Annotated in this window: 100 protein-coding genes and 1 pseudogene (1 of these 101 cut by a window edge); 53 read left to right on the plus strand and 48 right to left on the minus strand. The window is 70.6% G+C overall.

The window, feature by feature from the left end:
• A protein-coding gene (locus tag K8625_RS08040) for a HEAT repeat domain-containing protein (RefSeq protein ID WP_223782342.1) crosses the window boundary here: on the minus strand, positions 1–952 show its 5' end (the start). The gene continues 1,010 nt to the left of window position 1, outside the view; only the first 952 of its 1,962 coding nucleotides appear in the window; it begins with the start codon at positions 950–952; the stop codon falls past the left edge of the window.
• Positions 953–1,168: 216 nt separating this feature from the next.
• Between K8625_RS08040 and K8625_RS08045 the strand changes: the two genes are divergently transcribed.
• From K8625_RS08045 to K8625_RS08060, 4 genes are read left to right on the plus strand one after another with little or no spacing between them, the layout of a single operon-like run.
• Complete coding sequence (locus K8625_RS08045; RefSeq protein ID WP_223782343.1) at positions 1,169–1,558, plus strand: hypothetical protein; 390 nt, start codon at positions 1,169–1,171, stop codon at positions 1,556–1,558.
• Positions 1,559–1,566: 8 nt separating this feature from the next.
• Complete coding sequence (locus K8625_RS08050) at positions 1,567–2,730, plus strand: VCBS repeat-containing protein (protein WP_223782344.1); 1,164 nt, start codon at positions 1,567–1,569, stop codon at positions 2,728–2,730.
• Between the two features lie 33 nt (positions 2,731–2,763).
• Positions 2,764–3,213 (plus strand): hypothetical protein, encoded by a 450-nt coding sequence (locus K8625_RS08055; RefSeq protein ID WP_223749149.1) that lies wholly within the window; start codon positions 2,764–2,766, stop codon positions 3,211–3,213.
• Complete coding sequence (locus K8625_RS08060; protein ID WP_223782345.1) at positions 3,210–3,899, plus strand: hypothetical protein; 690 nt, start codon at positions 3,210–3,212, stop codon at positions 3,897–3,899. The genes K8625_RS08055 and K8625_RS08060 overlap by 4 nt, the downstream gene beginning before the upstream one ends.
• Before the next feature lie 65 nt (positions 3,900–3,964).
• Here K8625_RS08060 and K8625_RS08065 read toward each other — a convergent pair whose 3' ends face one another.
• The 5 genes from K8625_RS08065 to K8625_RS08085 form a co-directional block, all read right to left on the minus strand.
• Positions 3,965–4,801: a hypothetical protein gene (locus K8625_RS08065; protein ID WP_223749151.1), complete on the minus strand. Its 837-nt coding sequence runs from the start codon at positions 4,799–4,801 to the stop codon at positions 3,965–3,967.
• A 48-nt stretch (positions 4,802–4,849) separates the two neighbouring features.
• Positions 4,850–6,331, minus strand: a complete 1,482-nt coding sequence (locus K8625_RS08070; RefSeq protein WP_223782346.1) for a M4 family metallopeptidase — start codon at positions 6,329–6,331, stop codon at positions 4,850–4,852.
• Positions 6,332–6,583: 252 nt separating this feature from the next.
• A complete protein-coding gene (locus tag K8625_RS08075) occupies positions 6,584–7,387 on the minus strand; it encodes a hypothetical protein (protein ID WP_223782347.1) in 804 nt (267 codons plus the stop codon).
• Positions 7,388–7,407: 20 nt separating this feature from the next.
• Entirely contained in the window at positions 7,408–9,147 is a 1,740-nt protein-coding gene (locus K8625_RS08080) for a M1 family aminopeptidase (RefSeq protein ID WP_223782348.1), read from the minus strand.
• 102 nt (positions 9,148–9,249) lie between these two features.
• A complete protein-coding gene (locus K8625_RS08085; RefSeq protein ID WP_223749155.1) occupies positions 9,250–10,086 on the minus strand; it encodes a Hint domain-containing protein in 837 nt (278 codons plus the stop codon).
• 489 nt (positions 10,087–10,575) lie between these two features.
• Between K8625_RS08085 and K8625_RS08090 the strand changes: the two genes are divergently transcribed.
• Complete coding sequence (locus K8625_RS08090) at positions 10,576–12,600, plus strand: neutral/alkaline ceramidase (RefSeq protein WP_223749156.1); 2,025 nt, start codon at positions 10,576–10,578, stop codon at positions 12,598–12,600.
• Here the strand turns inward: K8625_RS08090 and K8625_RS08095 are convergent.
• Positions 12,587–12,886, minus strand: coding sequence for a PilZ domain-containing protein (locus tag K8625_RS08095; protein ID WP_223782349.1), 300 nt, complete (start codon positions 12,884–12,886; stop codon positions 12,587–12,589). The genes K8625_RS08090 and K8625_RS08095 overlap by 14 nt on opposite strands.
• A gap of 449 nt (positions 12,887–13,335) precedes the next feature.
• On the opposite strand from K8625_RS08095, the gene K8625_RS08100 reads away from it, so the two are divergent.
• Entirely contained in the window at positions 13,336–14,109 is a 774-nt protein-coding gene (locus K8625_RS08100; protein ID WP_223782350.1) for an SDR family oxidoreductase, read from the plus strand.
• A gap of 71 nt (positions 14,110–14,180) precedes the next feature.
• On the opposite strand, the gene K8625_RS08105 is transcribed toward K8625_RS08100, so the two are convergent.
• Positions 14,181–15,050, minus strand: a complete 870-nt coding sequence (locus K8625_RS08105; RefSeq protein WP_223782351.1) for a hypothetical protein — start codon at positions 15,048–15,050, stop codon at positions 14,181–14,183.
• Positions 15,051–15,246: 196 nt separating this feature from the next.
• Positions 15,247–16,308, minus strand: a complete 1,062-nt coding sequence (locus tag K8625_RS08110) for a DNA ligase (RefSeq protein WP_223782352.1) — start codon at positions 16,306–16,308, stop codon at positions 15,247–15,249.
• A gap of 303 nt (positions 16,309–16,611) precedes the next feature.
• Between K8625_RS08110 and K8625_RS08115 the strand changes: the two genes are divergently transcribed.
• Positions 16,612–17,097, plus strand: coding sequence for a gluconokinase (locus tag K8625_RS08115; RefSeq protein ID WP_223782353.1), 486 nt, complete (start codon positions 16,612–16,614; stop codon positions 17,095–17,097).
• A gap of 2 nt (positions 17,098–17,099) precedes the next feature.
• Here the strand turns inward: K8625_RS08115 and K8625_RS08120 are convergent, their stop codons facing one another.
• A complete protein-coding gene (locus K8625_RS08120) occupies positions 17,100–17,687 on the minus strand; it encodes a cysteine hydrolase family protein (protein ID WP_223782354.1) in 588 nt (195 codons plus the stop codon).
• A 77-nt stretch (positions 17,688–17,764) separates the two neighbouring features.
• On the opposite strand from K8625_RS08120, the gene K8625_RS08125 reads away from it, so the two are divergent.
• Positions 17,765–18,742 (plus strand): GlxA family transcriptional regulator, encoded by a 978-nt coding sequence (locus K8625_RS08125; protein WP_223782355.1) that lies wholly within the window; start codon positions 17,765–17,767, stop codon positions 18,740–18,742.
• A gap of 143 nt (positions 18,743–18,885) precedes the next feature.
• Here K8625_RS08125 and K8625_RS08130 read toward each other — a convergent pair whose 3' ends face one another.
• Positions 18,886–19,845, minus strand: a complete 960-nt coding sequence (locus K8625_RS08130) for a LysR family transcriptional regulator (RefSeq protein WP_223782356.1) — start codon at positions 19,843–19,845, stop codon at positions 18,886–18,888.
• A gap of 122 nt (positions 19,846–19,967) precedes the next feature.
• On the opposite strand from K8625_RS08130, the gene K8625_RS08135 reads away from it, so the two are divergent.
• Both K8625_RS08135 and K8625_RS08140 read left to right on the plus strand, forming a co-directional pair.
• Entirely contained in the window at positions 19,968–20,984 is a 1,017-nt protein-coding gene (locus tag K8625_RS08135) for an NAD(P)-dependent alcohol dehydrogenase (protein ID WP_223782357.1), read from the plus strand.
• Between the two features lie 161 nt (positions 20,985–21,145).
• A complete protein-coding gene (locus K8625_RS08140) occupies positions 21,146–21,973 on the plus strand; it encodes a glycosyltransferase (protein WP_223749169.1) in 828 nt (275 codons plus the stop codon).
• A 19-nt stretch (positions 21,974–21,992) separates the two neighbouring features.
• Here K8625_RS08140 and K8625_RS08145 read toward each other — a convergent pair whose 3' ends face one another.
• The 3 genes from K8625_RS08145 to K8625_RS08155 all read right to left on the minus strand — a co-directional run bounded on the left by K8625_RS08145 (position 21,993) and on the right by K8625_RS08155 (position 24,764).
• Entirely contained in the window at positions 21,993–23,027 is a 1,035-nt protein-coding gene (locus K8625_RS08145) for a phosphotransferase (protein ID WP_223749170.1), read from the minus strand.
• Positions 23,028–23,095: 68 nt separating this feature from the next.
• Complete coding sequence (locus K8625_RS08150; protein ID WP_223749171.1) at positions 23,096–23,722, minus strand: phenylalanine--tRNA ligase beta subunit-related protein; 627 nt, start codon at positions 23,720–23,722, stop codon at positions 23,096–23,098.
• Positions 23,723–23,804: 82 nt separating this feature from the next.
• The gene (locus K8625_RS08155) at positions 23,805–24,764 is read right to left on the minus strand and encodes a helix-turn-helix domain-containing protein (protein ID WP_223782358.1); all 960 of its coding nucleotides are present in this window, start codon (positions 24,762–24,764) and stop codon (positions 23,805–23,807) included.
• Positions 24,765–24,929: 165 nt separating this feature from the next.
• On the opposite strand from K8625_RS08155, the gene K8625_RS08160 reads away from it, so the two are divergent.
• Positions 24,930–25,406: a hypothetical protein gene (locus K8625_RS08160; RefSeq protein WP_141328899.1), complete on the plus strand. Its 477-nt coding sequence runs from the start codon at positions 24,930–24,932 to the stop codon at positions 25,404–25,406.
• Positions 25,407–25,462: 56 nt separating this feature from the next.
• Here the strand turns inward: K8625_RS08160 and K8625_RS08165 are convergent, their stop codons facing one another.
• Positions 25,463–26,002 (minus strand): hypothetical protein, encoded by a 540-nt coding sequence (locus K8625_RS08165; protein WP_223782359.1) that lies wholly within the window; start codon positions 26,000–26,002, stop codon positions 25,463–25,465.
• A 209-nt stretch (positions 26,003–26,211) separates the two neighbouring features.
• Here K8625_RS08165 and K8625_RS08170 point away from each other — a divergent pair, with 209 nt between their 5' ends.
• Both K8625_RS08170 and K8625_RS08175 read left to right on the plus strand, forming a co-directional pair.
• A complete protein-coding gene (locus tag K8625_RS08170) occupies positions 26,212–27,267 on the plus strand; it encodes a zinc-binding dehydrogenase (protein ID WP_223749174.1) in 1,056 nt (351 codons plus the stop codon).
• 202 nt (positions 27,268–27,469) lie between these two features.
• Positions 27,470–29,092, plus strand: coding sequence for an ABC-F family ATP-binding cassette domain-containing protein (locus tag K8625_RS08175; protein ID WP_223749176.1), 1,623 nt, complete (start codon positions 27,470–27,472; stop codon positions 29,090–29,092).
• A gap of 24 nt (positions 29,093–29,116) precedes the next feature.
• Here the strand turns inward: K8625_RS08175 and K8625_RS08180 are convergent, their stop codons facing one another.
• The 3 genes from K8625_RS08180 to K8625_RS08190 are packed head-to-tail and all read right to left on the minus strand — an operon-like array spanning position 29,117 to position 32,748.
• Positions 29,117–30,556 carry an aldehyde dehydrogenase family protein gene (locus K8625_RS08180; RefSeq protein ID WP_223782360.1) on the minus strand — a complete coding sequence of 480 codons (1,440 nt, stop codon included), beginning with the start codon at positions 30,554–30,556 and terminating at the stop codon, positions 29,117–29,119.
• A 24-nt stretch (positions 30,557–30,580) separates the two neighbouring features.
• Positions 30,581–32,035, minus strand: coding sequence for an aldehyde dehydrogenase family protein (locus tag K8625_RS08185; protein WP_223749178.1), 1,455 nt, complete (start codon positions 32,033–32,035; stop codon positions 30,581–30,583).
• A 32-nt stretch (positions 32,036–32,067) separates the two neighbouring features.
• Positions 32,068–32,748: a TetR family transcriptional regulator gene (locus K8625_RS08190; protein WP_223749179.1), complete on the minus strand. Its 681-nt coding sequence runs from the start codon at positions 32,746–32,748 to the stop codon at positions 32,068–32,070.
• A gap of 104 nt (positions 32,749–32,852) precedes the next feature.
• Here K8625_RS08190 and K8625_RS08195 point away from each other — a divergent pair, with 104 nt between their 5' ends.
• Genes K8625_RS08195 through K8625_RS08205 form a run of 3 tightly spaced genes read left to right on the plus strand, consistent with a single transcriptional unit; the run spans position 32,853 to position 35,433 of the window.
• Positions 32,853–33,485, plus strand: a complete 633-nt coding sequence (locus tag K8625_RS08195) for a phospholipase D-like domain-containing protein (protein ID WP_223749180.1) — start codon at positions 32,853–32,855, stop codon at positions 33,483–33,485.
• On the plus strand, positions 33,482–34,087 hold the full coding sequence (locus tag K8625_RS08200; protein ID WP_141328883.1) for a glutathione S-transferase family protein: 606 nt from the start codon (positions 33,482–33,484) through the stop codon (positions 34,085–34,087). The genes K8625_RS08195 and K8625_RS08200 overlap by 4 nt, the downstream gene beginning before the upstream one ends.
• An 8-nt stretch (positions 34,088–34,095) precedes the next feature.
• Positions 34,096–35,433, plus strand: a complete 1,338-nt coding sequence (locus tag K8625_RS08205) for a sensor histidine kinase (RefSeq protein WP_223782361.1) — start codon at positions 34,096–34,098, stop codon at positions 35,431–35,433.
• 12 nt (positions 35,434–35,445) lie between these two features.
• Here the strand turns inward: K8625_RS08205 and K8625_RS08210 are convergent, their stop codons facing one another.
• The 3 genes from K8625_RS08210 to K8625_RS08220 all read right to left on the minus strand — a co-directional run bounded on the left by K8625_RS08210 (position 35,446) and on the right by K8625_RS08220 (position 37,730).
• On the minus strand, positions 35,446–36,195 hold the full coding sequence (locus K8625_RS08210) for a helix-turn-helix transcriptional regulator (RefSeq protein WP_223749182.1): 750 nt from the start codon (positions 36,193–36,195) through the stop codon (positions 35,446–35,448).
• A gap of 80 nt (positions 36,196–36,275) precedes the next feature.
• Positions 36,276–37,172, minus strand: coding sequence for a fatty acid desaturase (locus tag K8625_RS08215; protein ID WP_223782362.1), 897 nt, complete (start codon positions 37,170–37,172; stop codon positions 36,276–36,278).
• Between the two features lie 195 nt (positions 37,173–37,367).
• Positions 37,368–37,730 carry a helix-turn-helix transcriptional regulator gene (locus K8625_RS08220; RefSeq protein ID WP_046710788.1) on the minus strand — a complete coding sequence of 121 codons (363 nt, stop codon included), beginning with the start codon at positions 37,728–37,730 and terminating at the stop codon, positions 37,368–37,370.
• Positions 37,731–38,424: 694 nt separating this feature from the next.
• Between K8625_RS08220 and K8625_RS44135 the strand changes: the two genes are divergently transcribed.
• From K8625_RS44135 to K8625_RS08235, 3 genes are read left to right on the plus strand one after another with little or no spacing between them, the layout of a single operon-like run.
• Positions 38,425–40,458, plus strand: a complete 2,034-nt coding sequence (locus K8625_RS44135; protein ID WP_370641891.1) for a HEAT repeat domain-containing protein — start codon at positions 38,425–38,427, stop codon at positions 40,456–40,458.
• Between the two features lie 40 nt (positions 40,459–40,498).
• Positions 40,499–41,458: a ParA family protein gene (locus K8625_RS08230; protein WP_141329317.1), complete on the plus strand. Its 960-nt coding sequence runs from the start codon at positions 40,499–40,501 to the stop codon at positions 41,456–41,458.
• Between the two features lie 8 nt (positions 41,459–41,466).
• Complete coding sequence (locus K8625_RS08235; protein WP_223749186.1) at positions 41,467–42,681, plus strand: extensin-like protein; 1,215 nt, start codon at positions 41,467–41,469, stop codon at positions 42,679–42,681.
• A gap of 49 nt (positions 42,682–42,730) precedes the next feature.
• Here the strand turns inward: K8625_RS08235 and K8625_RS08240 are convergent, their stop codons facing one another.
• From K8625_RS08240 to K8625_RS08250, 3 genes are read right to left on the minus strand one after another with little or no spacing between them, the layout of a single operon-like run.
• A complete protein-coding gene (locus K8625_RS08240) occupies positions 42,731–43,732 on the minus strand; it encodes a M48 family metalloprotease (RefSeq protein WP_223749187.1) in 1,002 nt (333 codons plus the stop codon).
• Positions 43,732–44,307: an SH3 domain-containing protein gene (locus K8625_RS08245; RefSeq protein ID WP_324289130.1), complete on the minus strand. Its 576-nt coding sequence runs from the start codon at positions 44,305–44,307 to the stop codon at positions 43,732–43,734. The genes K8625_RS08240 and K8625_RS08245 overlap by 1 nt, the downstream gene beginning before the upstream one ends.
• 21 nt (positions 44,308–44,328) lie before the next feature.
• Positions 44,329–46,734 (minus strand): CHASE2 domain-containing protein, encoded by a 2,406-nt coding sequence (locus tag K8625_RS08250; protein ID WP_223782363.1) that lies wholly within the window; start codon positions 46,732–46,734, stop codon positions 44,329–44,331.
• 411 nt (positions 46,735–47,145) lie between these two features.
• Between K8625_RS08250 and K8625_RS08255 the strand changes: the two genes are divergently transcribed.
• Together K8625_RS08255 and K8625_RS08260 are read left to right on the plus strand one after the other, a co-directional pair.
• Positions 47,146–48,351 carry a hypothetical protein gene (locus tag K8625_RS08255; RefSeq protein WP_223749189.1) on the plus strand — a complete coding sequence of 402 codons (1,206 nt, stop codon included), beginning with the start codon at positions 47,146–47,148 and terminating at the stop codon, positions 48,349–48,351.
• Position 48,352: 1 nt separating this feature from the next.
• A complete protein-coding gene (locus K8625_RS08260) occupies positions 48,353–49,114 on the plus strand; it encodes a ferritin-like domain-containing protein (RefSeq protein WP_223749190.1) in 762 nt (253 codons plus the stop codon).
• Positions 49,115–49,121: 7 nt separating this feature from the next.
• On the opposite strand, the gene K8625_RS08265 is transcribed toward K8625_RS08260, so the two are convergent.
• Positions 49,122–49,712 (minus strand): DUF924 family protein, encoded by a 591-nt coding sequence (locus tag K8625_RS08265; protein WP_223749191.1) that lies wholly within the window; start codon positions 49,710–49,712, stop codon positions 49,122–49,124.
• Between the two features lie 128 nt (positions 49,713–49,840).
• On the opposite strand from K8625_RS08265, the gene K8625_RS08270 reads away from it, so the two are divergent.
• From K8625_RS08270 to K8625_RS08285, 4 genes are all read left to right on the plus strand, one after another.
• The gene (locus K8625_RS08270; protein WP_223782364.1) at positions 49,841–50,398 is read left to right on the plus strand and encodes a TspO/MBR family protein; all 558 of its coding nucleotides are present in this window, start codon (positions 49,841–49,843) and stop codon (positions 50,396–50,398) included.
• 189 nt (positions 50,399–50,587) lie between these two features.
• Positions 50,588–51,145, plus strand: coding sequence for an RNA polymerase sigma factor (locus K8625_RS08275; RefSeq protein WP_223749193.1), 558 nt, complete (start codon positions 50,588–50,590; stop codon positions 51,143–51,145).
• Complete coding sequence (locus K8625_RS08280; protein WP_223782365.1) at positions 51,142–54,129, plus strand: CHAT domain-containing protein; 2,988 nt, start codon at positions 51,142–51,144, stop codon at positions 54,127–54,129. The genes K8625_RS08275 and K8625_RS08280 overlap by 4 nt, the downstream gene beginning before the upstream one ends.
• An 86-nt stretch (positions 54,130–54,215) precedes the next feature.
• Positions 54,216–54,824 (plus strand): hypothetical protein, encoded by a 609-nt coding sequence (locus K8625_RS08285; RefSeq protein ID WP_223749195.1) that lies wholly within the window; start codon positions 54,216–54,218, stop codon positions 54,822–54,824.
• Here K8625_RS08285 and K8625_RS08290 read toward each other — a convergent pair.
• The 3 genes from K8625_RS08290 to K8625_RS08300 form a co-directional block, all read right to left on the minus strand.
• The gene (locus tag K8625_RS08290; protein ID WP_170300435.1) at positions 54,818–54,985 is read right to left on the minus strand and encodes a hypothetical protein; all 168 of its coding nucleotides are present in this window, start codon (positions 54,983–54,985) and stop codon (positions 54,818–54,820) included. The two genes, K8625_RS08285 and K8625_RS08290, sit on opposite strands and share 7 nt — an antisense overlap.
• A 157-nt stretch (positions 54,986–55,142) precedes the next feature.
• Positions 55,143–57,071, minus strand: coding sequence for a PAS domain S-box protein (locus K8625_RS08295; protein ID WP_223749196.1), 1,929 nt, complete (start codon positions 57,069–57,071; stop codon positions 55,143–55,145).
• 154 nt (positions 57,072–57,225) lie between these two features.
• Positions 57,226–59,859 (minus strand): M1 family aminopeptidase, encoded by a 2,634-nt coding sequence (locus K8625_RS08300; protein ID WP_223782366.1) that lies wholly within the window; start codon positions 59,857–59,859, stop codon positions 57,226–57,228.
• 136 nt (positions 59,860–59,995) lie between these two features.
• Between K8625_RS08300 and K8625_RS08305 the strand changes: the two genes are divergently transcribed.
• Positions 59,996–60,955 (plus strand): J domain-containing protein, encoded by a 960-nt coding sequence (locus K8625_RS08305; RefSeq protein ID WP_223782499.1) that lies wholly within the window; start codon positions 59,996–59,998, stop codon positions 60,953–60,955.
• Positions 60,956–60,999: 44 nt separating this feature from the next.
• Here the strand turns inward: K8625_RS08305 and K8625_RS08310 are convergent, their stop codons facing one another.
• Positions 61,000–61,992 (minus strand): endonuclease/exonuclease/phosphatase family protein, encoded by a 993-nt coding sequence (locus K8625_RS08310; protein ID WP_223749198.1) that lies wholly within the window; start codon positions 61,990–61,992, stop codon positions 61,000–61,002.
• Between the two features lie 246 nt (positions 61,993–62,238).
• On the opposite strand from K8625_RS08310, the gene K8625_RS08315 reads away from it, so the two are divergent.
• Complete coding sequence (locus tag K8625_RS08315) at positions 62,239–62,802, plus strand: hypothetical protein (protein WP_141329407.1); 564 nt, start codon at positions 62,239–62,241, stop codon at positions 62,800–62,802.
• 30 nt (positions 62,803–62,832) lie between these two features.
• Here K8625_RS08315 and K8625_RS08320 read toward each other — a convergent pair whose 3' ends face one another.
• Positions 62,833–63,231, minus strand: coding sequence for a DUF3037 domain-containing protein (locus K8625_RS08320; protein ID WP_223749199.1), 399 nt, complete (start codon positions 63,229–63,231; stop codon positions 62,833–62,835).
• Positions 63,209–63,994, minus strand: a complete 786-nt coding sequence (locus K8625_RS08325) for a HipA family kinase (RefSeq protein ID WP_223782367.1) — start codon at positions 63,992–63,994, stop codon at positions 63,209–63,211. The genes K8625_RS08320 and K8625_RS08325 overlap by 23 nt, the downstream gene beginning before the upstream one ends.
• 217 nt (positions 63,995–64,211) lie before the next feature.
• Here K8625_RS08325 and K8625_RS08330 point away from each other — a divergent pair, with 217 nt between their 5' ends.
• The 5 genes and pseudogenes from K8625_RS08330 to K8625_RS08350 all read left to right on the plus strand — a co-directional run bounded on the left by K8625_RS08330 (position 64,212) and on the right by K8625_RS08350 (position 70,283).
• Positions 64,212–65,822, plus strand: coding sequence for a S8 family serine peptidase (locus K8625_RS08330; protein ID WP_223749201.1), 1,611 nt, complete (start codon positions 64,212–64,214; stop codon positions 65,820–65,822).
• Between the two features lie 189 nt (positions 65,823–66,011).
• Positions 66,012–66,452 (plus strand): organic hydroperoxide resistance protein, encoded by a 441-nt coding sequence (locus tag K8625_RS08335; RefSeq protein ID WP_223782368.1) that lies wholly within the window; start codon positions 66,012–66,014, stop codon positions 66,450–66,452.
• Between the two features lie 941 nt (positions 66,453–67,393).
• A pseudogene (locus K8625_RS08340) lies at positions 67,394–67,714 on the plus strand (leucine-rich repeat domain-containing protein); the annotation flags it as partial.
• A gap of 893 nt (positions 67,715–68,607) precedes the next feature.
• A complete protein-coding gene (locus K8625_RS08345) occupies positions 68,608–69,090 on the plus strand; it encodes a GNAT family N-acetyltransferase (protein ID WP_223782369.1) in 483 nt (160 codons plus the stop codon).
• 164 nt (positions 69,091–69,254) lie between these two features.
• Positions 69,255–70,283 (plus strand): pyridoxamine 5'-phosphate oxidase family protein, encoded by a 1,029-nt coding sequence (locus tag K8625_RS08350; RefSeq protein WP_223782370.1) that lies wholly within the window; start codon positions 69,255–69,257, stop codon positions 70,281–70,283.
• Positions 70,284–70,332: 49 nt separating this feature from the next.
• Here the strand turns inward: K8625_RS08350 and K8625_RS08355 are convergent, their stop codons facing one another.
• Together K8625_RS08355 and K8625_RS08360 are read right to left on the minus strand one after the other, a co-directional pair.
• Complete coding sequence (locus K8625_RS08355; protein ID WP_223749206.1) at positions 70,333–70,659, minus strand: DUF4286 family protein; 327 nt, start codon at positions 70,657–70,659, stop codon at positions 70,333–70,335.
• On the minus strand, positions 70,647–71,891 hold the full coding sequence (locus tag K8625_RS08360; RefSeq protein ID WP_223782371.1) for a DUF6068 family protein: 1,245 nt from the start codon (positions 71,889–71,891) through the stop codon (positions 70,647–70,649). Before K8625_RS08360 ends, K8625_RS08355 begins: the two co-directional genes overlap by 13 nt.
• A gap of 108 nt (positions 71,892–71,999) precedes the next feature.
• Here K8625_RS08360 and K8625_RS08365 point away from each other — a divergent pair, with 108 nt between their 5' ends.
• Entirely contained in the window at positions 72,000–74,015 is a 2,016-nt protein-coding gene (locus tag K8625_RS08365) for a hypothetical protein (RefSeq protein WP_223782372.1), read from the plus strand.
• A 7-nt stretch (positions 74,016–74,022) separates the two neighbouring features.
• Here the strand turns inward: K8625_RS08365 and K8625_RS08370 are convergent, their stop codons facing one another.
• Positions 74,023–75,705 carry an amidohydrolase gene (locus K8625_RS08370; protein WP_223782373.1) on the minus strand — a complete coding sequence of 561 codons (1,683 nt, stop codon included), beginning with the start codon at positions 75,703–75,705 and terminating at the stop codon, positions 74,023–74,025.
• Positions 75,706–76,354: 649 nt separating this feature from the next.
• Here K8625_RS08370 and K8625_RS08375 point away from each other — a divergent pair.
• Positions 76,355–77,275: an alpha/beta fold hydrolase gene (locus K8625_RS08375; RefSeq protein WP_305070676.1), complete on the plus strand. Its 921-nt coding sequence runs from the start codon at positions 76,355–76,357 to the stop codon at positions 77,273–77,275.
• Positions 77,276–77,384: 109 nt separating this feature from the next.
• On the plus strand, positions 77,385–77,912 hold the full coding sequence (locus tag K8625_RS08380) for a hypothetical protein (protein WP_223749212.1): 528 nt from the start codon (positions 77,385–77,387) through the stop codon (positions 77,910–77,912).
• Between the two features lie 33 nt (positions 77,913–77,945).
• Here K8625_RS08380 and rnz read toward each other — a convergent pair whose 3' ends face one another.
• Positions 77,946–78,869 carry a ribonuclease Z gene (rnz, locus tag K8625_RS08385; protein ID WP_223782374.1) on the minus strand — a complete coding sequence of 308 codons (924 nt, stop codon included), beginning with the start codon at positions 78,867–78,869 and terminating at the stop codon, positions 77,946–77,948.
• A gap of 115 nt (positions 78,870–78,984) precedes the next feature.
• Between rnz and K8625_RS08390 the strand changes: the two genes are divergently transcribed.
• The 4 genes from K8625_RS08390 to K8625_RS08405 all read left to right on the plus strand — a co-directional run bounded on the left by K8625_RS08390 (position 78,985) and on the right by K8625_RS08405 (position 84,775).
• Positions 78,985–79,683, plus strand: coding sequence for a DUF2293 domain-containing protein (locus tag K8625_RS08390; RefSeq protein WP_223749214.1), 699 nt, complete (start codon positions 78,985–78,987; stop codon positions 79,681–79,683).
• A gap of 134 nt (positions 79,684–79,817) precedes the next feature.
• Positions 79,818–80,540 (plus strand): TetR/AcrR family transcriptional regulator, encoded by a 723-nt coding sequence (locus tag K8625_RS08395; protein WP_223749215.1) that lies wholly within the window; start codon positions 79,818–79,820, stop codon positions 80,538–80,540.
• A 38-nt stretch (positions 80,541–80,578) separates the two neighbouring features.
• The gene (locus K8625_RS08400) at positions 80,579–81,646 is read left to right on the plus strand and encodes an efflux RND transporter periplasmic adaptor subunit (protein WP_223782500.1); all 1,068 of its coding nucleotides are present in this window, start codon (positions 80,579–80,581) and stop codon (positions 81,644–81,646) included.
• Between the two features lie 12 nt (positions 81,647–81,658).
• Entirely contained in the window at positions 81,659–84,775 is a 3,117-nt protein-coding gene (locus K8625_RS08405) for an efflux RND transporter permease subunit (RefSeq protein WP_223782375.1), read from the plus strand.
• Positions 84,776–84,836: 61 nt separating this feature from the next.
• Here the strand turns inward: K8625_RS08405 and K8625_RS08410 are convergent, their stop codons facing one another.
• Positions 84,837–85,589, minus strand: coding sequence for a hypothetical protein (locus K8625_RS08410; RefSeq protein ID WP_223782376.1), 753 nt, complete (start codon positions 85,587–85,589; stop codon positions 84,837–84,839).
• A gap of 54 nt (positions 85,590–85,643) precedes the next feature.
• On the opposite strand from K8625_RS08410, the gene K8625_RS08415 reads away from it, so the two are divergent.
• Genes K8625_RS08415 through K8625_RS08425 form a run of 3 tightly spaced genes read left to right on the plus strand, consistent with a single transcriptional unit; the run spans position 85,644 to position 87,209 of the window.
• Positions 85,644–86,198, plus strand: a complete 555-nt coding sequence (locus tag K8625_RS08415; protein ID WP_223749218.1) for a DUF2378 family protein — start codon at positions 85,644–85,646, stop codon at positions 86,196–86,198.
• Positions 86,185–86,676 (plus strand): hypothetical protein, encoded by a 492-nt coding sequence (locus tag K8625_RS08420; RefSeq protein ID WP_223749219.1) that lies wholly within the window; start codon positions 86,185–86,187, stop codon positions 86,674–86,676. Before K8625_RS08415 ends, K8625_RS08420 begins: the two co-directional genes overlap by 14 nt.
• Before the next feature lie 59 nt (positions 86,677–86,735).
• Complete coding sequence (locus tag K8625_RS08425; protein WP_223782377.1) at positions 86,736–87,209, plus strand: NUDIX hydrolase; 474 nt, start codon at positions 86,736–86,738, stop codon at positions 87,207–87,209.
• Positions 87,210–87,418: 209 nt separating this feature from the next.
• Here the strand turns inward: K8625_RS08425 and K8625_RS08430 are convergent, their stop codons facing one another.
• The 3 genes from K8625_RS08430 to K8625_RS08440 all read right to left on the minus strand — a co-directional run bounded on the left by K8625_RS08430 (position 87,419) and on the right by K8625_RS08440 (position 88,922).
• A complete protein-coding gene (locus K8625_RS08430) occupies positions 87,419–87,841 on the minus strand; it encodes a hypothetical protein (RefSeq protein WP_141331705.1) in 423 nt (140 codons plus the stop codon).
• A gap of 206 nt (positions 87,842–88,047) precedes the next feature.
• Positions 88,048–88,614 (minus strand): DUF99 family protein, encoded by a 567-nt coding sequence (locus K8625_RS08435; RefSeq protein ID WP_223782378.1) that lies wholly within the window; start codon positions 88,612–88,614, stop codon positions 88,048–88,050.
• Positions 88,615–88,718: 104 nt separating this feature from the next.
• Entirely contained in the window at positions 88,719–88,922 is a 204-nt protein-coding gene (locus tag K8625_RS08440; RefSeq protein WP_046710823.1) for a cold-shock protein, read from the minus strand.
• Between the two features lie 251 nt (positions 88,923–89,173).
• Here K8625_RS08440 and K8625_RS08450 point away from each other — a divergent pair, with 251 nt between their 5' ends.
• Positions 89,174–89,713 carry a hypothetical protein gene (locus K8625_RS08450; protein WP_305070874.1) on the plus strand — a complete coding sequence of 180 codons (540 nt, stop codon included), beginning with the start codon at positions 89,174–89,176 and terminating at the stop codon, positions 89,711–89,713.
• Positions 89,714–89,781: 68 nt separating this feature from the next.
• On the opposite strand, the gene K8625_RS08455 is transcribed toward K8625_RS08450, so the two are convergent.
• Both K8625_RS08455 and K8625_RS08460 read right to left on the minus strand, forming a co-directional pair.
• Positions 89,782–92,301 carry a sodium-translocating pyrophosphatase gene (locus tag K8625_RS08455; protein ID WP_223782379.1) on the minus strand — a complete coding sequence of 840 codons (2,520 nt, stop codon included), beginning with the start codon at positions 92,299–92,301 and terminating at the stop codon, positions 89,782–89,784.
• 287 nt (positions 92,302–92,588) lie between these two features.
• On the minus strand, positions 92,589–93,830 hold the full coding sequence (locus tag K8625_RS08460; protein ID WP_223782380.1) for a hypothetical protein: 1,242 nt from the start codon (positions 93,828–93,830) through the stop codon (positions 92,589–92,591).
• Between the two features lie 704 nt (positions 93,831–94,534).
• Between K8625_RS08460 and K8625_RS08465 the strand changes: the two genes are divergently transcribed.
• The 4 genes from K8625_RS08465 (at position 94,535) to K8625_RS08480 (ending at position 101,588) form a co-directional block, all read left to right on the plus strand.
• Positions 94,535–95,653: a substrate-binding domain-containing protein gene (locus tag K8625_RS08465; RefSeq protein WP_223782381.1), complete on the plus strand. Its 1,119-nt coding sequence runs from the start codon at positions 94,535–94,537 to the stop codon at positions 95,651–95,653.
• 90 nt (positions 95,654–95,743) lie between these two features.
• On the plus strand, positions 95,744–96,784 hold the full coding sequence (locus tag K8625_RS08470) for a Virginiamycin B lyase (RefSeq protein WP_223782382.1): 1,041 nt from the start codon (positions 95,744–95,746) through the stop codon (positions 96,782–96,784).
• Positions 96,785–97,041: 257 nt separating this feature from the next.
• A complete protein-coding gene (locus K8625_RS08475) occupies positions 97,042–99,813 on the plus strand; it encodes a hypothetical protein (RefSeq protein WP_223782383.1) in 2,772 nt (923 codons plus the stop codon).
• A 41-nt stretch (positions 99,814–99,854) separates the two neighbouring features.
• Positions 99,855–101,588: a DUF4397 domain-containing protein gene (locus K8625_RS08480; RefSeq protein ID WP_305070875.1), complete on the plus strand. Its 1,734-nt coding sequence runs from the start codon at positions 99,855–99,857 to the stop codon at positions 101,586–101,588.
• 84 nt (positions 101,589–101,672) lie between these two features.
• On the opposite strand, the gene K8625_RS08485 is transcribed toward K8625_RS08480, so the two are convergent.
• The 3 genes from K8625_RS08485 to K8625_RS08495 all read right to left on the minus strand — a co-directional run bounded on the left by K8625_RS08485 (position 101,673) and on the right by K8625_RS08495 (position 103,567).
• Positions 101,673–101,876, minus strand: coding sequence for a hypothetical protein (locus K8625_RS08485; protein ID WP_223749229.1), 204 nt, complete (start codon positions 101,874–101,876; stop codon positions 101,673–101,675).
• 222 nt (positions 101,877–102,098) lie between these two features.
• Positions 102,099–102,860, minus strand: coding sequence for a double-CXXCG motif protein (locus tag K8625_RS08490; RefSeq protein WP_223749345.1), 762 nt, complete (start codon positions 102,858–102,860; stop codon positions 102,099–102,101).
• Positions 102,860–103,567 carry a TIGR02269 family lipoprotein gene (locus K8625_RS08495; RefSeq protein ID WP_223749230.1) on the minus strand — a complete coding sequence of 236 codons (708 nt, stop codon included), beginning with the start codon at positions 103,565–103,567 and terminating at the stop codon, positions 102,860–102,862. Before K8625_RS08495 ends, K8625_RS08490 begins: the two co-directional genes overlap by 1 nt.
• Positions 103,568–103,948: 381 nt before the next feature.
• Here K8625_RS08495 and K8625_RS08500 point away from each other — a divergent pair, with 381 nt between their 5' ends.
• Both K8625_RS08500 and bla read left to right on the plus strand, forming a co-directional pair.
• A complete protein-coding gene (locus tag K8625_RS08500; RefSeq protein ID WP_223782384.1) occupies positions 103,949–104,329 on the plus strand; it encodes a DUSAM domain-containing protein in 381 nt (126 codons plus the stop codon).
• Between the two features lie 106 nt (positions 104,330–104,435).
• Positions 104,436–105,329 (plus strand): subclass B3 metallo-beta-lactamase, encoded by an 894-nt coding sequence (gene bla, locus K8625_RS08505; RefSeq protein WP_255665514.1) that lies wholly within the window; start codon positions 104,436–104,438, stop codon positions 105,327–105,329.
• Between the two features lie 57 nt (positions 105,330–105,386).
• Here the strand turns inward: bla and K8625_RS08510 are convergent, their stop codons facing one another.
• Entirely contained in the window at positions 105,387–106,346 is a 960-nt protein-coding gene (locus K8625_RS08510) for an MBL fold metallo-hydrolase (protein ID WP_223782385.1), read from the minus strand.
• Positions 106,347–106,509: 163 nt separating this feature from the next.
• Between K8625_RS08510 and K8625_RS08515 the strand changes: the two genes are divergently transcribed.
• Positions 106,510–107,418, plus strand: a complete 909-nt coding sequence (locus K8625_RS08515) for a LysR family transcriptional regulator (protein WP_223782386.1) — start codon at positions 106,510–106,512, stop codon at positions 107,416–107,418.
• 90 nt (positions 107,419–107,508) lie between these two features.
• Here K8625_RS08515 and K8625_RS08520 read toward each other — a convergent pair whose 3' ends face one another.
• Both K8625_RS08520 and K8625_RS08525 read right to left on the minus strand, forming a co-directional pair.
• Positions 107,509–108,018 carry a hypothetical protein gene (locus K8625_RS08520; protein ID WP_223782387.1) on the minus strand — a complete coding sequence of 170 codons (510 nt, stop codon included), beginning with the start codon at positions 108,016–108,018 and terminating at the stop codon, positions 107,509–107,511.
• Positions 108,019–108,104: 86 nt separating this feature from the next.
• The gene (locus K8625_RS08525; RefSeq protein ID WP_223749235.1) at positions 108,105–109,448 is read right to left on the minus strand and encodes a short-chain fatty acid transporter; all 1,344 of its coding nucleotides are present in this window, start codon (positions 109,446–109,448) and stop codon (positions 108,105–108,107) included.
• Between the two features lie 118 nt (positions 109,449–109,566).
• On the opposite strand from K8625_RS08525, the gene K8625_RS08530 reads away from it, so the two are divergent.
• The 3 genes from K8625_RS08530 to K8625_RS08540 are packed head-to-tail and all read left to right on the plus strand — an operon-like array spanning position 109,567 to position 112,268.
• Positions 109,567–111,042, plus strand: a complete 1,476-nt coding sequence (locus K8625_RS08530) for an ATPase domain-containing protein (protein WP_223749236.1) — start codon at positions 109,567–109,569, stop codon at positions 111,040–111,042.
• A 25-nt stretch (positions 111,043–111,067) separates the two neighbouring features.
• Positions 111,068–111,436, plus strand: a complete 369-nt coding sequence (locus tag K8625_RS08535; protein ID WP_046710836.1) for a response regulator — start codon at positions 111,068–111,070, stop codon at positions 111,434–111,436.
• Between the two features lie 10 nt (positions 111,437–111,446).
• Positions 111,447–112,268: a hypothetical protein gene (locus K8625_RS08540; RefSeq protein WP_223782388.1), complete on the plus strand. Its 822-nt coding sequence runs from the start codon at positions 111,447–111,449 to the stop codon at positions 112,266–112,268.
• A 6-nt stretch (positions 112,269–112,274) separates the two neighbouring features.
• On the opposite strand, the gene K8625_RS08545 is transcribed toward K8625_RS08540, so the two are convergent.
• Entirely contained in the window at positions 112,275–113,633 is a 1,359-nt protein-coding gene (locus tag K8625_RS08545; protein ID WP_223782389.1) for a sigma 54-interacting transcriptional regulator, read from the minus strand.
• Between the last annotated feature and the right edge of the window lie 130 nt (positions 113,634–113,763).

Below are 113,763 nucleotides of genomic sequence, written 5' to 3' on the forward strand. Positions count from 1 at the left end.
CGCGCAGGCGTCCGGAGCGCGCGGCGAAGGCGCCCACGAGCGTCGGCTCCTCGCGGCGCTCCAGCAGCCGCAGCGTCAGCTCCATCGCGTTCGTCACCGTGGGCATCCCCTGGCCGGACTCCACCGTGAGCTGCTCGCGCGACTGGAGCGACTGGAGCCCCCCGTCCTCGCCCAGCTCGAAGGTGGCCCCCCCGCTGACGCTCATGCGCGGCGACGTCCCGAGCGGCTGCAGCCCCTGGGGCGTGGCCACGGCGGTGTACTCGCGCTTGCGCTTGTCGAAGCGGCGCTCACCCTGGCGCTGGTACTCCGCCGAGTACTGGCCGGAGGTGTCCTGCTCCTCGGTCCGCCACGTCGGCGTGGGCGCGCCCTCCCGCACGAACTGGGACGTGGCCACCACCGAGCGGAGCAGCCCCATCGCCAGCTCGTCCACGCCCTGCTCGAAGTGGGTGAGCGTCACCGCGCCGCGCGCGTCCCGCGTCACGAAGAAGGGCTGCGACAGCGCCGCCTCCATCGCCTGCCGCGTCTCGGGCGACAGCGCCCCCTGTCCCTCCACGTCGAGCGTGAAGGCGGTGGGCCGCAGCTGGAGGCGCACGATGACCTCCGCGCCCTCCGCCGAGACCAGGCCCTCGTCCCACTCGCCCTTCAGGGTGATGCGCATGCCGGGCGGCGCGCCGCCCTGGGACGCGGGCTGTCCGGTGAAGGACATCGTCAGCCCCAACGTCAGCGCGTGACGGTGCAGCGTGCCCGGCACCCAGGCCCGGGAGCCTCGTGGCGCGAGCGGCTCGGAGGGCGCCGCGCCGGGGCTCGGGAGGGTGTGCGTCTTCGCGCGGACGTGGGCGACGGTGGGGTCGGAAGACGTCGTGTCGGTGGCATTCTTCCACCAGACGCCACCCAGTCCCGCCAGGAGCAGGACGGCTGCCAACGCGACGACGTTCAGCCGCTTGCGGCGCATGAGTCCCCCGGGACGATTCCTTGACTTGGGTACGGCACCCAAACCACGCTTGTGATTGCTGGGTCGGGAACGGCCAGGTCCCGAGGATATAGCGAAACCCGTCGGTGGGGGGCTGACCCGATGAAGCCACATCGCTATCGTCAGCTCGCACTCCCCGTGTGCGAGCTTGAAGCGCCCTCGAGGTCGAGGTGGAGCGGGTGGTGGGGAGTCGTCGCCGTGTTGGGATTGATGGCCTGTGGTTCCCGGGAGCAGGCGCCGCCGCCCCTGGTGCTGGGCGCGAGCGTCCAGGCGATGCGGGGCTGTCCCGCGGCCCGCTCGGCGTCGGTCCAGGACTCCTGCATGGCGGGCTGTCACCTGGGCTGCGGTGATGGTGTCTGCCAGGACGAGACCGAGGCCTCCTGTCCCGTCGACTGTTTCTGCGGAGACGGTGTCTGTACCGCGGAGGATGTGAACAGCTGCCCCGTGGACTGTGGCTGCCCCGGCTCCTGCGCGGGGGCATGTCATACGGCGACGCTCGTCTCGGCCCGGCACGCCTGCCCGCGTGAAGCGGTTCCCGGACGTCTGCTGCCGGGTGACCCGTTCGCGATTCCCGACCTCCGGCCCTAGGAGCCGACATGTTCCGGTACTTCTCTCTCGGATGGGCCTGCTGCGCGCTGCTGGCGTGCTCGTCCTCGACCATCTCGCCCCGGGGCTTCCCGGACGTCCAGTGGCTGGGCTTCACCGAGGCGCGGGTGACCCACGCCGCGGGAGGCACCCAGGCGCGCGGGCTGCACACCGCCGACGTCGACGGGGACGGCGTGAAGGACCTGGTCCTGGTCGCCTCGCAGACCGAGCAGGTCTGCATCCTCGACGGAGCGGGGAAGGGCGCCTTCGCCGCGCCCCGCTGTCTGTCGGCGGGCACCACGCCCATGGACGTGGCGGTCAGCGACGTGAACGCGGACCGTCGTCCGGACCTGCTCATCGTCGGCCACTTCGCCAATGCGTTGACGGTGCGGCTGGGCGCGCAGGACGGCACCTTCCGCGAGGGCGTGCCCCACTCGCTGGGCAATCACTCGCAGCAGGTGCGCGTGGCGGACCTGGACGGTGACGGGCTGGTGGACGCGATGACGAAGAACGCGGGCTCGGGGGGGTACTTCAACATCACCTTCCTGAAGGGGAAGGGAGACGGCACGTTCGGCGCGGCGGTGCCCCACTCCGTCACGGGGCTGCCGCGAGACCTGGTGCTCGCGGACGTGAACGCGGATGGTCGGCCCGACGTGCTGGTGCTCAACACCAACAGCTTCACGGTGGACGTGCTGCTCGCGACGGAGCGCGGCGAGCTGTCCGCGGCGGCGCCCGTGCGCTTCGCCGGCTCCGCGGACGACGAGCCCTTCCGCCTCGTGTCCCTGGACGTGAACGGGGACGGCCTCCTGGACCTGGTCATCTCGCACAGCGTCTCGGACTCCGGCTACCTCTCCGTGCACCTGGGGGACGGAAGGGGCGGCTTCACCGAGGTGTCCTCCCTCCCCGCCGACGCGCCGGGCGAGATGGTGGTCGCGGACTTCAACCAGGACGGCCGGGAGGACGTCGCCTTCGCGGGGCTCGAGGGGGGCGTCTACCTGCTGCTCGGCGAGGAGGCCGGGGGGCTGGGTGCGCCCACGCGCGTGGCCGCGGGCACGACGCCTTCCTCCCTGGTCGCGGAGGACCTGGACCAGGACGGCTTCCCGGACCTGGCCTGGACGACGCGCGACTCGGTGGAGGTGCTCCTGGGCTCCACCGTCCGTGTCCCGCGCCGTTGAGGCTCGCGCAGTGAATCCCTCGAGGAGGTTGGCATGAAGCAGCTCTGGGTCGTCATCTGTCTCGTCACCGCGGGCTTCGCCAGCCCCGCCTGGGCGCAGCTCAGTGGCCGATGCGGCGGGGACGACAACCTCACGCCGCAGCAGGTCGCCGGACGCAACGCCTGGGCGCGCAAGTGCAACTACATCTCCGCGGCGAAGGAGGCGATCCTCAACGCGGACAACGAGTATCAGGTCTTCGCCAACGGCTGTTTCCAGTACCCCTGCTCCACGAACAACTGTCAGTACTTCGTGCCCGTGTCGGCGAGCGCGCCGTGCGTGTCCGGGCTCATCAACCTCGGCTCGTGCGTGGCCCACCGTGAGCCTCAGGCTCCGCGCGAGGGGCTGCTCGCCTATCTGGAGACGCTCGAGGCGCCATGGCCGCCCGCGTGGCTCCGGTTCGCCGCCGCTCGCGACGCCTCGCGGGACGCGGCGGGCCCGACATGAGCGCGGCGAGGTTCGCGGTGGTGGCGCTGTGGCTCGCGGCCTGTGGCCCCGTCGCGCCGGTGGAGTCGGAGCTGGGCGAGGCGTCCCAGGCGCTGCCCTACTGCCCCTGTCCGATGGTGCCGCTCCAGGAGACCTCGGACGTCGACCCGATGTTGCCCCAGTGCAACCTGCTCTATTGCGAGGTCTGCGGGGACGGCTACTGCGCGGCCTCCGAGAGCCCGTGGAGCTGCCCCTACGACTGCGGCCCCGCGAGCGTGTGCGGAGACGGCGCCTGCAACGGCGGTGAGTCCGAGGGCAACTGCCCGTCGGACTGCTACTGCGGCGACGGCCAGTGCAAGGGCGAGACGGTCTACACCTGTCCCGTCGACTGCGGCTGTCCCAACCCCTGCGGTGACGGTGTCTGCGGCGCGGGAGAGTCCACCGCCACGTGCCCCGCGGACTGCGGCACGGCGTGTGGTGACGGCACGTGCAACGGCACGGAGAGCGTGTACACCTGCCTGGACGACTGCGGCTACTGCGGCGACAGCTACTGCGCCAGCACGGAGAGCTGGGGCTCGTGCCTGGATGACTGCGGCTTCTGCGGCGACGGACTCTGCTCTTCCAGGGAGTCGCCCTACACGTGCAGCCAGGACTGTGGCTTCGCCGGCTCCTGCCTGCTGCCCGAATACCCCTGCAACATCCCCTGACGTGTCAGGGAGGCGGGGCTCCGGCCGTGCTGACCGGAGCCCCGTGACGACGGACGGTGTGGGGACTACAGCCCGCCGACGTCGACCTCGTCCCTCAAGGACAGCCGGTAGTCATCCTGCGCCCACTCGTTCTGGAAGCGCACGGAGCCGGTGAGGAAGCCCTCCGCGTTCATCACGTTCTCCAACTTCACCTGGCTCTCCGGCCGGACGTTCCACACCTGGCCCTTGAAGCTGAAGACGGTGACGCGCGTCAGGTGCAGCGGCTTGCCGTCGGCGCCCATCAGCGTGTCGCCGGCCTGCAGCGTGCGCGCCTTCACCATCGTCCCGTCGCCGAGCACCATCGGGTGCTCCGCGGTGACCTCCAGCCGGCGGCCTTCCTGGGTCTCCAGGGCGAAGATGTCCTCCTGCGTGTCACCCGCCACGTAGCTGCGGATGGTCTGCTCGCCGTAGCGCAGGAGCCCCGGCTCGGAGGTGGGGCTCAGCGCCGTGACGGTGGTGACGCCGGACGCGTACGCCTCCGGAATCGGCAGCATGCGGCCGTCGAAGGCCACCTTCTGCGTGGGCGTGGTGCAGCCCGCCACGCAGGTGCCCAGCTTGTTCAGGCCGGTGATGCACGCGGAGGCCTCGTCCGCGGGCACGTGGAAGGTGCACGTGGAGCCCGCGGGCACCGCCGGGTACGCGAAGCAGCCGTTGGTGAAGACCTGGTACTCGTTCTCCGTGTTCAGGTACGCCTCGCGCGAGGCGGTGATGAGGCCACACTTGCGCGCCCAGGCGTTGCGGCCCCGGGCGAGGTCGATGGTGACGAGCTGGTCGTCCTGGAAGCAGCGCGTGGACAGCTGCGCCAGGGCCGTGCTCGACAGACAGATTGAGAAGACTGCGGCTGCGATGAAGACGTTCTTCATGGGTTCTCCTTCAGGTGGTGGGGTGGGACTTCCGCTCGGTGCCGCGTGTCAGGGCACGCCCGCGGCGCTCCAGGCGTCGCGCACCGAGTTCACGACCGAGGCGTCGTACCGGTCCGTCGCGGCCTGCACGGTGTAGGCCTTGGCCTGGGACATGGTCGTCGTCGACGTGAAGTAGGTCGTCGCGGCGAAGTAGAAGGTCTGCGCCGCGCGGTTCATGCCGACGCCGCCCACGTTGACGGCCGACTTGCCGCGCGGGTGCGTGCCGCCCGTGACGAGCAGCTTGAAGACCAGGTTGGGGATGCCCGAGTTCCAGTGCACGCCACCGTTGTCGGCGGTGCCCGTGTAGCGCTCGGGGTAGTAGTCACGCGACGAGTTGTCGCGCGTGGGGTTGTCCATGTAGCGCAGCGCGTCCCCGGAGATGTTCGGCGTCCAGATGTCCTCGCCAATCTTCCAGACGTCCGCGTCCAGCGCCCCGCCGCGCGCCCAGCTCTCGCAGATGGCCGCCGCGATGTCCGACAGGCTCTCGTTCAGCGCGCCGGACTCGTTGCGGTACACGAGCCCCGACTCGTACTGCGTCACCGCGTGGGTGATTTCGTGCGACACCACGTCCAGGTCCAACCCGAGCTGGCCCGAGTTCACGTTGTCGCCATCCCCGAAGACAATCTGGATGCCGTCCCAGTACGCATTCACGTACGCGGAGCCGTAGTGGACGGTGCTGGTGATGGTGGCGCCCCGGTCGTCGAACGAGTCGCGACCGAAGATGGTCTCGTAGCAGGCGTACGTGGTGCCGATGTGGTCGTAGTTCCGGTCGATGTGGGCGTCGCCCGTGGCCCCGCCACCCTCCTGGCGCCGCAGGGTGCCGGGCGTGGTCCACTGGTTGTTGGCCGAGTGCACGCGCCGGTTGAGTCCCCCGTGGATGAGCGGGTGCACGTCCAGCACCCGGCCCGACGACGCGTCCACGTAGACGCGGTCCTTCGCGGGCGCGTCCTCGCGGGTGCCCACGCGCAGCACTTCATAGGCGGCCGACAGCGGACCCTCGGCGCCCAGGAAGTAGACGAAGCGCGGCTCGCCCTCGACCTTCAGCGTGTCCAGGCCCTCCAGCGCCGCGTCGGTGACGGCGTGCAGCGGCAGCCGCGCGAGCGTCGACGGCTCCCCCGCGCCCCGCGCCGAGCCGTTGGCCGCGTACACGACGCCCTTGTCGTCCACGTGCACCACCAGCTCGCCGCCCTTCACCGGGACGCCGTGGCGGGTCTGGTCGTAGCGCACGTGGGTGTAGCCCAGCTCGTCCGTGCGGCTGTTGCGCACCGTGAGCTCCTCGGCGCGCAGGCCGAACACCGGGGCCAGGGTGCGCAGCACGGGCGCGAGCGCGTCCGCCGCCTTCAGCGAGACGAGCGAGCGGTCCACGGTGCCGAGCGAGCCGCGGATGAAGCTCGGGGTGCCGTCCCGGCCCGCGTCGACGACCTCCACGCGGCCCAGCGCCGCCAGCGCGGCCTGTCGAGTCTCCGGGGTGTTGTCCCGGGTCGGGTCCACGGGGGCCTCGCCGCAAGCGGCGCCCCACATGGCACAGCACGCCCCAATCAATCCCAGTTTCCAAGTCCGAGTCACGACGCGCTCCTTGTCTTGCGGGTAGGTGCTGCTCTGCATGGCTCCAGCGCGTGCGGGCCTCCCACGCCTGCGCTCGCGCGGCAGGGGCGGAAAGGGACGGACGTGTCGTGTCGTCGTCGGAGGCCGACGGCGCTGGCACTGCGGGACCCATGGGGATGGGTCCAGTCCGATGGCGGACTAGAGGTGCGCGGTCATCCGCTGGACCTCGGCGGGGCTGGCCCCCGACTCCGCGAGCCCGGCCATGAGCGCCTCCCTCAGGAGGCTCTTGAGCCGGGGATTGTCGAGCCGTGTGTACGTGTCCACGGCGAGCTGCCGGTCCACCTGCGCCAGGCGGAAGAGCAAATCGTACTTCTCACCCACCAGCCCCTTCTTCACCGAATCTGACAGGCCGCTGTCGATGGGCGACAGCGCCAGCGACGTCATCGCGTCGCGGGCGGCGGGCTCGTCCGGCGCCAGCTCGAAGAGCAGGTCGATCATCGCCATGCGCTCGAGCACGGGCTCCGGCTTGTCCTCCATGAACCGCGCGTCGGCGGGGAGCTGCTGCAGGGCGGTGGGGTCCGCCAGCTCGCTGCGCAGGCCGTCGATGCGGGAGGCCCCGTCGCGCGCGAGCTCCTCCACGAAGACCTCCTTGCGGAAGAACGCGTTGAAGCGCCCGGCCCGGTACTGACGCGCGGACTGGCGCGCGGCCTCGCGCCGTGTCTTCTGCTCCGCGTCGTCCGTGGGCGCAGCCGCCTCCGGGCTCGTGGCCCGGGCCGTGGGCGCGGTGGGGCGCGGCGACAGCGTGCGCGTGGCCTGGGGCGCGGTATGTGACGCGGGAGCGCGGGGCTCGGTCGGCGCGGGCTCGTGCGCGGAGGGCGAGCGCGGATGGACGAGCGCATACAGGCCCGTGCCCCCGAGCACGACGAGCGCGAGGCCCGGTCCCATCCATCGCCAGCGTCGGGGAGCTGGGGGCCGGGGATTGTCGGCGGGAAGTCCGTTCATGGCTCCACTCCTTGAAGGAATCAGAACAGCCAGCGCGGGGGGGCCGGCTCGGCGTCGAGTCCGAGGAAGCGGCGGTTCACCACGCGGTTCTCGGGGTCCACCGTCACCTGCACCACCGGCTCCGGGAAGGGCACCGTCACGCTCAGCGTGTCCGACTGCGGCGACAGCCCGTAGTTCAGCGTCACCCGCCTGCGCTCGGTGGCGCCCTCGACGAGGACGTCCACGGAGACGGGGTAGCGCGTGCCGGACACGGAGCGCTGGACGGCGGTGAGGGTCAGCTCGCCGTCCTCCAGCGCATGGCTCACCTCGAAGAAGGGCCAGTCCGGGTCTCCGCCGCCGTACACCCACGCGTCGAAGTACGGCCCCAGGTCCTCGCCGGACGCCTGCTCCAGCGCGGCGCGCAGGTCCGCGACGCTCCGGTCCCCGGGGACGGACAGGAAGTTCTTGATGGCCTGCAGGACGATGTTCTCGCCCAGCAGCGGCTCCAGCTGGAGGAACAGGAGCATGGGCCCGGTGCCGTAGACGTCCGACGCGAAGGAGAGGAAGACGGGGGCCGGGTCGTCCTCGGGCTGCGGGTAGTACGCGGCGGTGCGCGCCAGCCGGTCCCAGTACGCGCGCGTCTGCTCGGCCTCGCCCGCGGGGCGGCCCAGGCGCTCGTAGCGGTACGTGAGGTACTCGGCGATGGCCTCCTTCCACACGAAGTCGAACGGGCTCGACAGCGTGGTGCGGTTGCCCGCCCACTGGTGCACCACCTCGTGCATCAGCGTGTGCATCGTCATGTTCGCGTAGTCGCGCCGGAGGTCCGGCAGGTCCTCGCGCAGGATGAGGTTGGCGGGGTGCTCCACGCCCAGCCACTCGGTGGGCGCGCCCGCCACGCGCAGCTCGGTGCCGTACGGCAGCGGGCCCAGCTCGCCGATGACCCAGTTGAGGTACGCCTTGACGTCCGCGGCCACCAGCGACGAGGCGAGCTTGCCGCCGGCCACCTCGTGGAAGACGACCTTGAACTTGCTGGACTGCTCGGTGAACGTGCTCGAGCGCCACGCGGGATTGGAGGCCACCGCGAAGGACGAGTACGTGGGAGCCTGGGTGAGCCCGGTCAGCGTGCACTTCGTGGTGGTGCTGTCGGGGCGCGTCAGCTGTCCCGGGCACAGCACCCGCTCGCCCGTCGCGTGCTTCACGGTGAAGACGTACTGCGTGAGCTGGTCCGTGCGGTCGTCGCATGGGCCGAAGCGGTCGCACGACTCCACCCAGCTCAAGAGATACGAGAAGGTGTTGCCGGCCCTGTCCGTGCGGCGCGAGAAGCCCACCTGGGTGAAGTCGTACGTCTCCAGGGGCACCGTGTAGCGCGCCTCCAGCTTCACCTGGCCCGCGAACTGGCCGCGGCCGCAGACGCGGATGCCCTGCTCGGTGGACTCCGAGCGGGTCGGCTCGGCGTCGTTCCAGCGCAGTCCCGTGAGCCCCTGGGGCGCGTTCACCACGAAGCAGTCACCGCCCGGCGGCGCGACGTCCAGGTACAGCGTGGACTTCGCCTCGCCCGTCTGCGTGGCGAAGTCGTACTCGTAGCGGGTCACCCGCGCGGAGAAGTCACCCTCGGGCCACAGGGGCACGAACGGGTGTGACTGCGCGTCGAGCGCGTCGAGGGCGCCCTCCGGCTCCACCGTGGGGCCACAGCCGAGCGCTCCGAGCGCCCACAGCCCCCAGACCACCCGTGTGAGAACACCTGCCAGCGGCTGCGCGGACCATCCTGGGATGCTTCGCATGGCGTCCTTGTCGTGAGGTGACGAGCACGATGAAGCGCGAGAGCCCCGACCCGAGCCCCCCTGGGGGGCCCTCGCGCAGGTCCAGACAGGGTATGCGCGGGACTACAGGCCGTCGACGCTGGCCTCGTCACGCACCGACAGCCGGTAGTGGTCGTCCGCCCACTCGTTCTGGAAGCGCACCGAGCCCGTCAGCAGGCCCTCCACGTCCAGCACGTTCTCGATCTTCTCCTTGCTGAGCGGCTGCACGTTCCAGGTGGTCCCCTCGTAGCGGAAGACGGAGACGTCCTGGAGCTCCACCTTCTCGCCGCGCACGCCGAGCAGCACGTCGCCCGCCTGGAGCGTCTTGGCCTTCACCATCTCACCGGTGGCGAGCACCATGGGGTGCTCGGACGTCACCTCGACGCGGCGGCCGTCCACCGTCTGCAGCGCGAACACGTCCTCCACCGTCTCGCCGGCGACGAAGGCGCGGATGGCCTGCTCGCCCGTGGTGGGCGCCACTAGCGAAGCGTCCTTCGTGAGCGCCGTCACCGTGCGCACGCCGGACGCATACGCATCCGCGATGGGCCAGTACTCACCACCGAAGGACACCTTCTCCCTGGCCGTGTAGCAGCCCGTCACGCACGTGCCCAGCTTCACCAGTCCGGCGATGCACGGCGCGTTCTCGTCCGCGGGGATGAAGAAGGAGCACGTGGCCGTCGGGCCCGTGGCGGCGAAGGAGTAACAGCCGCTCGCGTACACCTGGTACTCGCCCTCCGCGTTCAGGAAGTCCCGCTTGGCCTGGGTGATGTAGCCGCACCGGAAGGACCAGTTGTTGCGACCCTGCGACAGCGTGTACGTGGTGAGCTGGTCGTCGGTGAAGCAGCGCGTGGACAGCTGCGCCGACGCCGTCGTGGAAAGCACCGCGCACGCGAGGACAACCAGATACGACAGTCGCTTCATGGCTCGCTCCTGGAGGCTGGGGCTGCTGGGTTTCGCTGCCCCGGGATATATCGAGGGTTCACTCGCAGTAAAGTGGATTCCCGCCGAACATGGGATTCCTGGCGACGAATGTTGGCTGTTATTGATTTGCAGTGTCTGCTGATAATTCCATCCGCGCGTCGCGGTGCGGGGTGGAGTGTTCGCGGCTGAAAGCCCTGAATCCACGGGGGCTTGTGTGGACTCCTGGTCGGATACGGGCGGGGCCTGCGGACGTGCGGGCGTCTCAGGGATTGCCGCAGGTATGCCTTGCGCGGGTCAGGTGCGGGTGGGGCCCGGTGGGGGGCTCCATGACTGCCATTGGGTTGCACTGGCAGTGTGGATTGCGTGTGGCGGTGGGGCGGAGTGTCATCCTCTGACGCGAAGTGGCTGGACGGGGGCGGACGGACGCGCGAGTCCTTATGACGAGGCTCCACCCTGGCGAAGGCGACCTCGGGCGCCTTGGAGGAAGGCATGCGCGTACACCCGGTCCGGCTGGTGCTGGCATGGGTCCTGGTCTGGGGGACGGTGGCCTGGGGCGCCGCTCCGGGCACGGGGCCCGGGGACTGCGAGGGCAACACGCGCTTCCTGGTGGGCGCGGGCCTGGGGGACATCACCGGCCCCGCCGCGGAGGTGGGGATGATGGGCTACGGGCAGCTCTCGCAGCAGACCGCGGGGCTGCACCAGCGGCTGCGCTCGCGGGCCTTCGTCATCGTCTCGCCGTGCAACGGGCGACGGGTGGCCATCGTCAGCGCGGACCTGGGGATGATGTTCCAGGCGGTGAAGACGCAGGTGGTGGAGCGGCTGCGCGCCCGCTTCGGCGCCGTGTATTCGAATGACAACGTGCTGCTCGGCGCCACGCACACGCACTCGGGGCCGGGCGGCTTCTCGCACCACACCTTGTACAACCTGACGACGTTCGGCTTCGTGCCGCAGAACTTCGAGGCCATCGTCTCCGGCATCGTCACGTCGATTGCCCGGGCCCACTCGCGGCTGGGCGAGGGGACGCTGCGGCTGGAAGCGGGGGAGCTCGTGGGGGCCAGCCGCAACCGCTCACCGGAGGCCTACCGGCTCAACCCGCCCGCCGAGCGCGCCCGGTACGCCCACGACGTGGACACGCGGATGACGCTGCTGCGGCTGACGCGCGCGCAAGGCGGCGACGTGGGGCTCATCAACTGGTTCGCCGTGCACGCGACGTCCATGGGCAACGACAACCACCTCATCAGCGGGGACAACAAGGGACTGGCCTCGTACTGGTTCGAGAAGGCGCATGACAAGGGGGACACGTTCGTCGCGGCCTTCGCGCAGGCGAACGCGGGGGACGTCACGCCCAACATCCTGGGCGGCACGAATGGCGGTGGGGCCGACGACTTCGAGGACACGGAGCTGTCCGCGCGCAAGCAGCACGACTTCGCCGCGCGGCTGTGGGCCCGGGCCACGACGCCGCTCGTGGGGGGCGTGGACTTCCGGCACACCTTCGTGAAGATGGACGCGGTGGACGTGGCGCCCGAGTACGCGGATGGGAGGCCGCGCCGCACGTGTCCCGCGGCGATTGGGCTGTCGATGCTGGCGGGCGCGGAGGACGGGCCCGGCTATGGCGTGGAGGGCGCGTCGTGCGCCGTCATCCATGACTTGTGGAGCCAGTTCACCTGCGCGCTCACCACCACGCCGTGTCAGGGCGAGAAGCCCATCGTGCTGGAGATGGGCGCCATGCTGCCGCACCCGTGGAGCCCGGACGTGTTGCCGCTGCAGTTGGTGACGGTGGGGCCGCTCGCGCTGGTGGCGGTGCCGTTCGAGGTGACGACGATGGCGGGGCGGCGGCTGCGTCGGACGGTGCTGGAGCGGCTCTCGCCCCGGGGCATCACGGAGGTGGTCATCGTGGGGCTGGCCAACGACTACGCGGGCTATGTCGCCACGCGCGAGGAGTACGCGCGCCAGTCCTACGAGGGGGCGTCGACGCACTTCGGGCCGTGGACGCTCGCGGCGCTGCAGCAGGGGTTCGATTCGCTCGCGGTGGGGATGCGCGAGGGGCATCCGGTTGCTCCGGGGCCCCTGCCCACGGACCTGCGCTTCATCCAGGCGAGCCTCCAGCCCGGCGTGGTGTACGACGACAAGCTGCTCTGGGTGTCGTTCGGCGACGTCATCACGGACGCGAAGGCGTCGTACGCGCGCGGGGACTCGGTGAAGGTCACGTTCTGGGGCGCGCATCCGAAGAACGACCTGCGCCTGGAGGGGACGTATCTGCGCGTGCAGCGCAAGGGCTCCATCGGCGCGTGGGTGGACGTGGCGGATGATGGTGACTGGGAGACGCGCTACCGCTGGGAGCGCGAGAGCTGTGTGCCCACGCTGGGGTGCTCGCACGTCACGGTGGAGTGGCACATCCCGCGCGACGCCGCGCCGGGCACGTACCGCATCCTCCACGAGGGCGAGTGGAAGTCTGGCTGGGATGCGCGCGTGCGCCCGTACTACGGCGCCTCGCGGGTGTTCACGGTGAAGTGACGGCGTCCTCTGGGGCGTGGGGCCGGGAGAGCAGCTCGCGCAGCCGGGGAGGCGTGGGTTGGAGCTGCACGCCGATGCCCGCCGTGGAGCCCCAGGTGCGGGCGTGCGCGGTGTCGACGTGACGCACCACCTCGCCCTCGCAGGTGAAGTCCTCGCCGTCCAGGCGCAGCGTCAATGACAGCCGCGTGAAGAGGGGAGGGAAGGGCTCCTCGCAGCTGAGGAACAGGCCGCCCTTGCAGACCTCGACGCGGTGGGCCACGAGGCCCTGGGGATGCTGGATGCGCACGTCACAGGGGGCGGGAGTCCGCGTGATGGGGCGATGGGGGCTTGTGCGCGAGGTGGCGTGACGACGCGCGGCGGGTGGGCACGGCAGTGCATCGGAGTGTTCCGACAGGCAGCGCTCGCAGTGCATGGTCACCTCGCTCGGAGGGCTCCCGCGGGGGCGGGAGGGGCGACAGCTGTCTGTATACCGGGTGCGGGAGCCGGTGTGACGAGGCCTCCGGGGCAGCACGAGTGGGATGACGGCTAGCGCACAGAGGGGCTCGCGGGGGCTGGCCCGCATGGGCCGTGGACGGGGGCGTGGGCGGGGGCGTGTCGGTTGCGGGACGTCTGTCTCGCTCGCCCAGCGCATTGAGGCAGCGGGGTGAAGCGCGGAGGCTCGCGGCGGTGATGGGACGTGCCCCGTCATCCACTGCCACCCGACGGGCAGTGCGCTTGTTGGAGAAAGGCCCATCCATGAGCATCCATGGTCTCGAAGGGAAGAATGTCCTCATCGCGGGGGGCGCCAAGAACCTGGGCGGGTTGATGGCTCGCGACCTGGCGCGACATGGGGCCAAGGCGGTGGTGATCCACTACCACGACGCGAGCGCGAGGAGCGCCGCCGAGCAGACGCTGCGTGCCATCGAGGCCTCGGGGGCCAAGGGGGTGGCTCTCCAGGGAGAGCTGACGAGCGCCCGGGGGATGGAGCAGCTCTTCGCGGAGGCGAGGGCCGCGGTGGGCAGGCCGGACATCGCCATCAATACCGTGGGAAAGGTGCTCAAGAAGCCCATCGTCGAGACCACGGAGGCGGAGTTCGACGAGATGAGCGCGGTGAATGCCAAGACGGCCTTCTTCTTCCTCAAGGAGGCGGGGCGGCACCTGAACGACAACGGCAAGGTCTGCACGCTCGTCACGTCCCTGTTGGGGGCATACACGCCCTTCTACGCGACCTATGCGGGCATGAAGGCCCCCGTCGAGCACTTCACCCGGGCGGCCTCGAAGGAGTTCGGCGAGCGGGGCATCTCCGTGACGGCGGTCGGCCCGGGCCCCATGGACACGCCCTTCTTCTACCCGGCGGAGGGAGAGGACGCGGTCACCTACCACAAGACGGCGGCGGCGCTGTCGAGGTTCTCCAAGACGGGCCTCACCGACATCGAGGACATCGTTCCGTTCATCCGGTTCCTCGTCACCGAGGGCTGGTGGATGACGGGCCAGACGATTCTCGTCAACGGCGGATACACCACGAAGTAGTCGCCGGGAGTGGGATGCGAGTCGCTCGCCTTCGATGGAGGCGAGCGACTCGGGCCCGACGGGGGATGCCGTCAGGCGCTCTCCGGGGATGACCGCGACACGGGCTGTCGCTCCAGCAGTCGCTGGTAGGCGAGCACCAGGACGAACTGGTGCAGGCTCACCGACGCCATGACCATCAAGGTGGCGACGAGGTTGGCGGCGAAGGAGAAGGGCGCCGGCAGGTGCTCCGTCGCGTCGGTGAGGAGGGAGCCCACGGTGTCCGAGAGGGGCATGAGGATGAGCACTGGGAGCAGTGCGCTGAGAAGCCTCCTGCGATGGCCTCGGACGAGTTGATAGGAGAACCGGAGCGCGGCGAGTGGACCTTTGCCGTCCACCGCGACGGCGGCGGGGGCCAGGCTCGTGCAGAGCGCCATGTAGACGCCTGGCAGCACGAGGAGGAACGAGCCCCCCAGGACGACGAGGAACGTCAACACGTACGTCAGGAGCAGGAGGGGGATGCGCCCGAGGACGACCCATGGGGAGCTGACGTCCGGGGCTGGCAGCCCGGCCTCCTCGCGCAGCCGCCGGGTCACCGTGCGCATGAGGAGGATGCTCAGGCCGAGCTCCGCCGCGACCAGGGACGTGATGCCGGGCAAGGTGCTCTGGGTGAGGTGGAGGAGGGCCCCGGAGCCCATGAGGCAGAGCCACTGGAGGATGAAGAGCCCCGCCAGGAGCACCCGGTGCTGGAGCAGGAGCGAGCAGGCATCTCGCAGGAGCCGCGTGGGGGCCATGGCCGTCGGGTCCTCCCGAATCCGACGTACGCACGGCGCGCAGCGGGCGGCCTCCGGGTGGGCGCGACAGCCGGCGCAGCCGAAGCTGCCACACCGGTCGCAGACGAAGACGGAGTCCTCCAGGGGATGCACGGCACACGTGGGCGCGATTTCGGAGGCGGCGGACGACATGGGACGGCTCGGGGCAAGAGGAAGCCCGGGCCGCTCGCGCGCCCTCGGGCGCCGCCACCCTATGAACCGGGGTCCCTGCGCACCGGTCCTCCTCCGGAGGCTCGCCCCTGGGGGCCGCTCCGCCTATCCGCGAGCGGACAGGGCCCGCGTGGGCCCTGTCACCCCGTGGAAAGCCTCCCGTCGGTGCGGGCGGCGCTCAGCCCTTCGCCTTGAAGGGCGCCGCGTCGATGCGCACGCCGATGTACGAGGGGAAGCGCGGCACGCCGTCGTTGGACAGCTCCTGGTAGCGGAACGTGATGAGCGTGCCGAGGGCCGGCGGCGAGGCGCGCTCCGCGTCGGAGAAGCCCGTGCCCACGCTGAAGCGCTTGCCGTTGCGCAGCTCCACCTCGAGCGCGCCCAGCCGCCCCTTGTGCCGGCCCGCGCCCGCGACGTGGCCAATCACCACGGCCTCGTCATCCTTGAAGCTCTTCACCTTCAACAGCGTGTGCGAGCGGCCCACCTCGTAGCGTGAGCCCGGCTGCCGCAGCATCAGTCCCTCGCCGCCCAGGCCCTCCACCCGCTCCAGCTCCGCGCGCAGGTGCGCCGTGCCCTGGCAGCGCTCGTGCGGATGCCACCGCGCGTACCCGGGCTTCGTGTCATCCACCCACTTGCGACAGTGCTCCAGCCGCTGCTCGAAGGCCGCGTCCACGCTCGGGGCGTCGAACACCACGAAGAGCAATTCCTTCCAGTCCTGGCTCTTGTCCTGCCGGCGCACCACGCTCACCGTGCGCTGGAAGCGCTTGCGGCCACCGAACAGCTCGCCGTCCAGCGGGAAGTCCGGCAGGCCCGCGGTGAACCAGTCCGGCGCGAAGAACTCGTTGCCCAGGCGCGACCAGAAGCGCTTGCCATCCCAGTACGCGCGCACGCCGTCGAGCTTCTCGCTCATCCACCAGTCCGTGAGGTCCACGTCGTTCTCCCACGGATGGGCGAGCAGGAGCGGTGGAGCCTTCTCCGTGGCGTCCTCGCCGGACTCGGACTCCTTCGCCGTCTTGACGCGAGTGGCCTTGGGGAGGGCCTCGGCGCTGCCGACGCGGGCGGCCTCGGCGTCCTCACCGCGCAGCTTGCGCAGGTGCTTGCAGGTGCGCCGCTCGATGCCGATGGACTGGTTGCGCCACGCGGGACAGGAACACGAGTAGACGCCTCCGGTGTTCTTGAGGATGTAGGGCTTGGCGCCCGAGCCCTTCATCTCCGCCTGCTCACCGTCCGCGAGGTCCGCCACTGATATCCCCTCCGTGCCGCGTGTCATCGCGGCGACCGTGAGGAGAATCGTACCCCTGGGGTCTGACGTTTCCCAAGCACGGTGGCGGTGTGGCGCCGTGTTCCGCGCGCTGGACCCGCGACGTTGGACGGGTATCCGGAGTTCGACGGGGCGCCACGGGGGCAGGCGGGCGGCCCGGTGTCGCGCGTGAGGGGCCCGCGGGACGTGGAGAGGTGGTCATTCGACGCGCGAGGCAGTGGCGGACGGGCGGCGGGCGTCGCACCATGTCCGGAGGTCCACGTTTCATCGAGGAGGCGTCACGGGATGGTGGTCATCGTCATGGGCGTCTCGGGCGCCGGCAAGTCGACGGTGGGGCGCGCGCTGGCCCAGAGCCTGGGCTGGCGCTTCCTCGACACGGACGACCTGCACTCGGCCGCCAACGTGGCGAAGATGGCGGCGGGCATCCCGCTGACGGACGAGGACCGCTGGCCCTGGTTGGCGGACGTGCGTGGTGAGCTGGAGCGCTCGCTGGCGCGCGGTGAGGACGTGGTGCTGGCCTCGTCCGCGCTCAAGCGCTCCTACCGCGAGCGGCTGGAGGTGGACCCGGCGCGGACGCGGTGGGTGTTCCTGCACGCGCCGCGCGAGGTGCTGGCGCACAGGCTCGCGCAGCGGCACGGGCACTTCATGCCGCCGGAGCTGTTGGCCAGCCAGCTGGCGACGCTGGAGGTGCCCGAGCAGGCGCTGCCGGTGGACGTCTCGGCAACGCCGGAGGAAGTCGTCGCGCGCATCCGTGAGGGCCTGAAGCTCTGACGTCAGCGCCCCGCGCGGGCGAGGAAGTCGGACGTGCCCTCCAGCTTCGCGTAGGCCATGCCGAGCGCGGCGAGGAACGCGGCGTGGACCTGGGGCGCGGGCACGCTCACGCCGTTGAGCTTGAGGGCGCGGGCGGCGCAGGCGTCGTGGAGCACGGTGACGGAGTAGCCGAGGTCCGCGGCGGCGCGCACGGTGGCGTCCACGCACATGAGGGTCATCATGCCCGTCACGACGAGGTGCTTGATGCCGAGCGCGCCCAGCTGCTTCTGGAGGTCCGTCTCGCGGAAGCTGTTGGGGTAGTGCTTGAGGATGACGCGCTCGTCGGGGCGGGGCGCGACGAGGGGGTGGGTCTCCGAGCCCGGGGTGTTGGGGAGGAAGAAGGTGGCGCCGGGCTGCACGGAGATGTGGCGGACGTGGATGACGGGCAGGCCGTGCTGGCGGAAGTGGTCGAGGGCCGCGCGGGCCTGGGCGGCGGCGGCGTCGGCGCGGTCCAGCTCGGCGCGGCCGCCGGGGAAGTAGTCGTTCTGGATGTCGATGAGCAGCAGGGCGGTGGTGGGGTCCAAGGGGTCCTCCATGGGGTGGGGCTTCATGGGAGGCAATAACCAGACGGGATGCACGCGACGAGTGCCTGGATTGACAAAATCCGGGCGGAAAACGACAAGCGGCCATGGCGTCGTCTCCCACGCGAATCGCGGTGTTGTCGCTGGAGGGGTGTGTGGCCTCCAGCGTGATGGGGCCGCTGGACGTGTTCGCGATGGCGAACCTGTTGAGCCGGGACGTGGGGATGTCGGAGCCGTTCGTGGCGGAGCTGGTGTCGCCGGGTGGGCGGCCCGCGAGGAGCTTCCACGGGTTGGAGTTGATGGCGGCGCGGGTGCCGGAGCCGGCGGAGCGCTTCGACGTGGTGTTGGTTCCGGCGATGGTGGGTGGACTGGAGGAGGTGTTGGGGGAGCGGGTGCTGACGCGGTGGTTGAAGGCGCAGCATGCGAGAGGGGCGAAGCTGGCGGCGGTGTGCGCGGGGGCGTTCGTGTTGGCGGAGACGGGGTTGTTGGAGGGGCGCGAGGCGACGACGCACTGGGGGTTGGCGCAGCGCTTCGCGGCGAGCTATCCGGGGGTGAGGCTCAAGCCGGAGCTGTTGTTGGTGGACCAGGACGACGTGCTCACGGCGGGAGGAATCACCGCGTATCTGGACCTGTGTCTGCATCTGGTGGCGAAGCAGGCGTCACCGGAGCTGGCGGCGTTGTGCGCGAAGATGTTGTTGGTGGAGCCGGGGCGCAGGTTGCAGGGGCCGTACGTGGTGCACTCGGCGCCGAGGGACCACGGGGACGCGGCGGTGCTGCGCGCGCAGGAGTGGCTGGAGGCGCACTACCAGGGCCCGGTGACGTTGGCGGAGGCGGCGGAGGCCGCGAGCCTGGGCGCGAGGACGCTGCTGAGGCGCTTCCAGAAGGCGACGGGGGACACGCCGCTGGACTACGTCCAACGACTGCGCGTCGAGGCGGCCCGGCGGATGCTGGAGACGAGCCCGCGCACCGTGGAGGACATCTCGCAGGCTGTGGGCTACGCGGACACCACGTCGTTCCGGCGACGGTTCAAGGCGCGCACGGGGCTGACCCCGGATGCGTACAGAAGACGGTTCGCGCTGCGGTGAGCCGCGACACGCGGGCTACCCTCAAGAATGGACGGAACATTCAAATCATTTGAATGTTCGTGCATGTCGCGCTGCCTCCAGCCTCGTTCCCTGATGGGGGCGCTCGTATCTTGGGTGCTCGATGCGCACCGTGCGCGCATGGCTCACGGTCGAGGTGGTCGTTGCGTCGCTCTCGAGCGCCGTTTCCCACGGGCCTCTCCGGCGGACAGAATCTCGGGGATGCGCGCGGCGAGCAGGTCGATGGCCGCGCGGACCTTCGAGGGCAGGTGCTTGTTCTGCGGCCACACGGCGAAGACTTCATTCCCGTGTCGCCCCTCTTCCTGAAGCAACAGCTTCAGCTCTCCCTTGCTCAATCGCGGCGCGACCAGCCAGCAGGGCAGCCACGCGAGCCCCGCGCCCCTCACCGCCTCGTCGGCGATGGCTTCCAGGTCATCGAAGCGCAGTCGCCCTCGCATCGACACCAGCCGCTCACCTCCCCGTGGGTCCGGGAACCGCCAGGGCTTGGTTGTCCCCTGTCGTCCGTAGAGCACGGCCTCATGCTTCCCCAAATCCTCGAGGGACTTGGGTCGACCACGTCGCGCCAGATACGCGGGTGACGCGCAGACCACCATGTTCTGCACGCCCAGTCGCCGCGCCGTCAGTCCCGCATGGTCCGACAAGGGCGCGACTCGAATCGCCAGGTCGAACCCCTCCTCGATGAGGTCCACCACCCGGTCGCTCACGGACAGCTCCACCTCGAGCCCCGGATGCTGTCGCGCCAGCTCCCCCAGCAGCGGCGCCACGCAGTGACGACCGAACAGCACCGAGGCCGTCACCCGCAGCCGCCCCGTGGGCGCGCGATGCCCCGAGTCCAGCTCCGCCTCCGCCGCCTCCAACTCCGCCAGCGCCCGCACGCACCGCTCGTAGAAGACCTGTCCGTCCTCGGTGAGCCCCTGCTTGCGCGTGGTGCGCAGGAACAGCCGCGCCCCCAACCGCTCCTCCAGCCGCGCGATGCTCTTGCCCACCGCCGACCGCGACAACCCCAGCCGCTTCGCCGCGAGCGCGAAGCTCCCCGCCTCCGCGGCCTGCACGAAGGTCAGCACTCCACTCAGCCGGTCCGTCACGACACGCCTCCCATTGGCGAATTCCTGTCTCCAGTGAAGCCTCCAAAGCTCTCCACTGGGGACCTGCCCTCCCCCGTATATCCCCCAGGCCCTCGAATGGCATGACCCTGGAGACAGCAACGATGGATGGCGTGATGAAGCGGTGGGAGCTGCGCAAGCCGGGCCGCGTGAACCTGCAACTGGCGAGCGTGCCCATTCCCCAGCCCGGCGCGGGCGAGGCCCTGGTGCGCGTGTCCGCGGTGTCCCTCAACTACCGCGAGAAGCTCTTCCTGGACGCAGGCGGATACTCCGACGTGCCGTGGCCCTTCGTTCCCACCTCCGACATGGCGGGGGAGGTGGTGGCCACCGGCGCGGGTGTCTCGCGGGTCCGGGTGGGCGAGCGCGTGCTCGCGGCCTTCAACACGGACTGGGTGGACGGCCCACCTCCTCGCGCACCGCGAGCCCTGGGAGGGAGCGTCCCCGGCGTGTTGTCCGAGTACGTCGTGATGCCCGAGGGCTGGCTCGTCGCCGCGCCCAGGGCGCTCGATGATGCCCAGGCCAGCACGCTGCCCTGCGCGGGGCTCACCGCATGGACGGCGCTCGTGGAGCAAGGCGCGCTCAGGCCCGGACAGACGGTGGTGACGCAAGGCACCGGGGGCGTGTCGCTGTTCGCCGTGCAGCTCGCCTCCGCGCTCGGCGCGCGCGTCATCGTCACCTCGGGAGACGACGAGAAGCTGGCTCGCGCGAAGACGCTGGGCGCGGCCCATGGCATCCATCGTCGCCGCACCCCCGACTGGGAGAAGGAGGTGCTGGAGCTGACGAGCGGACGTGGCGCGGACCAGGTGCTGGAGCTGGTGGGCGGCGACAACCTGGGGCGCTCCGCCAGCGCCCTCGCGTCAGGCGGACGCATCTCGCTCATCGGCGTGCTGGAGGGCTTCGACATGCGCTTCCCCGCGCTCCCGCTGCTCCGGAGCCACGGCATCATCCAGGGCGTGCTCGTGGGACACCGCCGGGGACTCGAGGACCTGGTCCGAGCGGTGGACACGCTGCGCGTGGCGCCCGTCATCGACGCGACGTACCCGCTGCGCGACTTCCCCCAGGCCCTGGCGCACCTGGACCGGGGGCCGTTCGGCAAGCTGGTCATCCGCGTCCGCGAGTGAGCCGGAGGCCAGGGCCCGGGAGGGCCTCATGCCGATGAATCGTTGCTCACGATGCAGTTCGTCGGCCTCACCCCTTTCCCTTCACGCGCTGGACGCAGGTAGAGTTCGGGGACTCTGCCGGCCGGGGGCGAGAGGTTGGCCGCATGAGAGGTGGTGGGTTCGTGAGACTCGCCGGATTCGTCATTCATGGAAACAATCAGGACACGCTGCCCCGGTGCCTGGAGAGCCTGCTGGCTGTCTGTGACGACGTCGTGGCCGTGGACTCCATGTCCACGGACGGTTCCTCGGACATCTCCCGGCGCATGGGGGTGAGGTCCGTGTCGATGGCCTGGGAGGGATATGGCGCCGCCCGGGCCGCGGCCGTCGCCTCGCTGAGGCCCTCCGATTACGTCTTCTTCCTGGACTCGGACGAGCACCTGGACGCAGACGCCGTGCGAGCCATCGTCGGCTGGAGGGAGAGCCACCCGCGCGAGGCCGTCTACCGTCTGCCCTTGCGCGACTGGGCCGAGGTCGACGGTCATCGCTTCCTGTACCGCACGCACTGGCGCTCGCGCCTCCTGCGCAGGGAGGTGGCCGCCTGGCGTCCGGAGATGATTGTCCATGAAGCGCTGCCTCGCCGACGTGCACAGCGGCTCCAGGCGTTCATCGAGCACCGGTTCGCCACGTCCGTCTCCCTGCGCTCCGCCAAGGAGCACCGCTACGCGCTGCTCTGGGCGGTGATGGCGTTCGTGGAAGGGCGCACGTCCAAGCCCGCGTCGCTCCAGCGCCCCGCGCACCTCCTGCGAGATGGCCTGCTGCATGGAGCGCTGTGGCGCGGCGGATGGAGGGCGCTGAAGCTCGCCTGGGTGGTGGCCGGATACCACGTGGCGAAGTACCGCTACCTGTGCGAGCTGAAGCAGGGCCGCCATCCCGAGCTGGTCCAGGCCTTCAAGGAGCGACGCTTCGGCGAGCTGTTCCAGCGGGTTCACGCCCTGCGGCTGACCCCATGACACCCGAGGTGGCGCGCGCCTACCGGAACGCGGGCCAGGTGAACGAGCCGGTCCCGGCCCAGCGCTCCGCCAGGCGCTCCTCGAGCGCATCCAGGGTGCGCGACAGGGCGGGAATCGGGTCCACGTCCTCCCGCAGCGCCCGGGCGCGAGCGAGGTGACGCAAGAGGGCGGCGCGCTCGGAGAACCCGGGCGCCCACTCCCTGTCCCGCTCCAGCGCGCGAGGCGACATCCACTGGAACATGTTCACCGTGCGCGCGGTGGCGAGCAGCGCGCGGGCGCGCAGCCACGTCGCGTCGATGCGCGCCGCCTCGCACGAGGGCGCCAGGGTGATGCGGTACGTGACGTCCGCGCGCGTGATGAGCTCCTCGGGCAGCGGCACCACCAGCAGCCACATCAGCGCGTCGTACAGCGCGTGGCGCATGCCGCAGTACTCGAAGTCGAGCAGCCGCGGGCCGCTGGCCGTGAACAACGTGTTGCCCGGGGCCATGTCCCCATGCGTGAGCGCGAGGAACGGACCGGGCTCGGCCAGCTCGCGCGCCACGTGCTCCAGGTCCTCCTGCGTCCCCGGCTCCAGCTCCGCGTCGACCGCGTCCGTCCACCGTCGCAGCCGGTCCACGTGCTCCAGCAGATAGCGCGCGTTCTCGATGCGCACGCGCCCGGGCCGAGGGCTCAGCGCATGGCGGAGCATGTCGAAGTCCCCATGCAGGCCCCAGGTCCGCGCGTGGAGCTGCCCGGTGAGGCGGGCCACGGCGAGCAGCCCGCCGATGGCCGCCTCCGGGTCGTCCCCCTGGAGCAGGTCCTCCAGGGTGGGGCCGAGGCCCAGGTCCTGGAGCACGAGCAGCCGCGAGTCGACGCTGCCCGCGATGAGGCCCGGGGCGATGGTGAGGTTGTGCCGGCCGAGCAGCTCCAGCCCCGCCCACTCATCCAGCCCGAGCACCAGGTCCTGATGGAAGTGCTTGAGCACGACGCTGGTGACGTCTCCGCCGCGCACGCGGGCGCGCACGACGTGGCAGCGCGACTGGGTCCGCAGGACCTGGGGCTCGGTCAGCAGCACGGGGCGTCCCCAGGCCGCGGAGAGCGAGCGCGCGCCATCGGCGAGCAGCCGCGCCAGGTCCAGGGCGCTCAGGGGAGTCGCTCCACGGTGGCGCCGGCTCTCTCCAGCAGCTCGCGGTACCACGCGAAGGCCCGCGCGGTGCGGTCTCCCAGGGCCTTGGCGCCCCAGAGCACGGTGAGCGTGCGGCGGGTGTCCGCGTTGGTCTTGGTGCGCTGCGCGTCCTTCACGGCGTTGGCGCACGGGCCCTCGGCGTCGAAGAGGCACAAGAGGCCCGCGAGGTCGATGGTCTGGCCGGAGGCATTGAAGACGTACTGGGCGCCCTCGGGCGCGATGCCGACGCGGAACGGCTGGGTGGCGCGGTCCAGGTCCACGACGCTGATGGGCAGCCCGCTGTGCAGCGACACCGCGTTGCACGCATCCACGGCCGTGTTGATGCTGCCGAGCGAGCCATCCCCCGCGGCGCGCACCAGGTACTCGGAGGCGGGCTTGCCCCGGCCCGTGGGCTTGTAGCCGCCGTGGCGGAGCATGTCGCGCACGGCGCCGCGCACGGTGTCGTCGCTGGAGAGCGGCGCGGCCGCGTCCGACCTCAGCAGCGCCACCAGCCACTGCGGCGAGGGCGACGCGCCCAGCGACGCGGGGAAGGTGGTGGTGAAGCTCAGCGTGTCCAGGGACGGATGCGGGTCGACGGTCAGCACGGCGGGCCACTCTACGCCACCCGGCGCGCCCGTGCTGGGCTGGGAGCGCGCCAGGGCTTGTTGGCAAGGACCTCGGCGAGCGTCATGCCCGCGGTCGGGCGTGTTCGTGACGCCAGTCCCGGGGCGTCATGCCGTAGGCCTTCTTGAACGCGCGGCCGAAGTGCGTCAGGTCCACGAAGCCCCAGCTGAAGGCGATGTCCGCGATGCCGCGCGCGTCCATGTCGGGGTCCTCGAGCGCCTGGCGGCAGCGCTCCAGGCGGCGCGAGAGGACCTGGCGCATGAAGCTCTCGCCGCCTTCCGCGAACAGCCCATGCAGATAGCGCGTGGACATGCGGAAGTGGGCGGCGGCCGTCGCCGGACTCAGCGAGGGCTCCGCGAGGTGACGCTCGACATAGAGGCGGAGGGCATGTCGCCGGGCCTCTCGCACGCTCGCGGCGTTGGTCTGGAGGGTCCGGCCCTGGGTGTTGAAGGCCAGGGCGAGCAGCTCGAGCAGGTTGTCCGAGACGGAGCCCGCGACGGGCTCGGCGAGCTGGTTCACCGCGAAGGCGCGCAGGTAGGCGGAGACCAGGGCCCCGACGCCCTCTTGGGTATGGAGCACGCTGCCCACCAGGTCATCCGGACGTGAGAGCCGAGGCCGCAGCGTGGAGTAGGGCGCCACGATGACGATGCGGCGGTAGTCCGCGTCGAACGAGAGCTCTCCCGGTCGGGTCCCATCGAAGAGCTCCACGTCACCGGGGTGGGAGTACCGCTCCTCGCGTCCCTGGCGCAGTCGGCAGACGCCCTCCACCTGCATGCAGAGGTAGTAGCACTCGCGTGGGGCACGGGCGATCTCCGGCTCCCCCCGATAGACGCTCTGGGCCGAGGAGTGCAGGTACGTCACGCCCAGCGGTCCTGCGTCGTGATGGTCGAGCCGCCCGAAGAAGGGACTGGAGGAGGACTTGTGCTCCGTCCTCAGTCCCAGGAGCACCTTGCTCGCCAATTCCTGCCAGTACTCATGCCGCTGCTGCTCGGAGACCCCGTCCGTCGAGAAGACTGTGCGCAAGTGCCGCCCCCAGATGTCGTGGCACGCATCCTCCCACCCACCTCCGACACTCCCAGCGCCCACGGCCGAATCCCCGTGCACCCTCGGCCGAGCCCCCCTGCCGCCCATTCCCTATACCTGCCTCCGACCGACACCGATGCTCGGTTCCTCTCAAGGAGAGTCTTCATGAAGCAGTTCCTCGCAGCGTTTGTGCTTTCGTTGGCCGTCGCGACCCCCGCCATGGCGCAGCATGATGGGCCGTTCGCCGACACGGACGCGCTGGTGAGCTATTGGTCGGCGCAGGACACCCAGAGCTCGCTGACGCAGATCTACGTCAATGGCAAGCGCGTGTACCAGCGCTCCGGCTTCGGGCCGGCCTTCGTCAAGGAGTACTTCGATTGCCACGACGGCTCCGGCATCAAGTCCTTCTGCAACAACATCTTCGACGGCTACTTGACCGTGGAGGGCACGTACGGGACGTACAGCCCCGGGCTCGCCGTCTACCTCGACGGCGTGCTGTATCGCTCGGGCAGTCCCTTCTCTCGCGTGGACATCAAGACCTGCTACGGCGACGCGAGCTATTACGGCCCGGTGAGCTACTACATCGTCGAGAGCGTGATCGACGGCTTCGGCCCGCCGTATCCGGGCAACGACTGCTTCTGACCCATCGTTCCGAGCCGCGCCCGTCCTGTGTCGGAGGGGCGCGGCTGTTGGGCCGCTCAGTCGGGTTCGGACAGTCCGAAGTAGTGGGACAGGTAGTCGCCGAAGCTCTTGTACTTGAGCCAGAACTCGAAGCGGTTGTGGCAGCCGAGGACGGGATACTCGCCGCGACGGTTCGCTTTGTGGAAGAGCAGCAGGTGCTCCTGGCTCCCCGAGGGCAAGAGCTCCAGGGCGAGCGCGTTCACCATGGTGGGGTCGGGCAGCAGGTCCACCCAGGCCTGGACCAGCTGCTCTTCCGTGAAGGACTCCGCCGCCGGCGCGTGCTTGGTCATGGCCCGGGACCAACCGGTGAGGATGTCCCGCAGCGGCCGGACCTCCAGCTCGGGTGGGGTGCCTTTCGCCAGGCGAAACCAGCTCGCATCGAAGGCGAGCCACTCGCGGAGGCTGGGTGGGAGTGGACGCGCGTCCGGGAGGGTGAGCGCGTTGATGGACTGAGCATCGAGGGGACACGGGTCCTGGTGCTGGTGGAACCAGCCCTTGCCGCGTCCGCCGTGTTGCACCAGGTGTTCGATGACCTGCTTCGTCGCGCTCAGGTTCATGACGGCCTCGCTCTACTTCGGAACGCACGACGAGGGGAGAGGGTCTCGCGTGAGTTGCTCCTCGCGCGGCGTGAGCGTGGAATTGTGTGCTCACACTCCATTGGCCCGCACAGGGCGAAGCGGATGAATCTCGCGTGCTAGGTTCGGCGCCTTCCGAGCTTGAGCGCGCGCGTGTGTGTGGCCGAGGCGTGGCGCAGAGGAGTCAATCGATGGCAGACGCGAACCAGCGGACGATGCGGGCGGCGCGCTTCGATACGGCGACGAAGACGCTGACGGTGACGAACGTCCCCGTTCCCCAGCCGGGGCCCGGTGAGGTGCGGGTCCAGGTGAAGGCGTGCGGCATCTGTCTGTCGGACGCGCATCTGCTGGATGGCTCGTTGCAGTCGCCGCTGCCGGTGGTGACGCCGGGGCACGAGTCCTCGGGAGTCATCGACGCGGTGGGGGTGGGCGTGCCGCGCTGGACGGCGGGGCAGCGCGTGGCCATGGCGGGCGGCAAGCCGTGTGGACGTTGCGCGAGGTGCTCCAACGGGCAACCGGCGGAGTGCCTGGACTTCCACATCATGGGCTTCCACTACGACGGTGCGTGGGCGGAGTACGTGGTGGTGCCTTACTTCGTGCTGTCTGCGATTCCGGACCATCTGCCGTTCGAGCAGGCGGCGATTCTCGCGGACGCGGTGGCGACGCCGTACGCGGGGCTGGTGGAGACCGCGCAGCTGCGGCCCGCGCAGTCGGTGGGCCTGTGGGGCATCGGTGGGCTGGGAGTCCACGCGGTGCAGATTGCGCGGATGATGGGGGCGACGCCGATTCTCGCGTTCGACACGAACGAGGCGGCGCGGAAGCGGGCGCTGGAGTTCGGCGCGGACGTGGCGTTGGACCCGCGCGCGCCGGACGTGCGCAAACAGGTTCTCCAGCACACGAACGGCATGGGCCTGGACGTGGCGGTGGACCTGGTGGGCGCGAACGCGGTGCTGGCGCAGGCGTCGATGAGCCTCGGACGGCACGGGCGCGCGGTGATGGTGGGCCTGTCGCCGGAGCCCATCCAACTGGGCGCGGGGGTGAACTTCGGCGTGCGCTCGCAGGCGCTGCTCGGGCACCTGGGCTACGAGAAGAAGCACCTGGACCAGCTGGTGGCGCTGGTGGGCGGCAAGCGCCTGGACGTGTCGCGCTCGGTGACGGCGACGCTGCCGCTCGAGGACGTGGCCAAGGGCGTGGAGCGGCTGGTGAGCAAGGAGGGCAACCCCATCCGGCTCGTCATCACGCCGTGACCCAGGGCCTGCGAATCCGCTCACGGCGGAACGCGGCCCCCGCCCCATGTAGGTCTCCCTCCCGGCCCGGGGGCGTGCGCCACCCTGGCTGGCCGCCCTCGGGCATGGGAAGCGATTGCCGGAGGTTCGGAACAGTCCTCCTCTGGCGTCCCCCATGGCATAAGGGCGCCGCGCCCGCTTTCTCCGGGCACCCCCTACGCACATGATTCGTCTCGACAACATCAGCAAGCAGCACGGCCAGCAGATTCTCTTCATCGAGGCCTCGGCCGCTCTCCACAAGGGGGAGAAGGTCGGCCTCGTCGGCCCCAACGGCGCCGGCAAGTCCACGCTGTTCCGGATGATCACCGACCAGGAACACCCCGACGAGGGCCAGGTGGCCGTCGACCGCGGCGTCACCATCGGCTACTTCAGCCAGGACGTCGGTGAGATGTCCGGCCGCAGCGCCGTCTCCGAGGTCATGGATGGCGCCGGCCCCGTGAGCACCGTGTCCGCCGAGCTCAAGCAGCTCGAGGCCGACCTCGCCGACCCCGACAAGGCCGACGAGATGGAGAAGCTCGTCGAGCGCTACGGCCTGGTCCAGGGACGCTTCGAGGAGCTGGGCGGCTACGCCCTCGAGGGCCGCGCGCGCGAGATTCTCGCGGGCCTGGGCTTCAGCGAGGAGATGATGGACGGCGACGTCGGCGCCCTGTCCGGTGGTTGGAAGATGCGCGTGGCGCTCGCCCGCATCCTCCTCATGCGCCCGGACGCGATGCTCCTCGACGAGCCGAGCAACCACCTGGACCTGGAGAGCCTCATCTGGCTCGAGGGCTTCCTCAAGGGCTACGAGGGCGGCCTCCTGATGACCTCGCACGACCGCGAGTTCATGAACCGCATCGTCACCAAGATGGTGGAGATCGACGGCGGCACGCTCACCACCTACTCGGGCAACTACGACTTCTACGAGCAGCAGCGCGCCCAGAACGAGAAGCAGCAGCAGGCCCAGTACGAGCGCCAGCAGGCCATGCTCGCCAAGGAGCTGAAGTTCATCGAGCGCTTCAAGGCCCGCGCCTCCCACGCCGCCCAGGTGCAGAGCCGCGTGAAGAAGCTGGAGAAGATTGAAAAGGTGGAGCCCCCCAAGCGCCGCCAGACGGTCCTCTTCGAGTTCCAGCCCGCCCCGCGCTCCGGTGACGACGTGGTGAGCCTCAAGGCCGTGCACAAGGCCTACGGCAAGAAGCGCATCTACGACGGCATGGACTTCCTCGTGCGCCGCGGCGAGCGCTGGTGCGTCATGGGCATCAACGGCGCGGGCAAGTCCACGCTGCTCAAGCTCGTGGTCGGCTCCACCACGCCGGACCAGGGCACCGTGGCCATGGGCGGCAGCGTGAAGCTCGGCTACTTCGCCCAGCACGCCATGGACCTGCTCGACGGCGAGCGCACCGTGTTCCAGTCGCTGGAGGACGCGTTCCCCCGCGCCGGTCAGGGCTCGCTGCGCGCGCTGGCCGGCTGCTTCGGCTTCTCCGGCGACGAGGTGGAGAAGAAGTGCCGCGTGCTCTCCGGTGGAGAGAAGGCGCGTCTGGTCATGGCGAAGATGCTCTTCGACCCGCCCAACTTCCTGGTGCTCGACGAGCCCACCAACCACCTGGACATGGCGACGAAGGAGATGCTGATCACGGCGCTCTCCCGCTACGAGGGCACCATGCTCTTCGTCTCGCACGACCGGCACTTCCTCGGCGCGCTGTCCAACCGCGTGCTGGAGCTGACGCCCGAGGGCATCCACCAGTACGGCGGCGGCTACACCGAGTACGTCGCGCGCACCGGCCACGAGGCCCCCGGCCTGCGCACCTGAGGCATCCGTGAGACGGCGGGCCGGCTACTCGAACAGCCGGCTCGCCAGTCGCGCCAGCTTGCGCGCCTTGCCCGTGTACGGCGGGAAGAACAGGTGCGCCAGCGACGTGCGCCCCTGCCGCAGCACCGCGCGCTCGTGGCTGAAGGCCTTGAAGCCCGCCTCGCCGTGGTACGCGCCCAGCCCGCTGTGGCCCACGCCCCCGAAGGGCAGGTGCGGGTTCACGTTGTGCAACACCACCGTGTTGACGCACGTGCCGCCCGCGCTCGTCTCCTGGATGAGCCGCTCCACCGCCGCGTCGTCCTGGCTGAACACGTAGAGCGCCAGCGGCTTGCCGCCCGCGCGCACGTGCGCCACCACCTCGTCGAGCGACTCGTACCGGAGCACCGGCAACACCGGCCCGAAGATCTCCTCCTCCATCAGCGGCGCGTCCGGCGTCACGTCCGCCACCACCGTCGGCGCGATGAAGCGCGTCTGCGCGTCCACGCTCCCGCCCACCACCACCCGCGCGCCCTGCGCCACCGTGCGGTCCAGCAGCCCGCGCACCCGCGCGAAGGCGCCGTCATCCACCATCCGGCAGAAGTCCGCGCTCGCCCGGCGCGCCTCCTCGGTGCGCCCGTAGAAGCGCTCCACCGCCGCCTTCAGCGCGGCCAGGAACGCCTCCTCCTGGGACGCATGCACCCAGACATGGTCCGGCGCGATGCACGTCTGGCCGCCGTTGAGGAACTTGCCCCACGCCACCCGCTCCGCAGCCGCCTCCAGGTCCGCGGACGTGTCGAGGATGGCCGGTGACTTGCCGCCCAGCTCCAACGTCACGCCCGCCAGGTGCCGCGCCGCCGCCTCCATCACCCGCCGCCCCACCCGGGGCCCTCCGGTGAAGAAGAAGTGGTCGAACGGCAGCCGCAAGAGCGCCTCGCCCACCTCCGTGCCGCCCTCCACCACGTGGACCTCGTCCTCGGGGAACGTGTCGCGCACGAGCTGCGCCAGGAAGCGCGAGGTGTTCGGCGTCTTCTCGCTGGGCTTGCAGAGCACGGTGTTGCCCGCCGCCACCGCGTCCACCAGCGGCGCCACCAGCAGGTTGAACGGGTAGTTCCACGGCGCCATCACCAGCACCACGCCGCGCGGCTCGTAGCGCACGTGGCTGGAGGTGCCGGTGAGCACGAGCGGCGTCGTCACCTTGCGCGGCTTCATCCACCCCTTGAGGTGCTTGCGCACGTGCTCCAATTCCATGAGCACGGGCAGCACCTCCGTCGACTCCACCTCCGCGGCCGGCTTGCGGAAGTCCGCGTGGAGCGCCTGGGCCAGCGCCTCGCGCCGCTCCAGGATGAGGGCCTTGATCTTCTCCAGGCGGGCGAGCCGCTCACCGGGGCCGCGCCTGCCCACCTCCCAGCGGCGGGCCCGCAGGCGCTCGAACGCCTCCCGCAGGCCCTGGGGCACCAGCTCCTCCTCCTGTTTCACCACGCGCATCCCGGCTCCTCGAGGCTGGCTGCCCTATTCCAACAACCGCGTCGCGCGGGAGGCCCAGTCCTGGGCCTTTCCGCGGTACGGCGGGAAGAACACCGACGCGAGCGACTTCATCCATTGAACCGACACAGCCCGCTCATGGCTGAAGGTCCGGAAGCCGTAGACGCCGTGGTAGTGCCCCAGGCCACTCATGCCCACCCCGCCGAAGGGCAGGTTCGGGTTCGCCACGTGGATGAGGACGTTGTTCACCACCGCGCCGCCGGACGTCGTGTTGCGGAACACGTCCTCGATGGCCCGCTTGTCCTGGCTGAAGACGTAGAGCGCCAGCGGCTTCTCCCCCCGCTGGATGTGCGCATACACCTCGTCCCGCGAGCGGAACGTCATCACCGGCATCACCGGTCCGAAGATTTCGCCCTCCATGATGGGCATGTCCGGCGTCACGCCCGTCAGCACGGTGGGCGAGATGTAGCGCGAGGGCCCGTCCGCCACCCCGCCCATCTCCACCTTCGCGCCCGCCGCCACGGTGCGGTCCACCAGGTCCTTCACCCGCCGCCACGCCGCCGGCTCCACCAGCCGGGCGAAGTCGGGGCTCGCCTGCCGGGCCTCCTCCGTCTCACCGTAGAAGCGCGTGATGACCGCCTTCACCGCGTCCACGAACTGCTGCTTCTTCGACTCGTGCACGAAGATGTAGTCGGGGGCCACGCACGTCTGGCCGCTGTTGAGGAACTTGCCCCACGTCAGCCGCTCCGCCGCGGCCTGCACGTCCGCGGACTCGTCGATGATGGCGGGCGACTTGCCGCCCAGCTCCAGCGTCACGCTGGCCAGGTGCTGCGCCGCGGCCTCCATCACCTTGCGGCCGATGCGCGGGTTGCCCGTGAAGAAGAAGTGGTCGAACGGCAGCCGCAAGAGCGCCTCCGCCGTCTCCGCGCCGCCCTCGAACAGCGCCACCTCGTTCTCCGGGAACACGTCGCGCACCAGCCGCGCCAGGAAGCGCGCGGTGTGCGGCGTCTTCTCGCTGGGCTTGCACAGCACGGCGTTGCCCGCGGCGATGGCGGCGATGAGCGGCGCCATCAAGAGCTGGAAGGGATAGTTCCAGGGCGAGAGCACCAGCACCACGCCGCGCGCCTCGTAGCGCACGTGCGCCGACGAGCCCGCGAGCAGCATGGGCGTGCCCACGCGCGTGGGCTTCATCCACGACGACAGGTGCTTCACCGTGTGGTTCAGCTCCTCCAGCGTGGGGTGGATCTCCGTCAGCTCCACTTCCAGCGCGGGCTTGCGGAAGTCCTGGTGGATGGCCTCGGCCAGCTCGTCGCGGCGGGCGATGATGGCCTCGCGCAGCCGCTTGAGCTTCGCGACGCGCTCGGCCGCGGTGGTGCGCGACAGGGCCCAGCGGTTGGCGCGCAGCGAGTCGAACGCGGCCTGCAGGCGCGCGACGTCGGCCTGGGGTTTGGACTCGGTGGAAACGGGGACGAGCTCCAGCATGGTTGGCTCCTCGATGAAATCCGGTGGGTGCTTCAGCGGGCCTCGAGCCCGCGCAAGAGGGTGGTGAGCGCCGTCGTCAGCTCGGCGGTGAAGTCGATGCGCAGGGGGGCCATGTGCGGCAGGGCGAGCACCTCGCGCGCCACGGGCGCCACGTCCGCCATCTGCCGCAGGCCCGTCACCAGCGCGTGCAGGTGCACGAGCACGCGGGCGCCCTCACCTGGGTGCAGGAAGGACAGCCGCGACTCGAGGAGCGCGCCCGTGCGCGCCATCGCCTCCAACAGCCGCTCCTTGAACCGGCGCGCCTGCTCCACGGAGACGTTCTGCTCCAGCACCGTCTGCAGCATCGCGAGCAGCCGCGTCAGCGACAGCTCCGGCTCCAGCGACTCGGCCACCGCGCGCGCCAGCCACGGCCCCGTCCACGCCCCCTCGACGGTGCCCAGCCTCGCCTCCAGCCGGGCGAACCAGGCGAAGAGCAGGTCCTCCAAGAGCGCGAGGAACAGCGCCTCCTTGGTCGGGAAGTAGAGGAACACCGTCCCCTTGGCCAGATGGGCCCGCTCGGCCACGTCCGCCATCTTCACCTCGGAGTACGAGGTCGCCTGATAGAGTGCGAGCGCCTCGTCCAGCAGCACCCGCCTGCGCGCCTCCTTGTCCTCGTCCTTGCGCGCGCGCTTGGGTGCCACCCGCCCCGCCTGCTCCCCGGAATCGCTGACCATGCCCTCAGTGGTAGGTGACCTCAGGTCATTCGTCAAGTGACCAAAGGTCATTTCCGCTGGCCGGCACCTGGAGTGTGGTGGGTGGGTGTGAGATGATGTCCGCCATGCGTCCCATCCAGACGGAGCTGCTGTCCGGAAGCGAGCTGTACCGGGAGGTGGTGCTGGAGAAGCTGCTCCACGCCCGCGAGTCGGTGTGGCTGGCCACGGCGAACGTGAAGGCGATGTACGTGGAGTCGAAGGGGAAGTTCGTGCCGCTGGTGGACGTGCTGGACGGGCTGGCGGCCCGGGGCGTGTCCCTGCGGCTGCTGCACGCGGAGCTGCCGAGCCGCCCGTTCCGCGCGGCGTTCGATGCCCGGGCGCGGCTGGTGAAGGGTGGCTTGAATCTGAAGGTCTGCCCCCGCGTGCACTTCAAGGCAGTGGTGGTGGATGGGGCGTGGACCTATCTGGGTAGCGCGAATCTGACGGGGGCGGGCCTGGGGGCCAAGGGCGACGCGGTGCGTAACTTCGAGCTGGGCTTCGTCACGGAGGACTTCGACGTCATCGACCGGGTGACGGCGCTCTACGAGGCGGTGTGGAGCGGGGCCGAGTGCAGGGGATGCAAGCTGCGGCACGTGTGCCCGGACCCGATAATCCCCGCACCCGGGGGGCGGGAGGAGATGAGAAGCTCCCGCGGCGCTCCTCGGCTCGGCAAGTCCCGTCGGTTGAGGCGCGCCACCTCGGAGTCGTCACGACGATGATGAAGCTCTACTTCGCGCGGAACACCCGGGCCACCCGACCCCGGTGGTTGCTGGAGGAGCTGGGCGTTCCCTACGAGCTGGTGCCGGTGGACGTGCTCCAGCGTGAGCACAAGAGCCCCGAGTACCTGCGCATCCACCCCATGGGCTCCATGCCCGCGCTGGAGGATGACGGGCAGCCCATCTTCGAGTCGGCGGCCATCCTGCTGCACGTCGCGGACAAGTACCTGGAGCAGGGCTTCGCCCCGCCGCTCGGCTCGCCCGAGCGCGCCGAGTACTACCAGTGGATGTTCTTCTGCATGTCCACCATGGAGCCGCCCTTGTCCGCGTACTCCGCGCACAGCCGCTTCCTGCCGGAGGAGCAGCAGGTGGTGGGCGAGGCGGAGCGCGGGCGTCGTCGCTTCACGGACATCGCGCGCATGCTGGAGTCGCGGCTGCAGGGGCGCACGTTCCTGGTGGGCGAGCGCTTCACCGCGGCGGACGTGGTGATGACGTCCATCCTGGAGTGGGGCGGGAGCATGGGGCTGCTGGAGGACTTCCCCGGCTTGCGCGCCTATGTGGAGCGGCACCTGGCGCGTCCCGCGGCGCGGCGAGCCCTGGAGTAGGCGGCCCCGTGCATCAACCCGTCGTACCCAGTCCCTCGCCCTCGGAGCTCGCGGCCCACGTCGGATTGAAGCGCCGGGGCTTCATCGTCTCGGCGTGCGTGCTGCTGCTGTCGCTCGGCACGCACCCGCTGCTCTTCGGCGGCTTCATCCCGACGGTCATCGTGGTCCACATCGCGTGGGCGGCGGTGCTCGTGGGCACGGCCGCGGCCATGGGCTCGCGGTGGGTGACGGTGCATCGCGCCAGCGTCGTCACGGGCGTGGCCAGCATGGTGGCGCTGGTGCTGGACATCCACTTCACCGGAGGGCTGTCGAGCACGCTGTACCCGCTGCTCTTCGCGATGCCGCTCATCATCGCCGTCTTCGCGCCGGGGGACGTGGTGACGGTGTGGGCCTCCGTCGTGCTGACGCTGGTGGGCATGCTGGTGGCATCGTGGCACTCGGACGTCTCCGAGCAGCGGCTCGTCGGGCAGGTGACGCTCTTCTTCTTCCTGGCCTGGGTGGCCGTCTTCAGCTGCAAGCAGTTCCGCCGGATGCGCGACACCGAGCGCGACGCCGTGAACGCGCGGCTGGCGGCGCTGGAGCAGCTGGCGCGCAGCGAGCACCTGCGCGCGGACGCGGTGCGCAGCCAGGCGGAGATGGAGCGGCTGGCCCTGGTGGGGCGCCTGGCCGCGGGCGTGGCGCACGAGGTGAACAACCCGCTGGCGTACGTGAAGTCCAACCTGGGCTACCTGGAGGAGGTGTCGGGCGAGGGCGCGCAGGACCTGGAGGACCTGCGCCGGGTGCTGTGGGAGACGCGGCAGGGCGTGCTGCGCATCGAGCAGATCGTCACGGACCTGCGCCGCTTCTCGCGCGACGCGTCGGACGCGGAGGAGGCGGGCAGCGTGGCGGAGGCGCTCGACGAGGCGGAGCGGCTCGCGTCGGTGCGGCTGCGCAGCCTGGGGCAGGTGGTGCGCGAGGTGGAGCCGCACCTGGTGCGCGTGCGGCTGGGCCAGCGTCAGCTGGTGCAGGTGGTGCTGAACCTGCTGCTCAACGCGGCGGACGCGCTGGACGGGGCGCGGCCCTCGCGCGCCGCGCGCATCGTGCTCAGGGCCTCGCGGGTGGAGGGGGGCGTGCGTCTGGAGGTGGAGGACAACGGACCGGGCGTTCCGGAGGCTGTCCTTCCGCACCTGTTCGAGCCGTTCTTCACCACCAAGGCCCCGGGCAAGGGCACCGGCCTGGGCCTGGCGCTGTGTCGCGAGTACCTGGCCCGCGTCGGCGGCACGCTGACCGTGGCCAACTGCCCCGATGGCGGCGCGTGCTTCACGCTGCACCTGCCCGCCGTCCCCGAGAAGGAGCCCCCGGCCTGAGGACGCGGGCGGCTACGACTTCGCGGGCTCGGTGCCGGTGGGCGCGATGGGCTCCTCGGCGGCCTTGTCCGGCTCAGACTCCGACGAGGACTTGCCCAACTGCCGCTCGCGCCACGCGCTGGGGGACTCGCCCACGAGCTTGCGGAACAGGCTGCTGAAGTGCTGCAGCGACGCGCAGCCCACCTCCACCGCGACGGCGGTGAGCTTCATGTCCGTTTCCAAGAGGAGCCCCTGGGCCATGCGCACCTGCACGGCGTTGAGCTCCGCCTGGAAGGACGTGCCGGCCTCCTTGAGGCGGCGCTGCAGCGTGCGCTCGGACATGCCCATCTCCCGGGCGACGTCCGACAGGTTGATGTCCGGCAGCTTGCCCTTCATCGCCTGGTGCAGCTCGCGCAACAGCGGCGACTGGCCGGTGGCCTCGGCCACCAGGTCATTCAGCTTGGAGAGCAGCGGCGCGGCGCGCGCCTCGGGCTGTCCCAGCCACGCCAGCGCGGCGGCCGGCTCGGTGAAGACCTTGCTGGGGTACGCGCCCGTCAACAGCGTGTAGAAGCCGCCCACCACCGCGCCCGCCACGCCCTCCGGACGCACCAGCGCCTGGCGCTGCACCGACGTGCCGAAGGACTTCTCGCGCGCCTGCATGTACTTCACGAGCACCGCGAAGGCCGCGGGGTCCGCCGCCTCCAGCCGGCGCGCGTCCACCAGCGAGGCATGGGGCGCCGCGGGGGCCAGCTCCACGTCGAGCACGTGCACCAGCCTGCGCACGTGCGCCTCCGCGGGGCGTCCCCACAGGATGAAGCCGCACAGGTCCGCCGAGGCGTACCAGTGCAGGAACCCTTCCCCGACTAGGTAACGGCCGTGGGGGTCCCGGAAGTAATCGTCGACGCCGTCTGCCGATCGCACGGCTCGGCAGAATAGCGCTTCGCCACCTGGAGCACCCAGCGGGGATTGATGGGCGACAGTCCCGTCACCAGCTCCGGCCTCACCAGGGCCACGCCCTCCAGCTCCCGGGTGGTGGCCGGCAGGTCCCGCCAGGGCACCTGGGGCTTCACGTGGTGGGCCTGGTGGTAACCCGCATTGAAAAAGAACAGGTTGTACAGACGGGACGTGGACGTGGTTCCCAACGCACCGCGCTGCGTGGAGTCGGTCTCGAAGTGGGCGGCCAGGTTGAGCCAGTGGATGCAGAACTGGCCCACCAGCAGCACGCCGAACCACGCCAGGCCCAGGGCGGGCCGCCAGACGATGACCGCCAGCAGGGCCCCGTCCACGACGAGGAAGTCCAGCGCCAGCTCCAGGCGCTGGTTGCGCTTCTTGGCCCAGCGCCAGACGTTGGCCACGGCCTCGAAGGGCCAGAACCAGGGCGTCAGCGCCGAGCGCAGGCAATAACGCACCACGCCTTCGCCGGGCTTGCGCTGGCCCCAGTCACCCGGGCCGTCGTTGTACCGGTGATGGTTGAAGTGGTGGATGTAGTAGCCGCGATAGGGAAACCCACACGCCATGCCCAGCGTCCGGGATACCAGCCAGTGCAGCACGCGCGGCTTCGCGATGCTCACGTGCATGTGGTTGTGCAGGACGGCGTAGTTCCAGAACATCACCGCCCAGCCCACGGCGCACATGCCCACGCGGCCCCAGGCGCCCAGGTGGTCCCAGCTCCAGAGGAAGGAGGGCAACCAGGCCCACCACAGCGCGTGTACCGCGAGCTGCGGCAGGTCGAGAGCGGGGGCGGGGAGGGGGCGAGTCATGGGGCACGAAGCTAGGCCCGCCCCTGTCTCGCCGCTTCATTCCATGCGCCAAGCGATTGCGAAAACGCGCAACCTCGAGCGTCCTTCGCTGGCATCGCCTTCAACCCGGGTCCACCCCGCCCCGGTGCTGATTCCGCCCGCGCTCGCCGTCTTCCACGTGACGGGAATGGGCGAGCGCGAGCGGCGCCGCCGCGCTCACGACTCCAGCGCGTTGGCGACCTGTCCCAGCAAGCGCAGCCGGGGCGCGTCCAGCTTGCGCACCGTGCGCAAGAGCCGGCGGACCTCGGGACGCTCGCGGTACTCCGGCGGGTCCTCGGCGAGCGTGGGCGCGCCTTCGACGCCGGCCGTCATGCCCAGCAGCACATCCGAGGAGCAGTTGAGGACCAGACACAGCTTCCTCAGCGTGCGGACGCTGGGGAGCATGTGACCGCGCTCCAGCCGCCCGTACACCTCGGTGGCGATGCCCACGCGCTCGGCCACATCGGCCTGGGTGAGCTCCAGCCGCTGCCGCGCCGCGCGAACTGCATTTCCAATGATGGTGGCCAATCGTTGTTCCATGGCGTGCGGAAACCTGTCGAAAAGAGGGCTTCGCCCCCCGCGCTCGGGCGGAGAGGTTCCGGGGAGAAGTGACTGCGGGTTCGGTGCCTCGTGGAACACAGACTACGGGTGGGGTCTGACATTCAGGTGCTTCCGGAATGGCGTGCGAAAGCGCTTGAAAAAAGCGCCGCCGGCACGCCCCGCGGGAGGCCCTCGGAAGGCCCCTCCGGCGAGGCTCCGGACGTGGTTTCCGGCGCGCTCCGGGCGTGCCTCGCGAAGGTGGGTGGTGTCGCGCGGTCGACACCGCTGGGGCCCGAAAACTCGGCGCGGGGGCGATTCGCACGCGGCGCGTGGGGCGTTCGCGTCGCGCGGACGCGGACCGTCCTCGCGCACGTCGCCGTGAGCGTGGGTGAAGCTCACCGCGGGCGTCTTGCTTCGCGTTCGTCCGGTGCTGGACGTCACCGGCCGGACGGCCGCACTCGCGGTGCTGGGGCGCGGGGGTGGCGTCCGGGCCGTCGGCGTGCGGCGGAAAGCCGGGGCTCACGTCCGAGGCCGAAAATTCGGCCCGCGCGGCGTTGTCAATGGACGGGTGGGGACTTCACGGAAAAGCCCTGGTGTTTCCGTGGTTTACGAAGGCGGGACGTCTGACGTAGGGTGGGCCCCCCCGGTGGGTCGGGGGTGCACCGCGTGCCTCGCGGGGAGGGCCGTTGAGGTCGTGAGCGACGAGCGTCCGGACGCGCTGCTCAAGAGCGCACTCGAGAAAATTGTCTACTTCGAGGCCCGTGCGGAGCAGTTGCTCAGCGAGCTGGGCTCGACGCGTGAGGAGATGGAGCACCTCAAGCGCGAGCTCGCGGAGACGCATCAGCGCGAGCTGAAGCTGCGGCGCGAGGTGGCGGAGCTGGAGGTGCGCGTCGGGCGCGCCCAGGCCGAGCGCGAGGAGTCGGTGCGGCTGACGCAGGCGCTGCGCGGCGAGCGCGACCAGCTGATGGACCGGCTGCTGACGGCGAGCCGGCTGCGCGCCTCCACGCAGGAGCGCGACGACGAGGACGATGACCTGGGGTTCGACCTGGCGTCGTTCATCTCGCAGCTTCGCAGCGAGGCGCTGCTCAAGAACGAGACGGGCAAGGGCGCGGCGGCGACGGTGATGTCGATGAAGGTGCCCGTGCGAGCACCCGCGGTCCCGCTGGCCGAGCCGGTGGCGAAGGCCCAGCCTCCCGCGGCGGCCTCGAGCGCGCCGCCCGCGTTGCTGGAGCCGCTGCTGGAGGGACTGTCGCCGGTGGCGCGCGAGGCGCAGCGCTTCCTGCAGGCGGGGCGGCTGGGCGTGAGCGCGGCGCAGCTGGCGGAGCTGTCCGGGCAGGGGGGGCTGGGGGCTCCGACGGACGAGACGCTGTTCGGGTTCTCGGTGCGGGAGCTCTCGGCGCAGGACCCCGCGGCGCGCATCCGCGCGGCGGAGCGGCTCAAGGCGCTGTCGCAGCCCGCGGCGGCTCCGGCGCTGGCGAGCGCGCTGCACGCGGAGACGGACGCGGCGGCGCAGGTGGCGCTGCTCCAGGCGTTCGCGGCGCTGTGCCGGGAGGAGGGCGCGCAGGTGGTGTCGCCGCTGTTGTCCTCGCCGGTGCCGGAGGTGCGCATCGCGGCGCTCAAGGCGCTGTTGACGCTGGCGCCCCGGGACGCGGCGCCGCACCTGGCGCAGGCGATGAAGGACCCGGACCGCTCGGTGCGTCGGCGCGCGTCGCTGCTGGCGCTGGGGCTGGAGGGTGAGACGGCGCGCCGGCTCGGTGAAGAGGCCATCCACGACGCGGACGCGGAGGTCCGTTCGCTGGCGGCGCTGGCGCTGGGCGCGGGGAGTGGCGAGAACGCGCGGGCCTTGTTGCTGGAGGCGCTCGGGGACCGCGAGCCTCGCGTGCGCAAGGCGGCGGCGCAGAGCCTGTCGCGCATCCTGGGGCAGGATGTGTCCGGCGTCGTCGCGCTGGACGACACGCACCGGCGCCGTGAGATTCGTCGGCTGGCGACGTTGCCGGTCAAGCCCGTGCGCGCGCGGCTCGAGGAGCCGGCGCGAGTGGTGGCCATGGCACCGGCGCCGGCCCCGGTGGTCGCGAGTGTGGCGCCCCCGGTCGTGGTGGCCCAGCCCGTGATGGCCGTGGTGGGGGCGACGCATCAGCAGATCACAAAACGCGCGGATGGTGTTCTGCACGGCCAGCAGGTAATGGCCACAGTGGGTGCCCGTCATCATGCTGCGGTGTCGGCTCCCTCGATGGGTGCCCGTCCCGTCGCGCCGTCGACGCACGTGGCGCAGGCCCCGCAGGCCCGTTCCTCGGTGCCTTCGTCGACGCAGGGAGTTCAGGCCCCCCAGGCCCGCGCCCCGGTTCCGTCCCAGCCCGCGCAGCCCGTGGCCGCCCCGCCGAATGCTGGCGCCCCGCAGCGCGCCGCGCCTCCGCCTTCCCGTCCCGCCGCCCCGGCGCCCCGGCTCTCGCCCGTCCAGGCGGCCCTCGTGGCCATGGGCGCCCCGGCGCCGCAGCCCGCAACGCGCTCCGAGGAGCCCCGGCCCGTCGCCGCGCGCCCGAGCGCCTCGCCCGTGGAGACGCTCTGTGCCCCCATGCTCCACGAGGTCCGCGTGGCGGTCCGTGGTCGCTCGCTCGCCGAGCTGACGGCCGCCCTGGGGGTGCCCGTCGAGCTCGCTCAGGAAGCAATCACCCTGCTCTCAGCCCGGGGGGCCGTGGTCCGAAGGGGACACAAATACTTCGCCGCTTGAGGCAAGGTAGCCGCCCCGTACGTCTTTCGAAGGGTCGTTCATGGAAGCGCCGACATACAGCTCGAAGCAGGTGGCCGAGATGCTCGGCGTGTCTCCGAAAGCGATTCCGGAGGACGCGAGGAAGGACGTGTACACCCCGGACGACGTCTGGGACCTGCGCACGACGCTCGACCGCTTCCCGGCCAAGGTGGGCCACCGCCGCCAGCTCTTCCTGAACTTCAAGGGCGGCACCGGCAAGACGTCCCTGTCCACGTCCTACGCGTGGCGCGTGGCGGAGCTGGGCTACTCGGTGCTCCTCATCGACCTGGACAGCCAGGGCCACGCCACCAAGTGCCTGGGCTACGAGGGCGAGGAGTTCGAGAAGACGCTGCTCGACGTGCTGGTGCGCAAGACGCCCCTGGCCAAGGTCATCCAGAAGTCCCCGCTGCCCAACCTGGACTTCGTCCCGTCCAACCTCAGCATGTCCACCATGGACCTCTCGCTGATGCCCATGGCCGGCCGCGAGTTCAAGCTGCGCAACGCCCTCAAGGACGTGGAGGCCCAGTACGACGTCATCGTCTTCGACGCGCCGCCGTCCTTCGGCCTGCTCAACCTCAACGCGCTGATGGCCGCCAACGACCTGTTCGTCCCCGTGCTGGCGGACTTCCTGTCGTTCCACGGCCTGAAGCTGCTGTTCGAGACCGTGCAGAGCCTGGAGGAGGACCTCAACCACGTGCTGGACCACGTGTTCATCGTGGTGAACTCCTTCAACGCCACCTTCAAGCTGGCGAAGGAGGCGCTGGAGGCGCTCCAGACGCACTACCCGGAGTTCCTGCTGCCGACCATCATCCGGCAGTGCACCAAGTTCGCCCAGGCCTCGAGCGAGGGGCGCCCCGTCTTCGTCGCGGACCCCACGTCGAAGGGCGCCAACGACATCCAGGCCATGATTGACAACGTCCTGCCGCGCCTCGTCGCCGCGGCCGCCGCCGCCCCGAAGAAGGGCACCCAGCAGGCTGGCTGAGATTCGCCATGAAGAAAGCCTTCGAACAGAACGTGTCTCGCGCCAAGCCGCGCCTCCGCCTGGGGGCGTTCACCGGCGCCGTCGAGCAGACCGAGCCCACCGAGCCTCCCGAGCAGGCCGCCGACGTCGCTCCCCCCGAGCCGACGAGCGCCGACCTGTCCGCGGAGGTCCGCGCCCGCATCGAGCGCGCCCGCGCTCCTCGCCCCACCGCCGCCGAGGCGATGGAGGTGGCGCTGTCGCAGCCCGAGGGGCCGCGCGCGCGGGAGCCGGTGTTCACCCAGCAGGTCGCCGAGCCGGTGACGTATGCGTCGCCGGAGCCGGAGGCCGCCGTCTACGACGACGGGGTGGGTGAGGCGCCCGTCACCTTCGCTGCTCCGCCCACCATGGCGTTCCACCTGGACGGCCTCGAGGCCGAGCCGTCGTCGGAGGCGCACCCCATGACGCAGGGCTCTCCCCACGCTTCGCTCCCCCACGTCACCGCCACCGTCGCGGAGCCCGTGGCCCGCGTCGAGGCGCCGCCGCAGGAGGTGGAGGTACAGACGCCCGCGCCGCCGCGCGAGGAGGCGATGGACTCGGACGCGCGCCGCGAGCGGCTCAAGGCCCGGCTCAAGGCGGTGCGGGAGAATCCGCGTCCGGAGCCCCTGCCGGCCACCGTCGCGGAGGCGGGTCAGCGCGCGGTCGAGCGCATCACCCACCTGCAGGCGGAGCTGGTGAAGGTGAAGGCGGCGAACCTGTCCCTCACGCAGGAGCTGGAGGTCGCGCGCCGTCAGGCGGAGAAGGCCACCGAGGAGGCTCGGCTGCGCATGGACGAGGCGCGCCGGCTGTCGGCGGAGATGGAGGGCCGCGTGAAGCTGCTCGCGGACCTGGAGCGGGAGCTCGCGGCGCTGGAGGGTGAGCGCGACGAGGCGCTGCTGTCCCTCCAGGAGAACCGTCAGGCGCTCCAGGCCTCCGCGAAGGAGCACGAGAAGCTCGAGGAGGAGGTCTCCCGGGGCAAGCAGGCCCTGGTGGACAGCCTCGCCGAGGAGGAGCGGCTCGCCACCGAGCTCGAGTCCGCGAAGGACGAGTCGATGTCGCTGCGCCGCGCGGTGGAGGCGCTGCAGGGAGAGCGGGACGTGCTCGCCCAGCAGGTGGCCTCGCTCACCGCCGAGCGCGCCGAGCTGCTCGAGGCGCGCAAGGCGCTCGAGGCCGTGCACCGCGCGCTGAGCCAGGCCGCGTCGCGCTGAACGCGTCGTGGCCATGGGCGCCCCGAACGGGGGGCGCCCGAGCCCGCGCCTACTTCCCGTCCTTCGCCACGTTGCTCCGCCCCGCGCCCTTCTTCACCGCGGCGACGAGCTCCGGCTGGAGCGGCGGGCTGCGCAACCCCTCCAGCGACAGCTCCGCGAACTCACCCTCGCGCGGCCTCAGGCTCGCGAGGAAGGTCTTCAGCCGCTCCTCGCGGTCCGCCTTCTTCGGGTGCCGCGAGCCCAGGCGGGAGCCGTCCTTCGTCTTGCCGAGGACCGCGATGTACTCCTTCGGGTCGTAGCCGGCCGAAATCATCAGCCGCGCGGCGAGCTGGTCCGCCGCGTACTCCTGCTCCTTGTCGTTGCCGCTCTCCGCCAGGCCGATGACCTTCTCCGTCAGGTCACCGAGCAGCGCCGTGTCGCTGTCCAGGTCCAGGTTGCCACCGCTGCCTCCCGCGGCGATGAGCTGACCGGAGCCCGGCACGTTGGCCTCCATCGTCACCGCCACCTTGCACAGGCTCACCTTCGCGGCGTTGTACTGCTGGATGGAGTGCTTGAGCACCACGTGCGCGATTTCATGCGCGAGCACGCCCGCCAGCTGGCTCTCGTTGTCCAGCTCCGACAAGAGCTTCCGGGTGACGAAGACGTAGGCCCCCGGCGTGGACACCGCGTTGAAGTTCTGGTCGTCGTTGAGCACGCCGAACGTCCAGTCCAGCGTGGGCCTCGGCGACTGCGCGCCCAGGTTCTTGCCCACCGTGTTGAGGTACTCGTGCACCGCGTGGACGCTGGTGTCCTTCGCGCCGCCGGTGGTGCCCATCAGCCCGCCGCCGCCCTCCACCCAGTGGACCGCCATGGCGCTGCCGATGGCGTACTCCTCCTTCACCGTGGGCTCCACATCCAGCTTCGCGCACTCGTCGCGCTGCTTCTGCGAGGCCACCGAGTTGTTGACCGTCTTGCCGGCCACGTCCGCCACCTGCGCGAGCGTGACGCCCTTGCACGACACCGTCAGCAGCCCCAGGCCCAGCAGCGCCGCCGTCCTCCCGAGCGCCTTCATCACGAGCCTCCCTTCGGCTTGCTCTTCGCCCCGCCCGAGCGGGCCGTCGTCTCCGCGCCCACCACCGGGTGCAGCCCCGCCGCCGCGGCGTGCTTGGCGATGTCCTGGGTGGACACGTCCTTGGCCGCCTTCTCCAGGCTCTGCAGCTGCGCCACCGCCTGCTTGTGCCCGCCGCCCTTCTTGTTGCCATACGCGACGGCGCCGGGGCTGAGCGCCTTCACCGCCGCGCCGCTGGACACGAAGCCCTCCGGGTTCACCTTGCGCTTGCCCTGGTCCCCGACGACGAGCTCCAGGTTGGGCGCGGTGGTGGACAGGTTGGACTGGAACACGAAGCCGCGCTTGCCCGTGGACGTCTTCACCTTGTGCCACTGCTTGTTCTTCGCGTCCGCGCCCTCCCACTTCACCTGCTCACCCGGCTGGAGGATGACCACCGCGTTCGCCGTGGGCGAGGGGCTCTCCATCACCCGCGTGTTCTTCGCCTTCACGTACAGCGAGCCCCCCACCGCCACCGCCGAGGACAGGCCCGGCAGCCCCATCATCAGCAACGCGGCCACCCACGCCGCTCTCGTTCTCATCCCCATGACTTCAGACTCCTTTCACTTGTCCAGGCTCGCCACGCCATCGAAGCCCGGCGGCGGCGACTCGGCATACTTCCGACAACGCTCCAGCAGCGCTTTCGTCGGCCCGTCGTCCACGTCCTCGGCCGCGAGCCGCTCCAGCGCCGACGCGGCCTCCTCGAAGCGCCCCTCCCGGTAGAGCGCCAGCGCCGCGTGGTAGCGCTCCACCGTCGCCCGCTTGCGCGCGCCCAGCCCACCCTTGAGCGCGAGCAGCTCGTACACCGTGACGGCCTCCGTCTTGCCCGCCACCCGCACCCGGTCCAGCTCGCGCACCTCGATGTGCTCGCGCGCCAGCTCGTACGTGCGCGGGCCAATCATGATGACCGAGCCGTACGCCTTGTTCGCGCCCTCCAGCCGCGCCGCCAGGTTCATCCCGTCGCCGATGGCCGTGTAGCTGAAGAGCTGCTCGCTGCCGAAGTTGCCCACGAAGTTCACCGCGGAGTTCACCCCGATGCGCGTGTAGACGTCCGGCAGCCCCTTGGCGCGGAACTCCTCGCGCATCGCGTCCACCTCCGCCTTGGCCGCAAGCGCCCCCCGGCACGCGCGCACCGCGTGGTCGTCCTGGCGCATGGGCGCGCCGAACAGGCACACCACCGCGTCACCGATGTACTTGTCCAGGCACGCGCCCTCCTTGAGCAGCACGCCGCTCACCCGCGTCAGGTACGTGTTGAGGATGCGCACCAGGCTGCGAGGGTCCTCCTTGAAGCGCTCGCTGAAGGTGGAGAAGCCGCGGATGTCGCTGAAGAACGCGCTGATTTCGACGTTCTCCCCGTCGAGCTTCGGCAGCTTGCGCTCGGCAATCATCTGCTCCACGAGCTTGGGCTCCATGAAGCGACTGAACGCCGCGCGCACGAACTCCGTCTCGCGGTTGGCCACCAGGTGGTTGAAGGCCACCGCCGCGACGCCCGCGAGCAGCCCCGCCATCGAGGGCAGCGCCGTCAAGAGATGCCAGCCCTTCGACAACACCAGCCCCGCGACCAGGTACATGCCCACCGGCAGCACCACCGGCCACGCAATCTCCAGCGGCGTCCAGCGCGTCGTCATCAGCAGCACCACCGACACCAGCGCCACCACCAGCGTGAGCCCCAGGTCCACCGCGAGCGGCGTGCGCGTGATGAAGCGGCCATCCCCCAGGAGCGTGTCCAGCACCGACGCCTGCTTCATCACGCCGGGCACCTCCGCGAGGAACGAGGTGGCCTTGATGTCGCCCAGCCCCAGCGCCGTGCCGCCGATGACCACCACCTTGCCGCGGAACACCTCCCGCGGCAGCCCCGAGGGCTGTCCGTTCTCCCGTCGCACCCAGCCGTCCAGCACGTCCAGCAGCGGCACCGTGCGGAAGCGCTCGTGCAGCGGGCCCCCGCCGTAATCCATCGCCGCGCCGCCATCCGCGTCCACGCGGTACTGGCGTCCCCCCACCCTCAGCAGCCCGTCGGAGAGCTCCACCTTCTCCGCGCTGAAGAGTCCCGCGGCCACGCGCACCGGCAGCGTCGGGTACGTGTTGACGCCGTCCGAGTACGCGAAGCGCGTGCGGCGCATGAACCCATCCGGGTCCGTCTCCGTGTCCACCAGTCCGAAGCCATCCACCGCGCCCACCAGCACCGGAATCGGCGGCACCGGATGGCGCACGGCGCGCGTCCCGTCCGTGTCTCCAGGGACGTGGTGCTCACCCGCCGCCTCGCGTCCCTCCAGCAGCGGCGGCGCGTGGCCCTGGACCTTCACGGGGAAGGCGAGCGCCCGTGCCATCTCCTCGGGCGTGACGGCGGGCAGCACGCTGTCATCCGGCGTGTCGGTGAAGGCCTCGCCGTCTTCCTCCGGGAAGGTCTCCTCGCCCACCGGGGGCGCGGCCTCCGGAGTCGCCACGGGGACGGGAGGCGGGGCGAGCGGGGACGGCGGCGCCGCGTCGAAGTCCGCGCGGGGCAAGGGCTGCGCGTTGACGTTGGTGGAGACGCCGAGGAAGAACGGGATGCGCGTGTCGCGCAGCACCTGGGCGAAGGCCAGGTCCGTGGACGCGTCCGAGGAGCGCTCGTCCATCACCGCGTCGAAGACGATGGCGCGCGCGCCCTCCGCCTCCAGCTGTTCCACCACGCGGGCCCAGAGGTTGCGGCTGTAGGGCCACGTGCCGAAGTTGAGCGTGTAGCGCTCGTTGGCGCGGATGCCGTCCAGCGTGCCCTGGTCGATGACCACCACCGACACGGTGGGTGACAGGCCTCGTCCATCCGTGAAGGCCGTCAGCGCCTGGTCGTACGCGCCGCGCTCCAGGTCGTCCAGCCAGCCGCCCCACCACGCCAGGGCGGACAGCACCGTGGACAGCGCCGCGATGCCCAGCATCAACCGCCAGTGGTCACGCCAACGCTGACGGATGATTCTCCCGGTCTCGCCTGCCACGGCCCCCTCTTGCCATGTGTGGGGTGTATCGCGCGTCACACTAGCCCAAGCCTTCGCGTCCTCACGGCAGACGAGCGTGAAAACAAAAAATCCCAGGTGAGCCTCGATACCCGGCTCGAGCGTGCTCCTCCGTCCGCCCTCCAGACGGAGGACATCCCGTCCTATTCTCGGGCGTCTCACGGGCCCGCCCACGCAGGGGCCGCGAATCGCACACCCGGCGTGTCCCGCTCCCCGCGGGCGGCGGTGTGGGCAGCGACAGGGCTGCCGAGCCTCCGTCAGTCCCATGCGGTGGCGGGGTGACTTGCTGGCGGGGTTTGCCGGAGTCCCGGTGCGACCGGACCTTACCTCCCAACACGGCGGGCGCGACGCCTTCCGTCCTCCTCTTCTCCGCACGCGCAAAAGGAGTCCGACGTGGCCCTGGACATCTTCCAACAGAAGGGCGTCCCCCTCGACAAGCAGGTCTTCACCTGGAAGGACCTGGTGCGCAGGCCCTACAGCAAGCTGGACGACGACGCCTTCACCCGGGTGCGCGTCATCTACATGAACGGCATCATGGCGGATGCCCTGCGCACCAAGCACATGATGGCGCGCATCAACGCGTCCTTGCGCGAGCCGCTCGCCCGCATCCGCCGCGTGGAGCACTTCGAGCAGACGCTCATCAACTGGCTCAACCCCGCGGACCAGAACCCGCTGGAGACGACGCTCGGCTTCGAGCAGGTGGCCATCGAGGTGACCGCCAGCGTGGCCCTGCGCGAGCCCGACCCCTACCTGGCGCAGACCTACCGCTTCGGGCTCCTGGAGGACTTCGACCACCTGTACCGCTACTCGGCGCTCTACGACCGGCTCGAGGGCAAGGACCCCAACAACATCACCCAGTCCTATACGGACATCATCCCCGGCCGCCCCACCGTGGTGGAGCACCGCCACCCCGTGGATGACCTGCGCCGCCCGTACGACAAGACGCGCGCGCACCCGCTGACGAAGATTCACGCCATCAGCATCACCGCGGCGGAGAACCAGACGCACGACTACTACATGACGGTGGGCCCGTTCTTCGCGGACCCGGTCGCGCGTCAGCTCTACGCCGAAATCGCCGCCATCGAGGAGCAGCACGTCACCCAGTACGAGTCCCTGCTCGACCCGGGCGAGACGCTGCTGGAGAAGTGGCTGATGCACGAGGCCGCGGAGGTCTACAACTTCTACTCCTGCCTCGAGTACGAGACGAACCCGCGCGTGAAGGAGGTGTGGCAGCGCTTCCTGGACTACGAGCTGGGGCAGCTGCACTTCGTCAAGGACCTGTTCGAGAACGTCGAGCGCCGGGACGCGGCCGAGGTGCTACCGAAGACCTTGCCCGAGCCCATCGAGTACAAGCAGCACCGCGAGTTCGTCCGCAAGACGCTCAGCCAGGAAGAGGACCTGGCCACCAACGGACCGGACTACGTGCGCATGGCGGAGCTGCCGGCGGACCACCGCTCGCGCGTGTACCGCGACCAGCTCAACTCGGAAGGCTCGCCGTCGGAGATCGCCGCGGCCGGCTACCAATGGACTCCTGGCACGGAGCTCGCCGCGCGGGCACAGCGCATGGGCTCGGTGGTCGAGGGAAGGAAGGTTCACTGACATGAAGAAGACGACCAGTGACATGGGACTCAACCGCACGGGCATCGCCACGTCGCCCATCGACAGCGCGGACATCTTCCAGCAGGCGCAGGAGCGGCTGCCCAGCTCCGCGGGGGATGGCTCGCTCATCCTGGAGGTCCGCCAGCAGTACGCGCGCGAATCCGATGGCCTGGGCAGCGTGCCGCCGCCGGCCAACCTCAAGGGCGTGGCCAAGACGGCGGTGGAGCTGCTCAAGGGCGCCAGGCCCACCGTGTTCCTCGACAAGCTGGGGGAGCGGCTCGCCTTCGAGCGCTCGGGCTCGCGGCTCTACGAGGGCGCGCTCGCCAAGCTCGACGTGTACGGCACGTGGGAGGGCGGCCCCACCCGCGAGGGCCTGGAGCGCATCCTCGACGACGAGCTGGCCCACTTCGGCCTCGTCTCCGAGACGCTGACGAAGCTGGGCGCGGACCCCACCGCGATGACGCCGTGCGCGGACCTGGTGGCCGTCACGTCCATGGGGCTTCCCGCGGTGCTGTCCGACCCGCGCACCAACCTGCGCCAGTCCCTGGAGGCGCTGCTGGTGGCGGAGCTGACGGACAACGCGAGCTGGGAGCTGCTCATCGAGCTGGCGCGCGGCCTGGGCCATGACACGCTGGCGGACCGCTTCCAGCTCGCGCTGGACGCGGAGGCCGAGCACCTGACGCTGGTGCGCGGCTGGCTCGCCTCGGGCATCACCCTGGAGGCCCGCGCCTCGCAAGCCGAGCCGGCCGGCGCTCCGGCCTGACGTCGACTCAGAAGGACGAGCCCGGCTCCTGGAGGAAGCGCGCTTCCTCGGGAGTCGAGGCCCGTCCCAGCGCGTCGTTGCGGTGCGGGAAGCGCCCGAAGCGCTCGATGACGTCCCGGTGCCGGCGCGCGTAGTCGAGCGTCTCCAGGCTGCCGGAGTGGTGCATCGTCAAGAGCTCGAAGAGGTCCACCGACAGCCGCTGGTCGTACAGCTCCTCGCTGTGCTCGAACGGCAGGTACATGAACCAGCGCCACACCGAGGGCAGCGTCACGTCCAGGCCCCGGGCCAGCGCGTGGCGGGCCACCGAGCGGGCCTTCGCGTCCGTGGCGAACGCGCGCGGCGTGCCCCGGAAGAGGTTGCGGGGCACCTGGTCGAGCAGCAGGAGCAGCGCCAGGCACGTGCGGGCTTCGTTGCGCCAGGAGTCCAGCTCGCCCGCGGCCGCGCGCTCGTGGGCTCCCTGGAAGCGCTCCCTGCACTCCGCGTCGAAGGCCGCGTCGCGCTGGAACCAGACGGCCCGAGGTCGGATGCACGCTGGATTGCGAACCGGGTCCGCCGGCTGACCGAACCAGAAGTCGAGGACTTCCTCCGCACTCACCATGTCGTTCCTCCCCAAAGGCTCGATAGAGCGCCCACCCGTCAACAGTCAACGGGGGTGGACCCGGGGGCAGGTCGTTACCACCTTGCAGCGAACACTGCGCCCGCACACCGCGCGCAAGGAGACAGACCATGCACACCTCGTGGGAGACCTCGACGCGCACCGTGCCGGGGCCGGTCAAGCGCACCGCCCTCAACCCCACGCTGCGCACCGAGTCCATCATCGCGCTGGGCGCGTTCGGCGCGCTCACGCTGGGCGCCGCCGCGCTGGGGGCCCGCCACAGCACCGCCGACACGCGCTGGTACCGCCACCTGCGCAAGCCGCCCTTCCAGCCGCCGCCCGCCGCCTTCGGGCCGGTGTGGACCGCGCTCTATGCGCTCATCGCCGTCTCCGGGTGGCGCGTGTGGACGGCGCCGGCGGGGCCCTCTCGCTCCCGGGCGCTCGGCTGGTGGGGCGTGCAGCTGGGCCTCAACGCCGCCTGGTCCTGGCTCTTCTTCGGCAGGCACCAGCCCAGGAAGGCCCTGGCCGACAACCTGGCGCTCCTGGGCAGCATCGGGGCCTACATCGCCGCGACGCGCGAGGTGGACCGGCCCGCCGCGTGGCTGGTCGCGCCCTACCTGGCCTGGGTGGGCTTCGCCAACGTCCTCAATGGCGAAATCGTCCGGCGCAATCCCTCTTCCGGACACTGAGCCCCGGCGGCGATGGCCCCGGCGGAAAATTCGCCGGGAAATCCGGCCGGGAAGATGGCGGCGGGGCGTCGTTGAGAGGGGCGACCCGCCATGGATGCTTTCGCCCTGCAACCACCTGCCGCACGCGCCCGTCGCCCCCGGTCCCGGGGCTTGACGGCCCATGACGCGCCGGTCCAGCCTGCACCCCGCGTGGATAGCGGGCCTCCCTCAACGCCGACCCTGGACAATCGCTGGTTCTCCGCCTTCGTCCGGACGCACGAGGCGGCGTTGCGCGCCACGGCGCTCCGGCTGTGCGGAAACGCGGCGGAGGCCAACGACCTCCTGCAGGACACCTACGAGCGCGGGTTTCGCAACCTGTCCCGCTACCGCCCCGGCACCGACGGACGCGCGTGGCTGCTCACCATCCTCCACCACATCTTCATCGACAAGTGCCGCTCGAAGACGCGCGAGCGTCGCTCGGACGTGTCGGCGGAGGAGCTGGAGGAGCGCATCGCCGCGCCGGAGCCGGAGGCCGCCCCCGCGTGGGCTTCCATCAGCACGGAGCAGCTGCGCGAGGCCCTGACGCGGATTCCCGAGGAGTTCGCGACGGTGTACCGGCTCCACGCCCTGGAGGGGATGCCCTATCAGGACATCGCCGAGCGTCTGGGGATTCCCAAGGCGACGGTGGGCACGCGCCTCATCCGCGCGCGCCGCAAGCTGAAGGAGCTGTTGATGCCCGGCGCCACCGGCAAGGCGGAGGCGTCATGAGCGCCCCGGAGCCCATGGACCCGCACGACCTGGTGCACGCCTTCGCGGATGGCGAGCTGTCCCAGGAGGAGGCGGAGCAGTTCCGCGAGCACCTGGCCACGTGCGAGGCGTGCCAGGAGGAGCTCGACGACATCCTCCAGCTCCAGGCGCTGGGCACCCGGCTGGGGGCCGAGGAGGCTCGCGAGGCCCCGCGCGACGTCACCGCACCCGTGCCGCAGCAGCCCGTGGCGTCCGCGCCCCCGCGCGCGTTTCGTCCCGCGTGGAGCCGCCGCAAGTGGGTGGCCGCCGCCGCGCTGTCCGGCTCGCTGGCCGCCCTCCTGGTGCTGGTGGCGGTGCGCTCGGGGCCGTCGAGCGTGCGTGACGATTCGCAGCTCTTGGCCCTGGCGCCCACGCGCTCCATGGAGGCGCGGCTGAGCTGGTCCGGCGCCAGCGCGCACCGTCCCTACGGCGTGCTGCGCTCCGGCGACGAGCGCCCGCGCGAGCTGGTGCCGCTGCAGGCGCTGGCGAAGCTGGAGGAGCAGGGAGATTTGCAGGGCCTCGCGGTGGGGCACCTCTTGCGCGGTGAGCGCGAGCAGGCGGCCGACTACCTCCAGCGCGCGCCCGCGTCGCCGGACGTGGACAGCGACAAGGCGGTGGTGGCGCTGACGAAGGGCGAGCTCGAGTCCGCGCTCGTCCTGCTGGACGGTGTGCTGGAGAAGCACCCGCGTCACCCGCAGGCCCTGTGGAACCGCGCGCTCGTGCTGCGCGAGCTGGGCCTGGACGCGCTCGCGGCCGAGGCGTTCGACACCGTCGCCTCGCTGGGCGAGCCCGGCTGGGCCGAGGAGGCGCGGGAGCGCGCCGCGGTGCTGCGCCGTCAGCTGGAGGGACGTCGTGGGGCGTGGGACTCCGCGCAGCAGGCCGGCCGTGCGCTCGCGCTGCAGGGCACCGCGTTCCCGGAGGACGTGGCGCGGGCGGTGCCGGGCACGGCGCGCAACTGGCTCAACATCGCGCTGTGGACCGCGCCCTCCGCCGAGCGGGTGCGCGAGCTCCTGCCGCTGGCGCGGGTGCTGGACGCGCGCTACGGCGGCGACACGGTGGTGGCCTCCGTGGAGCGCGTGGCGGGGCTGGACTTCGCGCGCCGCGCGCCGTTCGCGGCCCGCTTCCGCCAGGTGCTGGAAGGCACCTTCGATGCCGCCTCGCTCGAGCCGCTGGTGAAGGAGCTGTCCGGCTCGCAGCACCAGGACATCCTGCTGGGTGTGCTGCCGCTGGCGGGCGGGCTGCCGGCGCACATCGACGTGTACGAGAAGGTGGCGCGCGCGCTCGGTGACTCGTGGCTGACGCTCAACGCGGAGCGCGAGCGCGCGCTGGCCGAGTACGGCAAGGGAGACCTGGCCGGCGCGGAGGCGCGGCTGTTGCGCGCGGTGGCGGCGTGCGAGGTCGCGAAGGCGGACTACCGCTGCGGCCAGCTGGAGCACCTGCTGGCGCACATCTACAAGGACGAGCACCGGCTGGTGGAGGCGCGCGAGCACGCGCTGGCGGGCCTTGGCTGGGCGCGGCAGACGCAGGAGTGGACGCTGCAGGCGGACCTGCTGCTGGTGCTGGGCGACATGGCGCGCTTCCGCAACGCCTTCGCCCTGACGCGCGCATACCTGGGTGAGCAGGCCCTGCGAGACCGGGGCTGCGCGGCCGACCGGCACGTGCACGAGAGCCTGGCGTCGCTGCACGTCTTCGCGCTGCGCCCGCAGGCCGCGCGCGAGGAGCTGGAGAAGGCCCCGGTGTGCGACGTGCCCTTCTTCCTCAACGGCGCGTTCGTGCTGGCGGACCTGGCGCGGCTGGACCCGAAGCCGGGCGACGTGGAGAAGGTGCGCGAGGGCCTGGCGAAGCTGGACGCCGCGGGCTGGCTGCGCCCCGGTGAGAAGGTCATGGCCACGCACATCCAGGGCCGCGCCGTCATCGGCTCGGACCGCGCGGAGGGCCAGCGGCTGCTGGGGCAGGCCATCGTCGCCGGTGAGCTGCTGGGCGCGGCGGACCCCGTCGCCGCCAAGGCGCGCGCGTACAGCTACTCGTCGCTCATCCTGGACGCGGGCTCCACCGGGGACTGGGCGCGGGCGCTGTCCCTCTTCGCGCAGGAGGCCCGCGTGCCGGCCCCCGAGCGCTGCGCCCTGGGCGTGGAGGTGCACGACGAGCGCACGCTGACCGCCGCGCGCGGACCCACGGGTGAGCTGCTGGGCCACCAGGACGCGAGCCGCCGCTCGCCCGACTTCGACGTGGCCTCGCTGGTGCCCGCCTCCGTCATCGCCGCGCTCAAGCCCTGCGAGCACGTGAGCGTGTTCGCGCGCTACCCCGTGCACGGACAGGCGGGCCTGCTGCCGCCGGACATCGCGTGGAGCTACCACACGGGCACGAAGGTCCAGGCGCCGAAGGTCTCCGCGCCGCGCCCGCTGGTGGTCTACGACGTGGACGCGCCCGCGTCGCTGAACCTGCCCCGGCTGCGCAGCTGGGAGCTGTCCGGCGGGCCGTCTCCGCGCCGCGTGGAGCTGACGGGCGCGGCCGCCACGCCGTCGCGCCTGCTGGCGGAGCTGGCGCAGGCCACCGAGGTGGAGATCCACGCGCACGGCCTGGTGAACCTGGGCGTGTCGGACGCGTCGCTGCTGGTGATGGCGCCGGAGGCGGGCGGCCGCTACGCGCTCACCGCGGGCCAGGTGCGACAGCAGAAGCTGCAGGGCGCGCCGGTGGTGCTGCTCGGCGCGTGTCAGGCGGCCCGGACTGCGCCCTACCTCCACGCGCCGTGGAGCCTCCCCGTGGCCTTCGCCGAGGCGGGCGCGCGCGCCGTCATCGCCTCACCCATCGACATCCCGGACGCCGAGGCCGGGCCCTTCTTCGCGCGGGTCATGGAGCGCATCCGCGCCGGTTCCTCCGCCAGCCTCGCGCTCCGAGACGAAAGGCTGCGCGTGTTGTCCACGCAGCCCGACAGCTGGGTGAAGACGGTCGTCGTCTTCGAGTAGCCCCGTCACCGCCGTCAGTCCCTCACTTCGGCTCGCACGAGCCGAGCACGCTCCACGTGTCTCTTCACACCAAGGAAACCCCGCCCATGAAGACGCTTCGCTCCGCGCTGCTGTGCCTCGTCACGCTGTCCACCTTCGCCGCGTGCGGCGTCGACTCCATCGACCAGGCCTCGCCCGAGACGCTGGAGTCGCTGGGCTCCGTGTCGCAGCAGGCCGTGCTGCCGCCTCCGCCGATTCCCAACTACTGCCCGGGCACCACCATCCCCGGCACGCCGTGGGTCATCCCCACCGCGCCCACGGCGCTGTCCAGCATCCCCAACGGCACGCCGATGTATCCCAACAGCGCCTCGCTGCTCAGCGCGTACACCGTCATCGTCACGGACCCGAACGACGCCAACGCCTTCTACGCCTTCGGCTTCGACGTGCGCGCCCAGCGGCTCATCTTCTGGGTGTCCGGCGCGAAGACGGAGCTGCGCCGCCTCAACAGCCAGCTCGCCACCGACATCACCGTGCTGGAGACGTCCAGCGGCATCGACCTGGGCTTCTCCTGGGGCACCAGCGGCCAGGTCGGCGGTCCGCTCATCCCCCGGCCGGGTGTGGCCGAGGGCGCGTGGAAGGTCGCGTTCAACAACTGGGCGCAGCTCGACAACTATCTCATCAGCCCGCCCGCGCCCGGCACCGCCCCCGTTCAGTGACGCAGCTTCGAGGGGGGAGGCGGATTGAGGGCCAGCACACCCGCCATGTAGCGCGCCTGGCCTTCCGTGGTGCAGCGGACCTCCTGGATGCGCCCCGCCACCTTCACCCGAACCAGCCAACCGTCATTGTCGCGAGTCCAAGCCGGAGTTTCCGTCGTCATGTCCCTGCTCCTCTCGGGTTCGACTTCTCTGGCGGGATGAAAAGCAGCCCTCGTGCCAGCGTCTGAAACACCTGAATCCAGGTGCTGGCTCGCAGCGGATGCACAGTGGTGGACACGGGGGGCTGTAGTTCTTTCGGGAGCGGGGGTGGCGAAAGCTTCAGTGGACGTGGCGCTCCGGCTGGGAAGCGGGCGGGTGAGAGGGGGCTCCCGTCAGCAGGGGCAGGGCGACATGGAAGGTGGAGCCTTCTCCCACCCGGCTCTCCACCCAGATGCGGCCGCCGTGGCGCTCGACGATGTCGCGGCTGATGTACAGGCCCAGGCCCAGCCCGCCGTACGAGCGCGTGGACACGTTGCGCGCGCGGAAGTAGCGCTCGAAGAGCAGCTTCTGCTGGTCCTCGGGGATGCCGATGCCCGGGTCCTTCACCGACAAGAGCGCCAGCTCTCCGCGCGTCTCCAGCTTGACGTGGATGACGCCGCCATCGGGGCTGTACTTGAGGGCGTTCTCCACCAGGTTGGTGACCACCTGCTCCAGCCGGTATGGGTCCGCGAACACCTGCACGTCGTGCTCGGGCCGCTCGTAGCGCAGCTCGTGTCCGCCGCGCTGTGCCTCCATCGCCTGCAGCACGTGCTCCACCAGGCTGTCCAGGCGCGTGGCCTGCGGATGCAGCGCCAGCCGGCCCGCCTCGATGCGGGACGCGTCCAGCAGGTCGTTGATGAGCCCGGTCATGCGCAAGATGTGCTGGCGCGCGTGGCGCAGGGTGGTGGGGTCCACGCTCTCGCCGCGCTCGAGCCTGCGCTCCAGCGTGGCCAGCCGGAGGCTCAGCGGCGTCAGCGGCGTCTTCAGCTCGTGCGAGGCGATGGACAGGAAGTCGTCGCGCACGCGGATGGCCTCACGCGCCTCGCGGTACAGCCGCTCGCGCTCCTCCTCGGCGAGCCTGCGCTGGGTGATGTCCTCCACCAGCACGCCCACGCCCAACAGGTGTCCGTCCGGCGCGCGCACCGGGTAGCAGCTCCCCGTGAGCAGCCGCCGGGGGCCGGGATGGCCCACGGCCTGGGTGTCCACCTCCTGGCCCACCACGGGCTCGCCGGTGTCCAATACCTGTTGCAGCATGGCCGCCGCGGCGCTGCCGCCCTCACCCAGCACCTCGTAGGGCGTGCGCCCCAGGTGGGCCTCGGGGGGCAGGCCGTTGATGCGCGCCAGCCGCCCGTTGACGCGCACGTAGCGCAGGTTCGTGTCGAGGAAGCCCAGCGCCACGGGCGCGGTCTCGAACAGGGTGATGAGCAGGGCCAGGTTCTCGTCGCGCTGGCGCTCGGCGCGGCGGCGCTCGGAGACGTCCTCGACCAGGCCCACGCCGCCCTCCACCCGGCCCGCGTCGTTGTAGCAGGGCGCGAAGCGGATATGGACGGGCGTCACCTTGTGGCTGGTCACCGCGGCATAGTCCCCCACGTAGTCCGCGCTGTGGCCGGAGAGCGTCTCGCGCACGCACGCCATGAGCTGCTCGTCGCGCAGCGACATCAGGTTGAGCCCCACCACCACGCGCTTGGGGGTACCGACGATGGTGGCCAGCCGCTCGTTGCAGGCGGTGATGATGGGCGTGGTGTCGTAGTGGAAGATGCCCAGGGGGACGTTCTCCACGACGAGGCGGTAGAGGTCGTCGCCGCTGGTCCGCCTGGCCTCACCACCATCGCGAGGCGGCTCCATGGGCTCGCGGATGGTGTCGATGACCTCGTGCAGGCGCCGGAGGCTGAGGACGATGCGCTCGTCCTCCCCTTCGCCGGAGGTGCCCACCGTGAGCTCCACGAGCACCTCCACGCCGTCCTGGCGTCGCGCGAGCACCCTCGTGGGCCGCCCTCCCAGCGCCTGCCTGCGCGAGAGCAGGTATCGCACCAGGCTCTGGTCGCCGTGGTTGAGCCGCTGGGGGAAGAGCTCGGCCACCGGGTGTCCCTGGAGCTCCTCGCGCGTCCAGCCGAGCAGGCGCTCCGCGGCGCGATTGATGAGGTACACGTGCTCATGGGAATCGCAGGCGATCCACGGGTCGACCGCGGCGTCCAGCCAGGCACTGAGCTCCTCGTTGGCTGCGGCCATGTCGTCCCCTGCGCCCGTCGTCGGACGGAAAGACGCGAGCCGCCCACGCGCGCCATGGGCGTGGCCCCTCGAAGGGGCTCATCCCGTGGTGCCTTACAGGTAGCCACGACGGACCTGGGACGCGCCGGTGCGCGGGCCCGGCGCGCCTGGACGCTCAGCGCCGACGCTTGCCGGCGGGAGGCTTGCCCGGCTTCTTGCGCGCGGCGGCCTGCTTGCCTCGCGCGGGCCTCGTGGCACGGGCCTTCGACGCGGGGGGCGGCGGAGGCTTCGCCAGGCAGAGCCCCTCCAGCTTCTCGCGCATCGCGCGCGTGGCCTCCTTCAGCGCGTCCACCTCCTCGCGCAGCGACGCCAGCTCACGCGCCTGGGGCTCGCCCTCGCGCAGCGCTCGCACCGTCTCGCGCGCGGCGCGGCGGGCGCGGGCGTCGCTGAGCGGGGTGCCCTCCAGCGCGGGGATGATGCGCCGGTCTCCCAGGGTCCTCGCGGCCTCGAAGACGCCCATCTGCACGCGGAACATCGGGTCCCGCAGCAGCTCCGTCAGTAAATCTACCGCCTCGCGCTGACGGCCGGCCACCTCCGCCAGCCGGGCCACGGCCTGCGTGGCCGCGCGGCGCAGGAAGGCGGGCTGGCCATACGCGGTGCGCGCCTCCACCAGCGGGAAGGCGGCGGGGTCCTGTGACTCGGCCAGCCCGTCCATGGCGCCCACGGCGATGGCGTCCTGGAAGGACGGGCGCGTGGAGGTGGTCTCCAGCACCGTCAGCGCGTCGGCGGCGCGCAGCTTGCCGTAGCTGCGCGCGGCCTCCGCCTCCACGAAGTAGCTGGTGTCTCCGGATTGCAGGAGCGAGCGCAAGAGCGCGATGACCTCCGCGTCGCGGCGGAACTCGCCCAGCGCGGCGACGACGGCGCGGCGCACGCGTGGGTGCTCGGCGCGCAGGCTCGCGAGCAGCCGGGCGCGGGCCTCCGGCGTGCGGATGCGGCCCAGGGCCTTGGCGCACGCGGCGCGGGTGCCCCAGAACAGGCGCGCGTCCGCGAGCGCGGTGCCCAGCGTCTCCACGGCGCGGTGGCCTCCGTCGCGCCCCAGCGCGTGGGCGGCCTCGGTGCGGGCGCGGGACTCGGGCGCGGCGCGCAGCTCCTCCAGCCAGAGGCCCACGGCCTTGTCCACGTCCAGCGTGCCCAGCACGTCGCGGCGCGGGTCCACGCGCACCTGCGAGGGCGCGGTGGGGCAGGGCAGGTGGAAGAAGTGCTCCGCGTCCGTCACGTCCAGCCGGTGGCGGGTGTCCCTGCCCTCGACGGTGACGACGACGTCCAGCGGCAGGCGGAACAGGGGCGTGCCCGCGTCGGTGCGCTGCGTCTGGCGCACCTTGAGGCGCAGCCGGCCCTCCTCGGCCTCGTGGCGCACCTCCACCTTGAGCTCCGGGTGGCCGGGGGCGAAGACGTACTGGTCGAAGAAGGCGTCCAGGTTGTGGCCGGTGGCCTGCTCGAAGGCGCGCGACAGGTCCACCGTCTCCACCGAGCCGTGCCGGTGGCGCGAGACGTAGTGGCGCAGGCCGCGGAAGAACAGCTCGTCGCCCAGGCGGCGGCGCAGCTCGTGGAGGACCAGGCCGCCCTTCTCATAAAGGTGCCGGTCGAAGACATCCAGCGGGGCGTGGAAGCGGCGCGAGACGATGGGCCGCGCGTAGCGCTCCTTCACCTCGCCCAGGTAGGCCTCCAGGTCCGCCTGCCGGTGGTGGTCGGCCTCGTCCTGGCCGTCCGCGCGCTCCTTCCACAGCACCTCGAACCAGGTGGCGAAGCCCTCGTTGAGCCAGCCGTGGGGCCAGTCGCGGCAGGTGAGCAGGTCCCCGAACCACTGGTGCGCCAGCTCGTGGGAGATGAGCGGCTCCGCGTTGTAGTCCGCGTGCGCGCGCGCGTCGTGGAGGACGGAGTCGGTGAGGCTGGTGGCGGTGGTGTTCTCCATGCCGCCGAAGATGAACTCGGTGAGGAACACCTGCGCGTAGCCGCTCCACGGGTAGGGCTCGCCGGTGGCCTCCTGGAACACGCGCACCATCTCCGGGGTGCGGCGCACGCACCGCAGCGCGTCCTCGCGTCGACCGCGCGGGAAGAGGTAGCGCAGCGGGACGGTGCCCGCGGTGTCGGTGAGCTCCTCGAAGTCGCCCACCGCGAGCGTGACGAGGTAGGGCGCGTGCGGCTGCTCCATGCGGTAGTGCTGGGTGCGCCGCTGGTCCTGCACGGTGTCGGAGACGAGCACTCCGTTGGAGAGCGCGGTGAGGCCGTCGGGGAAGGTGGCGATGAGCTCCGAGGTGGCCTTCTGCGCGGGCGTGTCCAGGCAGGGGAACCAGTGCCGTGCGTCGGTGTCCTGGTTCTGGGTCCAGGCCTGACGGGGCCGGTCCGGGTAGGCGGCCTCCGGGCCCCAGAAGTAGAGGCCCCGGCGTGGGCGGGCGGTGTAGTGGATGGCCACCTGGGCGGCCTGGCCGGGCGGCAGCGGCGCGGGCAGCTCCACGCGCACGTGCGAGCCGGAGTTGGTGAAGCGCACGGGGCGCTCGTCGACGAGGACGCGCGAGACGTCCAGGTCCACCGCGTCGAAGGTGAGGGTGGACGACAGCCGCACGGCGGACACGCGGGTGGTGCAGACGCCGGTGACGCGGCCTTGCTCGAAGTCGAGCTCCAGTTGGATGCGCACGTGCTCGGCGCGCAGGGGGCGCTCCGCGGCGTAGTGCTCGGTGGCGCCGGGGAGGCTGAAGGCGCGGGACTGGGGGAGGGCGGGCTCGGAGGAGTGACGGTGGCAGCAGCGCATAAGCGGGGATGACTCTTCCGCAAGCGCGCGAAACCGTCGAGCCGGTGTTTCGTCGCACTGTTCCGCCCTGCACCCTCTTGCCGCGCCAGGACATAACGCCTGTCTGGATGGCGCGGGACGGACTACGTTGTCCACCGTGCAGTTCGTCCTCTTCTATTCGGACAAGCGGGTGCGCGAGCAGCTCTTCGCCCATGTGGACGGGACGCGAGGGGTGTTGCTGGTGACGGGCGTGCGTCATGGGGCGGCCATGCGCTCGCCCGAGCTGCGCGAGCCCTTCGCCACGCTGGAGTTCCTCCACGGCCGCGTGTTGACGCAGGTGCTGGTGGCGGACGAGGGCACCCCGGACGGCATGTGGAGGGACCCGCTGGGAGACCTGGGCGACAGGCTGCACCCCGACAGCAAGGATGACGCGTACGCCGTCACCACGGGCTACCTGCTGCTGGTGGATGGCCAGCCGCGCCAGGTGGTGCGCAAGCACGGCCTGCCCGCCGAGGACCTGTGGTTCCTGGAGGACGCGCTGAGCCGGCTGGAGCCGCGCATCCCCGCGCCGGACCCCGCGCGCCGACCGGGGAAGAAGCGCCCGGAGCCCGCGCCTCGCGCACCGCGTCGTCCCGCCAGCACCGGCGCGGCCCGGGAGCCCGAGGAGGCGGGGGGGCGCCGTGCGCGGGACGAGGAGCGGGAGGGCGGCGAGAGTCCGTGGCGTCGCTCCCGAGGCGCCTGGAGCGGTGACGACGAGCAGGTCGGAGGCGAGCATCCGGGTCGTCGCTCGCGAGGCGCCTGGGGCGGTGACGACGAGCAGGTCGGAGGCGAGCATCGCGCACGCGGGGCCCGGAGTCCTCGCGACCCGGAGGCCACGCCGCCCCGGGGCACCCGGGTACGCAGCGAGGCCCCCGCGCGCAAGGACGCGTGGGAGGTGCTGGGGCTCGAGCGGGGCGTGTCGCGGGACGAGGCGCGCAAGGCGTTCCGCGCGCTCATCGCCGGCTACCACCCGGACAAGGTGGCGCACCTGGCGCCGGAGTTCCGCGAGCTGGCCGAGCGCCGCACGCGCGAACTCCTGGAGGCGTGGGAGACCGTGGAGCAGGAGCTCGGGTCGTAGCGGCGCGCCGCGGCCACCCCGTCACCCGGGCACGGGCCGCACGGTCAGCCCACGCTCGGCACCCCGGGCACGGGCAGCGTGACGGGGAGCGCCTCCAGCGCGAAGCGCGCGACGATGGGCATGTGGTCCGACAGCCCGTGGAAGCGGCTCTTCAAGTCCCCGAACGGGTGGGTCTCCTCGGTGTCGAGCCAGCGCACGCCCCCGCCGGAGAACATGTGGTCCAGGTGCATGCGCATGTGCATGAAGCCCGCGGTGGGGAAGCCCCGCGACACGCTCGGGTCAATCTGTCCCACGGCGGCCTGGGCGCACGTGAAGGAGACATCCCCGGTGAGGTAGCGGAACACCGGGGACGACGGCGGCGAGTTGAAGTCCCCGCAGACGATGAACGGCTCGTCGGCGCGGAGGCTGCCCACGAACTCCGCCAGCTTGCGCGCCTCGTGGAGCTGGTTCACGCCGCAGCCCATCTTGTCCTTGGTGGACCAGAACTCGCGCGCGAAGGGCGTGGGCAGGCTCAGGTGGGTGTTGAAGACGTGGAAGGGGCGCCCGTCCTCGCGGCGCAGCAGGCGCATGTGCGCGCAGATGCGGCTCTGCTTGCGGTCCTTGAGCCGCTGCACGTGGTGGTGGGTGATGGACATGGGCGCGTCCACGTTGTGCTTGTCCACCTGGAGGGTGCGCTTGTTGACGAGCACCGCCAGCCCCGTGGTGTAGAGCGACACCTCGCCCAGCTTGTAGTGGTGCGCGCGGAAGTAGAACGCCTCGTAGGGCATGTCGCGCCCCTGCGCGGCGAACGTCTCCTCCATGCGCCCCATGAAGGCCATCAGCTGCGTCTCGCCGGGCAGCTTGGGGCGGTGGGCGATGGTGCTGCGCAGCGAGGTGGTCTCCACCTCCTGCAGGCACACCACGTCCGGCAGCGGGTCCAGTCCGGCCAGCGCGAAGGCCACCCGGCGCTTGGGGCCCACGGTGCTCGCCAGGCCCCGGAGCATGTGGCCGAAGTAGCGGACGTTGTACGTGACGATTCGAAGCGAAGAGTCGGGCATACGAGGTCCGTGCCCGTCCCGGGCACGCCGCAAAGCTACTCATCCGCCCGCCCGCGCGCCCCCGATTCCTCACCTGCCGGACAGTTGACAGACGGTCGTCCCCGGTCGGGAAGCTCGCGCCGGCCCGTGGGTTCCCTCGCCCTGGAGGCCATGCTTTCCTGGTCGGGAGGAAGGCGCCCGCCTGCCCGGTGGGGTGGCGGACGCCCAGGGCCGGCGAGGGTGGTCTCCCGTGGAACTGGAGGGTCGATGAACGCGATGGGATGGGCGGCGCCGCTGGTGTTGCTGGTGGCGGGCTGTGGCGGCTTCGAGCAGGAGACGTATGACGTGGAGCTGGACGCGGCCCAGGCGGCGGCCGTGCCCTACTCGTGCACCGACAAGACGGCGAAGGAGCCGGTGGCGGTGCCGGGCATCGGCGGCGTCTCCGGCCTGGCGCTCCAGCAGCGCTGGACGGTGCGCGCCGAGGAGTACGGCGCCACGAGCATCGAGGTGCCCGACGTCTCCTTCACGCTGCACCGGGGCGACGTGGCGACGCTCGACGAGGACGACGCCCCGGACATCCTCCAGGGCACGCGCTCCGATGAGGGGCCGTTCCAATACGTGGACATCCGCTCCATCCCGTCGACAGTGGCCGGCGAGTCGAACATCGTCTACGTGCTGCGCTTCTACATCGCCAACGACTCGCTGGAGGACGACGACATCGAGGGCTTCATCGACGTGCGACGCACCTCGTTCGAGGGCCTGGGCATCGACGCGAGGGAGCTCGAGGAGTGCACGTACAAGGTCCGCCTCGCCGGTCGCCGGGTGAAGTGAGCCCGGGGCGCGAGGGCCCCGGGCCCGGCCTCACGGCGCGCGCTTGAGGCGCACCACGGTGTCGAGCAGGTGCTCCAGCGCGGCCTGGGGCTCCAGGCTCAGCCCCGAGTGCACCGGCCCCGTCTGGAGCATGGTGCTGCGCGGCGCCACGAGCCAGTGCCAGCGCTCCTTCTGCGGCAGCTGGCCGATGGGGCCCGCGCCCTTGCCGCCCACGCAGACGCGCTGGAAGCTGTCCAGGTGGCAGCGCACCGTCTCCAGGTCGATGTCGGGCGCGAGCGCCTTCAAGCGCGCCTCGTCCACCTCCACGCGCGCGCCCAGGAAGCGCTGCGTGGTGCAGAAGAGGACGACGCCCACGTTGATGAACTCCTCGCGCTCCACGCGCGGGACGACGCGGATGATGGCGTAGTCAAACGAGCTGTGCGCGGGCACGGGCCGCCTCCTCGATGAAGGCCGGCAGGGCCTGGACGCGCTTGCACAGCCAGCTCACGTAGGCGGCGCGGTGCGCCTCCACGGTGGGGAAGGGGGACTCGGCCGCCTTCAGCCAGCCCTCCGGAATCCCCGCCACGGTGGTCTCCATCAGCTCCCGCGTGAAGTGCGTGGACAGCAGCGCCTGGGCCTGGGGGAGCTGGCTGGCCCACGGCAGCAGCACGTGGTCCTTGATGGGCGCGAAGCGGCTCTGGCTGCGCTCCTCCCAGTCCTCCCACGCGTGGTGGAAGTAGAGCGACGCGCCATGGTCGATGAGCCACAGCTCCCGGTGCCAGCACAGGAGGTTGGGGTTCTTCGGCGTGCGGTCCACGTTGGTGATGAACGCGTCGAACGCCACCAGCGACGACGCCACGTCCACCTTCGGCGCCGGCCCCGCCACCGGGTCGAACGTCACCGAGCCGGGCAGGTAGTCCAGCGCCAGGTTCAGCCCCGCGCTCGCCTTGAGCAGCTCGCGAATCTCGCTGTCCGGCTCGTTGCGGCCCAGCGCCGGGTCCAGCTCCACCAGCACCAGCTCCGGCACGCGCAGCCCCGCGGCCCGGGCCAGCTCCGCGGCGATGTACTCCGCGATGAGCGCCTTGGCCCCCTGGCCCGCCCCCCGGAACTTCACGACATACAGCCCCGCGTCGTCCGCCTCGACGATGGCGGGCAGCGAGCCCCCCTCTCGCAGGGGCGTCACGTAGCGCGTGGCGACGATGGTCCTCGGCATCCTTCCCGTCCTCGCCCCACGCCGCGTCCGGGCCAGGGCCTGGGGCCAAACCCCCGGAAGGAGGGGCCCGGCCGCGCTCTACCACGCCTGACGCGCCTGCCCACCCGCCAAGGGGGTTCACTTCAGGTGGAAAAAGCAGCCCTCCAGGAAACTGATCCTGACGAGCTGCGACAATCAGGGACAGTCGTTGATTCCGCTTCCCCCCGGAGCCGCCAACATGACCGTCACCCGCAAGCCCCTGTCGCTCCCGTCGCCCACCACCCGTACCGGGGAGGCTGCTCGTCCGGAGGCGCCCGCGACGCCCGCCGCGGAGCGCGTGGTGGCCCGGCCCGGCAAGAACGGCACGGACGGCTTCGAGTCGGCCAAGTCGGCGCGGCCCTCGAACTTCGTGGACCGTCCCACCGGTCACCGCCCGGATCCGAACGCCCCGGTGCTGCCGGCCACGGCGTTCGCCTTCGGCCCGAGCAAGGCCACGCTGGCCGGCCGTGACACCTCCACGCCGGTGACGCTGACGGCGTCCGCCACGCCCAACGCGGCGGTCAAGGACCTGGCGACGGTGACGTCCACGGTGAGCTTCGACAAGGACGTCTCGCTCGACTCGCTGAAGCTGAACCTGGACCTGGCGCACTCGTACCGGGGCGACCTGGTGGTGAAGGTGACCAGCCCGTCCGGCAAGACGGCGACGGTGTCCAACCGCCAGGGTGGCAGCGCGGACGACGTGAAGGGCTCGTTCGACCTGAGCACCACGTTCAAGGGCGAGTCGGCCAAGGGCACCTGGACGCTGTCCGTCGAGGACAAGGCGCGCGCGGACACGGGCACGCTGAAGAGCTGGGGCCTGGAGGCCACGGGCAAGGCGCCGGGCACGGACCCGGTGGACCCCAAGCCCCCGCGCCCCACGGGTGACCCGGTCATCGCGGTGTTCGACGGCGGCGTGGACTTCAAGCACAGCGACCTCGACAGCGCGATGTGGACGAACCCGAACGAGATTGCCGGCGACGGAATCGACAACGACGGCAACGGCGTGAAGGACGACATCCACGGCTACAACGTCGGCTTCAACAGCGGCGACGTGATGAAGGGCCAGGGTACGGACCACGGCACGCACGTGGCGGGCATCATCGCGGCCGAGGACAACGGCGAGGGCAACACGGGCATCGCCGCCGGCAAGGCGAAGGTGATGAGCATCGGCGGCCTGTACGACGGCGCGGACCTGCTCACCAACTTCGAGCGCGGCGTGGACTACATCGTCAACATGAAGGAGAACCACGGCGTCAACGTGCGCGCGCTCAACGCGAGCTTCGGTGACGAGTACCGCGACGCGGCCTCGCAGGCGCGCTGGAAGGCCGCCGTGCAGAAGCTGGCGGACGCGGACATCCTGCTGGTCGCGGCCACGGCCAACGGCAATGGCAGCAACATGAACAACGTGCAGGACTTCCCGGCCAACATCGACCTGCCCAACGTCATCACCGTGGCGGCCATGGACCAGCGCAACGACAAGCTGGCGCGCTTCTCCTCGCACGGCGACAAGGTGGTGGAGCTGGCCGCGGTGGGCGAGAACGTCCTGAGCACCGTGCCCGGCGGCGACTGGGAGAAGATGAGCGGCACGTCCATGGCCACCCCCACGGTGGCGGGCGCCGCGGCCCTGATGTTCGCCGCGAACCCGGACCTGACGGCCGCCCAGGTGCGCGACCTGCTGGTGCAGACGGTGGAGCTCGACCCGGACCTCAAGGGCAAGGTCAGCACGGGCGGCAAGCTGGACATCGCCGCCGCCGTGAAGGCCGCCGAGGAGTTCGTCACCACGCCCCCCGCGACCGTCGCGGGCCGCTGAAGCGCCCACGGGCCCGGACGTCCTCCGGGCCCTGAGCGGTCGGGTGGGTGGATATCCGGCCCCTGTCTTCCGCGGGTTTCGCGGTGGCAGGGGCCTTTTTTCGGCCCGAATTGATTGCGCGCGATTGAATTGCGCCCTAGATAAAGGGGGTCGGAAAGAAGCGACTCTGAACTTCCAGGAGAACAAGCCATGGCTCCCGTCACGATTTCGCCGCTGTACACCGCCCACGCCACCGCCCACGGAGGCCGGTCGGGCAAGGTCCAGTCCTCGGACCAGGTCATTGATTTGCCGCTGGCGATGCCGAAGGAGCTGGGCGGCGCGGGTGGGGTGGCGACGAACCCGGAGCAGCTGTTCGCGGCGGGGTATTCCTCGTGCTTCGAGAGCGCGCTGCGGCTGGTGGCGGGCAAGGCGGGCAGGAAGCTGGGGCCCGAGGTGGGCATCACCGCGTCGGTGACGATTGGGAAGACGCCGGACGGGGGCTTCGGGCTGGCGGTGGAGTTGAAGGGCATCCTGCCGGGCATCCCCCGTGACGAGGCGGAGAAGCTGATGCACGCGGCGCACGAGGTGTGCCCGTACTCGCGCGCCACGCGCGGCAACATCGACGTGAAGCTCTCCGTCGCGGAGCAGTGAGCGAACAGCCGTTCAGGCCTGCAAGGGAGTTGGTATGGGGAGGAATGTCGAACTCCTCCCTGTCCGCTCCCTCGCCTCGCGCATCCCTGTCCCTCGTCGCCCGTGAGAAGGGGGCGGCACGCACCTGGTCCTTCGAGCGGGCTGGAGCGGCGGTGACGTTCCGAGAGGGCCCGCTCGGTGGGAAGTCGAAGCAGACCGAGAAGACGTTCGAGACCGAGGCCGAGGCGATGGCCTTCTGCGAGAAGAGCCTGCGCGCGAAGGTGGAGAAGGGGTACTTCGCCTCGGAGCTGGGCTTTCGCGCCGTGCCTGTCGAGCAGGTGCGCGCCGAGCTGAAGGTCGCGGGCGACGCCGAGGGCCGGGTGCTGGTGCATGACGGTGACCTCGTCATTCCGCACGACCTCATCCTGGATGACGGGTTCGGGTTGCTGGCGCCGGAGCAGGACGCGCAGGCTCCGTTGGTGGGGCTGTGGGTGCGCGGCGCGCTCACCGTCGAGGGCTGCCTGCTCAACTTCGAGGACGACACGGGGCCCTTCCTGCAGGTGGGAGGCGCGCTGGTCGTCCGGGGTATCGGCGTGGGTGGCTCCCAGGTCCGGGTCGATGGGAGCGTCCGTACGGGCGAGCTCATCGGCGTCTACAACCACGGGCTCGTCGATGTGGGCGGCGACCTGGACGCGCGCATCGTGGCGACCGAGCACACGGTGAGCGTGGCGGGGACGCTGAACGCGATGCGCTTCCTGGGGTGGGGCGCGAGTGTGTTCCGAGTGGTGGACGGTGTGGAGGAGGTGAGTGACCCGCATGAGGCCTCGGGTGTCTTCGTGGCGGGGGTGCTCAAGAAGCCGGAGGGGCAGGTGGACCTGTCGCTCGCGCGCAAGCGGCTGGCGGAGGGGAAGCCGAACCTGCTCGAGGCGCCGGTGAGTGTCCGCGCCGAGTTCCGCAAGCAGATGGCGAAGAAGCTGGAGGCGCCGGAGAAGCTCAAGAGCCTGGTGCTGAGCCGGAAGAACCTCCGCGCCCTGCCGGCGGAGCTGTTCCAGTTCCGTCGGTTGGAGACGCTGGACCTGTCGGGGAACAAGCTGCGCAGGCTGCCCGAGGAGCTGGGGTTGCTGACGGAGCTGCGAGAGCTCCGGCTGGGAGGCAACGGGCTGCAGGAACTGCCGGAGTCGGTGGGGGAGTTGGGGAAGCTCGTCCACCTGGACCTGGAGGCGAACTGCCTCTGGCGGCTGCCGGAGTCCCTGGCGCGCTGCACGGAGCTGCGCAGCATCAACCTCATCAACAATCCCTACTCATACGTGCGCGCCTCGTTCGGGAGCTGGCGGCAGGTGAAGGTGCTGCGGGACTTCCCCGAGGTGCTCACGCGGTTGCCGAAGCTGGAGGTGGTGGAGTTCAACGGGACCTTCCTGCGCGCGTTGCCGACGCGGGCCTTCGACAGTCGGGGCTTGCAGCGGGTGAGCATCAAGGACTCGCTCATCACGGAGGTGGACAAGGCGTTGCATCCGTTGGTCGAGGTCGACCTGGAGGCCGCGAAGAAGACGGCGGCGGACTTCGTGCGCTTCTGGTTCGCGCACGACTCCGTGCACCTGGAGGACTTCTATGACGCGAAGACGCGGACGTATGACTTCGCGGACGTCATCGCGCTGGTCCACATGCTGGTCGACAGCGCCCTGCCTGTCACCGCGGCGTACGAGGGGGTGCTGGCGACGTGGAAGGACCAGGTTGAACGTGTGGGCCACGTCATCGACCGGGCCGAGCGGAACCCGGAGCACTCGCGCGCGCTGTTCGGCGCGCTCCGGGATTCCCTCGACACGGTGGGCAACACCACGGGGGCGAACGTGCTCGTGGATGGGCTGCGTGGGCTGTTCGACGAGCGAGCGCGCGCGGGGGGGGTAGAGCCCGGCACGCTCCGTGTCGCGGGGGACACGCTGTGCCATGAAGGACGCACGGGTTTTCCCTTAAGGACGCGGTGTCATGTGCGTGCGAGAGGCACGCGGGTGCGTCACTCCTCGACGCCCTCCCTCGGAGGACTCGCGGGAGGCGCCTTGGGGGGCCTCCTGGCATGTCCCTTGAAGTCTCCCCGGGGTGAAGGGGGGAAGCCTGTATGCATGAGCGTCAGCTCATTCCGATGGATGTGGCGGGGACCGCGGTCCTGGTGGCGGCTCGGATGTTGTTGGAGGAGCCGGACGTCGAGGAGTTCTTCGGGTGGTGGCGGCCCGAGGCGGGAGGACGTCCGCCAGGGCGGTGGAGCGCGGCGGAGGGGACCCGGTTGTATGCCGTGGCCGAGCGGGGCAACGGCGTCATCGGCCTCGCGGCGCTGACCCACATCCGCCGCGAGGAGCATTACGCCCGCGTGTGCTGCTCCATCCTGGCGCAGCATCGCCAGAATGGCGCGGGGCACTGGACCCTGTCGGAGCTCATCCGGCAGGGCGTCAGGCTGGATGGACTGCGACACCTGGAGACCTCCGTCCGCGCGGGGCATTCGACGTCGCTTTCGACCCTGGAGTCGCTCGGCTTCCGGCGCCTGGACGTTTCAGGCCAGCTGTCCGGCGACACGTCCCCGAGCGGGTACGTCTATCTCCGGTTGGATTTGCCCTCCGGGTCGGCGGGGTACTTCCCACGTGTCATCGCGCGCAATCTCTGCGCGTGACGCGGCCGCTGGCGGGAGACGGACTCCCGCCTCGCGCATTCCTGTCGCGGGTGGCGGCGCGTGAGCCGGCGCAGCGCCCTGGCGGGCCTGGCGGGCCACCTCCAAGCGGCTTGGTTGGAGGTTGTGACTTTGCAAGTCAATCTCAAGTTTGTATGCTTGGGTCCATGGCACGGGTCCAGACAGTCGAGGCGCTCGAAGGGGTGGTGGGCTCCCGCCCGCTGGGTGTGATGCTCAAGTCGCTGGACTCGCTGGATGACCACTGCCTCAGGCTGCTGGCGTGCTCGTCGTTCGCGGTGCTCGGCTATGTCGACGTGGATGGGCAGGGGCGCGCGACGGCGGTTGGCGGGTCTCTGGGGTTCGCGCGCGTCGTGGACCCGACGCACCTGGAACTGCGACTGGACGCGCCCATTCCGCTCAACCCCACCGTGGGCTGTGGCCTGCTGTTCTTCATCCCGGGCCTGGGCGAGACGCTGCGGGTCAACGGTCACGCGACGCTCGAAGGGCACACCCTGCACGTCACCGTGGAAGAAGCCTTCGTGCACTGCGCGAAGGCCATCATCCGCTCGGGGCTCTGGAAGTCACCGAAGCCCGCCACCTCGGACACTCGCGCCGCGGGCACCTGGAGTGGTGACCCCGAGGTGCACGACTGGCTGTCACGCACGCCCTTCGTCGCGCTGGCCTCGTGGGATGCGCAGGGCCTCGCGGATGTGAGCCCCAAGGGCGACCCCACGGGCTTCCTCCGACTCGACGGCACGCGCGTGGCCGTGCCCGACCGCCCCGGAAACCGTCGCACGGACACGTTCCACAATGTCCTCGAACAATCCCGTGTGGCCCTGCTCGCGCTCATCCCTGGCGAGACGCGCTTCCTGGAGGTCTCCGGCGTCGCCTCGCTCTCCACCGAGCCCTCGCTGCTGGCCTCGATGACCGTCGAGGGCAAGGTGCCGAAGATGGCGCTGCTGCTGGAGTCCCACGCGGCGCGTCTCCACGCCAGTCAGGCCATCGTCGACGCGGGGCTGTGGGACACCGCGCGTCACGTGCCCGCGAGCCAGCTCCCCAAGATGGCCGACGTGTTCGTCGACCACGTCCGGCGCAGCCCCCAGAAGGGCGCCGCCGCCGCGACGGTGCGCGCCCTCGTGTCCAGGAGGATGCTGAGCTGCGCGCTGGAGCAGGACTACAAGAAGAACCTGTACTGAGTCCGCGAGGGCTCCCGTGTCTCGCGACGCAGGGAGCCCTCGTGCACCGTCAGAACCGCTTCACCTCGGTCAACACCTGCCGCGAGTGCCGCGTCACCGTCCCGAAGCGCGCGAGCGACTCCGCGCGCAGGTGCTTCGCCGCGTCGCTCGTGGTGTAGCGCTGGAAGTCCGCCTCACTGGCCAGCTCGAAGTGACACACGTACCGGGTCCAGCCATCCGGGGCCCGCTCCGTGTCCTTCCACTTGCGGCACCCCAGGAACCCCGGCTCGCGCAGCACCTCGGGGACATGCGTCCCCTCGTGCCACTGGTTCCACGCGGCCTCCGCGCCGGGCTCCACCTCGATGACCACGGTGTACAGCGACGTCACGGCTGCCACGCACCGAAGCCCGTCAGCTTCGCGCCGCCCTGCGACTCACGCTTGCCCTTGGACGAGACGCGATAGGTGAAGTCCGACAGCGGCTCGAACCGCGCCTCGTGCGCCAGCCCGCCGAGCGTCTTCTCCCACGGGTCCGCGGCGAACAGCAGCGTGCGCACCTGCTTCGCGTTCGTCGGCCCCTCGTTGGCGTCCACCTGGAGCACCGGCACCCGCTTGGTGCCCACCGCCAGCGTCTCGCGCACGGCCGGCGCCGAGTTGGGGACCGCGGGCGGCCACTGCTTGGGCTCCAGCCCCAGCGAGATGAACGACAGCAGCACCTCCTCCAGCGGCATCACGCTCGCCTGCGAGAAGTCCTGGCACGGCGCCTCGTCCGTCGCGGGGTTCACCGGCGCCTCCGTGCGCAGCACGTAACCGGCCTCCGCCGACTGGCACGTGCGCAGCACCGTCTTCGTGCCCTCCGACTCCATCTCCCGGTCGAACCACGTGCCAGGACCCAGCGGCCACTCCAGGTCCGGCGCCATGCCCGCGCCCTCCTTGCCCTGGCGCATCGACACCAGCGTGAGCTGATGGCTGCCCGCGCCGCCGAAGCCCGACAGCGTGGTGCTCGCGTCGAGCAGCCCGTTCGTCAGGTACAGCGGCCCCGCGTCCACCGCGTACAGCCGGTTCTCCAGTGGACCATCCACCGGGCGATTGTCGCGCAGATAACGCTTCGCCTCCCACGTGCGGCCCGCGGCCGTGGGCTGCTCGGACGTCGCGGTGCCCTCGCGCGCGACCTCCAGCGGCCGGGAGGCCTCCACGCGCATGGGAATCGCCAGCCGCCGCGACAGCCGGGGCTGCGTCAGCTCACCCCCCTTGTCGCTCTGGAGCGTCAGCGTCAGCCACACGCGCGAGCTCTCCACCGCCGCGACCTCCAGCGTCAGCTGACCCGCCGCGGCCGAGCCACCCTGCGCGTCGCGCGGCGGCGTGCGAATCGCGGAGAACGAATAGACGACCTGGTCGCCCACCCGGGCGCGGTGCCAGGCAGAGGTCCCCTTCGTCGAGGCAGGAGCCTCGGGCGCGGCGGTGCCCGTGGGCGTGTCCGTGGCGCTCCCGGACGTGCCGCCTTGCGTCACCGGCACACCATCAGTGGGGCCCGCGGCGCGGGGCTTCGTGCTCTCACAGCCGGAGCCGAGCGTCAGCGTCGCGCACAGGAGCGCGGAGCGGGACAGGAAGGAAGCGGAGGGCTTTCGCATTCGGGCGTCACCTCACGAGAAGGGCCTTGCGCGGCATTGCGCGACCCCAGGCGGGGCTTGATACACCGGGGGACAGGTCATCCCCAACTTCCTGGAGTTTCCGCGCTCATGCCCACCCCACTGTCCATCCGCCGGGTCGTCCTCTACAAGCATGGCGTCGGGTACTTCGAGCGCCGGGGCAGCGTCACGGGCAGCGACACCCTGCACCTGGACTTCAAGGCGCGGGACATGAACGACGTGCTCAAGTCGCTGACGGTGTTGGACCTGTCGGGCGGCTCGGTGTCGGCGGTGAGCTACGACTCGACGAAGCCGCTGGAGCAGCTGCTCGCGGAGGCCACCATCCGGATTCCAGAGGACGGCAGCCTCACGGCGCTGCTCGGGCAGATCAAGGGCGCGCGCGTGCGGGCGCGCGTGGGCGGCGGTCAGGTGGAGGGCTCCATCATCGGCCTGGAGTCGCTCGCGGTGGCCGCCGGTGAGACCAGCGTGGTGCGCCCGTTCCTGTCGCTGCTGGTGGGCGCGTCGCTGCGCACGTTCGACGTGCTGGACATCACCGAGCTGGAGTTCCTCGACGAGGCGGTGCGCAAGGATTTGGAGTTCTATCTGTCCACGGTGCTGTCCTCGTACAAGAAGGACAGCAAGCGCATGAGCATCCTCACCGCGGGCGAGGGTGAGCGCGAGGTGTTCGTCAGCTACGTGGTGGAAGCGCCTGTGTGGAAGACGAGCTACCGCATCCTCCTGGACGAGGGCGAGTCTCCGCTGCTCCAGGGCTGGGCGCTGGTGGACAACACGGGGGACGAGGACTGGGTGGACGTGGAGCTGGCGCTCGTCGCGGGCCTGCCGGTGTCGTTCGTGCACGACCTCTACAACCCCCGCTACATGAAGCGCCCCGTGGTGGAGGTGAGGACGGAGGCCGCCGCCGCGCCGGTGATTCCGGAGGAGAGCTACGCGAGCGCCCCGGCCGTGATGGATGAAGAGAGTGATGCCATGCCGATGATGGCCGAGCTGGCGCCCGCGCCGGCGATGGCGCCGGGCCGCTCCCGCTCGCTGATGCGAAGCAAGGGCGGAGCGACCTCCGGTGGTCCTGGTGGGCCCCGGCTGCGGGATGTGCTCGAGCAGCAGGGCGCGAAGGTGACGACGCTGACGAAGGACGTGGGGGACTTGTTCGAGTACGGCGTGGACCGGCCGGTGACGGTGCACCGCAACCAGAGCGCGTTGGTGCCCATCCTGCACAAGTCGTTCGAGGGGCGTCGGGTGCTGCTCTACAACCGGGCCACGCGCGAGAAGAACCCGATGGCGTGCATCGAGCTGAAGAACACCACGGGCCTGACGCTGGAGGGCGGCCCGGTGACGGTGACGGAGGACGAGCGCTACGTGGGCGAGGCGATGCTCGACACGATGAAGCCGCAGGACACGCGCTTCGTGCCGTACGCGGTGGAGCTGGGCTGCGTCGTCACGGTGGAGGAGGGCGCCGAGGACGGGCCCGTCTTCCGCGTGGTGGTGAGCCACGGCAGCCTGATGGCCGAGTACCACAACGTGCGGCGCACGACGTACGTGGTGCGCAACAAGGCGCCCCGGCCGCAGGTGCTGTTCATCGAGCACCCGCGCATCGGCTGGGAGCTGGCCAAGGACATGCCCGCGCCCGAGGAGACGACGGACGGCTTCTGGCGCTTCAAGCGGACGCTGGCCGCGGGCGCGCAGGAGACGTTCGTGGTGTCCGAGCGCACCACGGGCCATCGGCACTACGCGCTGTCCTCGGTGGGGCCGGACGACGTGGCCTTCTTCCTGTCGCAGCGCTACGTGGACCAGGCGATGTCGGACGCGCTGCGGGAGGTGATTGCCATCCGCGAGCGCGTGGCCACGCTCACGCGCGACGAGCAGCAGCTCACCCAGGAGCGCGCGCAGCTCTTCAAGGACCAGGAGCGCATCCGCTCCAACATCGAGTCGCTCAAGAGCGGCGTGTCGCAGCGGGAGCTGGCCGAGCGCTTCGTGGCCAAGCTCAACGAGCAGGAGGACCGGCTGGATGCCATCGCCCGCGAGCTGGAGCGGCTGGCGAAGGAGCGACAGGCGGCGCAGGAGGAGCTGCACCGCCGCGTCCAGTCGCTCAGCCTGGTGTCGAACCTCTAATCACGGCTCACGGGGTGGCGCGGTGGACTTCATCGCCGCCCACCACGGTGAGGTGGACCTGGGCGCCGGGCAGCTCGGAGACGGGCGCGTCCACGGGGTCCACGGACAGGGCGACGAAGTCCGCGTCCATGCCGGGCTGCAGTCGGCCTCGGCGCGCCTCGGCGAAGGAGGCGTAGGCGGCGCCCACGGTGAAGCCCTCCAGGGCCTCCTGTCCGCTGAGGCGCTGGTCGGCGTACCAGCCGCCCTCGGGCGTGCCGCGCGCGTCCTGACGGGTGCGCGCGGCGTAGAGGCCGGCGAGCACGTCGGGGCGCTCCACGGGGAAGTCGCTGCCCAGGGCGAGCACGGCGCCGGAGGACTTCAGGCGCTGCCACGCGTAGGCGCCGCGGATGCGCTCGGGGCCCACGCGCGCCTCGGCCCAGGGCATGTCGCTGGTGGCGTGCGTGGGCTGCACGCTGGCGATGAGGCCGATGCGGCCCAGGCGGGTGATGTCATCCAGGCCCATGATTTGCGCGTGCTCGACGCGGTGGCGGCCTGCTTGGGTGGACGTGGCCTGCATCGCGCGCGCGAGGGTGTCGAGCACCAGCGTGTTGGCGCGGTCGCCGATGGCGTGGGTGCAGACCTGGAAGCCGGCGCGCATGAAGTCGGTGACGCGCTTCTCGTACTCCTCGGGGGTGAGGAGCAAGAGGCCGCGGTGGCCGGGCTCGTCGCTGTAGTCCTGGTGCAGGGCGGCGCCACGGCTGCCGAGCGCTCCGTCCAGCACGAGCTTCACCGCGCGCAGGGTGAGGCGCTCGCCCTGGTAGGGGCCCATGCGCAGGAACTCGGCGCGCTCGGGGGCCTGGCCGTCGGCCATGGCGTAGACGCGCAGGGGCAGCTTGCCTTCCTTGTCCATGCGCTGGAGCAGCTGGAAGGTGGCCAGGTCCATGCCGGCGTCGTGCACGCCGGTGAGGCCCACGCGCGCGGCGCGGTTGAGGGCGGCGGTGAGCTGCGCGGTGCGCTCGGCCTCGGTGAGGGGCGGCAGCACGGCGTGAATCAGGCCGATGGCGTTGTCGACGAGGATGCCGGTGGGCTCGCCGTTGGCGTCGCGGAGGATGCGGCCGCCGTTGGGGTCCTGGGTGGCGCGGGTGATGTTCGCGCGGCGCAGCGCCTCGCTGTTGACCCAGGCGGCGTGGCCGTCGATGCGCGTGAGGTACACGGGCGTGCGCGGGTGCTTGGCGTCGAGGTCCTGGCGGGTGGGGAAGGTCTTCTCGGGCCAGTCGTTCTGGTCCCAGCCTTGTCCGACGAGCCACTCGCCCTGGTAGGAGGTGCTCGGCGCGTTGGCGACGCGGGCGAGGGCCTCCTGCTTGGTGGTGGCGCCGAGCAGGGTGACGGTGGCCTCCCATTGACCGAGCGAGGACAGGTGTCCGTGCGAGTCGGTGAGGCCGGGGACGATGGTGGCGGAGCCCAGGTCGACGACGCGGGCGCCGGGACCGGCGGCGGCGAGGACCTCGTCACGGGTGCCGGTGGCGAGCACCTTGCCGTCGCGGACGGCGAGGGCCTCGACGACGGGGCGGCCCGGGTCGAGGGTGCGCACGCGCGCGGCTACGTAGACGGAGGTGCCCGCGGGGTCCGGGCGCGGAGTGTTCCGCGTGCAGCCGCCGAGGAGGGAGAGGAACAGTACGGCACCGAGGAGCCCGCCGATTCGTCGCAGCATCGTTTCGCGCACCTGTCTGGATGGAGGGCCGCCCCGAGCCTGGGGCGGGCGCGCGACACTCTGGCGCACCCGGTGGTCGGGGGCCAGTCTGCTCACGAAGAGCGAGCGTTCGGCATGGGCGCTAGTCGTTCTCGTCATTCGCCCGAGGTCGGTCAACGGGAGGAGGTTGGTCATCCGACCGATGCGGCCTCCCGCTCACGTCGGGTTTCACCTTCGTTTCAGCTCCTCGGGTGGAAGGCGACGCAAGCGCCACACGTTCCATGCCTCCAGGGCCGTCGTGGCCGTGAAGCAGAGGGCCAAGACCCCCGTGATTTTCGTGGCCCACGTCACGCTGAAGAACATCGCGCACAGCCAAAGGGCCAGAAAGAACAGGACCAGTCGGATGCCGCTGCGGAATGCGACCTCGGACTGACGGATGCGGGTAGCTCGCTTCATGGTCGACCCGGGACTCGATTTATCGGAAGTGTTCGAACCCAAGACATGATGGATGTCCGATGTCCTCACTGGCCATGAGCAGGAGCCCGTGGAGGACCGTTCCTTGGGCGCTGTCCGCAAACTCTGACATGCATCCTCGCGCGTTGATGAGTCATGGACGCATGGCCTCTGGATGGAGACCTGTCTCTGCCACGGACTGCTAGCTTGCGCCCTCATGGACACCGACACCCCCGCGCTCGCCTCGTTGTCCATTCCCCTGGCCTCGCTGCGCATGCAGGCCTTGGAGGCGGGGCCCGCGGACGGCCCGCTCATCCTCCTGCTGCACGGCTTCCCCGAGCTGTCGGAGAGCTGGCGTGACGTGCTGCCCGTGCTCGGCGCGGCGGGCTATCACGCCGTGGCCCCGGACCTGCGCGGCTATGGCGGCACGGACCGTCCCCGGAAGGGCTACGACCTCGACACGCTCGCCGAGGACATCTACCAGCTCGCCCGCCACCTCCAGCCCGACCGCCCCATCCACCTCGTGGGCCACGACTGGGGCGGCGGCATCGCCTACCACGTGGCCGCCACCCGCCCCGACATCGTCGCCACCCTCACCGTCGTCAACTGTCCCCACCCCTCCGTCCTGCTGCGCCGCATCTGGCGCCCCGCCCAGCTGCGCCGCTCCTGGTACATGTTCTTCTTCCAGCTCCCCTGGCTCCCCGAGCGCGCCCTGTCCGCGAACAACGGCGCCCGCGTCCCGGGTCTCATCCGCCGGGGCATGTCCCGCAACTCCCAGGTCAGCGACGCGCGCCTCGCCCCCTACGCCCAGAACCTCTCCCACCCGGACGCCGCCCGCGCCGCCGTGGATTACTACCGCCAGTCCTTCCGCGACCTCCTCACCCCCAACGGCGCCCGCCGCCTCCTCCAGGGCTACCCCCGCATCCGCGCCCCCTTCCGCCTGGTCTGGGCCGAGGAGGACCGCGCCCTGGGCCGCGAGCTCACCCACGACCTGGAGCCCTGGTTCGAGCTGCCTCCCCAGGTGCGCTTCCTCCCAGGCGTGGGCCACTTCGCTCCCCTGGAGGCGCCCGCCCTGGTTTCCGCGCAGATCCTCGAACACGTGGGCACACACCCGCCCCAGCCCATACGCCGAGCGTAGACAGACACGGAGGAGATGGTTGTCCCCGGCAACCTTCCCCCCGGGGACTTGGCGGCGGGGCAGGGGTGAGGGATGTTCCGGCCGTCTCACATTCCCTGGAGTCAAGCGCATGAACCCGTCCCAGTCCCGCCTCGGGGCGTTGTCGTTGCTCGTCGTCGCCGCCCTCTGTCTGACCTCCGCCACCGGCTGCGCCGGCCGCCGCCGCGAGGCCTTCCTCAACGACAAGGCGCGCACCCACGTCTACCGCAAGCCCGCCGCCGAGGTCTGGCCGCAGGCCATCGCCCTCCTCAAGGAGAAGGGCTACTCCATGCGCGCGGGCAAGGACGGCTTCGAGGCGTCCACCGAGTGGCTCATGCACGGCGCCCCCTCGTCGCTGGGCACCACCCAGGTGCGCTACCTGGTGAAGGCCGTCGAGCGCGGCCCCGGCCAGTGCGCCATCGAGTACTACAAGCAGCTGTCCACCGAGTCCCGCGGCGCCCAGAGCGGCGGCCGCCAGCAGTCGGAGTTCAACGACCCGGCCCCCCGCGCCGACGGCACCACCTTCAACCGCGACCCGGAGATGGAGTGGGAGCTCTTGCAGAAGGTGGACGCCGAGTCGGCCACCGCCCTGCGCGCCGAGGCGGAGAAGATCCAGTAACGAAGCCGTACGTCCCCGAGGAGCCGCCGCGCGTCAGTCGCGCAGCGGCAGCTCCAGGGTGAAGCCGTCGTACGCCACCTCACAGGGCCCCTTGTACTCCTCGCGCGCCTGCGCGAGCAGCTTCGCGGGGTCCGTGTCGTGGCGGCTGGACAGGTGGGTGAGCACCAGCCGGCGTGCTCCCGCCTCGCGGGCCACCCGCGCCGCCTCGCGCGCCGTGGAGTGATGCGTCTCCAGCGCCCGCGCCTGCTCGTCGTCGGAGAAGGTGGACTCGTGGATGAGCAGGTCCGCGTCCTGGGCCGCCTTCACCACCGCGGCGCACGGCCGCGTGTCCCCGGAGATGACCAGCTTGCGCCCCGGCCGCGGCGCGCCCAGCACGTCCTCGGGCTTCACCACGCGCCCGTCCTCCAGCGTGACGCTCTCGCCCCTCTGCAGCTTGCCGAAGTGGGGCCCCGACGGCACGCCCAGCTCGCGCGCCTTCTCCAGGTTGAAGCGCCCCGGCCGCTCGTCCTCCACCAGCGCGTACGCCAGCGCGTTGATGCGGTGGTCCACGCCGATGGCGTGCAGCGCGTACCCGTTGCGCCGCACCACGTCGCCGTCCTTCACCTCGTGGATTTCGACGGGGAAGGACATGGCCTCCACGCCCAGGTGCACCGCCTGGTGCAGCAGGCGGCGGGCCGGCGGCGGGCCGTACAGGTGGATGGCGTGCTCGCGCCCCATCATCCCCAGCGTGCGCAGGAAGCCGATGATTCCCAGGTAGTGGTCGGCGTGGAAGTGCGTGAAGAAGACCGCGTCCACCGTGAAGCCGGTGCCGAAGCGCACCATCTGCCGCTGGCTGCCCTCGCCGCAGTCGAACAGCAGCAGGTCCGTGTCCGCCTTCACCGCGAGGCCCGACAGGTTGCGGTGCAGGGTGGGCTGGGCGGCGGAGGTGCCGAGGAAGGTGAGCCTGAGGAGGGACATGCCGGCACTTCCCACGCGAAGAGTGTCTCCCGCGCCCGGACCGCCAGGGCGCGAGGCGCCATTTAGCAGGCTTTGGACCCGCCCGTGCTATGTGAGCCGCCCCCCAGACACCGCCATGCCCGAATCCCTGACGTTCGCCCCCACCTCGGACCCCCGCCGCGTGCGTGCCCCGGATGGCCGCGTGCTCTCCGTGCCGGAGGGCTGGGTCCTGCTGCCCCCCGGTGACGCCGGGCTCACCCGCCGCGTGAAGGCCGCGGGCCCCACCTGGACGGTGGTGGAGAAGGTGGGCCGCAAGCTCTTCTCCCGGGGCGTGTGGGCCCCCGAGCCGCACATCCTCCAGGCCAAGGCCGCGCTGGACGCCGAGCGCGCCACCCCCGCCTACGCCAGGAAGCTGGCCGCCGGCCGCGACCGGCGCGCCCGCGAGCAGGAGCAGTACGAGGTCGACTTCGCCAACAGCGTCCTGCGCTTCCTCGCCTTCTCCCCCGCGTGGCTGGCCCACGCCAAGAAGCTGGCCGTGCTCGTCTCCGCGCACGCCACCCCCGTGGGCAGCGGCACCGTGGCCCGGACGGAGCGCATCCCCGTGGAGCGCCGCGCCGAGGCCGCCGTCATCGCCTGGATGCGCCACCAGACGACCCAGTACGACGACATGAGCATCGCCCGCGTGAAGGGCGCCCGGCGTGAGGTGCGCCGCGAGCTGGCGGAAATCTCCCGCGCCGTGCTGGACCTGCACCGCCGCGACGTGCCCCACGGCCCCTCCGCGTGTCCGCTGTGCACCGCCCTGGCGCGTGTGGGAGCGGGTACTCCCCAGCCCTGAGCCCGGCCTCCGGGGTGGAATGACGGTGGGGTTTCTGACCCGCCGTTCACTCACATTGCGTCATTACTGACCGGCGGGTTAATAACGGGTCCGTCATGCCGAGACCCGCGGACCCCCACGCCAGGGAAGCCCTGATGACCGCCGCCCGGGCGGAGTTCGCCCGCAAGGGGCTGCGCGGGGCGCGCATCGAGGACATCACCGCCGCGTGCGGGCTCTCCAAGGGCGCCTTCTATCTGCACTTCGAGTCGAAGGAGGCGCTGTTCGCCGAGGTGCTGACCTCGCTCGAGACGCGGCTCAACTCGCTGAACACGCGGCGGATGGAGGCGGTGGAGCGCCACTTCCGCGAGCAGGGGCTGCCCGGCCCCCGGGACAGGCGGGATTTCATCGAACGCTACCAGCGCTTCTTCCAGACCGAAATCGACTTCGATTTGGAGTCGCTGGAGCTGATGTGGTCCCACCGGGACATCGTCGCGGTGCTCGTCAGCGGCAGCCAGGGCACGCCCTTCGAGTCGCTCTTGTGGCGCATGACGGACGCGCAGGTGGAGCGCGTGGCGCGCGACTTCCGGCGGATGCAGGAGGCGGGGGCGGCGGACTCGGAGATGGATGCGCGCCTGTTCGCCTCGTTCATCGTCGGCGCGTACGTGCTGCTCGCGCAGCGCATGGTCCACCTGCAGCAGAAGCCGGACCTGACGGCCTGGGCGCACACGCTCCAGCGCCTGTGTGAAGGCGGCACGGTGCCGCGCTTCGAGCCCTCCGCTGTCGCCCGGCCCTCCGTACGCGCGCAGCGGCCCAAGACTTCCACGCGACGGGCACCCGCCCGCGCGAAGACCCGTCACACCCCGAGGAAACGTCCGTGAACCTCCCCAGCAACCCCCGCGCCCCCAGGGCGCTCGCCATGGCGGGGCTCGTCGCCGCGACGCTGTCCGTGTCCGCCTGCTCCCGCGCGGATGCGTCCTCCACGCCCGCCGCCGGAGCGAAGACGGAGGCCGCGCCGCCCTCCGTGAAGCTGGTGTCCGCGCGCACGGTGAAGGCCGCGCCGCGCGAGGAGGTGACGGGCACGCTGTTCCCCGCGCAGATGCTCCAGGTGGGCTTCGAGGTGGGCGGGCGGCTGGCCGCGGTGAAGGTGGGCAAGGGGACGGTGGTGAAGAAGGGGGACGTGCTGGGGCAATTGGACGTGGAGATTGCCGACGCGCAGGTGGCGCAGGCGGAGGCCGCGGTGGCGGCGGCGCAGGCCGGGGCGGACATGGCCGCGGACGTGGCCGCGCGCAACCAGACGCTGCAGAAGGAGGGCGGGGTGAGTGATTTGCAGAACCGCTCCACCGCGGCGCAGGCGGCGCAGGCCCAGGCGCAGCTGCTCGCGGCCAAGGCGCAGCTGGCGCAGGCGCGGGCGGCCCGGCGGCGGCACGACTTGAAGGCGCCCTTCGAGGGGACGCTCATCGACGCGCCGGAGCAGACGGGCGCCACGGTGGGGCCGGGCACGCCGCTGTTCAACCTGGAGCGGCTGGACACGCTCCTGCTCAAGACGACGGTGGCGGAGTCGCTGCGCGCCCGGCTCAAGCCCGGCCAGAAGGTGCGGGTGGAGTCCATCGCCGGCGGCGCCTTCACCGAGGACGCGGTGGTGCGCACCATCCTGCCCTCCGCGGACCCGGCCACGCGTCGGGTGCCGGTGGAGCTGGCGGTGCCCAACGCGGACGGCCGCTTCGTGGCGCACACGCTGGCGCGCGCGGTGCTCCAGCTGGGGGATGACCAGGACGCGCGGGTGGTGCCGGGCTCGGCGCTGTCCTCGGCGAACGGGGACCACGTGCTCATCGTCGGCTCGGGCGGCGAGGTGAAGCGGGTGGACGTGCAGGTGCTGGAGCGGCGCGATCGCGAGGTGGTGGTGCTGGCGCGCTCCGAGTTCGAGTCGGTCATCGACCACCCCACGCCGAGCCTGTCGCAGGGCTCGCGCGTCACCGTGAAGTAGAGGGACGCCGCCATGCTCCTGAGCGACGTCTCCATCCGTCGGCCCGTCTTCACCACGATGCTGTCGCTGTGCCTCGTCGTCCTCGGCCTGATGGGCCTGGGGCGGCTGGGCACGGACCTGTATCCGGACGTGGCCTTCCCCGTCGTGGTCGTCAGCACCGTCTACAAGGGCGCGGGTCCGGGCGAAATCGAGACCCAGGTCGTCAAGCCCATCGAGGATGCCGTCGCGGGCATCAGCGGCGTGGACAAGATCCACTCCTGGAGCCGCGAGAACCTGAGCACGGTGGTGGTGCAGTTCAAGCTGTCCACCAACATCGACCGCGCGGTGCAGGAGGTGCGCGACAAGGTGGCGGGCATCGCCAACAAGCTGCCGCAGACGGCGGACGCGCCGGTGGTGGGCCGGGTGGACCTGTCTGCCACGCCCATCCTCACGTACGCGGTGTCCGCGGACCTGCGCTCCCAAGATTTGCGCCGGCTCATCGATGACCGCATCAAGCCCGCGCTCGCGCAGCTGGAGGGCGTGGCGGAGGTGCGAATCACGGGCGGCGACACGCGCGAGATTCAAATCGACCTGGACCTGGACAAGGCGCGCTCGGCGGGCGTGTCCCCGCTGGAGATTGCCCAGCGGGTGGGGGCGGAGAACCTGGACCTGCCGGCGGGCCGGCTGCAGCTGGGCTCGAGCGAGCTGACGGTGCGCTCGCTGGGGCAGTTCAAGGACGTGGAGGAGATCCGCCGGTTGCCGGTGGCGCGCAGCCGCACGGGCGCGCAGGTGCGGCTGGAGGAGATTGCGACGGTGACGGACGGGGTGGCGGAGCGGCGCACGGTGGCGCGGCTCAACGGGCAGGACGCCGTCATCCTGGACGTGGTGAAGCAGCCGGGCTCCAACACCATGGCGGTGAGCGACAACGTCAAGCGCGTGCTCAAGGACATGGGGCCGGAGGTGGGGCAGGGCTTCACGGCGCGGCTGCTCATCGACCAGTCGGACCTCATCAAGGAGAACGCGCACGAGGTGTGGGTGGCGCTCATCTTCGGCGGCGCGATGGCGGTGCTCATCATCCTGCTGTTCCTGCTGGATGGTCGCGGCACGTTCATCTCCGCGCTGGCGCTGCCCACGTCGGTGCTGGGGACGTTCTTCGCGATGTACCTCTTGGACTACACGCTCAACCAGATGACGCTCCTGGGGTTGTCGCTGGCCATCGGTCTGCTCATCGACGACGCGGTGGTGGTGCGCGAGGCGATCACCCACCGGCTGGAGAAGGGCGAGGACCCGATGAGCGCGGCGGCGAACGGCACGCGCGACGTCGGCCTCGCGGTGCTGGCGACGACGCTGTCGCTGGTGGCGGTGTTCGTGCCGGTGGCGTTCATGCCGGGCATCGTCGGTCAGTTCTTCAAGCAGTTCGGCATCACGATTTCGGTCGCCGTGCTCATCTCGCTGTTCATCTCCTTCACGCTGGACCCGATGCTGTCGGCGCGGCTCGCCAAGCAGCGCAGGCCGGGCGAGGTGCACAAGGACAACGCGGTGGCGGCGTGGCTGCGCGCCTTCCTGGACGGCACGGAGCGCGTGTACGAGCGCATCCTGCGCTGGGTGCTCGCGCACAAGTGGCTGACGACGGGCATCACCGTGGTGGTGCTGGTGGTGTCGTTCGGCGCGTCGAGCCGGCTGGGGTTGGAGTTCCTGTCGGCGGAGGACCGCTCGCAGTTCATGGTGGATTTGCAGCTGCCGGACTCGGCGAGCATCGCGGAGACGGAGTCGCGCACGGGGGAGGCGGAGGAGCTGCTGCGCAAGCTGCCGGAGGTGACGGCGGTCTACTCGGTGGTGGGCACCAACGGCGACGTGAACAAGGCGCGGCTGCGCGTGCTGACGGTGGGCAAGGGCGAGCGCACCAAGGGCATCCCGCAGTTGAAGGAGGAGGCGCGCGAGCTGCTCGCGGGGCTGGTGGCCACGCGGGTGAACCTGAGCGACCCGCCCATCCTCGAGGGCATGGGGGGGGACTTCTATCCCATCATGGTGCGGGTGACGGGGCCGGACCTGGCGCGGGTGCAGGTGGAGGCGGAGCGAATCGCCGACATCCTGCGCAAGCTGGAGGGGACGGCGGACGTGCGGGTGGAGGCGAATCCGCCCAAGCCGGAGCTCCAGGTGCACATCGACCGGGCGCGGGCGAGCGACGCGGACATCAACGCTGCGGGGCTGGCGACGCAGCTGCGGCTGGCGATTGGCGGCGACGTGGTGGCGAAGCTGCGCGAGGGCACGACGGAGACGGACATCCGGGTGCGGCTGGCGGAGAAGGACCGGAGCACGCCGGAGCGGGTGCGGCAGCTGGAGGTGTTCACGCCCCGGGGTCTGAGGCCGGTGACGGACGTGGCGAGCGTGGAGCTGCGGGACGGGCCGAGCGTCATCGAGCACGAGAACCGCGAGCGGCAGATTGCCGTGTTCTCACAGCTGGGCAAGGGCGCGGCGCTGGGCAACATCGCGGCGAAGCTGAAGGAGCAGGTGGCGCTGGCGCCGCTGCCGCCGGGGTACACGATTGTCTACGACGGCCAGATGAAGAGCATGGATGAGCAGAACGAGGCGTTCGGCACGGCCTTCATGCTGGCGTTCGTGTTCATCTACATGGTGCTGGCGAGCCAGTTCGAGTCCTTCAAGCACCCGTTCACCATCATGGCGTCCTTGCCGCTGGCGCTGGTGGGCGCGTTGTTGGGATTGGTGCTGACGGGCTACCACCTGTCGATGGGCGCGATGATTGGCATCATCCTGTTGATGGGATTGGTGACGAAGAACGCGATTCTGCTCATCGACGGAGCGTTGCAGCACCTGCGCGAGGGTGACTCGGTGGACGAGGCGCTGATGAAGGCGGGGCCTCGTCGGTTGCGTCCGATCCTGATGACGAGCGCGGCGATGGCGATCGCCATGGTGCCGACGGCGGTGGGCACGGGGACGGGCTCGGAGTTCCGGGCGCCCATGGCCATCTCGGTGATTGGCGGCGTCATCACGTCCACGTTCCTGACGCTGCTGGTGGTGCCGGTGGTGTTCGCGGCGATGGAGCGGGTGGGGCGCTTCGGTCGCAAGAAGACGCCCGCGGCCGGGCCCGCCGTGAAGCCGGTGGCGTCCGGGCCCAGTCAGGCCGCGTGACACCGTCTGTGTGAAACACGGGGCCCGAGGCGGTTGGCTCGGGCCCTGTCTCCGGAGTGGCTCACCCGCCCGTGTACACGGGCGTCATCGTGTCGAGGATGGCGCGCATGAGCGCCTGGCCGTCCGGCGTGTCCGGACACAGTCCTCCCCAGACCAGCGTGAGGCGCTCGGAGACGGGGCGGAAGTACATGCGCCCTCGCATCCTCACCGGCTCATAGCTCTCCCGGCCACCGGCGAGGTAGTCCTCCTCCGGCACGCCGAACACCGCGTAGTAGCTCAGGTCCGGCGCCTGCGCGTCCTCGGTGCGATGCAACCCGCTGGGGATGAGACAGGCCACGTCCGCGCTGTGCCACGCGCCCTGCCGCCCCGTCGTCACCTCCAGCGGCTCGAAACACATCCGCGACGCCGGGCACCCCATCTCCCCCGCCGTCAGGAAGTTGTAGTCCAGCCGCGGAATCTCCAGCATCTCCTCCACGTCCACCCGTCCATCGCTCCGGAAACCCCAAGGGTTGCCGTCCCGCTTGTACGAGCGCACGCCATAGGCGCCGTAGAACACGTTGTACCAGGGGCTGTGCGGATTGAAGTAGTCCGAGCACCCCACGTCGTCCGGGAAGTCCGCGATGGTGAAGGCCACCAGCAAGTCGAACAGCCGCTTGTTCTCGAACGCGAGGAACGGCTCGTGCGCCACCGCCCCGATGGAGCCCCGGACCGCCGGCACCGGCGTCACCAACCCCAGCTCCTCCAGGAAGTTCGTCTTGCCCGGAAGCGGCGTCGCGTTCATGGCCATCACGGCCAGCTCTCGTTGGAGACCCATGGTGTTTTCGTTCCCCGCTGCAACGACAGATGGGTCCAGAGTACACTGGTGAACATGCCGGAGAAGCTCGTCTTCGAGCACACCTTCGAAGGGCTCTTCGTGAGGGGACTCGCGGGGCGCGTCACGCCCGTCCTGCGAGACCGCCTGCACGAGGTCGGCCTGGACCTGAAGAAGAAGCTCCGGCCCGCCTACGACTTCGACATCTGGTGCTCCGCCGTCCGCGTCGCCGCCCAGGAGCTGCACCCCGACGTGCCCCCCGAGGAGGGCTATGCCCTGCTGGGTGAGCGCATGGTGGACGGCTACCGCGAGACGGCGATGGGGCGCGCCCTCTTCAGCGTCATCCAGCTTCTGGGCCCTCGCCGCGGCGTGGGCCGCGCCCAGCAGATGTTCCGCTCCGGCAACAACTACACCGAGGCCCGCATCGAGGATGTCTCCTCCAACGAGGTGGACCTCTGGATGAACGAGGCCGGCCCCATCCGCTACTTCACCCAGGGCGCCCTGCGCGCGGGCCTGCGCGCCACCGGCGCCGTGCAGCCGCTCGTCACCGTGGCGGGCTTCACCTCCGCCGACGTCACCTACCGCTGCACGTGGCGCAATGGAGTCTCCTGAGCCCTCCCTGCCGGGCCTGCTCGCCGTGGACCTGGGCCTGCGCTCGGGGCTCGCCCTGTACGGACCGGATGGGCGGCTGCGGACGTACCGCTCGCAGAACTTCGGCAGCCAGTCGCGGCTGAAGCGCGCGGTGCCCTCGGTCCTCGCGGGCTCGGGCGAGCTGGCCTGGCTCGTCCTCGAGGGCGGCGGGCCCGTGGCGGACGTCTGGGAGCGCGAGTCCGCACGGCGCGCGCTGCCCGTGCTGCGCGTCTCCGCCGAGGACTGGCGCGAGCGGCTCCTGTACGCCCGTGAGCAGCGCAGTGGCGGACAGGCGAAGGACGCGGCGGACGGACTGGCGCGCAGGGTCATCGCGTGGTCCGGCGCCCCGAAGCCGACCTCGCTGCGCCACGACGCCGCGGAGGCCATCCTGTTGGGCCTGTGGGGCGTGCTGGAGGTGGGCTGGCTCGCGCAGGTGCCGCCCGAGGTCCGCGCCCGGTAGGGGCCCTTGCCGCGTCCCTGCTATGACGGGGGCTCGGGTTGTGCCGGAAGGAGGCCACGGTGAAGCGGTGGGTGGATGCGCTCGCGCGCACGGGGTACCGGGGCGCGTACACGCTGGCGCGGCTGTACTGGCTCGTGCGTCACCCCAGGACGCAGGGCGTCTTCGTCGGCGTGTGGCACGCCGGCCGGGTGCTGCTCCTCCAGAACTCCTACAAGCACCCGCTCAGCATGCCCGGCGGAGGCATGGACGGGGGCGAGTCCCCCGAGCAGGCCGGCGCCCGCGAGCTGCACGAGGAGGTCGGCCTGCGCGTGGACGTGTCCTCCCTGCGCCCCGTCTTCGAGACCGTGGGCACCACCGAGAACAAGGAGGACCACGTCCGCTTCCTCGAGCTCGACGTGGACCACGAGCCCACGCTCACCATCGATGACCGCGAGGTCACCTGGGCGGCGTTCATCGACCTGGACACCGCCCTGCGCCTGCCCGTCTCGCCCATGGTCCGTGCCTACCTGGAGCACGCGCGCTCACGCCGCTGACCCCGGCAATCCCACGCGGGCAGACGATGGGCCCACGGGGCCATGCCCGCTCCCGCCGCGTCACCTCCGCGGCCGTGTCTCGAGACATGGCACCGCCAGGCCGGGGTGAGCCGGCGTCCTCGAGACAGGGATTGCCAGGGTGAGAAATCCCCGTGCGGGCGCGACAGTGACGTCGAGGAGGGGGCCCGTGCGGGGAGAGGAGACCGTCGTCAGCGGGCGTGGGCGACCGCGGGCTCGTTGACCAGGAAGTGCTGGGTACGGGCCTTGGCGAGCTGCTTGTCCGCTTCCTCGATGGACACACAATTCACGGTGATGTCGCCGTTCTCCGTCACCGTCTCGGAGGCCACGCGCGCCGTCTGGAGCCGGGCGATGACCGAGTCCGACACATGCACGCACACCAGGCAGCCCCGCTCGCGCCCGTACTGGACGACCTCGCCGAAGATGGCCGCCGACTCCGGCTCCAGCGCCTTCAAGCCCCGCATATCCGCCAGCACCAGGTGCCGGCCTTTCGCATACGTATCCGTCGCGGTCCGGTAGGCCGCGGCGAAGTCCTTCATCTCATTGGGTCGGACAAAGCCCTTCAACCGCACCGTGACGGTGCGGCGGTTCGTATCGTTGGAGACCTCGAACATGGAGCCCTCCCTCCTGGGGAGGACAAACAATAACAAACATCCGGGCCACTCCGAAACCACCCCCGGACAGTCTGTCCGCCCTGGAATAGTCGAAAGGAATTGTGTCGCAACAGACCCGGGACGATGGAACATTGCCACCAGCGCGCATCCCCATCTCACGCCAGCGCAATCCTCCGCGCCCAACGTGAAGTCGAGTCACATCCGACTCAGGCGCGCTGACTGCTCTCTCCGGTGACGACCGCCGAGCCGATGAGGTGCGCCAGCCGCAGCGCCTCCGGCACGTGGCCCCTGTCCGTCACGCGCCGGAGCGCCTCCGCCACGTCGTCGGGCCCGGCGCCCTGCACCTGGAAGGTGAAGCCCGCAAGCTGATGGATGGGCCCCGCACGGCGGAGCGTGGCCCAGCGCTCGTCCGCGCGCGGCAGCCGCCTCAGCGCGCGCTCCACCGCGTCCAGGTCCGGCGGCCTGCGCATCACCGCCACGCACGGCTTGCCCAGGCGCGCCGCGAGCGCGGGCAGGTCCACCACGTTGAAGCCGCCGAACGCGATGCCATCCAGCAACACCAGGTGCACTTGCGGCAGGAACTTGCCGCCCTCCAGCAGCCGGCACACCTCGCGCGTGCCGTTCCAGCCGTCCCTGCGCACGCGCCCCCAGACGAGCCCCTCGAAGCGCGTGCCCGCGCAGACCACGCCCGCCAGGGGCACGGAGACTCCCGCGCGGCGGGGAAAGGGCCCATCGTCGAAGCCGATGACTCGGGGGAAGCGGGGCAGGCGCATGGGCGGCCCAGCCTCGCAAAGCCCGCCCCCCGTCGGAAAGGAAGAAGCCCGACCCCGCGCGACGCGGAGACGGGCTTCAGGGACGTCCGGACTGGGAAGAAGGCTCAGCCGGCGCGAACGTTCTGCGCCTGGAGGCCCTTGGGGCCGCGGCCGACCTCGAACTCCACCTTCTGGCCTTCCTGCAGCGTCCGGAAGCCATCCATGTTGATGGCCGTGTGGTGGACGAACACGTCCTCACCGCCACCGTCCTGCACGATGAAACCAAAGCCCTTCGCATCGTTGAACCACTTCACGGTACCAGTTGCCATGAATCGCGTTCTCTCGGGTGGTGCGGCGCGCCGCGGTTATCGGCCTCTGAGAATGTAGAGGCCGTAAGTCGGACATAGTCTGCCTGGGGCGGCCGGCTGAGTGGAAGCCCCCTCGGCCGCTTGCCGTGCGGGAGGGGTGAGGAGTGGTGGCCGGGATTCCTACTTCCGCAGGCATGCGGGGAGGGGCGCTGGCGGCGGGCGTGCCTACCGTCAGGAGGAGCCCTCGGTACCGCCCCGGAAAGGACCCCGCGATGAGCCTGTCCCTGCTGCCTCCCCCTCCCACCTTCCCCCGGGCGGAGAGCGCCCCCCGCCGGGTGGCGCGCCACCTGGTGGATACCAGCGCCCGGGCGGGCATCCTCTCCCGGCCGCTCCTGGAGCGCTTCCCGCTGCGCCGCTGGGTGCCCTCGGAGGTCCACACGCTGCTGGACTACCGCGCCGGCGTGGCCGCGGTGGTGGCCGGGCACCTGTCCGAGGATGGGACAGCGCGTCGAGCGGGCTGGGCCCTGGGCGCGTCGCTGGTTGGCATCACGCTGCTCACCGACGCGCGGCTGAGCGTCTCGAAGCTCATCCCCATCGAGGTGCATGAGCTGTTCGACTACGTCCACGGCGCGGCGGCGGTGCTGGCGCCCTTCGCGCTGGGCTATGCGAAGAGGCACCCCCTCACCGCCGCGGCGCACGTGCTGCTGGGCCTGTCGTCGCTGGCGGTGGCGCTGGTGACGGACTACCGCTGCCAGACGGGCATGCACCTGGGCGGCGAGCACCTGACGGACCCCGAGGGCATCGGCGCCTGAAGACGCGAAGCGGCGGGGCCCTGGGACAGGCACCCCGCCGCTGTTGAATCACGCAGGGGAGGCGGCGCTCAGGCCGTCTTCACCGCGGCCTGGGGCTTGGACTCGGGCGCGCTGGCGCCGGCGACGCTCTGGATGCGCATGCCGTAGAAGCTGCGGTAGACGAACACCGTCGAGAGCACGAAGAACACCACCGAGAGGATGCGGGTGAGCTGGCCCTGGCCAGAGGCCTCCAACTCCACCGCCAGCTCCACGGCGAGCAGGCCGAAGAGGGTGGTGAACTTGATGACCGGGTTGAGCGCCACGGAGGACGTGTCCTTGAACGGGTCGCCCACGGTGTCACCGACGACGGTGGCCGCGTGGAGGTCCGTGCCCTTGGCCTTGAGCTCCACCTCCACCAGCTTCTTGGCGTTGTCCCAGGCGCCACCCGCGTTCGCCATGAAGACGGCCTGGTACAGGCCGAAGATGGCGATGGAGATGAGGTAGCCCACGAAGAAGTAGGGCTCCAGGCAGGCGAAGGCGAGCGTGCTGAAGAAGACCGCCAGGAAGATGTTGATCATCCCCTTCTGCGCGTACTGCGTGCAGATTTCGACGACCTTCTTGGAGTCCGACACGCTGGCCTTCTCCACGCCCTCCAGCTTGATGTTGGCCTTGATGAACTCCACCGCGCGGTAGGCGCCCGTGGACACCGCCTGCATGGAGGCGCCGGAGAACCAGTAGATGACGGCGCCGCCGGTGATGAGGCCCAACAGGAACGGGGCGTGCAGCAGGGACAGGTACTGGGCCTTCTCCGGGTCGAGCACGCCGTTCTTGATGCCGACGAGCAGCACGATGATGGAGAAGATCATCGTGGTGGCGCCCACCACGGCCGTGCCGATGAGCACCGGCTTCGCGGTGGCCTTGAAGGTGTTGCCCGCGCCGTCGTTCTCCTCGAGGTACTCCTTGCCCTTCTCGAAGTCCGGCGTGAAGCCGAAGTCGCGCTTCACCTCGTCCTTCACGTCGGGGACGTTCTCGATGAGCGACAGCTCGTAGACGCTCTGCGCGTTGTCCGTCACCGGGCCGTACGAGTCCACGGCGATGGTGACCGGGCCCATGCCCAAAAAGCCGAAGGCCACCAGGCCGAAGGCGAACACCGGCGCGGCAATCATGAGCTGGCCCACGCCCTCGCCCGCGACGCCCGAGCCGCTGAACCAGAACGCCAGGCCCATCAGCATGGCGATGACGAGCCCCATCCAGTACGCGGAGAAGTTGCCGGCGACCAGGCCCGAGATGACGTTGAGCGACGCGCCGCCCTCGCGGCTGGCCGTCACCACCTCGCGCACGTGGCGGCTCTCCGTGGAGGTGAAGACCTTGATGACCTCCGGGATGATGGCGCCCGCCAGCGTGCCGCAGGTGATGATGGCGGACAGCTTCCACCACAGCGACGGGTCGCCGTTGAGGTTGGGGATGAGCAGGTAGCTGACCAGGAACGTCAGCGCCACGGAGATGATGGACGTCACCCACACCAGCGCGGTGAGCGGGTGCTCGAAGTTCATGTGGTCCGCGTTCTTGTATTTGGCGGACTGGTACACGTTGTTGAGCGCGTAGGCGGCCAGCGACGCGAGCACCATCACGATGCGCATCATGAAGATCCAGACGAGCAGCTCCACCCGGAAGCCCTCGCCCACCGCCAGCAGGATGAAGGTGATGAGCGCCACGCCCGTCACGCCGTAGGTCTCGAAGCCGTCCGCGGACGGGCCCACGCTGTCACCCGCGTTGTCACCCGTGCAGTCCGCGATGACGCCCGGGTTGCGCGCGTCGTCCTCCTTGATGCGGAAGACGATCTTCATCAGGTCCGAGCCGATGTCGGCAATCTTGGTGAAGATGCCGCCCGCGATGCGCAGCGCGGACGCGCCCAGCGACTCGCCGATGGCGAAGCCGATGAAGCACGGGCCCGCGAAGTCCGCCGGGATGAACAGCAGGATGGCCAGCATCAGCAACAGCTCCGTGCTGATGAGCACCATGCCGATGGACATGCCCGCCTGCAGGGGGATGGCGTAGGTGGGGTAGGGCTTGCCGCGCAAGCTCGCGAAGGCGGTGCGGCTGTTGGCGAACGTGTTGACGCGGATGCCGAACCAGGCGACGCCGCACGAGCCGGCGATGCCCACGAGGCTCGCGACGAGGATGATGCCCACCCGGCCCGCGTCCATGTGACGCAGGAAGCCGAAGTAGCCCACCATCACCACCGCGATGAGCGCCCACAGCACGCCGATGAACTTCAGCTGCGTCATCAGGTACGTCTTGCACGTCTCGTAGATGAGCTCGGAAATCTCCAGCATCGCCCGGTGCACGGGCAGCTTCTTGAGGCTCGCGTACTGGAGGAAGCCGAAGACGAGCCCCAGCACGCTCACCGCGATGCCGGACAACAGCAGTTGATGGCCATTGAGTCCGCCGCCCAGGAACGTCTTGGAGGCGAAGTCGGGGAGGACCAGGTCCGCCTCACTGGCGTGAGCGGACGTGGCGGCGAGGACCGACAGGAGCCCCAGGGCCCTGGCGACCACGCCGGTGACGCTCCGGGACGGAGCGTCCTTGCGTGAAACGGTGCTTGTCATGGGGGTGCAACTCCTCACAGAGACTCGGCCGGAAGCGCGACCCACAACGCCGCGCCCCGGGATGACAGGGAGTGGTGTCGAGGGGTTGGCCGTCTGCGAACGAAGTTGCCGCGCGCCGACGCTTCAGCACAGCCTCGCCCTTCAAGGCGCGCGAACGGCACGCGTCCGAAGGCGAGACGGCGAATACCATGGCCGCCCGTGGGAAGTCGAATCCGAGACAGGCTTCGATTGCCCGCAAGACAAATGATTGGGATGCCGCGTCTAAGTATTTCCCGCCATTTTTCGTGTCAGGGTTTCAGGCGGAAAAGAAAACCATCCTGCGGCTGCGGATAGGGCGTCCCTGGCGGAAGCTTTCGCCGCAGCGCGCCAGCCACCAATGTATGCCCTGTGACATCCACGGCCACGGTGCGGGCTGACGGCTGCTGGGGGCTTTCGAGCGTGCGGACCCAGAGCGCGTCGCCCTTCTCGGGCTGGAGGCGGGCGACGTAGAGGCCCGCGGGCGCGGCGGTGCGGGCCAGCTCCAGGGCGCCGTCGTGGGTACCGGAGACGGTGAGCTGTCCGGCGTCATCCGTGGCGAGCGCGGTGGCGGTGGCGGCGAAGGAGCGCGCCCAGCGCTCCTGGCCGTCCGCGCTGAAGGCCGCGACGAAGCCGTGGTGGTTGCCCGCGTCGTGGGGCTGGCCCTGGAAGTAGAAGCGGCTGGAGAATGCGCCCGCCACGTAGACGCGGTCGGGGCCCACGGCGAGCGCGTTCACCGCGCCGGTGGAGCCTCGGAAGTCGCGGCTCCACGCGTGGGTGCCCTCGGGCGTCAGCTTGAGGACGAAGGGCGTGCGCTGGCGCACCGTGAGGAACTGGCCACCGCCGAAGCACACCGCGCCCGCGTAGGCCCCGCCCACGTAGATGCCGCCGAAGGCATCCACGCCCGCGGCGCGCGCGGTGACGAAGCCCTCCGCGCCCGCGGACCAGACGCGGCTCCAGCGCGTGCGGCCCTGGGCGTCCAGGCGCAGGACGAAGGCGCCGCGCTCCCCGTCCGGAGGCGAGCGCACGGCGTCGCCGAAGTCGTGCTCGCCGCTGAAGTCTCCCACCACCACCACGCCGCCCGCGTCGGAGGTGACGGCCTGGATGGTGAGCGCGCCCTCGCCCGCGAAGCCCTTCACGGCCTCGACGGAGCCCGTGGGCGACAGGCGCGCGATGAAGGGACCATCCGGCAGGCGCGTGCCCGAGAGCGTGGCGCCGGAGATGGCGCCGCCCAGCCACGGCCGTCCCTGGGTGTCGATGACGAGCCCGCCCACGCGCACGCGCGAGGTGCCCTCCTCCGGAATGACACCATGCGCCCAGCGCAGGGCCCCGTCCGGGGAGAAGCGCGCCACCAACAGATGAGGCTTCGATGCACTCCGGTTGAAAGGCAGGGGGCCGCCCCCCACGTCCATAGGCTCCCGGTATGTCGCCGCGACGAGGACGTCCCCGTCGGGAGCAATCACCGCGTGTGGCGCCTCGCTGTCCCCGTGCGCCAGCGGACGCGACCACGCCATGACCCCCTCGCCCTCGCCACCCCGCTCAGCCGTCCCCACCACCACCACCGGGCCTGGAGCACGTGGTGCTGCAATCGCCTGCTCCCCGCACGCCACGAGTGCAGGCGCCAGCAGACACACCACGCTCAACCACCGCCAACCCGCCATCGCCCGCCCCAGCCTCTCCCGCCGCCCAACCCCCCGACGACCCTCTGCCCTTCAACCGTGGGGATGCTTCTGCAAGCAGGTTGCCAGCGGCGTCCCCGCAAGGGTTTTCCCTCTGAGGGGCCCGGGAACATGGGCCTGGAGGGCGGGGTGGATGTCCTGTCTCCTGAAAAAATCCCTGTCCACCAGCCAACGCGGGAGGAAAAACGACGCGGCCGGCAGGAAGGCAGACAGGCCTGTAGCACCCACGAGCAGGCGAGGTGGCGGGGTGTGGGGCCAGCGGCTGTCAGGTGTCTGACATTGCGCCCCGCGCGCGCCACGAACGCGCCACGAAGCGGCTGTGAAGGCTGCCGCACGGCGGGTGTGACACGGCGCTGGCCAAATCTTGACCAAGTTGAGTCAGCGCCTGTCTGGCCATTGAGGCACCTTGCGCCTCGTCGAAGCCCGGGCCTCCGGGTTCGAAGGTCCTCTCCAGGCACTCGAAGCCACACCGCTCCCCAGTTCGCGGGGAGAGGGCCGCGTCTTGCCGTCAATCCCCCGCGATACCTGAGGAGTCGTCCATGAACAGCATGAAGTGGGTGATGTCCGCCACGGTGGTGGCGATGTCGGTCGTCGGTTGCGGTGGTCAGTCGGTGGTGGGAGGGCAGCAGGTGGAGTCGAGCCGCGGGCAGGCGCTGGCGCAGGCCTTCTACGGCTCGGACACGCTGAAGGACACGTTCATCGCCGGGTCGCTGCAGGCGGGCTCCGGGCTGAGCGTGGAGGGCAAGGGCTCCGGCGTGGGCGAGGCGTGCATGCGCAACGGCGTGGGCTCCAGCGGCTTCTGCGGCGCGGGCCAGCAGACGCTGGCGCCCATGTCGCGTGACTTCGCCGCGCCGAAGACGGCGTCGGGGGCCACCTGTCTGGGGGGCGCCGCCGCGGACGCGAAGGGTTGCTGCCCCGGCGAGCGCAGCAACACCATCGCGCTGGACGCGGTGAACGCGTTCGTGAAGACGAGCACGTACACGGCGCTGGCGAGCAACGGCCTCACCACGCAGGAGCTGCGCCGCATCTTCTTCGCCACCGACAACGCGAACGTGGCCATCCCCGGCGCGTGCCCCACGGACTGGAGCGCGTTCGGCCTGCCGTCGGCGCCCATCGTCAAGTACCGCCGCGACGACCTGTCCGGCACCACGGACACCTTCAAGTCGCTGCTCAAGGGCGGCGCGTTCTGCCCCGGCGTGACGGTCATCGTGGACGAGTCCGCCGCCAACCCCAGCCCCTGCACCGCGTCCGACGGCGCCACCGCCTGCATCGGCAAGCTGACGGAGGCCGGAGCCAACGCCATCGGCTACGCCGGTGACTCCGCGTCCCGCCCGGGCAACTCGAAGCTCAAGCTGAAGGCCGTCTCGCCCATCTCGCCCACCACGAGCGTCTACGTGGAGTCCAACGCCACCAACGTCCGCAAGCTGCTCCAGGCGGGCGCCACGGACGTCTACCCGCTGTCCCGCCGGCTGTTCCTGAACGAGAACCGCAACACGGCCCGCTCGTTCGACGAGGCCACGCTGCACGAGTGGATCTACGACACGAACTCCGAGGACTTCGAGGCCATCCTGACCGAGCAGGGCTTCATCGCCTGCAGCGACCTGGGCGCGCTCGACTGCGGCGGCGACAAGGGCCGCGGCCAGGGCCTGTGCAACTAGTCATCGGCTGACCCGCTGGAGCGAGGGAGCGGGGGGCTCCCTCGTTCCCTCTCGTCTTTTCAACGCGTTCCCAACCGAAGTCCTGCTCCCATGCGCTCGAACCTTCATGTCGTGCTTCGCTCGTCGCTGCTCCTCGTCTCCACCTCGCTCGTGGGCGCGCCCGCCCTGGCGTCCGACCCCCAGGCCGCGCCCTGGGTCTGCCGGGATTCGCGGGGCGCGGTGGGGGACGTCTCGGAGCTTTCCCTGCCCGCGGGCTCGGGTCCCCTGAGCATCACCGTGGGTCCGGACCTGGCGCTCTGGTTCACCCAGGCCGGCTCCAACAAGGTGGGGCGCGCCACCCGGAGCGGGGTGCTCACCGAGTTCCCGCTCCCCACGTCGGGCGCGGGCGTGCAACAGATTGCCTCGGGCTTCGACGGGCACCTGTGGTTCACGGAGCTGGCCGCCAACCAGGTGGGTCGCATCTCCCGTGACGGGGTGGTGACGGAGTTCCCGCTGCCCAGCCGCGGCTCGAGCCCCGCCGGCATCGCCGCCGGCCTGGATGGCAATGTCTGGTTCACCGAGGTGGTGGGCAACCGCATCGGCCGAATCACGCCCGAGGGCGTGGTGACGGAGTTCGCGCTGCCGACGGCGGGTGCCCAGCCTCGCGCCATCACCCAGGGCTTCGACGGCAACCTCTGGTTCGTGGAGCAGGCGGCCAACAAGATTGGCTCCATCTCCTTCGACGGCGTCATCCGGGAGTTCGAGCTGCCGGTGGCCCGGAGCGCGCCGTCCGCCATCGTCGCGGGCTTGGATGGCAATGTCTGGTTCACCGAGCAGGCCGGGGACCGCATCGGCCGCATCACCCCGGAGGGCGTGGTGACGGAGTTCGCCCTGCCCACGCCGGGGAGCCAGCCCAATGCCATCGCGCTGGGGCCGGATGGTCAGCTCTGGTTCACCCAACTCGCCGGCAACCGCATCGGCCGCATCTCCTACGCGGGCACCATCACCGAGTATGCCCTTGCGTCACCCAACAGCCGGCCCTCCGGCATCGTGCTCGCGCCGCCGGGCTCCTGGTGCCTGGATGCGCACCTGTGGTTCACCGAGCGCGGCACGCACAAGCTGGGACGGATTCGCGCCATCGCCGTGCCGTGACATGGCCGGGACCTGAGCGCCTTTCTTCGCATCCGGCCGTGACGTGTTCGTGAGACGTCGAAAGGCAGACGTCTTGTGTCATGGCTGGGTGCGGGCGGGGGGCGTGTCTGGTTTTGTTGCAAGGACTTGGCATTGACTGCCGGTGCGCGCGGCTAGGGTGCGCCCCATCCTGGCAGGTCTCCTTCATCCAGCTGGACCCGGTGGGGGAGGCCTGGGGTGGTCACGGTGCATCCGGAGGATGCGGGAGGGACATCATCATGGGGATGACACGGATTGGGCCGGGCCCAGGCCGCGCGCTGCTGTTGTGTCTGACGTTGATTCCAGTCGCGCTGGCCTGTTCGCCCGGGTCGGAGCCCGTGAAGGAGGTGCCGGTCGAGGTGCCTGCCTACAAGCGGGCGTGTCTCCCCGCGCGTTCGGCGGAGCGGATTCCGCTGCGTCAGGCGGGCACCCGTCCCACGGTGACGGAGACCTTCGACCACCTGAAGACGCGGGTGGATGCGCAATGCGCCTCCTGCCACGTGGCGCCCAACATCCAGGGTGGCTTCCAGTACACCTCCGATGTGGAGGGGTTGAAGCGGGACGGCGCGCGCATGGCCTTGAAGGCGGCCCAGGGCGAGATGCCGCCGCGCGCGACGCCCTCGCAGCTCAAGGAGGCGGTGGAGGTGTCCTGCGCGCTCCAGTCGTGGCTGGCGCAGGGCGCTCCGGCGGGGGCGTTCCCCGTCCGATGTGAGGCGTCGTCCGAGGGCGGTGTCGCGGTGGCGCGCGAGGTGGGCGACGCGATGACGGACCTGGGCAACTGCGTGCCCTACGTCTCCCCGGAGTATCCGCTGGGCAGCGATGCTCCGAAGGACACCTTCTTCGCGGGGCTCACGAAGCTGCCGCGCCTGCTGTCGGAGACGGACACCGACATCATGACGTTCGACATGGCGAAGCTGGTGGAGCACGGCACCGTGGCCTTCGCGCCCACGTACCCGCTCTTCTCCGACAACGCCAAGAAGCTGCGGCTGGTTCATGTCCCCGCGGGACAGTCCATCCGGTACGACGCGGAGACGAAGCGGTTCCACGTCCCGCCGAACACGCGCTTCTACAAGACGTTCTTCAAGGCGGTGTCCGATGGAAACGGGCACCGGCGCTATCGAAGAATCGAGACGCGGCTCATCGTGGTGCGCGAGCCGTGGAGCCAGTCGCTCTTCGGCACCTACCTCTGGAACGAGGACGAGACGGTGGCGGAGCTGCATGACCTGCGCTACCGGGACAACGAGCCGTTCTCGGACCGGGTCCTCGTCTACAAGGCGTTCGAGATTGGCGGCGCCACGCGCAACTACGCCGTCCCCGGAGCCCACCGCTGCGTCCAGTGTCACACGGGCGCGGAGGCCCGGAACTTCGTCCTCGGCTTCACGCCGCTCCAGCTCAACCGCCGCGCCTCGGGCGAGGCGGGCGTGGACGCGAAGACGCGGGTGGAGGAGGACGAGCTGAACCAGATGGACCGGCTGGTGCGCTACGGCGTCGTCACCGGCGTGCCCGTCTTCCGGGAGCTGGCGGCGCTGGAGGAGCACCTGCCCCGGCTGGAGCGCTTCGCCGAGGCCCGCGCGCTGCCCGGGTCGGAGGAGGCCCGGAAGGCGGCGCTGGAGCTGCAGGGGTACTTCGTCGGCAACTGCGGCCAGTGCCACAGTCCTCATGGGTTCGCGGTGCGGAGCAACCCGGCGATCGCCTCGCTGGACTTCACGGCGGAGGGCATCCTGTTCGGCTGGAACCCGTGCGGCGTGAAGGAGAGCAACGGGCAGCGGGTCTACGCGGACTGCGAGGTGCCCAGCTTCCAGCAGGACCTGGTCCTCCGCACGCCCTCCAGCACGCTCTACCAGCGCGTGGCGCGGGACACGGATGCGCGCGTCATCCATATGCCCACCAACGTGCCGGGCAAGGACTGCCGCGCGTCGCTCCTGGTGGCGCGCTACCTGGCGACGCTCGAGTGGCCCGCGGAGAAGTCGTTGAGCCCGGAGGCGAAGCTGGAGGCGGTGCGGACGCGGCTGCGGCAGGCGGACACCGCGGTGGCGGGCTCGTGCTCGGACCCGGCGGACGTCACCTGGATTGCCGAGGACTTCACCGACAAGGTGCCGTACGAGCCGCGCGGACATGACTGGTGTCAGGCCATCGGCCACGGGCCGTTCGAGTTCCTCACGCGGTACGCGATCACCGAGCGCCACGAGCAGCTGGCGAAGAAGCGCTTCCCCACCAACTGGTGGCAGCCCAAGCGCGTCTGCTCGTTCCCCACGCGGAGCAGTCCTCCCGACGGGCATGACCCGTGGAACGACTCGCGCGACAAGTGGATGGTGAACGCGCTGGGCAACCCGCGCGCGCCCTGGGGCGAGCTGTACTACTCCACGCCGGGGGCCACGGCGTACCAGGGCATCTGCGCCAACTGCCACGGACGCGCGGGGGATGGACAGACGGGCGCGGCCAAGGTGCTGGTGGCGCTCAACGGGGGCCGCGTGGCCAACCTGGTCAGCGGCATGTTCGGCGCGACGGACGGGGTGTCGAACCTGGGGGTGTTCGACAGCCTGAACCCCCATGGGGCGGCTCGCTACCTGGCGTACATGGCGTCGGGTGGGACGACGGTGCAGTTCACGCCGGAGTTCATGAGCGCGTGGATCAAATACGGCGAGGTGGACATCGACTTCTCGCCGCGCGCCTCGGACTGGAGCAAGTGGGGCGCGAACATGCTGGGTGCGGGACGCGGGGCGTGTGACCTCATCCGCACGGGGAGCTTCGGCACCGCGTCGGCGGAGCCTCCCAGTGGCAATCGCAACGCGGTGGGCGGCGTGCGGATGTGGGAGGAGGTCTGCACGCTCGACAACGTGCTGACGGACGCGGTGCGCGGCGGACAGGAGCCCGCGCTCACCGAGTGGCTGCAGCGCGCGCAGTTCAACGTGGGGGTGATGGCCTACTTCTACCTGCGTGACGAGCTGTCGCGTGGCGCGAGCGCCATCCATCCCCTGCGGACCGAGTGTGAGCGTGGAGTGACGCCGTGAGCGGCCCTGGCCGTGTGAGTCCTTTCTTCCGGAGCGCCAACGTGACCCAGAGCAGACTCCTGCGTGTGTGGCTGTTGATGCTGGCGGGCCTGTTGTCGGTGGGGCCCATCGGGTGTGGAGATGATTCCGAGGACCCGAGGCCCGACTCGGGCGTGCCGGACTCGGGCGTGCCGGACGCGGGACGGGACTCCGGCCCCGGACCTGTCGACAGTGGGCCGGATGGGGGCCCTGTCGTGCCGGACGCGGGGACTCCGGATGCGGGGATTCCGGATGCGGGGCCGGACACGCGGCCTCGGGCGCGGGTGCGCTTCGTGAATGCCTTCCTGGGTTCGAAGGGCAATCCCACGGATGTGACGGACCAGCCCTGGGCGCCCTTCTCGGTGGACCTGCACGTGGGGGACTCGAAGCTGTTCACCTCGGTGGAGGCGGGGGGCGAGGCGGTGACCGCGTTCCAGGAGGTGATTCTCACGGGCGACACGCAGGAGGTGGTGTTCGTGGCGCGCGACACGGAAGGAGGCGAGTCGGCTCCGGTGCTCGCGCAGGTGGGCTTCACGCTGGAGGCGGGGACGTGGGTGACGGTGGTGGGCGCGGGCTCGTTGCTCCAGGTGGGACAGGAGCGACCGGACCGTCCTCGGCTGGTGGTGTTGAGGGATGACGCGTTGGGGGTCGAGACGGAGCCGGACCTGGTGCGGGTGCGCTTCATGTCGGCGGACCGGGTCACCTCCGCGACGGCGACGCGGCGCCTGGCCGACGAGGCGGGCAATCCCTACGAGGGCAACACGGTCAATGCCTACTCGGTGGACGAGCACGAGGAGGGGGTGCAGGTTCCACGGGAGGACGTGAGGGTGAGCGTCACGGGGGCGAGCCCGGCCTTCACGCCCTCGCAGAGTGGATGGCTTTACTACAACCTGCCGCCGCGGACGCTCGAGGAGGGGCGGGCGTACTACGTCATCAACACCGGTGAGGACCGGCGCACGCTGCCGGATGATGGGGCCTCCGCGCTGCTCATCATCACCGCGAAGCAGGACCAGGTCGTGCGGCTGCGGCGCGGACCGCTGGTCTACTTCTTCAACGGGCTGCTCCCCGCCACACCCGGGGGCACGGCGTCCTCGCTCCAGGTCGTCTACCAGTCGCTCAACATCGCCACGGGCATCACCTACGGCACGTCGCCGAAGGTGGCGGACCTGCCCGTGTCGGAGACGGGCGTACCCGTGCGCGTCACCGTCAATGGTCAGCCCGGGCAGGCGGTGCTCGAGTCCGCGAACAGCGGGCCGCTGGAGGCCGGTGGCCGCTACCTGGGCGTGCTGTGTGGACGACAGGGCGCCTCGCCGACGCTCACCGTGGTGAGGGAGCGGTTCGCGGCGGAGGTGCCTCCGTCGGCGTTCCTGCGCTTCATCCACTGTTCGGCCAGCGCGCCGACGCCGCTCGACTTCGGGTCCTATTCGATGCTGGAGGATGGCTTCAGTCGGGGGGACTTCTCGCCGCTCCTCACGGAGGCGTCGTTCCTGACGGCCACCGAGCCCGCGGCGGGTGTGGTCTTCTCTCCGCCCGTGTCCAACACGTCCCCGGCGTACACGTGGCTGGGCGTGCGCACGACGGGTGGGTCCTCACTGGAGCGCTTCATCCGGGGCAGGGTGCTCGCCACTCCATCCTTCCTCATCCTCATCGGTGAGTGGGAGGGCTCCCTCACGTACCGGACGCTCAACGTCCGGCAGAACAACTGGGGCGCCTCGGGCCCCAACGACGCCAGCTTCAGTCCGCTGCCGGCGCCGTGAGTCGGGCCTGACGATTCCGACGCCCACCCGGGCCCTTGCAACAGGGGCTCGAGGTGGGCGCGGTGTTTTCAGCGACCCGGGGTGTCAGACGTCGATGTAGCAGAGGCACATCCCATTGATGCAGGCGCCATTCGCACCCGACAGGCTGCACTGGTATTGGCACTCGGACCTGCTGCAGATGGGCGGGATGGAGGGGCCCGCGGCCTCCGCCGCCAGCGGGAAGGCTCCCAGGGTGAAGCCTCCGCCCAGTCCCACCATCAACGCCGTGCTCATCATGATTCGATACATGTGTCCTCCCATGCGCGGAGGATTCCGCGCGGGAGGACTACCCGGGCGACGCCGTGCTCATTTCCAGCCGGAGACCGTCGACCTGGAGTCGTTGCTTTTTCAGCCTCATTCCCTGGGCTCGGGAATGGTTGTCGTGAGATGGAAATATCGGCTCAGGTCTGGTGTCGCGCCACCGCACGGAAGAACTGGGTGAGCGAGGAGTCCAGCAGGGACTGCACCGACTCACACGAGCACGGGTTCCGGCGGCGCTCCCTTGCGCGGCAGCTTCTTCTCGGGAGGCGGGCCCATCACATCCTCGACGGCGACACCGCTCTCGTCGAGACGTGCGGCGAACTCCGCGAAGCGCTCGCTCACGAGGATGTACACCGGCATCGCAGCGAACCGGACCACGTCGAGCGTCGGCACGCTCCCCGCGTCGAGCCACCACGTGTCGGACGTGGCGTACTTGGACTGACCACACGTGACACACGGCTCGCCGTAGTGCACGCGCTGGCACCCGGCGCCCAGCGCGCCTTGTCGGGTGAGGGCCAGTTCGTAGAGCGGCCCGCGCTTGTTCCCCGTGATGCGGCTCTCCACGGGCGCGATGCCCGTCAGGCCCGCCGCCGTCATCTGCTCGAGCACGTCGCCGTGGACCAACATCGTCCATGGGTCTTGCAGGACGAAGGGCGGGAGACTGCCGCTGGCCTTCCCAACGAGAGGGCCCAGGCCCACGCCTGGCTGAACGACGGCTCCCTCCGGCAGGTACGGCATCACTCCATCACGGAGCCGCACGTACTCATCCCAGGGCACCTGCCGCGCCTTGCGGTACTCCTTCTCTCCGGGGTGGTTCGAAAGGTTCACGGGGGGGAGTTCCAACCCGAGGTCCGAGTACTCGGTATCGCATGTCGGGCAGACCGAGTCGGGCAGGCGCCATTGCCGTTTCGCGATGTAGCTGCCTCGGTGCTTCGAGCCCGTTGCGGACGTCTTCAGCCGAAAATAGCGCATCACCCACCTCCCTCTTCCGCGAGACTCCAGTCACCGAGCTTCTGCCAGTACGACATAGGCATGCCCACCAGACCGTACTTTTGAATCATGTAGCCCGCCTGCTCCATCAACTCCCACCTCTCCGCGCGCTTCCCGTCCTTCTCCACCCGCTGGATGAACTCTCGCCAATCGCTGTTCCACGGTCCACCGTACCCGTCCCGATGGATTCGCTTGTGCTGGGCCACGTCGATGGCGAGGGCGAACTCGTGGATGTTGATGCCACGCCTGGTGAAGTACTCCTCCAGCGCCCTGGGGAAGATGTGGTGCTTCTCCTTGGGCCTGGACGCCCATTCGGCATGAGCCTTGCGCACGCGGGCCTGACTGGGCAGTTCCTCGTCTCGGTGGAACTTGAAGACCATGACCGGCTCGCGGCCCGGCATGGGCATGGAGGGGAGCCAGTTACGCTGTGGGGCTCGCGCGGCCCTCGTGGGCGCACTCCCACGCAGCGCCAGCGGAGGTGTGGCCACGTCCTCGCACCGGTAGAGGCCACACGTCTCGCCCTCACACGCGACGACCGTGCACCCGGCATCTTCTGACTCCGCGGCGCACTCCGAGGCCGACTGTCCAGCCCCGTCGCCGAGTCGTGCCCTATCGCCAGCGTCTGTCGTAGCGCAGCCGATGAGCAACCATGCGGCCGTCACCCACAACCACTTCCAGATGGTGTTCATGCATCCCCGCTTTTGCAGGCGAGAGTCATCACAACCCAAGCCAGGGTTCGCGAACCTCCCTCACCTGTCCGGCCCCATCACCCCCGAAGTGCCTCCTCCAGCAGCATCTCCAACTTCATCCGAATGGCTCCCAGGAACAGCGTGCGCACCGGCACGTGGGAATACCGGCCAGGAGCGGACCGTCACCTGGAAGCACGCCACGCCCCACCTTCTCCTGGGCGTCCACCCCAATCTTCCAACGCCCCAGGCCTACGCATGCACATCGACGCCTCCGTGGATTGCCCTTGAAGGGACTTTCAGGACATGCCTCGACCCCTCGAGAGGTGGTAGGGCCCGCAGGAATGGCCAGGCGACAAGTGCTATCCGAAGACGAGGTCGTGCGTGTCCGATGAACTGGACTGGGACCCCATCCGCACCCTTGCCCGTCGTGTGTTGCAGGGCGGTGAGGGCCTCGTGCTCACCGATGACATCCGCACCCTGCTCGAGCGCACGGCCCGTGAGGTTGGTATCGGTATCTCCGAAGCCACCGATTTGCTGGCAACGGACGCTGGCGCCCGGACGCTCTTGGAAGAGTGCGCGCGGCGCATTCGCGAGGGCTCCAGCCGCATGGTGTCTTCACTGAACCAGAGGTGCCGTCACAAGCGAGCCGGCGACTTCGATGCTGCTCGCCAGGTGATGCGGGACGTGCTCGCCGTCGAGCGGGTGCCGCACTATCGCGAAGTGGCCCAAGGACAGCTCGACGAGATGTCCGACGACCCATGACGTGAGTCGTGGCTCGGAGACACCACGTCTTGCGGTCCCGTATCCGCGAAGCCCCCGCGTGGTGCCGTGCTAGCGTCCCCGCACCTTCCTGCCCTCTTCACCCACCATGCGCTTCCGGATATTCACCTGGGTTCTCTCCTCCTGCCTGCTGGGCGCCGCGACCGCTGTCGCCACACCGCCGGCTCAGCCGAAACTCCCGCCGCTTCCACAGTTACAGGCCTACACCGTGGACGCGCCCTGGTTGCAGCCCATCCTGCCGCTGCGCATCGCCGACCACACCTGGCAGATTGGCACCGAGCAGCTGACCGCCCTGCTGGTGGAGACCGAGGACGGTGTCGTGCTGCTCGACGGCGGCATGCCCCAGATGGCCGACCATCTGCTGGAGAACCTTCGGCGTCGTGGCTTCAAGCCCCAGGACCTGCGCCTGCTGCTGAGCAGCCACGCCCATGCCGACCATGCGGGCCCCTTCGCCGCGTTGAAGCGCCGCACCGGCGCGCGGGTCGTCGCCAGCGCCGAATCCGCGGTCCTGCTGGCTCGCGGGGGCGTCGATGATCTGCACTTCGGTGATGACTTCGTCTTCGCCCCCGTCGTGGTGGACCGCGTGGTGATGGACGGCGAGGTCGTCAAGCAGGGCAGCGTCGAGTTCACCGCGCACTTCATGCCAGGGCACACCCCTGGCAGCACCGCCTGGACGTGGACGGATACACGAGACGGCAAGCCCGTGCGCATCGCCTATGTCGACAGTCTCAGCACCCCCGGGTATCAGTTGCTGGGCAACCCGCGCTACCCCCGACTCGTCGACGACTATCGACGCAGCCTCGTCACCGTGCGCGCGCTGCCTTGTGATGTCTTGCTGTCACCTCATCCGAGCTTCAGCGGCTGGGAATACTCCGCCGGAGACAAGGCCGGCGCCAAGGCGCTGACCTGCAAGGCCTACGCGGACGCCGCCGAGCACGACTTCAACGCCAGGCTGAGCGAGCAGCGTCGCAAGCCTCGTTGAACCAGGCGTGCCCACCCGAGCCCTCGAAACAGGGGCTCGTGGCGGGCCGTGCCTTCTTCACTCCGCGCTGAGCCGGGCCTCCGGCCACCGCTGGCCCGAGCTGTAGTTGAGGGGCACCCACCGGTAGCTCCGCCCCTCCGCGCTCAGCCTTCCCAGTCCAGGAAACGGCATGTGCGAGAGCCCAATCAGGTCTCCGCGCGCCGCGGCGTCGGAGAACACGCGCGCCCGCTGCGCGGCGGCGGACCGGTCATCCACGTCATAGGCCACCGTCACCGAAGGCTCGCGCAACTGCACCGAGCCGAAGTGCATCAGGTCGCCGAACAGGACCAGCCGCTGGCGCCGGCTCTCGATGATGAAGCTGCTGTGCCCCGGCGTATGTCCCGTCGTCGGCATGACCCGGATGCCCGGGACGATGGTGTCCCCACCGCCGAATGTCCGCAGCTTCCCGGCCGCGCGGTAGGGCTCCACCATCGCCCGCGCCTCCTCGAAGTACTTCGGGTCCACCGTGCCCTTGCCCTTGTCACGCCCGAGCCAGAAGTCCGCCTCGCGTGCATGCACCTGGAGGAGGGCGTTGGGGAACAGCCGACGCGCGCCGGACATCAGCCCTCCGGAGTGGTCGGAGTGGATGTGCGTGAGCAGCACCACGTCGATCTGCTCGGGCTGGTAGCCCGCGGCCTGGAGGCTCTGCTGAAGCCGGCCTCCCACGTCGGGACCGAACAGGCCCCCCACGCCCGTGTCCACCAGCACCAGCGCCTTGCCCGTGTTGACCAGGAACGCGTTGATGGACAGCTCGACGGGGTCCTCCAGGTGGTCGCGCGAGAGCAGCTCCTTGACCCGCTCGGGCGTCGTGTGGGTCGCCACGTCGCGGACCGTCTGCGGAACGGTGCCGTCGGACAACGCCGTGACTTCGAAGTCCCCGAGCAACATCCGGTGGAAGCCAGGTGCCTGCGTGCGCACCTGGGGCGCGGCCGCGTGGACAGCGGTCGGGATGACGGGCGCCGTGGCCAACACCCACATCGTGAGGGCGCGTGAGACTGCGTGGAAAGCACCGCGGGAGAGAGGTCTTGTCATGGGCGATGAAATAGCCCCCGGCCCTGTCTGGGATAAACGGGCGCCCGCCCTACACACTGTTTCACCCCGGAAACAATCGAATGCGATATGCCACGCGCGGAGGTCGTGATTGGACAAGTTCATGGCCATGGAGGCCTTCGTCCGCGTGGTGGAGAGCGGCACCTTCACCAAGGCCGCGGACGCGCTGGGCCTCCCGAAGACCGCCGTCACCCGGCTCATCCAGCAACTGGAGTCGCACCTGCGCGTGAAGCTCCTGCACCGCACCACGCGTCGGGTGACCGTGACTCCCGAGGGCCAGAGCTACTACCCCCAGGCCCTGCGTCTGCTCGGCGAGGTGCGCGAGTTCGAATCCACCCTGTCCCAATCCAAGCGCGGCCCCAGGGGCCGCCTGCGCGTGGAGTCGAGCGGCACCTTGTCCCGGCTGCTCCTGGTGCCAGCGCTGCCGTCGTTCTACGCGCGCTACCCCCAGATGCACCTCGAACTGGGGGTGAGTGACCGCGTCGTCGACCTGCTCTCCGACAACGTCGACTGCGCGATTCGCGGAGGCGGGGTCAAGGACGAGTCCCTGGTGGCGCGGCACCTGGTGGACCTCACCTATGGGCTGTGCGCGTCACCCGCGTACGTGGAGCGCCACGGCTGGCCGCGCCATCCACAAGAGCTGGCGGGCCCCTCGCACGCGGTGGTGAGCTACTTCTCCTCGCCGAGCGGCAAGGAGCTCCCCTTCGTCCTGCTCCGCGACGGCGAGCGGCTGGAGGTCCACGGCCGCAGCCTGCTGACGCTCAACGAGACGAACGCGTACCTGGCCGCGGGGCTCGCGGGCCTGGGCGTGATGTTCGCGCCCCGCTTCGTGCTGGAGCCCTACATCGCCAGGGGAGAGCTGGTGCGCGTGCTGGAGGGCTGGCGGCCCGAACCCCGGCCCCTGTTCCTGGTCTACCCTCCCGCGCGCCAGCAGGCCGCCGGCCTGCGCGTCTTCATCGAGTGGGTGACCGAGCTGTTCTCAAGCCGCCCCGACCTCTGACACCAAGACGCCCACCCAAGGCCGCGAAAGGGCCTCGTGGTGGGCGTCAGGTGCTTCACGCATGCGCTCGAAGTGAGCGCGGTGCGTGACTCAGTTCACCTTGACCTGCAGCTCCTTGAGGACCTGGTCACCGCGCATCACGGAGACCGTCCAGTTGCCCGGCTTGTTGAGCCGCACGCCCGTCCACTGCCGCGCGCGCCAGCCGTCGCCCTTGAGCTTCACGTCCTTGGTCTCACGCACCACGTTGCCCTGCTTGGTCTGCACCATGACGTCCTCGACCGAGTCGCCCTGGGGCACCAGGTAGGCCTGCCACAGCATCACGGTGGTGTTCGCCTTGATGCCCTCGGCGGCGACCTCGGCGATGCACTCGTACTTGTTGGGGCCGTCCTTGGCCACCTCCGTACAGAGCTTGGCCTCCACCAGCACGGGTCCCTGGCCCTTGCCGTTGTAGAAGAAGTTCCAGGTGTCACGGACCGCGTCCGCGCTCGGAACCTTCGCGGGCTCCTTGGCCGGAGCCTCCGCCGCCGCGTCCTGCGCCAACGCCAGCGACGACATCCCCAACACCGCACACACCATGGTCCGCGTCATCAGCTTCTTCATGCTCGGGGTCCCCTCGTTGGATGAGTTGGGATCCGCCTTCCCCGGCGGGTCCTGCCCGGAGGTCTAGCACGGAACCCCGTCGCGTCTCATCCGAGCCACCAGAACGCCAGCGTCACCAGCGGCAGGTACACCAGGAACGCCACCAGCAAGAACCCCAGGATGTCCTTGAACTCCAAACGGGCCACGGCCAGGAGCGGCAGCGCCCAGAAGGGCTGGATGAGGTCGGTGGCCATGTCACCCCAGGCGTACGCGAGCACCACCTTCTCCGGCGCCACCCCCAGCCGACTGGCCGCGTCGAGCAGGTAGGGTGCCTCGATGGCCCACTTGGAACCCCCCGACGGGACGAAGTAGTTCACCACGCCGCTGTAGAGATAGACGATGGCCGGGAAGGTCTGCGGCGTGGACAGCGACACGAAGAGCTGGCCGATGCGGTCCGTCAGCCCCGTGGCCTTGAAGATGCCGTAGATGCCCGCGTACAGGGGGAACTGCAGGACGATGCCGTGCAGCACCGTGCCGGCCTCCTCCGCCGCCTTGATGAGCCGCGCGGGCGTGCCGTGCAGCAGCACCGCGAGCACCAGGAAGGTGAAGTTCACCACGTTGAGGTTGAGCGCCCGCCAGCCGCCGTTGAGCCACAGGTACTGGCCCAGCCACAGCAACCCCAGCACCCCGAAGAGGACGTTGAGCAGCCGCGCGTGGTCCAGCCAGACGGCCAGGCTCTGGTCGGCGGGGCGCTCGGGCGGAACGAAGTCCCCCAGCTTCTCCAGCACCGCCGGGTCCACCCGCACCACGTGCTCGGGCCTGGGATGCAGCGCCCACGCCAGCAGCGTGAGGCCGGCGACGACGCCCACGGTGAGCGAGACGTTGAAGGGCGAGAAGAGCGTCCGGTCGATGGGGATGAGGCCCATGCTCTTCTCGAGGAAGTGGCCCGGCGTGGCGACCAGCAGCGGCGCGGATGCGGACAGGCCCGCGTGCCACGTCGCGCCCAGGCCGAAGTACGCGCACGCGACGAGCAGCCGGTAGTCCACGTCCGGCCGGCGCCGCGCGACGAAGCGCACCAGCATGGCGCTGGCCACCAGGGACAGGCCCCAGTTGATGTACGCCAGCGCCATGGACACGAAGGCCATCAGCGCCACCGCGCCGCGCGGCGTGCGCGCCAGGCCGGACGCCTTCTCCAGGAGCGCTCGGACAGGCGTGGTGAGCGCGAGCAGGTAGCCAGTGAACATCACCAGTGCCATCTGCATGGAGAACGTGAGCAGCTCCCAGAAGCCGCCGCCCCACGCGTCGAGCACCTTGGGGGGACTTGCGCCCACCCAGCCCATGGCGAGGCCCATGGTCAACAGGCTCAGGAGTACGGCGATGGAGAACGCGCTGGGCACGAAGCGCGCGGAGAAACGGCCAAGGGCTTCGGCGATGCGGACGAGGGTGTCCACGCGGGGCAGGGGCTCCTGGAGGGTTCCAGGTCCGTTCTACGGCATTCCGAGGGCTTGTCGTGCTCCCTGTAAGCAATCCAGGCGCGCGGGACGTACGTTTTGCGGTATGAGCGCTCCCATGTCTCCTTCCGAGCAAGCGCCGCGGCAGGACGCGCGTGTGTCCACCGGCGTGCCCGGCCTGGACGCCGTGCTGGGCGGTGGCCTCATCACCTCGGGTGTCTACATCGTCGTGGGCGAGCCCGGGGCGGGCAAGACACTCTTCGCCAACCAGCTCTGCTACCACCAGGGCCGAGCCGGGGTGCGCTGCCTCTACGTGACGCTCCTGGCCGAGTCGCACGCGCGCATGCTCGCCAACATGCGGGACATGGCCTTCTTCGACCCCGCGCTGCTGCCCGATGGCGTGTACTACGTCAGCGGCTTCCGCACGCTGGAGGAGCAGGGGCTGCCGGGGCTGTTGGAGCTGTTGCGCCGCGAGGTGCGCAACCACAACGCCAACATCCTGGTGCTGGACGGCCTGGTGCAGGCCCAGGAGGCGGCGGGCAGCAGCCGCGACTTCAAGAAGTTCATCCACGAGCTGCAGGTGTCCGCGGGCCTGTCCCGCTTCACCGCGCTGATGCTCACCAGCTCCAACGGCCCCACCGTCCACCCCGAGTACACCATGGTGGATGGCATCCTGGAGCTGCGCGAGCGGACCCTGGGCGTGCGCTCCTGGCGCGAGCTGCAGGTCCGCAAGTTCCGCGGCGGCGCGACGATGGGGGGGGTGCACACCTTCCGCATCTCCAACGCGGGGCTGGAGGTCTTCCCCCGGCTGGAGGCCCGGATGCGGCGCGGCCCGCCGCCCGAGCCGCGCGAGAAGCGGGTCCACTTCGGCATCCCGTCCATGGACGCCCTCTTCCCCGGCGGGCTGGCGGCGGGCTCCACGTCGCTCTTGCTGGGGCCGCCGGGCAGCGGCAAGACGCTGATGGGCAGCAGCCTGCTCGTCGAGGGACTGAGGCAGGGCGAGAGCTGCCTGTACATGGGCTTCTACGAGTCGCCCGAGCGGCTGCTGCACAAGGTGGCGGCCGCCGGCATGGACATGTCCGGCGCGGTGAAGGAGGGCCGGATGCACCTGCTCTGGCAGCCTCCCGCCGAGTGCATCCTGGACGTGCTCGCGGACCAGCTGTTGAGCGCGGTGCGCAAGCACGACGTGTCGCGGGTGTTCGTGGACGGGCTGCCCGCCATGAGCCAGGCGGCGCCGGACCCCGCGCGCATGCCGTCGTTCTTCGCGGCGCTCACGCAGGAGCTGCGCTCCTCTTGCGCCACCACCATCTTCAGTCTGGAGACGCCGCGCCTGTTCGGGCCGGTGCTCGACGTCCCCCTGGAGCCGGGGCCCTCCGCCGTGGCGGAGAACCTCTTCTTCCTGCGTCACGTGGAGCTGGAGGGGCGTCTGCGCCGGCTGTTGACCCTCTTCAAGCTGCGGGACACCGACTACGACCCCTCCATCCGGGAGTTCGTCATCTCCCGCCAAGGAATCGAGGTTCAGCCTCCCTTCGACGTCGCCCTGGACACCCTGTTGACGGGGCTTGCCCGCCACCGGAGCGGTGGCCATCCCTGATTCGCGAGGAGCGCAGCCCGCCCGTATGGAGACGGTCCTGGTGGTGGATGACGAGCAGGGCATCCTGGAGGCCCTCGCGGACCTTTTGCGCGAGGAGGGCTACCGGGTGCTGACGGCCTCGCATGGTCGCGAGGCGCTGGCGCGCATGAGCGAGCTGCGCCCGGACCTGGTCCTCACCGACTGGATGATGCCGGTGATGGACGGCCCCGCGCTCATCAAGCACATCCGCACGGAGCCGGAGTGGAAGGGCGTGTCGCTCTTGGGCATGAGCGCGGTGGACGTGGCCGCGCTGCGCGCGGAGTACCCGGGCATCCCCTTCCTCCAGAAGCCCTTCGACATCCCCGCCCTGATGAAGCAGGTCCGCAAGGCCCTGGACGGCAAACGCGCGCTCTAGAAGGGCCCCCATGTTCTACCTGCTGAAGCTCGGCCCGGTGCCGCTCTCCCAGGGCACGACGGACGTGTACCTGCGCATCTCCGACACGGGCGAGCCGTCCGCGCCCGTGTTCGAGCGCGACGACGTGGCGGGCCTGACGGTGCTGCTGGAGGGGCTGGAAGCGCGCGAGTCGGTGCGGTGCGAGCCGGCGTTGGCCCAGGCTGGCGCCGCGCTGGGCGTGCGGGCGGAGGAGCCGACGGAGGCGGCGTTGTCGTCGCGGGCGGCCATCGCCACGTTCCTGGCCTGGGGACAGCGGGGGTTGTCCGGGCTGGGCTCGGACAAGGCGCTGTTGTTCGTGCAGGCGGCCACCGAGTACTGGGAGGCGCGGCCGTGGACGCATTGGGATGACAGCCAGCCCTTCGAGGTGGCGGTGTCCGGTCCGCTGACGCACACCTTCGAGGGCTGCGTGTTCCACACCGGCGATGGCCGGGCGGGGCTGGCGCTGTACTTCCAGCCGGGCGCGCTCCAACAGCTGATGCACATGCAGGCGCAGGGACAGGCGGAGGCGGCGCAGGGGCTGCCGGCCATCGCGGTGACGCTGGACACGACGCCGGCGTACGCGGTGGAGGCGCTGTCCTCGGCGGGGCGGGTGCCCCGGCTGCCCATGCCGCTGAAGACGGGCGCGGGCGGCGTGGGCGTGCCGTCGACGGTGGAGGCGCTGTTGCTGGTGGCCACGCTGCGCGCGGTGGCGCGGCTGGGGCCCGAGCAGCAGGAGGTGCTCAGCAGCGTGGTGGCGGGGGACGCGCGCATGGAGGTCCACGTGCGCGCCCCGAAGCCGCGCGTGCGGCACTGAGGCGGCCTACTCGCGCGAGGTCGCCCCCAGGCCGTGGCGCTGCAGCAGGCGGCGCAGGTGCGTGCGGTGCATCCCCAGCGCGCGGGCCGCGGCGGCCACGTTGCCTCCGTGGGCGCGCAGGGCCTCCTCCACGCGCGCTCGCTCCGAGTCCTCCAGGGGCGGGCGGGGGCGGGGCGGCCTGGGCGCTGGCGCCTCTTCTGGAGTCCGCTCCCGTGGGTCGGTGTTGAACGCGTGGCCCGCGCCCGGTGCCAGGTGCCCCGCCTCGATGCGTCGGGCGCCGCGCAGGAGGGCCTCCTGGCTGGCGCCGCGCACCTCCACGCGCAGCTCGCGCACGTTGCCCGGCCAGGCGCGCAGCAGGCAGGCCTCGAACAGCGAGACGTGCGCGCCGAGGCCCTCGGGGCCCTCCTGGAGGAAGCGCGCCACCAGGAGCGTGAGCTCCTCCGGGCGTTGTCGCAGGGCGGGCAGGCGGACCTCCGGGCGACCGAGCCGGAAGTACAGGTCCTCGCGCAGCCGTCCGGTGGCCACCTGCGCTCGCAGGTCCCGGTTGCTGGCCGAGCACACCCGCACGTCCACCTTGCGGGCGCGCGAGCTGCCCAGGGGGAGGACCTCGTGGGTCTCCAGCGTCCGCAGCAGCTTGGCCTGCACCTGGAGGTCCAGCTCCGTCACCTCGTCGAGGAACAGCGTCCCGCCGTCCGCGGCCTGGAGGTAGCCCTCCGCGTCGTCGGCGCCGGAGTAGGCGCCCCGCTTCGCGCCGAACAGCAGGCGCTCGGCGAGCCCCTGGGGGATGGCCGCGCAGTTGACGGCCACGAAGGGCCCCGCGCGCCTGGGGCCCAACTCATGGAACGCCCGCGCCACGCCCTCCTTGCCCGCGCCGCTCTCGCCGTGGATGTGCAGCGTCAGGCCATGCTGGGCCAGGCGTGACACCTGCTCCAGCAGCCGCCGCATCGCGGGCCCGCGCACGAAGCCCCCGTCGTCGATGACGCCCTGGCGCGCGAGCGGGCCCACATCCGCGCTGGGGATGAACAGGGAGTCGCCCAGGCGCAGGACGCGGTGCACCTGGCGCCGCTCGCCGGAGGGGAGCGGCTCTCCGTCCACGAAGGTGCCGTTCTGGCTGCCCAGGTCGGTGACCCAGCAGCGCTGGCCGTCGTGGCTCACCCGCGCGTGGTGGCGTGACATCCTGGGGTCGGCCGGCTCGCTCAGGCCGGGCGTGCCCCGCCCCAGCGCCTGCTCGCCGTGGAGCGGCACGGCCACGGCCACCGGAGCGCCCGCGCCGAGGACCTGCACCAGCCCGGGCCGGGGTGGCTCGTCCGAGTCCCGCCGCGCGGCGGCGTCGCTCTGCCCCAGGGTCGACCCCTCGTGTTCCATGGGGCCCATCTTACGTAAACCGGCGGTGTCACCAGGCACTGTGCCACCTGGGTGTGCCACGTGCGCCGCTGGCGGGGGGCGCCGCTCGGGCGTGGGCGCGGGAGGGGGTTGGCACGGGGCTGGCTAACGT

The organism is Myxococcus sp. AS-1-15 (assembly GCF_020037055.1).
Taxonomy (GTDB): Bacteria; Myxococcota; Myxococcia; order Myxococcales; family Myxococcaceae; genus Myxococcus; species Myxococcus fulvus.

Coding starts and splice junctions, on each gene's coding strand:
- K8625_RS08470 (WP_223782382.1), top strand. CDS start 95,744: ATGCGCTCGAACCTTCATGTCGTGCTTCGCTCGTCGCTGCTCCTCGTC.
- K8625_RS08460 (WP_223782380.1), bottom strand. CDS start 93,830: ATGGCGTGGTCGCGTCCGCTGGCGCACGGGGACAGCGAGGCGCCACAC.
- K8625_RS08540 (WP_223782388.1), top strand. CDS start 111,447: ATGTTCTACCTGCTGAAGCTCGGCCCGGTGCCGCTCTCCCAGGGCACG.
- K8625_RS08065 (WP_223749151.1), bottom strand. CDS start 4,801: ATGAAGAACGTCTTCATCGCAGCCGCAGTCTTCTCAATCTGTCTGTCG.
- K8625_RS08430 (WP_141331705.1), bottom strand. CDS start 87,841: ATGTTCGAGGTCTCCAACGATACGAACCGCCGCACCGTCACGGTGCGG.
- K8625_RS08410 (WP_223782376.1), bottom strand. CDS start 85,589: ATGGGTCTCCAACGAGAGCTGGCCGTGATGGCCATGAACGCGACGCCG.
- K8625_RS08495 (WP_223749230.1), bottom strand. CDS start 103,567: ATGAACACCATCTGGAAGTGGTTGTGGGTGACGGCCGCATGGTTGCTC.
- K8625_RS08415 (WP_223749218.1), top strand. CDS start 85,644: ATGCCGGAGAAGCTCGTCTTCGAGCACACCTTCGAAGGGCTCTTCGTG.
- K8625_RS08335 (WP_223782368.1), top strand. CDS start 66,012: ATGGCTCCCGTCACGATTTCGCCGCTGTACACCGCCCACGCCACCGCC.
- bla (WP_255665514.1), top strand. CDS start 104,436: ATGCGCTTCCGGATATTCACCTGGGTTCTCTCCTCCTGCCTGCTGGGC.
- K8625_RS08260 (WP_223749190.1), top strand. CDS start 48,353: ATGAAGAAGACGACCAGTGACATGGGACTCAACCGCACGGGCATCGCC.
- K8625_RS08220 (WP_046710788.1), bottom strand. CDS start 37,730: ATGGAACAACGATTGGCCACCATCATTGGAAATGCAGTTCGCGCGGCG.
- K8625_RS08215 (WP_223782362.1), bottom strand. CDS start 37,172: ATGACTCGCCCCCTCCCCGCCCCCGCTCTCGACCTGCCGCAGCTCGCG.
- K8625_RS08180 (WP_223782360.1), bottom strand. CDS start 30,556: ATGCGCGTGGTGAAACAGGAGGAGGAGCTGGTGCCCCAGGGCCTGCGG.
- K8625_RS08390 (WP_223749214.1), top strand. CDS start 78,985: ATGCCCGAATCCCTGACGTTCGCCCCCACCTCGGACCCCCGCCGCGTG.
- K8625_RS08400 (WP_223782500.1), top strand. CDS start 80,579: ATGGCGGGGCTCGTCGCCGCGACGCTGTCCGTGTCCGCCTGCTCCCGC.
- K8625_RS08125 (WP_223782355.1), top strand. CDS start 17,765: ATGGCGTCGTCTCCCACGCGAATCGCGGTGTTGTCGCTGGAGGGGTGT.
- K8625_RS08325 (WP_223782367.1), bottom strand. CDS start 63,994: ATGCCGAGGACCATCGTCGCCACGCGCTACGTGACGCCCCTGCGAGAG.
- K8625_RS08200 (WP_141328883.1), top strand. CDS start 33,482: ATGATGAAGCTCTACTTCGCGCGGAACACCCGGGCCACCCGACCCCGG.
- K8625_RS08060 (WP_223782345.1), top strand. CDS start 3,210: ATGAGCGCGGCGAGGTTCGCGGTGGTGGCGCTGTGGCTCGCGGCCTGT.
- K8625_RS08435 (WP_223782378.1), bottom strand. CDS start 88,614: ATGCGCCTGCCCCGCTTCCCCCGAGTCATCGGCTTCGACGATGGGCCC.
- K8625_RS08315 (WP_141329407.1), top strand. CDS start 62,239: ATGAACGCGATGGGATGGGCGGCGCCGCTGGTGTTGCTGGTGGCGGGC.
- K8625_RS08380 (WP_223749212.1), top strand. CDS start 77,385: ATGAACCCGTCCCAGTCCCGCCTCGGGGCGTTGTCGTTGCTCGTCGTC.
- K8625_RS08405 (WP_223782375.1), top strand. CDS start 81,659: ATGCTCCTGAGCGACGTCTCCATCCGTCGGCCCGTCTTCACCACGATG.
- K8625_RS08090 (WP_223749156.1), top strand. CDS start 10,576: ATGCGCGTACACCCGGTCCGGCTGGTGCTGGCATGGGTCCTGGTCTGG.
- K8625_RS08235 (WP_223749186.1), top strand. CDS start 41,467: ATGAAGAAAGCCTTCGAACAGAACGTGTCTCGCGCCAAGCCGCGCCTC.
- K8625_RS08490 (WP_223749345.1), bottom strand. CDS start 102,860: ATGCGCTATTTTCGGCTGAAGACGTCCGCAACGGGCTCGAAGCACCGA.
- K8625_RS08360 (WP_223782371.1), bottom strand. CDS start 71,891: ATGCGAAAGCCCTCCGCTTCCTTCCTGTCCCGCTCCGCGCTCCTGTGC.
- K8625_RS08375 (WP_305070676.1), top strand. CDS start 76,355: ATGGACACCGACACCCCCGCGCTCGCCTCGTTGTCCATTCCCCTGGCC.
- K8625_RS08440 (WP_046710823.1), bottom strand. CDS start 88,922: ATGGCAACTGGTACCGTGAAGTGGTTCAACGATGCGAAGGGCTTTGGT.
- K8625_RS08100 (WP_223782350.1), top strand. CDS start 13,336: ATGAGCATCCATGGTCTCGAAGGGAAGAATGTCCTCATCGCGGGGGGC.
- K8625_RS08465 (WP_223782381.1), top strand. CDS start 94,535: ATGAACAGCATGAAGTGGGTGATGTCCGCCACGGTGGTGGCGATGTCG.
- K8625_RS08530 (WP_223749236.1), top strand. CDS start 109,567: ATGTCTCCTTCCGAGCAAGCGCCGCGGCAGGACGCGCGTGTGTCCACC.
- K8625_RS08240 (WP_223749187.1), bottom strand. CDS start 43,732: ATGAAGGCGCTCGGGAGGACGGCGGCGCTGCTGGGCCTGGGGCTGCTG.
- K8625_RS08050 (WP_223782344.1), top strand. CDS start 1,567: ATGTTCCGGTACTTCTCTCTCGGATGGGCCTGCTGCGCGCTGCTGGCG.
- K8625_RS08120 (WP_223782354.1), bottom strand. CDS start 17,687: ATGAAGCCCCACCCCATGGAGGACCCCTTGGACCCCACCACCGCCCTG.
- K8625_RS08245 (WP_324289130.1), bottom strand. CDS start 44,307: ATGAGAACGAGAGCGGCGTGGGTGGCCGCGTTGCTGATGATGGGGCTG.
- K8625_RS08510 (WP_223782385.1), bottom strand. CDS start 106,346: ATGTGGGTGTTGGCCACGGCGCCCGTCATCCCGACCGCTGTCCACGCG.
- K8625_RS08230 (WP_141329317.1), top strand. CDS start 40,499: ATGGAAGCGCCGACATACAGCTCGAAGCAGGTGGCCGAGATGCTCGGC.
- K8625_RS08370 (WP_223782373.1), bottom strand. CDS start 75,705: ATGCTGCGACGAATCGGCGGGCTCCTCGGTGCCGTACTGTTCCTCTCC.
- K8625_RS08195 (WP_223749180.1), top strand. CDS start 32,853: ATGCGTCCCATCCAGACGGAGCTGCTGTCCGGAAGCGAGCTGTACCGG.
- K8625_RS08185 (WP_223749178.1), bottom strand. CDS start 32,035: ATGCTGGAGCTCGTCCCCGTTTCCACCGAGTCCAAACCCCAGGCCGAC.
- K8625_RS08420 (WP_223749219.1), top strand. CDS start 86,185: ATGGAGTCTCCTGAGCCCTCCCTGCCGGGCCTGCTCGCCGTGGACCTG.
- K8625_RS08395 (WP_223749215.1), top strand. CDS start 79,818: ATGACCGCCGCCCGGGCGGAGTTCGCCCGCAAGGGGCTGCGCGGGGCG.
- K8625_RS08295 (WP_223749196.1), bottom strand. CDS start 57,071: ATGGCCGCAGCCAACGAGGAGCTCAGTGCCTGGCTGGACGCCGCGGTC.
- K8625_RS08190 (WP_223749179.1), bottom strand. CDS start 32,748: ATGGTCAGCGATTCCGGGGAGCAGGCGGGGCGGGTGGCACCCAAGCGC.
- K8625_RS08300 (WP_223782366.1), bottom strand. CDS start 59,859: ATGCGCTGCTGCCACCGTCACTCCTCCGAGCCCGCCCTCCCCCAGTCC.
- K8625_RS08135 (WP_223782357.1), top strand. CDS start 19,968: ATGGATGGCGTGATGAAGCGGTGGGAGCTGCGCAAGCCGGGCCGCGTG.
- K8625_RS08485 (WP_223749229.1), bottom strand. CDS start 101,876: ATGTATCGAATCATGATGAGCACGGCGTTGATGGTGGGACTGGGCGGA.
- K8625_RS08310 (WP_223749198.1), bottom strand. CDS start 61,992: ATGCCCGACTCTTCGCTTCGAATCGTCACGTACAACGTCCGCTACTTC.
- K8625_RS08285 (WP_223749195.1), top strand. CDS start 54,216: ATGAAGACGCTTCGCTCCGCGCTGCTGTGCCTCGTCACGCTGTCCACC.
- K8625_RS08545 (WP_223782389.1), bottom strand. CDS start 113,633: ATGGAACACGAGGGGTCGACCCTGGGGCAGAGCGACGCCGCCGCGCGG.
- K8625_RS08280 (WP_223782365.1), top strand. CDS start 51,142: ATGAGCGCCCCGGAGCCCATGGACCCGCACGACCTGGTGCACGCCTTC.
- K8625_RS08520 (WP_223782387.1), bottom strand. CDS start 108,018: ATGAAGAAGCTGATGACGCGGACCATGGTGTGTGCGGTGTTGGGGATG.
- K8625_RS08455 (WP_223782379.1), bottom strand. CDS start 92,301: ATGACAAGCACCGTTTCACGCAAGGACGCTCCGTCCCGGAGCGTCACC.
- K8625_RS08330 (WP_223749201.1), top strand. CDS start 64,212: ATGACCGTCACCCGCAAGCCCCTGTCGCTCCCGTCGCCCACCACCCGT.
- K8625_RS08265 (WP_223749191.1), bottom strand. CDS start 49,712: ATGGTGAGTGCGGAGGAAGTCCTCGACTTCTGGTTCGGTCAGCCGGCG.
- K8625_RS08365 (WP_223782372.1), top strand. CDS start 72,000: ATGCCCACCCCACTGTCCATCCGCCGGGTCGTCCTCTACAAGCATGGC.
- K8625_RS08085 (WP_223749155.1), bottom strand. CDS start 10,086: ATGAAGCGACTGTCGTATCTGGTTGTCCTCGCGTGCGCGGTGCTTTCC.
- K8625_RS08475 (WP_223782383.1), top strand. CDS start 97,042: ATGGGGATGACACGGATTGGGCCGGGCCCAGGCCGCGCGCTGCTGTTG.
- K8625_RS08115 (WP_223782353.1), top strand. CDS start 16,612: ATGGTGGTCATCGTCATGGGCGTCTCGGGCGCCGGCAAGTCGACGGTG.
- K8625_RS08160 (WP_141328899.1), top strand. CDS start 24,930: ATGAAGCAGTTCCTCGCAGCGTTTGTGCTTTCGTTGGCCGTCGCGACC.
- K8625_RS08290 (WP_170300435.1), bottom strand. CDS start 54,985: ATGACGACGGAAACTCCGGCTTGGACTCGCGACAATGACGGTTGGCTG.
- K8625_RS08055 (WP_223749149.1), top strand. CDS start 2,764: ATGAAGCAGCTCTGGGTCGTCATCTGTCTCGTCACCGCGGGCTTCGCC.
- K8625_RS08165 (WP_223782359.1), bottom strand. CDS start 26,002: ATGAACCTGAGCGCGACGAAGCAGGTCATCGAACACCTGGTGCAACAC.
- K8625_RS08270 (WP_223782364.1), top strand. CDS start 49,841: ATGCACACCTCGTGGGAGACCTCGACGCGCACCGTGCCGGGGCCGGTC.
- K8625_RS08105 (WP_223782351.1), bottom strand. CDS start 15,050: ATGTCGTCCGCCGCCTCCGAAATCGCGCCCACGTGTGCCGTGCATCCC.
- K8625_RS08450 (WP_305070874.1), top strand. CDS start 89,174: ATGAGCCTGTCCCTGCTGCCTCCCCCTCCCACCTTCCCCCGGGCGGAG.
- K8625_RS08175 (WP_223749176.1), top strand. CDS start 27,470: ATGATTCGTCTCGACAACATCAGCAAGCAGCACGGCCAGCAGATTCTC.
- K8625_RS08075 (WP_223782347.1), bottom strand. CDS start 7,387: ATGAACGGACTTCCCGCCGACAATCCCCGGCCCCCAGCTCCCCGACGC.
- K8625_RS08535 (WP_046710836.1), top strand. CDS start 111,068: ATGGAGACGGTCCTGGTGGTGGATGACGAGCAGGGCATCCTGGAGGCC.
- rnz (WP_223782374.1), bottom strand. CDS start 78,869: ATGTCCCTCCTCAGGCTCACCTTCCTCGGCACCTCCGCCGCCCAGCCC.
- K8625_RS08080 (WP_223782348.1), bottom strand. CDS start 9,147: ATGCGAAGCATCCCAGGATGGTCCGCGCAGCCGCTGGCAGGTGTTCTC.
- K8625_RS08345 (WP_223782369.1), top strand. CDS start 68,608: ATGTTGTTGGAGGAGCCGGACGTCGAGGAGTTCTTCGGGTGGTGGCGG.
- K8625_RS08170 (WP_223749174.1), top strand. CDS start 26,212: ATGGCAGACGCGAACCAGCGGACGATGCGGGCGGCGCGCTTCGATACG.
- K8625_RS08350 (WP_223782370.1), top strand. CDS start 69,255: ATGGCACGGGTCCAGACAGTCGAGGCGCTCGAAGGGGTGGTGGGCTCC.